108 protein-coding genes (1 of these 108 only partly in view) are annotated in these 107,568 nt (G+C 54.1%); 49 read left to right on the top strand and 59 right to left on the bottom strand.

Going from position 1 to position 107,568, the window contains the following annotated elements; all coding sequences use genetic code 11:
* Window positions 1–1,904 (bottom strand): threonine--tRNA ligase (gene thrS, locus B3B59_RS02595; protein WP_286808023.1); only part of this gene is annotated, 1,904 nt, incomplete at its 3' end.
* 312 nt (window positions 1,905–2,216) lie between these two features.
* Here thrS and yncL (B3B59_RS02590) point away from each other — a divergent pair.
* Together yncL (B3B59_RS02590) and yniD are read left to right on the top strand one after the other, a co-directional pair.
* Window positions 2,217–2,309 (top strand): stress response membrane protein YncL, encoded by a 93-nt coding sequence (gene yncL / locus B3B59_RS02590; RefSeq protein ID WP_156132618.1) that lies wholly within the window; start codon window positions 2,217–2,219, stop codon window positions 2,307–2,309.
* Between the two features lie 98 nt (window positions 2,310–2,407).
* On the top strand, window positions 2,408–2,515 hold the full coding sequence (gene yniD, locus B3B59_RS02585; RefSeq protein ID WP_154298868.1) for a small membrane protein YniD: 108 nt from the start codon (window positions 2,408–2,410) through the stop codon (window positions 2,513–2,515).
* Between the two features lie 180 nt (window positions 2,516–2,695).
* Here the strand turns inward: yniD and B3B59_RS02580 are convergent, their stop codons facing one another.
* Both B3B59_RS02580 and B3B59_RS02575 read right to left on the bottom strand, forming a co-directional pair.
* On the bottom strand, window positions 2,696–2,929 hold the full coding sequence (locus B3B59_RS02580; RefSeq protein WP_040076008.1) for a hypothetical protein: 234 nt from the start codon (window positions 2,927–2,929) through the stop codon (window positions 2,696–2,698).
* A gap of 255 nt (window positions 2,930–3,184) precedes the next feature.
* Complete coding sequence (locus B3B59_RS02575) at window positions 3,185–3,943, bottom strand: DUF481 domain-containing protein (protein WP_212477934.1); 759 nt, start codon at window positions 3,941–3,943, stop codon at window positions 3,185–3,187.
* A gap of 292 nt (window positions 3,944–4,235) precedes the next feature.
* Between B3B59_RS02575 and pfkB the strand changes: the two genes are divergently transcribed.
* The 3 genes from pfkB to B3B59_RS02560 all read left to right on the top strand — a co-directional run bounded on the left by pfkB (window position 4,236) and on the right by B3B59_RS02560 (window position 6,509).
* Window positions 4,236–5,168: a 6-phosphofructokinase II gene (gene pfkB / locus B3B59_RS02570; RefSeq protein WP_046885908.1), complete on the top strand. Its 933-nt coding sequence runs from the start codon at window positions 4,236–4,238 to the stop codon at window positions 5,166–5,168.
* Between the two features lie 87 nt (window positions 5,169–5,255).
* Window positions 5,256–5,543, top strand: a complete 288-nt coding sequence (gene ghoS, locus B3B59_RS02565; protein ID WP_286808022.1) for a type V toxin-antitoxin system endoribonuclease antitoxin GhoS — start codon at window positions 5,256–5,258, stop codon at window positions 5,541–5,543.
* Between the two features lie 105 nt (window positions 5,544–5,648).
* Window positions 5,649–6,509 carry a fructosamine kinase family protein gene (locus B3B59_RS02560; protein WP_040076013.1) on the top strand — a complete coding sequence of 287 codons (861 nt, stop codon included), beginning with the start codon at window positions 5,649–5,651 and terminating at the stop codon, window positions 6,507–6,509.
* Window positions 6,510–6,546: 37 nt separating this feature from the next.
* Here B3B59_RS02560 and B3B59_RS02555 read toward each other — a convergent pair whose 3' ends face one another.
* A complete protein-coding gene (locus B3B59_RS02555; RefSeq protein ID WP_207293583.1) occupies window positions 6,547–7,083 on the bottom strand; it encodes a YniB family protein in 537 nt (178 codons plus the stop codon).
* A 137-nt stretch (window positions 7,084–7,220) separates the two neighbouring features.
* Here B3B59_RS02555 and hxpB point away from each other — a divergent pair, with 137 nt between their 5' ends.
* The 4 genes from hxpB to B3B59_RS02535 all read left to right on the top strand — a co-directional run bounded on the left by hxpB (window position 7,221) and on the right by B3B59_RS02535 (window position 10,999).
* A complete protein-coding gene (gene hxpB / locus B3B59_RS02550; RefSeq protein ID WP_286808021.1) occupies window positions 7,221–7,889 on the top strand; it encodes a hexitol phosphatase HxpB in 669 nt (222 codons plus the stop codon).
* A gap of 142 nt (window positions 7,890–8,031) precedes the next feature.
* Complete coding sequence (kduD, locus tag B3B59_RS02545) at window positions 8,032–8,793, top strand: 2-dehydro-3-deoxy-D-gluconate 5-dehydrogenase KduD (protein WP_046885904.1); 762 nt, start codon at window positions 8,032–8,034, stop codon at window positions 8,791–8,793.
* A gap of 94 nt (window positions 8,794–8,887) precedes the next feature.
* The gene (locus B3B59_RS02540; protein WP_040076017.1) at window positions 8,888–9,478 is read left to right on the top strand and encodes a metal-dependent hydrolase; all 591 of its coding nucleotides are present in this window, start codon (window positions 8,888–8,890) and stop codon (window positions 9,476–9,478) included.
* A gap of 129 nt (window positions 9,479–9,607) precedes the next feature.
* Window positions 9,608–10,999: an L-cystine transporter gene (locus tag B3B59_RS02535; RefSeq protein ID WP_040076018.1), complete on the top strand. Its 1,392-nt coding sequence runs from the start codon at window positions 9,608–9,610 to the stop codon at window positions 10,997–10,999.
* Between the two features lie 46 nt (window positions 11,000–11,045).
* Here the strand turns inward: B3B59_RS02535 and cedA are convergent, their stop codons facing one another.
* A complete protein-coding gene (gene cedA / locus B3B59_RS02530) occupies window positions 11,046–11,300 on the bottom strand; it encodes a cell division activator CedA (protein ID WP_072039512.1) in 255 nt (84 codons plus the stop codon).
* Window positions 11,301–11,499: 199 nt separating this feature from the next.
* Between cedA and katE the strand changes: the two genes are divergently transcribed.
* Window positions 11,500–13,758 carry a catalase HPII gene (gene katE / locus B3B59_RS02525; RefSeq protein WP_286808020.1) on the top strand — a complete coding sequence of 753 codons (2,259 nt, stop codon included), beginning with the start codon at window positions 11,500–11,502 and terminating at the stop codon, window positions 13,756–13,758.
* 36 nt (window positions 13,759–13,794) lie between these two features.
* On the opposite strand, the gene chbG is transcribed toward katE, so the two are convergent.
* The 7 genes from chbG to osmE form a co-directional block, all read right to left on the bottom strand.
* Complete coding sequence (gene chbG, locus B3B59_RS02520) at window positions 13,795–14,553, bottom strand: chitin disaccharide deacetylase (protein WP_286808019.1); 759 nt, start codon at window positions 14,551–14,553, stop codon at window positions 13,795–13,797.
* A gap of 11 nt (window positions 14,554–14,564) precedes the next feature.
* Entirely contained in the window at window positions 14,565–15,920 is a 1,356-nt protein-coding gene (locus tag B3B59_RS02515; RefSeq protein ID WP_286808018.1) for a 6-phospho-beta-glucosidase, read from the bottom strand.
* Window positions 15,921–16,024: 104 nt separating this feature from the next.
* Window positions 16,025–16,867 carry a transcriptional regulator ChbR gene (chbR, locus tag B3B59_RS02510; protein ID WP_072039513.1) on the bottom strand — a complete coding sequence of 281 codons (843 nt, stop codon included), beginning with the start codon at window positions 16,865–16,867 and terminating at the stop codon, window positions 16,025–16,027.
* Between the two features lie 2 nt (window positions 16,868–16,869).
* Window positions 16,870–17,217, bottom strand: coding sequence for a PTS N,N'-diacetylchitobiose transporter subunit IIA (chbA, locus tag B3B59_RS02505; RefSeq protein ID WP_040076023.1), 348 nt, complete (start codon window positions 17,215–17,217; stop codon window positions 16,870–16,872).
* 44 nt (window positions 17,218–17,261) lie between these two features.
* Window positions 17,262–18,620, bottom strand: coding sequence for a PTS N,N'-diacetylchitobiose transporter subunit IIC (chbC, locus tag B3B59_RS02500; RefSeq protein ID WP_040076024.1), 1,359 nt, complete (start codon window positions 18,618–18,620; stop codon window positions 17,262–17,264).
* A gap of 82 nt (window positions 18,621–18,702) precedes the next feature.
* The gene (gene chbB / locus B3B59_RS02495) at window positions 18,703–19,020 is read right to left on the bottom strand and encodes a PTS N,N'-diacetylchitobiose transporter subunit IIB (protein WP_040076026.1); all 318 of its coding nucleotides are present in this window, start codon (window positions 19,018–19,020) and stop codon (window positions 18,703–18,705) included.
* Between the two features lie 269 nt (window positions 19,021–19,289).
* Window positions 19,290–19,634: an osmotically-inducible lipoprotein OsmE gene (osmE, locus tag B3B59_RS02490; protein ID WP_040076027.1), complete on the bottom strand. Its 345-nt coding sequence runs from the start codon at window positions 19,632–19,634 to the stop codon at window positions 19,290–19,292.
* Window positions 19,635–19,865: 231 nt separating this feature from the next.
* On the opposite strand from osmE, the gene nadE reads away from it, so the two are divergent.
* Together nadE and cho are read left to right on the top strand one after the other, a co-directional pair.
* Entirely contained in the window at window positions 19,866–20,693 is an 828-nt protein-coding gene (gene nadE, locus B3B59_RS02485) for an ammonia-dependent NAD(+) synthetase (RefSeq protein WP_046885900.1), read from the top strand.
* Window positions 20,694–20,778: 85 nt separating this feature from the next.
* Window positions 20,779–21,657 carry an excinuclease Cho gene (gene cho, locus B3B59_RS02480; protein ID WP_207293573.1) on the top strand — a complete coding sequence of 293 codons (879 nt, stop codon included), beginning with the start codon at window positions 20,779–20,781 and terminating at the stop codon, window positions 21,655–21,657.
* On the opposite strand, the gene ves is transcribed toward cho, so the two are convergent.
* The 7 genes from ves to astC all read right to left on the bottom strand — a co-directional run bounded on the left by ves (window position 21,635) and on the right by astC (window position 29,337).
* Entirely contained in the window at window positions 21,635–22,192 is a 558-nt protein-coding gene (gene ves, locus B3B59_RS02475; RefSeq protein ID WP_040076031.1) for an environmental stress-induced protein Ves, read from the bottom strand. The two genes, cho and ves, sit on opposite strands and share 23 nt — an antisense overlap.
* 294 nt (window positions 22,193–22,486) lie before the next feature.
* On the bottom strand, window positions 22,487–22,975 hold the full coding sequence (gene spy / locus B3B59_RS02470) for an ATP-independent periplasmic protein-refolding chaperone Spy (protein ID WP_040076032.1): 489 nt from the start codon (window positions 22,973–22,975) through the stop codon (window positions 22,487–22,489).
* Between the two features lie 338 nt (window positions 22,976–23,313).
* Window positions 23,314–24,279, bottom strand: coding sequence for a succinylglutamate desuccinylase (astE, locus tag B3B59_RS02465; protein ID WP_286808017.1), 966 nt, complete (start codon window positions 24,277–24,279; stop codon window positions 23,314–23,316).
* A gap of 10 nt (window positions 24,280–24,289) precedes the next feature.
* Window positions 24,290–25,615, bottom strand: coding sequence for an N-succinylarginine dihydrolase (gene astB, locus B3B59_RS02460; RefSeq protein ID WP_212477923.1), 1,326 nt, complete (start codon window positions 25,613–25,615; stop codon window positions 24,290–24,292).
* A complete protein-coding gene (astD, locus tag B3B59_RS02455) occupies window positions 25,602–27,089 on the bottom strand; it encodes a succinylglutamate-semialdehyde dehydrogenase (RefSeq protein ID WP_286808016.1) in 1,488 nt (495 codons plus the stop codon). Before astD ends, astB begins: the two co-directional genes overlap by 14 nt.
* Window positions 27,086–28,120: an arginine N-succinyltransferase gene (gene astA / locus B3B59_RS02450; protein ID WP_040076037.1), complete on the bottom strand. Its 1,035-nt coding sequence runs from the start codon at window positions 28,118–28,120 to the stop codon at window positions 27,086–27,088. Before astA ends, astD begins: the two co-directional genes overlap by 4 nt.
* Window positions 28,117–29,337: a succinylornithine/acetylornithine transaminase gene (astC, locus tag B3B59_RS02445; RefSeq protein WP_040076038.1), complete on the bottom strand. Its 1,221-nt coding sequence runs from the start codon at window positions 29,335–29,337 to the stop codon at window positions 28,117–28,119. The genes astA and astC overlap by 4 nt, the downstream gene beginning before the upstream one ends.
* Window positions 29,338–29,781: 444 nt before the next feature.
* Here astC and xthA point away from each other — a divergent pair, with 444 nt between their 5' ends.
* Both xthA and B3B59_RS02435 read left to right on the top strand, forming a co-directional pair.
* Window positions 29,782–30,588, top strand: coding sequence for an exodeoxyribonuclease III (xthA, locus tag B3B59_RS02440; RefSeq protein WP_286808015.1), 807 nt, complete (start codon window positions 29,782–29,784; stop codon window positions 30,586–30,588).
* Between the two features lie 10 nt (window positions 30,589–30,598).
* Window positions 30,599–31,018, top strand: a complete 420-nt coding sequence (locus tag B3B59_RS02435; RefSeq protein ID WP_207293567.1) for a pyrimidine (deoxy)nucleoside triphosphate diphosphatase — start codon at window positions 30,599–30,601, stop codon at window positions 31,016–31,018.
* On the opposite strand, the gene B3B59_RS02430 is transcribed toward B3B59_RS02435, so the two are convergent.
* The gene (locus B3B59_RS02430) at window positions 30,978–31,241 is read right to left on the bottom strand and encodes a YnjH family protein (protein ID WP_414671878.1); all 264 of its coding nucleotides are present in this window, start codon (window positions 31,239–31,241) and stop codon (window positions 30,978–30,980) included. The two genes, B3B59_RS02435 and B3B59_RS02430, sit on opposite strands and share 41 nt — an antisense overlap.
* A gap of 248 nt (window positions 31,242–31,489) precedes the next feature.
* Here B3B59_RS02430 and gdhA point away from each other — a divergent pair, with 248 nt between their 5' ends.
* The gene (gdhA, locus tag B3B59_RS02425) at window positions 31,490–32,833 is read left to right on the top strand and encodes an NADP-specific glutamate dehydrogenase (RefSeq protein ID WP_286808014.1); all 1,344 of its coding nucleotides are present in this window, start codon (window positions 31,490–31,492) and stop codon (window positions 32,831–32,833) included.
* Between the two features lie 57 nt (window positions 32,834–32,890).
* On the opposite strand, the gene B3B59_RS02420 is transcribed toward gdhA, so the two are convergent.
* The 3 genes from B3B59_RS02420 to B3B59_RS02410 all read right to left on the bottom strand — a co-directional run bounded on the left by B3B59_RS02420 (window position 32,891) and on the right by B3B59_RS02410 (window position 36,514).
* On the bottom strand, window positions 32,891–34,798 hold the full coding sequence (locus B3B59_RS02420; RefSeq protein ID WP_040076043.1) for a DNA topoisomerase III: 1,908 nt from the start codon (window positions 34,796–34,798) through the stop codon (window positions 32,891–32,893).
* A 4-nt stretch (window positions 34,799–34,802) separates the two neighbouring features.
* Window positions 34,803–35,846, bottom strand: a complete 1,044-nt coding sequence (gene selD / locus B3B59_RS02415; protein WP_046885890.1) for a selenide, water dikinase SelD — start codon at window positions 35,844–35,846, stop codon at window positions 34,803–34,805.
* A gap of 116 nt (window positions 35,847–35,962) precedes the next feature.
* On the bottom strand, window positions 35,963–36,514 hold the full coding sequence (locus B3B59_RS02410; RefSeq protein ID WP_212477918.1) for an NAD(P)H nitroreductase: 552 nt from the start codon (window positions 36,512–36,514) through the stop codon (window positions 35,963–35,965).
* Window positions 36,515–36,676: 162 nt separating this feature from the next.
* Here B3B59_RS02410 and sppA point away from each other — a divergent pair, with 162 nt between their 5' ends.
* From sppA to pncA, 4 genes are all read left to right on the top strand, one after another.
* A complete protein-coding gene (gene sppA / locus B3B59_RS02405) occupies window positions 36,677–38,533 on the top strand; it encodes a signal peptide peptidase SppA (protein WP_263617056.1) in 1,857 nt (618 codons plus the stop codon).
* A 58-nt stretch (window positions 38,534–38,591) separates the two neighbouring features.
* On the top strand, window positions 38,592–39,608 hold the full coding sequence (gene ansA, locus B3B59_RS02400; RefSeq protein WP_040076047.1) for an asparaginase: 1,017 nt from the start codon (window positions 38,592–38,594) through the stop codon (window positions 39,606–39,608).
* A gap of 69 nt (window positions 39,609–39,677) precedes the next feature.
* Window positions 39,678–40,109 carry a DUF2569 family protein gene (locus B3B59_RS02395; protein WP_286808013.1) on the top strand — a complete coding sequence of 144 codons (432 nt, stop codon included), beginning with the start codon at window positions 39,678–39,680 and terminating at the stop codon, window positions 40,107–40,109.
* 94 nt (window positions 40,110–40,203) lie between these two features.
* Window positions 40,204–40,845 carry a bifunctional nicotinamidase/pyrazinamidase gene (gene pncA / locus B3B59_RS02390; protein WP_286808012.1) on the top strand — a complete coding sequence of 214 codons (642 nt, stop codon included), beginning with the start codon at window positions 40,204–40,206 and terminating at the stop codon, window positions 40,843–40,845.
* Between the two features lie 49 nt (window positions 40,846–40,894).
* Here pncA and B3B59_RS02385 read toward each other — a convergent pair whose 3' ends face one another.
* Window positions 40,895–41,170: a YeaC family protein gene (locus B3B59_RS02385; RefSeq protein ID WP_040076049.1), complete on the bottom strand. Its 276-nt coding sequence runs from the start codon at window positions 41,168–41,170 to the stop codon at window positions 40,895–40,897.
* Between the two features lie 42 nt (window positions 41,171–41,212).
* Window positions 41,213–41,626 carry a peptide-methionine (R)-S-oxide reductase MsrB gene (gene msrB / locus B3B59_RS02380; protein ID WP_040076050.1) on the bottom strand — a complete coding sequence of 138 codons (414 nt, stop codon included), beginning with the start codon at window positions 41,624–41,626 and terminating at the stop codon, window positions 41,213–41,215.
* A 341-nt stretch (window positions 41,627–41,967) separates the two neighbouring features.
* On the opposite strand from msrB, the gene gapA reads away from it, so the two are divergent.
* Together gapA and B3B59_RS02370 are read left to right on the top strand one after the other, a co-directional pair.
* Window positions 41,968–42,963, top strand: coding sequence for a glyceraldehyde-3-phosphate dehydrogenase (gene gapA, locus B3B59_RS02375; protein ID WP_006174810.1), 996 nt, complete (start codon window positions 41,968–41,970; stop codon window positions 42,961–42,963).
* Between the two features lie 73 nt (window positions 42,964–43,036).
* Entirely contained in the window at window positions 43,037–43,921 is an 885-nt protein-coding gene (locus B3B59_RS02370) for a D-hexose-6-phosphate mutarotase (protein ID WP_046885886.1), read from the top strand.
* Window positions 43,922–43,963: 42 nt separating this feature from the next.
* Here B3B59_RS02370 and B3B59_RS02365 read toward each other — a convergent pair whose 3' ends face one another.
* Together B3B59_RS02365 and B3B59_RS02360 are read right to left on the bottom strand one after the other, a co-directional pair.
* Window positions 43,964–44,818, bottom strand: a complete 855-nt coding sequence (locus B3B59_RS02365; protein ID WP_286808011.1) for an aldo/keto reductase — start codon at window positions 44,816–44,818, stop codon at window positions 43,964–43,966.
* Between the two features lie 90 nt (window positions 44,819–44,908).
* Window positions 44,909–45,655, bottom strand: a complete 747-nt coding sequence (locus B3B59_RS02360) for a MipA/OmpV family protein (RefSeq protein WP_046885884.1) — start codon at window positions 45,653–45,655, stop codon at window positions 44,909–44,911.
* A gap of 431 nt (window positions 45,656–46,086) precedes the next feature.
* Between B3B59_RS02360 and yeaG the strand changes: the two genes are divergently transcribed.
* Both yeaG and B3B59_RS02350 read left to right on the top strand, forming a co-directional pair.
* Window positions 46,087–48,021 carry a protein kinase YeaG gene (yeaG, locus tag B3B59_RS02355; RefSeq protein ID WP_046885883.1) on the top strand — a complete coding sequence of 645 codons (1,935 nt, stop codon included), beginning with the start codon at window positions 46,087–46,089 and terminating at the stop codon, window positions 48,019–48,021.
* 92 nt (window positions 48,022–48,113) lie between these two features.
* On the top strand, window positions 48,114–49,397 hold the full coding sequence (locus tag B3B59_RS02350; RefSeq protein ID WP_040076058.1) for a YeaH/YhbH family protein: 1,284 nt from the start codon (window positions 48,114–48,116) through the stop codon (window positions 49,395–49,397).
* A gap of 37 nt (window positions 49,398–49,434) precedes the next feature.
* Here B3B59_RS02350 and B3B59_RS02345 read toward each other — a convergent pair whose 3' ends face one another.
* The 3 genes from B3B59_RS02345 to yoaI form a co-directional block, all read right to left on the bottom strand.
* On the bottom strand, window positions 49,435–50,331 hold the full coding sequence (locus B3B59_RS02345) for a diguanylate cyclase (RefSeq protein WP_046885882.1): 897 nt from the start codon (window positions 50,329–50,331) through the stop codon (window positions 49,435–49,437).
* A 246-nt stretch (window positions 50,332–50,577) separates the two neighbouring features.
* Window positions 50,578–52,608, bottom strand: a complete 2,031-nt coding sequence (locus B3B59_RS02340; RefSeq protein ID WP_286808010.1) for a TonB-dependent copper receptor — start codon at window positions 52,606–52,608, stop codon at window positions 50,578–50,580.
* A gap of 201 nt (window positions 52,609–52,809) precedes the next feature.
* Entirely contained in the window at window positions 52,810–52,920 is a 111-nt protein-coding gene (gene yoaI, locus B3B59_RS02335; protein ID WP_286808009.1) for a small membrane protein YoaI, read from the bottom strand.
* 288 nt (window positions 52,921–53,208) lie between these two features.
* Between yoaI and B3B59_RS02330 the strand changes: the two genes are divergently transcribed.
* From B3B59_RS02330 to B3B59_RS02320, 3 genes are all read left to right on the top strand, one after another.
* Complete coding sequence (locus B3B59_RS02330; protein WP_046885880.1) at window positions 53,209–54,543, top strand: glycoside-pentoside-hexuronide (GPH):cation symporter; 1,335 nt, start codon at window positions 53,209–53,211, stop codon at window positions 54,541–54,543.
* A gap of 15 nt (window positions 54,544–54,558) precedes the next feature.
* Window positions 54,559–56,595 carry a TIM-barrel domain-containing protein gene (locus B3B59_RS02325; RefSeq protein WP_286808008.1) on the top strand — a complete coding sequence of 679 codons (2,037 nt, stop codon included), beginning with the start codon at window positions 54,559–54,561 and terminating at the stop codon, window positions 56,593–56,595.
* A 107-nt stretch (window positions 56,596–56,702) separates the two neighbouring features.
* A complete protein-coding gene (locus B3B59_RS02320; RefSeq protein WP_040076064.1) occupies window positions 56,703–57,149 on the top strand; it encodes a DUF441 domain-containing protein in 447 nt (148 codons plus the stop codon).
* Here the strand turns inward: B3B59_RS02320 and B3B59_RS02315 are convergent.
* The gene (locus tag B3B59_RS02315; protein ID WP_286808073.1) at window positions 57,133–57,909 is read right to left on the bottom strand and encodes an AraC family transcriptional regulator; all 777 of its coding nucleotides are present in this window, start codon (window positions 57,907–57,909) and stop codon (window positions 57,133–57,135) included. The genes B3B59_RS02320 and B3B59_RS02315 overlap by 17 nt on opposite strands.
* A gap of 99 nt (window positions 57,910–58,008) precedes the next feature.
* Between B3B59_RS02315 and B3B59_RS02310 the strand changes: the two genes are divergently transcribed.
* Window positions 58,009–59,196, top strand: a complete 1,188-nt coding sequence (locus B3B59_RS02310) for a CynX/NimT family MFS transporter (RefSeq protein WP_286808007.1) — start codon at window positions 58,009–58,011, stop codon at window positions 59,194–59,196.
* A gap of 7 nt (window positions 59,197–59,203) precedes the next feature.
* Here the strand turns inward: B3B59_RS02310 and B3B59_RS02305 are convergent, their stop codons facing one another.
* On the bottom strand, window positions 59,204–59,911 hold the full coding sequence (locus B3B59_RS02305; RefSeq protein WP_046885876.1) for a CTP synthase C-terminal region-related (seleno)protein: 708 nt from the start codon (window positions 59,909–59,911) through the stop codon (window positions 59,204–59,206).
* A 114-nt stretch (window positions 59,912–60,025) separates the two neighbouring features.
* Between B3B59_RS02305 and B3B59_RS02300 the strand changes: the two genes are divergently transcribed.
* Window positions 60,026–60,370, top strand: a complete 345-nt coding sequence (locus tag B3B59_RS02300) for a DUF488 domain-containing protein (protein ID WP_040076069.1) — start codon at window positions 60,026–60,028, stop codon at window positions 60,368–60,370.
* A gap of 1 nt (window position 60,371) precedes the next feature.
* On the opposite strand, the gene B3B59_RS02295 is transcribed toward B3B59_RS02300, so the two are convergent.
* Entirely contained in the window at window positions 60,372–60,677 is a 306-nt protein-coding gene (locus B3B59_RS02295) for a hypothetical protein (protein ID WP_207293557.1), read from the bottom strand.
* A gap of 334 nt (window positions 60,678–61,011) precedes the next feature.
* On the opposite strand from B3B59_RS02295, the gene B3B59_RS02290 reads away from it, so the two are divergent.
* The 3 genes from B3B59_RS02290 to yoaJ are packed head-to-tail and all read left to right on the top strand — an operon-like array spanning window position 61,012 to window position 62,258.
* Entirely contained in the window at window positions 61,012–62,040 is a 1,029-nt protein-coding gene (locus tag B3B59_RS02290; RefSeq protein WP_046885988.1) for a sensor domain-containing diguanylate cyclase, read from the top strand.
* 44 nt (window positions 62,041–62,084) lie between these two features.
* Window positions 62,085–62,183: a YoaK family small membrane protein gene (locus B3B59_RS02285; protein WP_154298865.1), complete on the top strand. Its 99-nt coding sequence runs from the start codon at window positions 62,085–62,087 to the stop codon at window positions 62,181–62,183.
* Window positions 62,184–62,258: a protein YoaJ gene (yoaJ, locus tag B3B59_RS20460; protein ID WP_072039564.1), complete on the top strand. Its 75-nt coding sequence runs from the start codon at window positions 62,184–62,186 to the stop codon at window positions 62,256–62,258.
* 40 nt (window positions 62,259–62,298) lie between these two features.
* Here the strand turns inward: yoaJ and B3B59_RS02280 are convergent, their stop codons facing one another.
* Window positions 62,299–62,547, bottom strand: a complete 249-nt coding sequence (locus B3B59_RS02280) for a GlsB/YeaQ/YmgE family stress response membrane protein (RefSeq protein ID WP_040076073.1) — start codon at window positions 62,545–62,547, stop codon at window positions 62,299–62,301.
* A 354-nt stretch (window positions 62,548–62,901) separates the two neighbouring features.
* On the opposite strand from B3B59_RS02280, the gene yncL (B3B59_RS02275) reads away from it, so the two are divergent.
* Window positions 62,902–62,994: a stress response membrane protein YncL gene (gene yncL / locus B3B59_RS02275; protein WP_072039515.1), complete on the top strand. Its 93-nt coding sequence runs from the start codon at window positions 62,902–62,904 to the stop codon at window positions 62,992–62,994.
* 326 nt (window positions 62,995–63,320) lie between these two features.
* Here the strand turns inward: yncL (B3B59_RS02275) and icd are convergent, their stop codons facing one another.
* Entirely contained in the window at window positions 63,321–64,571 is a 1,251-nt protein-coding gene (icd, locus tag B3B59_RS02270) for an NADP-dependent isocitrate dehydrogenase (protein ID WP_040076074.1), read from the bottom strand.
* Window positions 64,572–64,688: 117 nt separating this feature from the next.
* Between icd and rluE the strand changes: the two genes are divergently transcribed.
* The 8 genes from rluE to B3B59_RS02230 all read left to right on the top strand — a co-directional run bounded on the left by rluE (window position 64,689) and on the right by B3B59_RS02230 (window position 72,497).
* Window positions 64,689–65,360: a 23S rRNA pseudouridine(2457) synthase RluE gene (rluE, locus tag B3B59_RS02265; RefSeq protein ID WP_286808006.1), complete on the top strand. Its 672-nt coding sequence runs from the start codon at window positions 64,689–64,691 to the stop codon at window positions 65,358–65,360.
* Entirely contained in the window at window positions 65,353–65,826 is a 474-nt protein-coding gene (locus tag B3B59_RS02260) for an NUDIX hydrolase (RefSeq protein WP_212477853.1), read from the top strand. Before rluE ends, B3B59_RS02260 begins: the two co-directional genes overlap by 8 nt.
* Window positions 65,827–65,867: 41 nt before the next feature.
* On the top strand, window positions 65,868–66,977 hold the full coding sequence (mnmA, locus tag B3B59_RS02255) for a tRNA 2-thiouridine(34) synthase MnmA (protein WP_286808005.1): 1,110 nt from the start codon (window positions 65,868–65,870) through the stop codon (window positions 66,975–66,977).
* A 27-nt stretch (window positions 66,978–67,004) separates the two neighbouring features.
* On the top strand, window positions 67,005–67,634 hold the full coding sequence (hflD, locus tag B3B59_RS02250) for a high frequency lysogenization protein HflD (protein WP_286808004.1): 630 nt from the start codon (window positions 67,005–67,007) through the stop codon (window positions 67,632–67,634).
* 19 nt (window positions 67,635–67,653) lie between these two features.
* On the top strand, window positions 67,654–69,024 hold the full coding sequence (gene purB, locus B3B59_RS02245) for an adenylosuccinate lyase (protein WP_212477851.1): 1,371 nt from the start codon (window positions 67,654–67,656) through the stop codon (window positions 69,022–69,024).
* 123 nt (window positions 69,025–69,147) lie between these two features.
* Entirely contained in the window at window positions 69,148–69,819 is a 672-nt protein-coding gene (gene phoP / locus B3B59_RS02240; protein ID WP_040078526.1) for a two-component system response regulator PhoP, read from the top strand.
* Window positions 69,820–71,283: a two-component system sensor histidine kinase PhoQ gene (gene phoQ, locus B3B59_RS02235; RefSeq protein WP_046885680.1), complete on the top strand. Its 1,464-nt coding sequence runs from the start codon at window positions 69,820–69,822 to the stop codon at window positions 71,281–71,283.
* A gap of 92 nt (window positions 71,284–71,375) precedes the next feature.
* The gene (locus B3B59_RS02230) at window positions 71,376–72,497 is read left to right on the top strand and encodes a cupin domain-containing protein (protein WP_286808003.1); all 1,122 of its coding nucleotides are present in this window, start codon (window positions 71,376–71,378) and stop codon (window positions 72,495–72,497) included.
* A gap of 47 nt (window positions 72,498–72,544) precedes the next feature.
* On the opposite strand, the gene pepT is transcribed toward B3B59_RS02230, so the two are convergent.
* Window positions 72,545–73,768, bottom strand: coding sequence for a peptidase T (gene pepT, locus B3B59_RS02225; protein WP_286808002.1), 1,224 nt, complete (start codon window positions 73,766–73,768; stop codon window positions 72,545–72,547).
* 251 nt (window positions 73,769–74,019) lie between these two features.
* Here pepT and potA point away from each other — a divergent pair, with 251 nt between their 5' ends.
* From potA to potD, 4 genes are read left to right on the top strand one after another with little or no spacing between them, the layout of a single operon-like run.
* Entirely contained in the window at window positions 74,020–75,156 is a 1,137-nt protein-coding gene (gene potA / locus B3B59_RS02220; RefSeq protein ID WP_046885683.1) for a spermidine/putrescine ABC transporter ATP-binding protein PotA, read from the top strand.
* Window positions 75,140–75,997, top strand: coding sequence for a spermidine/putrescine ABC transporter permease PotB (potB, locus tag B3B59_RS02215; protein ID WP_040076113.1), 858 nt, complete (start codon window positions 75,140–75,142; stop codon window positions 75,995–75,997). Before potA ends, potB begins: the two co-directional genes overlap by 17 nt.
* Window positions 75,994–76,785, top strand: a complete 792-nt coding sequence (potC, locus tag B3B59_RS02210; RefSeq protein WP_286808001.1) for a spermidine/putrescine ABC transporter permease PotC — start codon at window positions 75,994–75,996, stop codon at window positions 76,783–76,785. The genes potB and potC overlap by 4 nt, the downstream gene beginning before the upstream one ends.
* Window positions 76,782–77,828 carry a spermidine/putrescine ABC transporter substrate-binding protein PotD gene (gene potD / locus B3B59_RS02205; protein ID WP_046885684.1) on the top strand — a complete coding sequence of 349 codons (1,047 nt, stop codon included), beginning with the start codon at window positions 76,782–76,784 and terminating at the stop codon, window positions 77,826–77,828. Before potC ends, potD begins: the two co-directional genes overlap by 4 nt.
* 35 nt (window positions 77,829–77,863) lie before the next feature.
* On the opposite strand, the gene cobB is transcribed toward potD, so the two are convergent.
* From cobB to lolC, 5 genes are read right to left on the bottom strand one after another with little or no spacing between them, the layout of a single operon-like run.
* The gene (cobB, locus tag B3B59_RS02200; RefSeq protein ID WP_040076117.1) at window positions 77,864–78,685 is read right to left on the bottom strand and encodes a Sir2 family NAD+-dependent deacetylase; all 822 of its coding nucleotides are present in this window, start codon (window positions 78,683–78,685) and stop codon (window positions 77,864–77,866) included.
* A 15-nt stretch (window positions 78,686–78,700) separates the two neighbouring features.
* Complete coding sequence (gene nagK, locus B3B59_RS02195) at window positions 78,701–79,612, bottom strand: N-acetylglucosamine kinase (protein WP_286807999.1); 912 nt, start codon at window positions 79,610–79,612, stop codon at window positions 78,701–78,703.
* A 53-nt stretch (window positions 79,613–79,665) separates the two neighbouring features.
* Window positions 79,666–80,910, bottom strand: coding sequence for a lipoprotein-releasing ABC transporter permease subunit LolE (gene lolE / locus B3B59_RS02190; RefSeq protein WP_040076119.1), 1,245 nt, complete (start codon window positions 80,908–80,910; stop codon window positions 79,666–79,668).
* Complete coding sequence (gene lolD / locus B3B59_RS02185) at window positions 80,910–81,611, bottom strand: lipoprotein-releasing ABC transporter ATP-binding protein LolD (RefSeq protein ID WP_040076120.1); 702 nt, start codon at window positions 81,609–81,611, stop codon at window positions 80,910–80,912. The genes lolE and lolD overlap by 1 nt, the downstream gene beginning before the upstream one ends.
* Window positions 81,604–82,803, bottom strand: a complete 1,200-nt coding sequence (gene lolC / locus B3B59_RS02180) for a lipoprotein-releasing ABC transporter permease subunit LolC (RefSeq protein WP_286807998.1) — start codon at window positions 82,801–82,803, stop codon at window positions 81,604–81,606. Before lolC ends, lolD begins: the two co-directional genes overlap by 8 nt.
* 268 nt (window positions 82,804–83,071) lie before the next feature.
* On the opposite strand from lolC, the gene B3B59_RS02175 reads away from it, so the two are divergent.
* The 3 genes from B3B59_RS02175 (at window position 83,072) to ldtC (ending at window position 88,803) form a co-directional block, all read left to right on the top strand.
* The gene (locus tag B3B59_RS02175) at window positions 83,072–84,133 is read left to right on the top strand and encodes an acyltransferase family protein (RefSeq protein ID WP_286807997.1); all 1,062 of its coding nucleotides are present in this window, start codon (window positions 83,072–83,074) and stop codon (window positions 84,131–84,133) included.
* Between the two features lie 128 nt (window positions 84,134–84,261).
* A complete protein-coding gene (mfd, locus tag B3B59_RS02170) occupies window positions 84,262–87,708 on the top strand; it encodes a transcription-repair coupling factor (protein WP_286807995.1) in 3,447 nt (1,148 codons plus the stop codon).
* A 141-nt stretch (window positions 87,709–87,849) separates the two neighbouring features.
* Window positions 87,850–88,803 carry a L,D-transpeptidase LdtC gene (ldtC, locus tag B3B59_RS02165; protein WP_249220520.1) on the top strand — a complete coding sequence of 318 codons (954 nt, stop codon included), beginning with the start codon at window positions 87,850–87,852 and terminating at the stop codon, window positions 88,801–88,803.
* A gap of 77 nt (window positions 88,804–88,880) precedes the next feature.
* On the opposite strand, the gene bhsA is transcribed toward ldtC, so the two are convergent.
* Window positions 88,881–89,138 carry a multiple stress resistance protein BhsA gene (gene bhsA, locus B3B59_RS02160; protein WP_040076128.1) on the bottom strand — a complete coding sequence of 86 codons (258 nt, stop codon included), beginning with the start codon at window positions 89,136–89,138 and terminating at the stop codon, window positions 88,881–88,883.
* A gap of 245 nt (window positions 89,139–89,383) precedes the next feature.
* Between bhsA and B3B59_RS02155 the strand changes: the two genes are divergently transcribed.
* Window positions 89,384–90,019, top strand: coding sequence for a TetR/AcrR family transcriptional regulator (locus tag B3B59_RS02155; protein WP_046885690.1), 636 nt, complete (start codon window positions 89,384–89,386; stop codon window positions 90,017–90,019).
* A gap of 540 nt (window positions 90,020–90,559) precedes the next feature.
* On the opposite strand, the gene B3B59_RS02150 is transcribed toward B3B59_RS02155, so the two are convergent.
* From B3B59_RS02150 to hinT, 8 genes are all read right to left on the bottom strand, one after another.
* Window positions 90,560–91,099, bottom strand: a complete 540-nt coding sequence (locus tag B3B59_RS02150; protein WP_072039520.1) for a glycine zipper 2TM domain-containing protein — start codon at window positions 91,097–91,099, stop codon at window positions 90,560–90,562.
* Between the two features lie 197 nt (window positions 91,100–91,296).
* A complete protein-coding gene (locus B3B59_RS02145) occupies window positions 91,297–92,601 on the bottom strand; it encodes an NAD(P)/FAD-dependent oxidoreductase (protein WP_040076133.1) in 1,305 nt (434 codons plus the stop codon).
* A 238-nt stretch (window positions 92,602–92,839) separates the two neighbouring features.
* Window positions 92,840–93,382, bottom strand: a complete 543-nt coding sequence (gene ycfP, locus B3B59_RS02140) for an alpha/beta hydrolase YcfP (RefSeq protein ID WP_040076135.1) — start codon at window positions 93,380–93,382, stop codon at window positions 92,840–92,842.
* A gap of 35 nt (window positions 93,383–93,417) precedes the next feature.
* Window positions 93,418–94,443, bottom strand: coding sequence for a beta-N-acetylhexosaminidase (gene nagZ, locus B3B59_RS02135; RefSeq protein ID WP_040076136.1), 1,026 nt, complete (start codon window positions 94,441–94,443; stop codon window positions 93,418–93,420).
* A gap of 11 nt (window positions 94,444–94,454) precedes the next feature.
* On the bottom strand, window positions 94,455–95,279 hold the full coding sequence (gene thiK, locus B3B59_RS02130; RefSeq protein WP_263616309.1) for a thiamine kinase: 825 nt from the start codon (window positions 95,277–95,279) through the stop codon (window positions 94,455–94,457).
* Window positions 95,260–95,910 (bottom strand): penicillin-binding protein activator LpoB, encoded by a 651-nt coding sequence (lpoB, locus tag B3B59_RS02125; protein ID WP_040076139.1) that lies wholly within the window; start codon window positions 95,908–95,910, stop codon window positions 95,260–95,262. The genes thiK and lpoB overlap by 20 nt, the downstream gene beginning before the upstream one ends.
* Window positions 95,911–95,920: 10 nt before the next feature.
* Window positions 95,921–96,295, bottom strand: coding sequence for a YcfL family protein (locus B3B59_RS02120; RefSeq protein ID WP_040076140.1), 375 nt, complete (start codon window positions 96,293–96,295; stop codon window positions 95,921–95,923).
* A gap of 4 nt (window positions 96,296–96,299) precedes the next feature.
* Entirely contained in the window at window positions 96,300–96,656 is a 357-nt protein-coding gene (gene hinT, locus B3B59_RS02115; RefSeq protein ID WP_040076141.1) for a purine nucleoside phosphoramidase, read from the bottom strand.
* A 351-nt stretch (window positions 96,657–97,007) separates the two neighbouring features.
* On the opposite strand from hinT, the gene fhuE reads away from it, so the two are divergent.
* A complete protein-coding gene (gene fhuE / locus B3B59_RS02110) occupies window positions 97,008–99,194 on the top strand; it encodes a ferric-rhodotorulic acid/ferric-coprogen receptor FhuE (RefSeq protein ID WP_212478638.1) in 2,187 nt (728 codons plus the stop codon).
* 134 nt (window positions 99,195–99,328) lie between these two features.
* Here fhuE and ptsG read toward each other — a convergent pair whose 3' ends face one another.
* The 9 genes from ptsG to fabG form a co-directional block, all read right to left on the bottom strand.
* A complete protein-coding gene (gene ptsG, locus B3B59_RS02105) occupies window positions 99,329–100,762 on the bottom strand; it encodes a PTS glucose transporter subunit IIBC (protein ID WP_040076144.1) in 1,434 nt (477 codons plus the stop codon).
* 297 nt (window positions 100,763–101,059) lie between these two features.
* On the bottom strand, window positions 101,060–101,854 hold the full coding sequence (locus tag B3B59_RS02100) for a metal-dependent hydrolase (protein ID WP_040076145.1): 795 nt from the start codon (window positions 101,852–101,854) through the stop codon (window positions 101,060–101,062).
* A gap of 10 nt (window positions 101,855–101,864) precedes the next feature.
* Window positions 101,865–102,869, bottom strand: a complete 1,005-nt coding sequence (holB, locus tag B3B59_RS02095; RefSeq protein WP_263616311.1) for a DNA polymerase III subunit delta' — start codon at window positions 102,867–102,869, stop codon at window positions 101,865–101,867.
* Window positions 102,866–103,507, bottom strand: a complete 642-nt coding sequence (tmk, locus tag B3B59_RS02090) for a dTMP kinase (RefSeq protein WP_040076147.1) — start codon at window positions 103,505–103,507, stop codon at window positions 102,866–102,868. Before tmk ends, holB begins: the two co-directional genes overlap by 4 nt.
* The gene (gene yceG / locus B3B59_RS02085; RefSeq protein ID WP_046885697.1) at window positions 103,497–104,519 is read right to left on the bottom strand and encodes a cell division protein YceG; all 1,023 of its coding nucleotides are present in this window, start codon (window positions 104,517–104,519) and stop codon (window positions 103,497–103,499) included. The genes tmk and yceG overlap by 11 nt, the downstream gene beginning before the upstream one ends.
* A gap of 2 nt (window positions 104,520–104,521) precedes the next feature.
* The gene (gene pabC, locus B3B59_RS02080; RefSeq protein ID WP_263616312.1) at window positions 104,522–105,331 is read right to left on the bottom strand and encodes an aminodeoxychorismate lyase; all 810 of its coding nucleotides are present in this window, start codon (window positions 105,329–105,331) and stop codon (window positions 104,522–104,524) included.
* 121 nt (window positions 105,332–105,452) lie between these two features.
* Window positions 105,453–106,694: a beta-ketoacyl-ACP synthase II gene (gene fabF / locus B3B59_RS02075; RefSeq protein ID WP_040076150.1), complete on the bottom strand. Its 1,242-nt coding sequence runs from the start codon at window positions 106,692–106,694 to the stop codon at window positions 105,453–105,455.
* 92 nt (window positions 106,695–106,786) lie between these two features.
* On the bottom strand, window positions 106,787–107,023 hold the full coding sequence (gene acpP, locus B3B59_RS02070; protein WP_003857954.1) for an acyl carrier protein: 237 nt from the start codon (window positions 107,021–107,023) through the stop codon (window positions 106,787–106,789).
* Window positions 107,024–107,177: 154 nt separating this feature from the next.
* Window positions 107,178–107,568, bottom strand: the 3' portion of a protein-coding gene (gene fabG / locus B3B59_RS02065; protein WP_263616313.1) for a 3-oxoacyl-ACP reductase FabG. The gene runs 344 nt beyond the window's last position; 391 of the gene's 735 nt are visible here — the last part of the coding sequence; its start codon lies off the right edge, out of view; its stop codon occupies window positions 107,178–107,180.

Here is a 107,568-nt window from a genome sequence, read left to right as displayed (position 1 = left end):
CGGCTGCGAATCTCTTGTTGCAGCTTCTCAATCACTTCACTTACGTCCAGGCTCCCCAGGTCTTTACCACGGCGGGTGCGAACGGCAACTTTGCCTGCTTCCACCTCTTTATCACCACAGACCAACATATAAGGGACACGACGTAAAGTGTGCTCGCGGATTTTAAAGCCAATCTTCTCATTTCTCAAGTCCGCTTTTACGCGAATGCCCGCATTTTGTAGTTTCTGCGTCAATTCTTTAACGTAATCGGCCTGAGAATCGGTAATGTTCATGACCACGACCTGCACTGGCGCCAGCCAGGTTGGGAAGAAGCCAGCAAACTCTTCGGTCAGGATGCCGATGAAGCGCTCCAGAGAACCGAGGATTGCACGGTGAATCATAACCGGTACCTGACGCTCGTTGTCTTCGCCAACATAAGAGGCGCTTAAACGCTGCGGCAGGGAGAAGTCCAGCTGTACTGTTCCGCACTGCCATGCGCGATCGAGGCAGTCATACAGGGTAAATTCAATTTTAGGACCGTAGAAGGCGCCCTCACCCAGCTGGTATTCGAACGGGATACCGTTCTCTTCCAGCGCCACGGCGAGGTCCGCTTCCGCGCGATCCCAGGTCTCATCGCTACCGATACGTTTTTCCGGACGCGTTGAGAGTTTGACGACGATCTTCTCGAAGCCAAAGGTGCTATACATATCGTAGACCATACGAATACAGGCGTTAACTTCATCACGAACCTGATCTTCGGTACAGAAGATATGCGCATCATCCTGGGTAAAGCCACGTACACGCATCAGACCATGCAGCGCACCTGATGGCTCGTTACGGTGACAGCTACCGAACTCAGCCATACGCAGCGGCAGGTCACGGTAGGATTTTAGACCCTGGTTGAAGATTTGCACGTGACCCGGGCAGTTCATCGGCTTGATGCAGTATTCACGGTTCTCGGAAGAGGTAGTGAACATCGCATCTTTGTAGTTTTCCCAGTGGCCGGTTTTTTCCCACAGCACGCGGTCCATCATGAACGGGCCTTTCACTTCCTGGTACTGGTACTCTTTCAGCTTGGAGCGTACGAAGGTTTCCAGTTCGCGGAAGATGGTCCAGCCATCGTTGTGCCAGAACACCATGCCCGGTGCTTCTTCCTGCATATGATACAGGTCAAGCTGCTTACCGATTTTACGGTGGTCACGTTTTGCGGCCTCTTCCAGGCGCTGCAGGTAGGCATTCAGGGCTTTTTTGTCTGCCCAGGCCGTACCATAGATACGCTGCAACATTTTGTTGTTGCTATCGCCACGCCAGTAAGCGCCGGCGATTTTCATCAGCTTAAAGTGATGACAGAAGCGCATATTCGGCACGTGCGGTCCACGGCACATGTCGACGTATTCTTCATGATGGTACAAGCCAGGCTTGTCATCATGAGCGATGTTCTCGTCAAGAATAGAGACTTTATAGCTCTCGCCACGCTTCACGAAGGTTTCACGCGCTTCGTGCCAGCTCACTTTCTTCTTGATGACATCGTAGTTGGTTTCAGCGAGCTCGTGCATACGCTTTTCGAGCGCGTCGATATCTTCCTGGGTCAGGGTGTGGTCAAGATCAACGTCATAATAGAAGCCGTTGTCGATAACCGGGCCAATCGCCATTTTGGTGTTGGGCCACAGCTGTTTGATGGCATGACCTAACAAATGCGCACAGGAGTGACGAATGATCTCCAGACCTTCTTCGTCTTTCGCAGTAATAATGGAGAGCTGCGCATCGTTTTCAATGAGATCGGAAGCATCAACCAGTTCGCCGTTCACGCGGCCGGCAATGGTGGCTTTCGCCAGACCTGGACCGATGTTCAGGGCAACATCCATTGGGCTTACAGCGTGGTCGAAATGGCGTTGGCTACCATCAGGAAGAGTAATAACAGGCATTTTATGTCCTTATTCGCAGTGATGCCCCACACATAAGAGCATATGCAAAGAGAATAATTTTACAGTTAACAGTGGATTACCGAACCATCTGACCAACAATCGTCAAATTGGCTTGACATCCCGCACAAGATCGGAGGGTATGGTTTCCCCTTTCGATCAGCATGCCGATGGTAACACTAACAAAAGAGTGAAAACACCCTCCCCGGAGAATGAGTCACTGGTACTTTTGTCTGAGATTCAAAGCAGGAACAGGCAAGGCGCAATTGCTGAGCTATCCTTGTACTGGTCCGTTAACAGATAATGGGGCGTCGTATGAATGTATCCAGTCGAACCGTGGTTATCCTGAACATTCTCTCCGCAGCGGGTGTGGTACTGATCCTGGCGAATAAATTTCACTGGTTTTGAGACATAACCTCTGCCGCGTTTTTCCCGAGTGAGTGGGTGGAAGCATCGTCAGGCGAAGTTTGATAAACTTCGTCGGGATTCGAACAGGGATGGAAACTATGCCAACGAAACGCTTTTCAAAAAAACACTGGAAAATGGTGCTGATACTTATCGCAATATGCGCTGCGATGTTGTTATTACGTTGGGCTGCGATGATTTGGGGATAATCCCCTCGTTTCGGGCAAGCGATCTTTACTTATATTTGCACTCTGTGCGCAGAACTAAAATTCAATTTTAAATATTTTAACCAGTAATGCGAAAAATAAAAAAAACCGGTACGACAAGATCCGGTTTTTTTTACTCGGCACGACGATGTGAAATCAACGGCCAGCCATTATTTGCATGTGTCAGGACCATTCACCCGCAACCAGAGTATGCACATCAAAGGCTTTGTCCATGGACTGCCCTGTGGACTGTGAACCCGGCGCGATGTTTGAACCTGCTTCAACGTCGGAAGCTTGAGTAATACCAATTTGGCTATTCATGTTACTGGCAGAGTCATAAACGGCATCGGCGGCAAATACGCCGAATGAAAGTGCAGAAAGCACAGTCACTGCAGCCGCAGTTGTAATTTTATTCATAACAGATATCTCACACAGAATTAATACAGAACAACTTGATAGGCTTTATATTGCCTGTGTTCACAGTGTAGATCTGGATCACACTTTTGCCTAGTCAAAATATTTATCAATTCGTGTCAAATAAACTGACAAAGTTCAGTCTAAGGAATGATGGAGGAAATATGGAGATATCAGCTACGCTAATATTTTAAAACGGCGTTTGTTATTTCCTGGCACAGAATTAAAAACGGGCCAATATTAATTGGCCCGCCATTATTACATCTTGTAGCCCAGTGAGAGCGTGGTTCTGCGGTCAGTATGCTCTGGCGCAGACGACGGCGGCTCGGAGTTCCAGGTCACGTTGTAAGCGACTTTCAAACCGAAATGCTCGTTAATGGCAACGTTAAGCGCCGTTTCTGAGTTTGCGGTAGTATCCTCTGCACCAAAGACAGAAACACCCTGGGTAAATTTGGTGGTGTCTGTCATCTGCCAGGCGTAAGTCCCGGACGCATAACCCAGCGGCTGAGTTTCACTATCGCCGTCGGTATATTTGTCGTAACGTACGCCCGGACCAAATTCAAAACGGAAGCTGTGAACCGGGCCACTCAGGAACTGACGACCGTAACCGACGGTCCCCACATCGCGCTCCTTATAGCCGTTGTAGCGGTCGGTCAGCCAGCTTGCCTGGCCAAACAGGTAATCCACATCAGTCAAATTGTAACGGCTACGTCCGCCCACCGCATATTTCTCGGAAGAGCGCTCATCGTTAGAAGAGGTGTTGCTGGCATTCCCCCACAGTGACCATGCGGTCGTATTACCGTACCAGGTCAGTGTGCTGTCAGCCGTCAGAGATGAGCTTTTCGTGTTACCGGATTGCGCCAGATAACCTGCGTTAAGGTTGCCTTCAAAAGGTTTCTGCGCAGTGGAGGGATCATCCATGACAGTAAAAACGGAATCATCGGCAGCTGCATACTGAGATACAAACATGCCCCCCGCTAACATCATCGCAGCGGGTACTGTCTTTAAGAGCTTCATTTATAAAGAGTCCGTACAACAAAAAAAGAGACCATCACGGTCCCGGAAACCTTCTTATGGATCAATAACAAGCCGCCCATCGAAAGGTAACAAATTATAAAAAGGCTCAAATAACATAGCAATGATTTCTTATTTCATTTTTTGAATAAGAACGATCCCAAACCCTTTAAAAAAATATAAATAGAAGCGACATCGCAAAAAAATATTTATATGAGAAATCATACTGTTATTTACTTTCGCAATCGGCTTATCGGTGCCAGGCTTAAGCTGCCCATACAAAATGGAGGTTAAAATGGTCCGAATCTTTACTTTAACGCTCTCCCCTTCACTGGATAGCGCGACCATCACCGCGCAGATCTACCCGGAAGGTAAATTACGCTGTAGCGCGCCCGTGTTCGAACCGGGCGGCGGTGGCATCAATGTCGCTCGCGCCATTACCCACCTGGGAGGCAAAGCGACAGCGATTTTCCCTGCAGGCGGGGCAACCGGCGAGCACCTGGTTACCCTGCTTGCGGATGAACAGGTTCCGGTTCAGACCGTGGATGCGCACGACTGGACACGGCAGAACCTGCATGTTCACGTGGAGTCTAACAGCGAGCAATACCGCTTTGTGATGCCCGGCGCCACATTGAGTGATGATGAGTTTCGCCAACTGGAAGAAAAAGTCCTCGCAATTGAAAGCGGATCCATCCTGGTTATTAGCGGCAGCCTTCCGCCAGGGGTCAAAACCGACAAACTCACGCAGCTCATTCAGGCCGCCCAGCGACAAGGCATTCGCTGCATTGTGGACAGCTCGGGTGATGCGCTTACCGCGGCGCTGGCACTCGGCGGGATTGAACTGGTGAAACCCAACCAAAAAGAGCTGAGCGCGCTGGTAAAACGCGACCTCACCCAGCCGGATGACGTCCGTACCGCCGCAGAAGAGCTGGTAAAAAGCGGCAAAGCACACCGCGTGGTGGTCTCCCTGGGTCCACAGGGAGCACTGGCCGTAGATGCCACTGGTTTCGTCCAGGTGGTGCCGCCCCCGATGAAAAGCCAGAGCACCGTTGGTGCCGGTGACAGTATGGTGGGCGCCATGACGCTCAAGCTGGCGCAGGGGGCATCGCTGCAGGAGATGACGCGCTACGGCGTCGCCGCAGGTAGCGCAGCCACCATAAATCAGGGCACCCGTCTCTGTTCTCTGGCGGACACCGATAAAATATATCAATACCTGGCGAAATCCTGATATTCCCCCTTCGGCCTGCCGGAGGGGTCGCCAAACCAGATGAATCGACTAAGCTAGAAAAATTTCATGATAACAATGAGGTGAAATATGAGCAGTGGTGACATCACCCGCTACGTCGTAACCGTAAAGGTCCACGAAGATTCGCTGACTGAACTGAACGAAATTAATAACCATCTTACCCGCAGCGGTTTTTTATTAACGCTGACGGATGATGAGGGCAATCTGCATGAACTCGGCCCCAATACCTTTGGTCTGGTGAGTCCACTTAGTCCGGATGAGGTAGAAGCGCTGGCGAAGGGGCTGGTGGCAAGTGCTACCGGTAAAGAGGCCGCGGTTGAGATTGCCACCTGGGATGAGTGGCACAAGCAACAATAAGTGCCCTCGCTCGTACCAAACGGCGCAGATGTGCGTTAGTTCGTATTTTTTTACCACCAATTTACGCTAACTTTATGATCTGGCAGACAACATGGGAGAGAGCACATGTGGCAGGCTATCAGTCATCTTTTACGTGAACAACTGGGTGAAGGTGAAATTGAACTGCGTAACGAACTGCCAGGCGGAGAGATCCATGCCGCATGGCATCTACGCTATGCGGGGCGCGACCTTTTCGTTAAATGCGATGAGCGGGAGTTACTGCCCATATTCACCGCCGAGGCCGATCAGCTGGAACTCCTCTCTCGCAGCAAAACGGTGAGCGTGCCGCAGGTCCTGGCCGTTGGAAGCGATCGCGATTACAGTTTTTTGGTGGTGGATTATCTCCCTCCCCGTCCGCTGGATGCCCACAACGCCTTTATTCTGGGGCAACAGATTGCACGGCTGCACCAGTGGAGCGACCAGCCACAATTCGGCCTCGATTTTGATAACGATCTTTCCACCACGCCTCAGCCCAACGCCTGGCAGCGGCGCTGGTCTACTTTTTTTGCCGAGCAACGCATTGGCTGGCAGCTTGAACTGGCGGCTGAAAAAGGGCTGGAGTTCGGGAATATCGATACCATCGTGGAACATATCCGCCAGCGGCTCTCTTCCCATCAACCGCAGCCGTCGCTCCTGCATGGCGATCTCTGGTCAGATAACTGTGCGCTCGGCCCACAGGGGCCTTACATTTTTGACCCGGCCTGCTACTGGGGGGACAGAGAGTGTGACCTGGCGATGTTGCCGCTGCACCCAGAACAGCCGCCACAAATCTACGACGGTTACCAGTCGGTCTCTCCCCTGCCGGCAGACTTCCTTGAGCGCCAACCTATTTACCAGCTTTATACGCTGATGAACCGTGCGATCCTCTTTGGCGGACAGCATCTGGTCAATGCCCAAAAAGCGCTGGAAAGGGTACTGGCGGCCTGACGGAACTGCCGGGCAGCCAACCTGCCCGGCAATGCTCTTACAAAAACCCGAGCAGTGAAAAGAAGAAGTAGCCGCCAATAATCAAAATGACCGGCAGCACATAAAGCGGAAAGATTTGCAGGAAAATGGTGTGGTGTGGCACCACGATACGCGACTCAATCTGCTCCCGGCTCATCCCTTCTGCCCCTTTCGCTTTCTCCAGAATCAGCTGATCTTCAAGCCCCTCGCGCAGAAAACGAGTTTGCCGCCGCATACGGGCACCTGAAGCCTGTAACGCCAGCGCGACAAAAATAAGGACAAAGATAATCCAGAAACCGATATTCAGGCTCTGTTTGAAATCCGGAGTTGGGGAGTTAAACCAGAAAAAGTTAAGAAACGGCGTATTAAAACGCATCATCTCAATCATGACGTGAGCGAAGTCCAGCATGACGGCGTTTATACCGGCCTGCTTTTCGCTGTGGTCATACATAAATTTCAAAACAGAGATGATCGTGGAAATTACCGTTGGAATAAAAATCACCCAGCCCGCGATCTGCTTAAGAATGGCTATGCGTCCAGCTTGTTGATACGTCATTGGTTCCTCGTTATAGAGACGCTTACATAGTGGATAAGTCTACCTGCTGGTCGCCATTTTCGCCCGATCTTTGAGGACAATATGGTAAATTGCTGTGTACACCCACGGTGTTCGGCCCCCTTTATGGAGAAGTTATAATGTCAAACTCGCGTCAAATTATTGCTGCCATTTATGATATGGATGGATTACTGATCGATTCCGAGCCGCTCTGGGATCGTGCTGAACTGGATGTCATGGCCAGCCTTGGCGTGGATATCAGCCGCCGCAATGAACTGCCGGATACCCTCGGTCTGCGTATCGACATGGTGGTGGAGTTGTGGTTTGCCCAGCAACCCTGGTCGGGTCCGAGCCGCGCCGAAGTCACCGACTTAATTATCAACCGCGCCATTGCGCTGGTTGAAGAGAGCCGCCCGCTGCTGGCAGGCGCGCGCGAAGCCGTCGCGCTCTGTAAAGCGCAGGGGTTACGGGTGGGTCTGGCATCCGCCTCGCCGCTTCATATGCTGGAAAAAGTGCTGGAGATGTTCGATCTGCGCAGCAGCTTCGACGCGCTCGCATCGGCCGAAAAACTGCCTTACAGCAAACCGCACCCGCAGGTCTATATGGATTGTGCGGCTAAGCTGGGCGTCGAACCTACGGCGTGCGTCGCGCTGGAAGATTCCGTTAATGGCATGATCGCCAGTAAAGCGGCACGCATGCGCGCTATCGTGGTACCTGCCGAGGAGAATCAGCAGGACGCACGCTATGCGCTGGCCGATGTTAAACTTCACTCTCTAACGCAGCTAACCCCTGCCCACCTGCTCGGTTAATGCGGCACTGGGCAACCCAGGTTGCCCAGAAATGCGATCAATTTAAATATTTTAAAACGCCATTTCATTTTAGTTTGTATTTTCTATACGCCACTTCTATTCTTATCTCAGAATCACAATAACCCTACTTTCTGAGGTCAACATGATAATGGATGCCTTTAATCTTTCAGGTAAAGTGGCAATTGTCACCGGCTGCGACACGGGCTTAGGCCAGGGAATGACGCTCGGCCTGGCACAGGCAGGCTGCGACATCGTCGGCGTAAACCGCAAAATCCCGCAAGAGACCGCCGAAAAAGTCAACGCGCTGGGTCGCCGCTTTATGGCTATTCAGGCCGACCTCAGTAAGCAGGATGCCCTGGACGATATCGTCAACCAGACGGTGACGGAGATGGGCCGGGTAGATATTCTGGTCAATAACGCCGGAACTATCCGCCGGGAAGATGCCCTTAACTTTAGCGAAAAAGATTGGGACGAGGTCATGAACCTGAACCTGAAGTCGGTCTTTTTCCTCTCGCAAGCCGTGGCGCGGCAGTTTATTCGCCAGGGTAAGGGCGGCAAAATCATTAATATCGCGTCGATGCTCTCCTTCCAGGGCGGTATCCGGGTGCCCTCATATACGGCCTCTAAAAGTGGCGTACTGGGTATTACACGACTGCTGGCCAACGAATGGGCAACGCAGGGAATTAACGTTAACGCGATTGCACCCGGTTATATGGCAACCAATAATACGCAGCAACTGCGCGATGATGCGCAGCGCAGCAAAGAGATTCTTGATCGTATTCCCGCCGGTCGCTGGGGTACGCCCGCCGACCTGCAAGGGCCCGTCGTGTTTTTAGCCTCGTCGGCCTCCGACTATATTAATGGTCATACTCTGGCAGTAGACGGCGGCTGGCTGGCGCGTTAAGCGCAATTTGTGACAAAGGGTTACAACGTCACCTCTTCCGTCTACTGTATAAAAACCCTATACTGGATGAATCGACAGTTTAGTGGGTTTTATCATGACGGCGGAAGGTCATCTGCTTTTTTCTCTCGCCTGCGCAGTGTTTGCCAAAAACGCTGAGCTTACGCCTGTGCTGGCGCAGGGCGACTGGTGGCATATTGTGCCCTCCGCGGTACTGACCTGTCTGCTTCCGGATATCGATCACCCAAAATCGCTCCTGGGGCAGCGCCTCAAGTGGATCTCAAAGCCGGTGGCCCGCATGTTTGGTCACCGGGGCTTTACCCACAGCCTGCTGGCGGTTTTCATCGCTCTTACCCTTTTTTATTTAAAAGTACCTGAAGACTGGATTATCCCCGCGGATGCCATTCAGGGGATGGTACTCGGTTATCTCAGCCATATCCTTGCGGATATGCTCACCCCGGCCGGCGTTCCGCTGCTCTGGCCCTGCCGCTGGCGTTTTCGCCTGCCTATTCTGGCGCCGCAAAAAGGCAACCAGCTTGAGCGCGTGCTCTGCATGGCGCTCTTCGCATGGGCGGTGTGGATGCCGCAAACCTTGCCCGATAATGGTGCAGTGCGGTGGTCATCGCAGATGATCAATTCCCTGCAAATGCAGTTCAATCGCTTTATTCATCACCAGATTGAACAATAAACCAACGTTATTGGTCGGTTTGGCATAATCCATTCCATTTGGATATAAGAGACCTGGTTCACATCTGCTACCCTTGCGCCAACAGGATCGGGCTGACGTCCGATCTGATAATAAATCAGGAGAACGGGGATGAACTTTCCATTAATCGCGAACATCGTGGTGTTCGTAGTCTTGCTATTGCTGCTGGCGCAAACGCGTCATCGTCAGTGGAGCCTGGCCAAAAAGGTGCTGGTAGGTCTGGTAATGGGTGTGGTATTTGGCCTGGCGTTGCAGGCTATTTACGGTGCCGCCAACCCGGTACTGAAAGACTCCATCCAGTGGTTTAACATTGTCGGTAACGGCTACGTTCAACTACTGCAAATGATCGTAATGCCGCTGGTCTTTGCCTCTATTCTGAGCGCGGTTGCGCGTCTGCATAACGCCTCTCAGTTGGGTAAAATCAGCTTCCTGACCATCGGTACGCTGCTGTTTACCACGCTGATTGCCGCGCTCGTGGGTGTGCTGGTCACCAACCTCTTCGGCCTGACTGCCGAAGGTCTGGTACAGGGTACGGCCGAAACCGCACGTCTGACGGCGATCGAAACAAACTACGCGGGCAAAGTGGCCGACCTGACCGTGCCGCAAATGCTGCTCTCTTTCGTGCCTAAAAATCCGTTTGCCGATCTGACGGGTGCGAGCCCGACGTCGATCATCAGCGTGGTGATCTTCGCGGCGTTCCTGGGCGTGGCCGCCCTCAAGCTGTTGAAAGAAGATGCGCCGAAAGGTCAGCGTGTTATCACCGCTATCGATACCCTGCAGAGCTGGGTGATGAAGCTGGTCCGTCTGGTGATGCAGTTGACGCCATACGGCGTCCTGGCTTTGATGACCAAAGTGGTTGCCGGTTCAAATATGGCAGACATCATTAAGCTGGGTAGCTTCGTTGTCGCCTCGTATCTGGGCCTGGGTATTATGTTTGTGGTTCACGGGATCCTGCTGGGCGTGAACGGCGTGAGCCCGCTGAAATATTTCCGCAAAGTCTGGCCGGTTCTGACCTTCGCGTTCACCAGCCGCTCCAGCGCAGCCTCTATTCCGCTGAACGTTGAAGCGCAGACCCGTCGTCTGGGCGTACCGGAATCTATCGCCAGCTTCTCTGCCTCCTTTGGTGCCACCATTGGTCAGAATGGCTGTGCGGGTCTTTATCCGGCGATGCTGGCAGTGATGGTGGCTCCAACCGTCGGGATTAACCCGCTGGATCCCGTCTGGATTGCAACGCTGGTAGGTATCGTCACCATCAGCTCCGCAGGCGTAGCCGGCGTGGGTGGCGGTGCGACCTTCGCCGCACTGATTGTTCTGCCTGCACTGGGCCTGCCGGTCACGCTGGTTGCCCTGCTCATCTCTGTAGAGCCCCTGATCGACATGGGCCGTACCGCCCTGAACGTGAGTGGTTCTATGACTGCCGGTACGCTGACCAGCCAGTGGCTGAAACAGACCGATAAAGAGATTCTGGAGAGCGACGACAACGCCGAACTGGCGCACCGTTAATCGCTAACAGCATAAAAAAAACCGCCTTCGGGCGGTTTTTTTATGGCTACTCTTTTAACTCATTTTCCTGACGTACCTGTGTCGCCCAGCGCTGGGCCGACTCTGGCACGGTAAACGGTGGGGAACGACGAAAATGCTCCCCCATCAGCACAAACGCCACATATTTGCCGCGCAATAGCCAGACATCACGAAACCCCTCCATTTTAGTGGCATGGTCAGGCGGGGCGGGTTCCACGCGGGGTACGTAGCTAATGACAGGACGGTTTTGTTGGCGAAGTGGTTTCATAAGCGACTGGTTCACTAAAGCAAATTCAAGAATCAGTAAAATCCTATCATAGCTGATTGCCCCTCCTGCGTCGTGCCTTGCGTGCCTTTTACTCCCACTTGAACAGCGAGATATCACGCTCTAACCGGGATTATTACGCCTCTTGTTCTATAGTTAATAGGTTTTGATGCCAATAAAAAAGGCTTTTCAGCAATGAAAACAGGAGACGAGAGTAATGTCGCAGAATGATAATCCCCATAAACCCCATCAATCTCCAGTTCACAACGAAAACGAAGCAAAACCCGGACTGGACTCGCTGGCGCCGGAGGACGGCTCTCACCGGCCCACGGCTGCCCCAACCGCACCAGGAGAACAACCCACTGCGCCAGGGAGCCTGAAGGCACCGCACTCGGGTAACGAAAAGCTCAACGCGCTGGAGTGCCAGCGTAAAAATGGCGAGAACTTTCCGCTAACGACCAATCAGGGCGTACGTATCGCCGACGATCAAAACTCCCTGCGCGCCGGTAGCCGCGGCCCCACGCTGCTGGAAGATTTTATCCTGCGCGAGAAGATCACCCATTTCGACCACGAGCGCATTCCGGAGCGTATCGTGCATGCGCGCGGCTCGGCAGCGCACGGTTATTTCCAGCCCTATAAAAGCCTGAGCGACCTGACCAAAGCGGATTTTCTCTCTGAACCCGATAAGATCACCCCGGTATTCGTACGATTTTCAACGGTACAGGGCGGTGCAGGCTCCGCCGATACGGTGCGTGATATCCGCGGGTTCGCCACCAAATTTTATACCGACGAGGGTATCTTTGACCTGGTGGGCAACAACACGCCGATCTTCTTTATTCAGGACGCGCATAAGTTTCCCGACTTCGTCCATGCCGTTAAACCCGAGCCACACTGGGCCATTCCCCAGGGACAGAGCGCCCATGACACCTTCTGGGATTATGTTTCCCTGCAGCCGGAAACCCTGCACAACGTGATGTGGGCGATGTCCGATCGCGGTATCCCGCGTAGCTATCGCACCATGGAAGGTTTTGGCATCCACACCTTCCGGCTGATTAACGCCGAAGGTAAAGCCACGTTTGTTCGTTTCCACTGGAAGCCCGTAGCGGGTAAAGCCTCTCTGGTCTGGGATGAGGCGCAAAAACTGACGGGGCGCGATCCGGATTTCCATCGCCGTGAATTGTGGGAAGCCATCGAAGCGGGCGATTATCCGGAGTATGAACTGGGCTTCCAGCTCATCCCGGAAGAAGATGAATTCAAATATGATTTTGACCTGCTGGATCCTACCAAGCTGATTCCTGAAGAGCTGGTGCCGGTGCAACGCGTCGGCAAAATGGTCCTCAACCGCAACCCGGATAACTTCTTCGCCGAAAACGAACAGGCTGCTTTCCATCCTGGCCACATCGTACCGGGGCTGGACTTCACTAACGACCCGCTTTTGCAGGGGCGTCTGTTCTCCTATACCGATACGCAGATCAGCCGCCTGGGTGGACCTAACTTCCACGAGATCCCGATTAATCGCCCGACCTGCCCGTATCACAACTTCCAGCGCGATGGCATGCACCGTCAGGATATCGATACCAACCCGGCCAACTATGAACCGAACTCGATTAACGATAACTGGCCGCGCGAAACCCCTCCAGGCCCAAAACGCGGCGGCTTCGAGTCATATCAGGAGCGCGTTGAGGGTCATAAAGTGCGTGAGCGCAGCCCCTCCTTTGGCGAATATTATGCCCACCCTCGCCTCTTCTGGCAGAGTCAAACGCCGGTAGAGCAGCAGCATATTATTGGTGCCTTCAGTTTCGAGCTGAGCAAGGTGGTTCGGGCCTATATCCGGGAGCGGGTCGTGGATCAGCTGGCCCACATTGATATCACGCTTGCCCAGGGGGTCGCTGAAAATCTGGGGATAACCCTCACTGAAGCACAGCGCAACATTGCGCCGCCGAAGGACGTCAACAACCTGAAAAAAGATCCCAGCCTCAGCCTTTATGCGGTGCCGGGCGGCGATATTAAAGGTCGTGTGGTTGGCGTACTGCTGAATGATAAAACCCGTTCGTCGGATCTACTGGCGGTGTTACAGGCCCTCAAGTCCCGGGGGGTTCACGCAAAGCTGCTCTACGCCCGCATGGGTGAAGTGACGGCTGACGACGGCTCTACCCTGCCGATAGCCGCGACCTTTGCCGGTGCGCCTTCCTTGACGGTAGATGCCGTGGTGGTGCCATGTGGTGATATTCAAAGCCTGTTGAATAATGGCGATGCGCAATATTACCTGCTGGAGGCCTATAAGCATCTTAAACCTATCGCGCTGGCGGGCGATGCGCGACAGTTTAAAGCGCTGCTTAAGGTTGCGGATCAGGGTGAAGAGGGCATTGTGGAAGGTGACAGCGCAGATAGCGCCTTCACCGATCAGCTTTTGAATCTGCTGGCCGCGCACCGTGTCTGGTCACGTAGCAACAAGATAGCCGCTATTCCGGCATAAAAAGAGCCGGGTGGTGATGCCACCCGGCTTTGTTTTTTACAAGTCGTTAAAGGTTCCCAGTCGATATCCCCGCTCGGCAATCGCATTTTTCAGTGACGCCGAGGTCAATACCTCCAGCTCATCCAGTCGCGGCCAGCAATAGGCGCTTTTACGCAGAGTATTGTCGATCAGGGCCGGATGCGCCATCATCTCCAGACTTCGCTCCCCCTGCTGCGCCGAATCATCAAGCGTTTGCAAGAACAGCGCCTCGTCGATGGCATCGCCATAGAACGCGCTGCTGAAGCCGTCGGTAGTCGGCGGCAACGCAAGCAACGTCGCTTTAAAGGCGGCCTCCTGACGATCCACCCGCATCGCCACCCCTTTACGGCGGGCAAATTCAGCCACCAGCGGGAAAATCGCCGGGATCATGTGCACATGGTGGTGGCTGTCGATATGCGTCGGCAAACGACCGAAGAGATCGACAAAGCGGTTGAACTGACACTCCAGCTCTTTGGCAATCTCCTCAAGCGGCAGGCCGCCCTGCTCAGCCATTTCCCAGATCCATTTTCCAAGCACCCCTTCGCGCGCCAGGCCAGGCATTGCGGTCAGGGGCCTGCCTAACGTCAGGACGAAGTGCATCCCGACGCCCAAAGCAGGCAGGTCACGACTCAGGGCAACGGCGTGCTCAATTGCCTCAGCATTCATCATGGCGGTGGTAGAGGTCACCACGCCATGCCGGCAGGCTTCCACGATGCCGTAGTTCTGCCCTTTCGACAGACCAAAATCATCGGCGTTGACGATCAGCAGATTTTCCATTGCATGCCCTCTTAATGCTGTTCGCTCTTGAGCTTATCGATGGTTGTCGCAAAATTTGGCAGCCATTTTTCATGGGCCAGAATCATATCACGTGCCAGTTTTTCAGCATCGCGATCCGAGTGCACCAGCGGGCTGAGGTTCATCGCCAGTAGCACATCGTTAAACTCGCCACTCAGCGCCGCCTGGCTTGCCGCCACTTCAAAGCCCTTGATGGTGTGAATAAGCCCCATCACTTTATCGTCGAAGCGGGTGATACGTGGGTGCGGTTTTGCGCCGTCACGCCCCAGGATGCAGGTCATTTCTACCGCCCAGTCGGCCGGAATATTTTCAACGTGACCATGATGCGGAATGTTCACGTAATGTTCGGCCTGCTTATCGTTATAGATAGCTTTGATCACTTCGCAGGCCGCGTCGGAGTAATAGGCGCCGCCGCGCTGCTCCAGCTCTTTCGGCTTAATGTTCAGTTGCGGATCTTTATACAGCTCGAACAGCTGTTTTTCGACCTTCTGCACCACCTGCGCACGTGCCCCGCCTTTGTAGTACTCGCCCATTTCGATGGCCAGCATCTCTTTCTGCTTGAAGTAGTAGAGCAGATACGAGCAAGGCAGCAGATTCAGGGAGCGAATCAGCCCTTCGCTGAACGGCAGGTCGAAGATATTTTTCACCGAGGCAGCCTTAAGATTGCCGCTGGCTACGCCATCCAGCAGCTCGGCAAAGCGCGACTGCCCGTTTACCAGCACATCGCGGATAAAGACCATATGGTTCAGACCAAAGAGGTCGATAGAGAGCGCATCGCTCTCCTCAAGCGCCAGCACGTCGCGTATAAACATCTTCATACCGATGGGAATATTACAGACACCAATAAAGCGTTTGAAATCGGTATGACGATAGACCGCCTCGGTGACCATGCCGGCCGGATTGGTAAAGTTAATCACCCACGCGTTCGGGCAGATCGCCTGCACATCTTTGATGATGTCGAAGACCACCGGAATAGTGCGCAGCCCCTTGAACAGACCGCCCGCACCGTTGGTCTCTTGTCCCAGGTAGCCGTAACTCAGCGGCAGACGCTCGTCCAGCTCACGCGCTTTGAGCTGGCCTACGCGCAACTGGGTGGTGACGAAGTCAGCGTCTTTTAGTGCCTCACGGCGATCCAGCGTTTTATGCACCGTCATAGGTACGCCAGCTTTTTTCACCATCCGCTGGCAGAGGTCGAAAATAATATCCAGCTTCTCCTGCCCCTCTTCCACATCGACTAGCCATAATTCACTGACCGGCAGTTCGTGGTAACGCTTAATAAAGCCTTCAAGTAATTCCGGGGTATAACTGCTGCCGCCGCCGATCGTAACTACTTTTAATTTCTTCTGCATATTATTCTCCCTGGGAGAGCCGCCCGTTAAGTATAGCGCTCCCTTCCCACCAGTTATGGGCAAGTTTTTGAAATCGATATTCCCGGCGGCAGATCCGCCGGCGTCTAATTGATTACCGTCAGGTTTTTGCGATAGCTATTAGGTGTAAATGAGGTGAATTTTTTAAACGTCTTTATAAACAGACTGGGACTACTATAACCCGACTCATAAGCAATATCCGTCACTGAGTAGTTGGTTATTTCCAGCTGCTTCTTGGCGAAATTAATGCGAATTTCATTAATAATCTGCACCGGCGTCTTACGATAATAGCGCTGAGTCGCACGGGTGAGATATTCTTGTGATTTACCGGAGAGTTGCACCATATTTTCCAGCGCGTTTTCGCCAAACTTGAGTTTATCGTGCATCACCTCTACGGTGGTGCGCAGCCACTGGGGAATATCATCCGCCACCTGCTGCTCTTCGCGATGGTGGCGCAGGCGGTTGATGACGTAAAAGGTGACGGTTTCGATAAACTCATCAAATTCACTGTCGCGAAAATTTAGCGATGCAATCACCGTTTCGATCCAGGTCAGGAACTCTGCTTTGATGTGATAAATCTGCGAGGCAACAAAGCAGAACGGCAGAAGCGGCAGGTAATGCGTTTCGAAAAAGCGCTTGCTGATCCCCACGTTGAGAATACGCGTGGCGCCAAAATCGTAGAAGCTCTGGTGATGTGAGCCCATCGGGATAAAAACAAAATCACCGCGCTCCAGTAATACCCGCTTGCCGTTGATCTCCTGATAGTAACGGCCAGTCAGCACAATGGTGAATTCATAGTAGTCATGCTGATGCAAACCACTGATGCTCTCAACCTTGTTGTAGATGAACACGTGAAAATTTTTGCCATTGAACAGTTGCTGCTCACGTGCGGTTTTGATCTCCATCGCGCTGACCTCCTGCCTGTCCATACTTACTGAATTTTTTCGTGAAGATCGATGAGTTCGGTGACCAGCTCGCGGGCAAGCATAGAGGTCATCAGATGATCCTGGGCATGTACCAGCACCAGGCTCACTTTCATTTTACCTTCACCCTGATCGCCTTCAATCAGTTTAGTTTGTACCAGATGCGCTTCATTCAACGCCAGGCGGGACTGGTCCATCATCGCACGCGCAGCGGCAAAATCGCCCTGCTTAGCCTGCTTCAATGCGGCATACGCCAGGCTGCGCGCTTGCCCTGAGTTGATAATGAGGCCCATCACCACCTCTTCCAGATCGTTTTCAACGGCCTCTTCTGCCACGACGTTATCCAAATCAAACATGCTCTTCTCCTTTACAGGCGCGAGTTACCCCGCGCCAGTCGACATCAGAATTTCAGTGCGAGGGCGATCTCTTCTTCGCTCTCTTCTTCATCAATGGTGGTCTGCGCTTTGTTGGCAATGGCCACGAACGGCATATAAAGCAGGGTTGCCACCCCAAGGTTAAACATCGCCAACAGGAAGGCCGCTACGCTGCCGTTGGTGTTGAAGAACGCACCCAGACCAGCGGGCATCGTCCACGGCGCGATATTGGTCACCGGTGGGATAATACCTAAGTAGTAGGCGGTCAGGGTGATGGCCGCCAGCAGCGGCTGAACCAGGATAAAGGGAATAAACATCACCGGGTTCATAATGATCGGCAGACCAAACAGAATCGGCTCGTTAATCTGGAAGATCCCGGATGGCAGCGCCAGTTTCGCCACCTGACGATGGTCAGCGCGGCGTGAAGTGATAAAGACCGCGATGATCAGGCCAAGCGTAGCACCGGTGCCCCCCAGGAAGATGTAGGAGTCGAGCATCGGTTTCGCCCATACATGGAAGGTTTTCCCGGCTGCCAGTGCCGCATCCACGGAGCCATACTGCTGATACAGCGCCACGTTCTCCAGCGCCCACGGGGTCATGATACCGCTGTCGAGTGCCGCCAGCGCCAGCGAGCCATGCACGCCAAAGAACCACAGCAACGAGGTGAAAATAACGTAAGCCCAGCCGACTACACCGCCCATCGATGCCAGCGGCGTGGAGATAGTATCCATGATGATCTGGTGGAAGTTCGTCCCCCAGTGCGACAACGCCCAGGCAAGGGTGCCCATTATAGAAAGAATGATGAAGCCCGGGATCAGCGCAGAGAAGGAGCGTGACACCGACGCCGGCACGCTATCGGGTAATCTAATGACCCAGTTACGACGAATAATAAAGGTAAAGAGTTCCGCAACCACCAGCCCGATGACAATACCGGAGATAATATTGGCGCCACCCAGCCAGTTCGCGCCTACCGCATAGGCTTCACCAACGCTATAGGGCGTGACGGTCATAAAGGCAGCAACAGATAACAGCCCCGCCGCCAGCGAGTCCACTTTACGCTCTTCAGCCAGCGCCATCCCAATAAAAAAAGGGGCCATCAGCGACATAATACCCAGCGTACCGTTATATACATTGCCGCCGATGGCTTTGAAACCATTTAACGTTTCAATGGTTGAGGGGTCTAACCGAACACCTAATGAGTAGAAAAATGAGCCATCGCCAAAACTTAGAAAAACGTTATTAATTAAAACGAACATGGCACCGGCCAGCGTTAACGGCATTAATTTAATAAAACCGTTTTTGATGGCGTTGACATGGGGTTGCTTTCCTATTTTAACTGCAAAAGGAAGGAGTACCTTTTCAAGTGCACCAATGACTCTACTCATAGAAAAATACCCTTAAATGCCGCAATAAAATTGCGGCGTAAGTGAGTGTGAAATTGCTCTTTGACGGGAAAAAAATAAAATTTTAATTTGCAGCTTTTTTAATCGCTGCAACGGCAGCTTTAAGTACACCTAAACCATCAACTTTGCCGTACAGCGCAGAGTCGATCACTTCTACCGGCTTATTGGGTAATAAACGCTGGATTTCTGGCAGCATATAAGCAATTTGCGGGCCGAGCAGAACGACATCGGCGTTAACGCCCTTCTCGCCTGCCAGGGTCTCCGGAAATGCTTCGATGATGACCGGTACTTCGTACTTCTCCGCCTGCGCACGCATTTTTGACACTAACAGTGACGTTGACATGCCCGCAGAACAAAACAGATAGATGTGTTTCTTTTCCATCCCAACTTCCCTCTTATATGGCTACCCGATGGGTGACAACGCCAGCCTCCACTTTCCTCGGTGTATCGTTGACGTTTCGGTATGACATGAGTATACGGCAACCGCTATGCCGGTAATAATCCTAAGAGGTTTATAATTGTCTCTCATTGACCTGGCGTAATGATTACCTTCACATTTCAGGCAAATAATTCGCGTGGAGAATTAAGCGTCGGCGGGATGTAAAAAAACCGGCGCAGTGGCCGGTTTGTATCAGAGCTAAGGAGAGTGCCTTACTGGGCTTTAGGAGCCTGCGGGTCAGTATCGTATTCCGCACAGGTCTGGTAGCCCGAATTGATCACGTGACCGGTATCGTCCAGGGCAACAAAGTAAGTTTCTGCTTTACCATTACGTTGACCCAGGATGTAAGTCTGGCAAGTACCGCGTGCATGAATCATTGAAACTTCTGAAGAAGGTTTGCCGGCTACCTGCGCAACCTGCGCACGGCTCATCCCTTTCTTAACGTCTTTAACAACAGGCTGTGTGAACTGGTCCGTTGTACGGTCATACGCCGTACAGCCTGCCAGCATAGTCAGTACCGCCGCTGCACCCAACATTCCTGCGATGTTCTTGTTCATATTCCGTCCTCTTGTTTATCAGCGTGTTAGATAAGCCTGGAATATAAAATTACTTTTTTCAACCCCGGACAGCCCAGCGCGGCTTTTTAGGAAAATTCTAATAAAACAGCGATTAGCAGCAAAATCGCGTGCTTTTGCCACAGTGATAACAGGGATCCTTGTCGTTTTACGCCTGACGGGGTAATTTTAACGAATCATTCATTAAGCGAATTCACAAAACGGAGGGGCTAAATGGCTCTGCAACAAGAGATTATTCAAGCGCTCGGGGTCAAACCGACGATCAACGCGGATGATGAAATCCGTCGTAGCGTCGATTTTCTGAAAACCTATCTGAAAACCTACCCCTTCATTAAGACCCTGGTGCTGGGCATCAGCGGCGGTCAGGACTCCACGCTGGCGGGTAAACTGAGTCAGCAGGCCATCACGGAATTGCGTGATGAAACCGGCGATGCCACGCTGCAGTTTATCGCCGTACGCCTGCCGTATGGCGTGCAATTCGATGAGCAGGATTGCCAGGATGCACTCAACTTTATCCAGCCGGATCGGGTATTGACCGTCAATATTAAAGAATCGGTTCTGGCCAGTGAAAAAGCGCTGCGCGATGCAGGTATTGAGTTAAGCGATTTTGTTCGCGGTAACGAAAAGGCCCGCGAGCGAATGAAAGCGCAGTACAGCATTGCCGGTATGACCAAAGGGATCGTCGTTGGGACCGACCACGCCGCCGAAGCGCTGACCGGTTTCTTCACCAAATACGGTGATGGCGGCACGGACATCAACCCGCTGTTCCGCCTTAACAAGCGCCAGGGTAAACAGCTGCTGGCCGCACTGGGCTGCCCGGAGCATCTGTACAAAAAAGCCCCAACCGCCGATCTGGAAGACGATCGCCCTTCCCTGCCGGACGAAGCCGCGCTGGGCGTAACCTATGAGAATATTGATGATTATCTGGAAGGCAAGGTTCTCGACGAAGGAACTGCGCGCATTATCGAAGGCTGGTATGTGAAGACGGAGCATAAACGTCGCCCACCTATCACGCCATTTGACGACTTCTGGAAACGATAAATTCCTGCAGGCGGCGTAAGCCGCCTCTTTTTTAACCAGCGACAGGCTGCTACACTGTATACCTGAACAGTATCAGGAGTAAGTTGTGAGCAGGCGTCAATCCGCACCGCGTCTCGAATTTGAAGCGGCTGCCATCTATGAATACCCCGAACATTTGCGCCCATGGCTGGAAGCGTTACCCAAGCAGCCCGGCGTTTACTTTTTCCATGGCGAGAGCGATGCCATGCCGCTGTACATAGGTAAAAGCGTCAATATTCGCAGCCGGGTCCTGTCGCATCTGCGTACCCCGGAAGAGGCCGCGATGTTACGTCAGTCCCGGCGCATTAGCTGGACGCAGACCGCCGGTGAGCTCGGTGCGCTGCTGCTGGAAGCGCGCCTGATTAAAGAGCAGCAGCCGCTCTTTAACAAACGGCTGCGCCGTAACCGGCAGCTCTGCTCGCTGCATATCAGCGAGGGGAAACCGCAGGTGGTATATGCCCGTGAAGTCGATTTCTCGCATACGCCCAATCTCTACGGCCTCTTTGCTAACCGCCGTGCGGCGTTACAAACTCTGCAAAGCCTCGCCGATACGGAGAAGCTCTGTTACGGCCTGTTGGGGCTGGAGTCCTTAACCCGCGGGCGCGCCTGCTTTCGCTCAGCGCTAAAACGCTGCGCGGGTGCCTGCTGCGGCAAAGAGAGCGTGGAGGATCATCAGCAACGGCTGCTGACGGGGCTGGAAAACATTGGCGTCACCTGCTGGCCGTGGGACAGTGCCATTGCGCTTAAAGAGTCGCGAGAGGGGATGACCCATTATCATATCATCCACAACTGGCTCTGGCTGGGCGCAGTGAATTCGCTGGACGAGGCGCCGGAGTTGCTCCGCACGCCTGCGGGGTTCGATCAGGATGGGTATAAGATCCTCTGTAAACCGCTGCTCTCCGGCAGTTATGAGATCACCCCCCTTAATGACCGGGTAGCCAAATAATTTCGCTAAACAGCAGCTTGCCTTCGTCCTTCAGTAAACGCAGGGTATGTCGGCCTTCCTGCCACCATGCCCCCTGATCGGCGGTCAGAAGCTTGTCGCCCATCTGCCATGCGCCGCTGATGACAAAGACTACGCCACCGCGCGAGGCAAAGGTCGTAAAGGTGCGATCGGCCACCCGCACTTTGGCCCGACAGCGGTCACGTCGGGTCATAATATTGAAATCCATCGACATCTGCCCTTCAGTGAGCTTCGCTTTTACCGGCGTATCACCTGCAAAGCTGAAGGGTTGATGGCGACGTAGCCTGTGGTTAAACGCATGGCCCCCATCGAGAGCGACCTCCCCCCCTTCCAGTAGCGTAATGACCCGGTCAACGCCCGGAAAGAGAGAGAACTCACCATTACCGGCAATGGACGCGATACTGGCCCGCCAGGTAAAGTCACGGGTTGCCGGAGGCAAACAACAAATTTCTCGCGTCTCTCCGGCGCCATTACGCCAAAGATTGACCGGCATTTTACGGATATCGAAAAACTCCATCACCACTCCTGAATGGCGCAACACGCACCAGAGCGGCCGTTTACCACGGTCGCTGAATTGATTGTTATCGTTAGTTGGTTTACTACAGACGTAGTATCGGCAAGCGTGCTTACAGATTTTAGGCTGGTCAGGAAAAATTTCTGGCCATAAGTGTAAGTACATTCAAGCCGTTACAGGAGAATACCGCGCTTCTGGCGGCTTACAAGAGGGCGGTAAAGAAAAAAACCGCCGGACCTGTCCACAGCGAATTCGCTTTTGTGAACAGGACTCCGGCGGTCTTAAGTAGGGGGCCGATTATTCGGCAGGTGCTGGCATTTTACCTTCTGGTGCGCGACGTTCTGTCAGACGCTTCTCAAAATTGGCATTGAACTGTTTTTTCTGTTCAGGCGTCAGAATGTTGTAGATCTTATTCTGGGTTTCCATGTGCGCCAGCATACGGGCTTTGTGCTGCTCGGCCATTTTATCGATCTGCGCTTCTGCTTTCGCTTTATCGAAGGAGTCGCTGGCGATGATGTCGTGCATTGCGCGACGCTCTTCCAGAGGTGGACGCTTCATCTGGTCGCGCTGGCTTTTCATAATGTCGCGCACCTGCTGTTTCTGCGCGTCGGTCAGATTCAGGTCTTTAAACATCATATCGTGATGCATACCCGGCTTGCCTTTATGGTGCATCATTTTGCCTTCAGTCGGCGCCGCGGTCGTTGTGGCGGTATCCGCTGCGAACGCCATGCTGGTAGCGCCCAGAGCCAGGGTAGAAGCAACAAACAGTGCAGTTAATTTACGCATAATCTTGTCCTTTCTTTCAGTTATTCTTCGGCGCTATGCCGTGTTGACGAGATAAACTTTACGGGGTTTATCGTCAATAAATCAGAGCAACAGTAAAACTGTGAAAGTGTAAAAAACAATATTTGTTCAATTGTGAAGGAAATAAGGATAAACCGTGGAGAGATGAAACAAAAATAATCATATGAATGATTTTAAAGGAATTATGGAGAAGTATAGCGGCATGGCGTTTAATAATAAAGCAATTATCCAGGAATAATCCGTATAAAAAATCTGGCGCATTAAAGATCAATCAAAATAAACGCAACGATGAATGACCGCCCCTTTCGGGGCAGCCGTTATCAGCTTATTTTTTCCAGCATTAATCCTGCGCGCAGCCCAAAGGCAACCGAGGGGTTTGGAAAGAGCACATACTCGGTCGACTTTTGCACCTCGTAGCGCTCCTCACCATCTTCCGCCAGCAGCACGCCCCGACGAAACGGGGTAAAGTTCAGCGTATGTGCCGCCATATGCAGGCGAAAGGCGTCGCTGCGGCGGGTGATTTGTTGCACCACCCGATAACGCTCCACCTCGCCTGCCTGCCGGGTCGGCGTTTTTCCGCTTAATAGTGCCTGCAGGGCCTGCTGAGTGACAGCAAACAGGCGAAGATCGTTATGCCCAAACGGCAGGGCTTTCCCGAGTTCCAAAGTACAGGCCAGCGCACCAAAGCGTTCACAGCTGAAATGGGTAAAGGTTCCGCCCGGAGTCTGATGGAACACCAGCGCCTCCAGCCCTGCATCCCCCAGCCACCCCAGAAATGCCTCATCCCAGGGGGCGTCCCGCTGGGGCAACACCCCAAAGCGCACGTGGTAAGAGGCGCGGATCGCGGTATGCAGATCCAGATGCCAGCGATCATCCCCTGCATCGGCAAAGAATTTAGCTACACACTGTTCCAGCACCTGGGCCCGGGCGGCATCTTCCCCAGGCGGAAACTGCGCCCAGCGTCCACCGAACATGCGGTTAATATCCCACTCCAGATAGCGCTTATTCGCCACCAGCGCCTGCGGATGGCCGAAGATCACCAGCAGACGACAGCTCAGCATCATTTCGCCGCGGAACAGGGCGCTAAGTAAGGCATCGACGATTTCAACCGGTGCCGTCTCATTGCCATGGATCCCTGACGAAAGCACCAGCGAACGCGTGCTCTGTGTCTCAGGGGTCAATTCCACCACGCCTGGCGCCAGCCAGCGCCAGTGAAACGAAGGGCCGGTGCCCGCATGCTGGGCCGGTAACTCCGCCGCCAGCGTCAGGGCCAACAGGTTTTCCATCTCGCCTCCTTTATTGCTGGAACGGATAGACCGAACCGAGCTGTAAAATTCGGGTTAAGGCATCCAGCGCCTCGCGCCCTTCACGCAATAATTGCGGATCAACCAGATCGGCCTGGGTTAAGCGATCGCGATAGTAGCGATCCACCCAGTCATTAAGCGTGTTGAACAGGGTTTCATTCATCATCACCGCCGGGTTGACCGCCTGCTGTTGCTCTGGCGTGAGGACGACCCGCAACCGCAGGCATGCCGGGCCGCCGCCGTTCGCCATGCTTTCGCGAAGGTCAAATACGCGCAATTCGCTGATGGGGTTGTCCCCTTCCAGCAAGGTATTCAGGTAATGCCAAACGCCAGCATGAAGTTGCGATTCCTGCGGTAGCACCAGCATCATGCTGCCGTCGTCTTTACTCAAAAGCTGGCTGTTAAAGAGATAGGTGGCTACGGCATCCGCGACCGAGACCGCCTTTGTGGGCACCTCCAGCGGGGTAAAGCCCGGCACGCGGCTGCGAAGGATCCCGAACAGCGCCTGCTGATCCACAAACGCCTGTTCGTGGCAAAACAGTACCTGACGGTTGGAGACGGCAATCACGTCGTTATGGAATACCCCGTGGTCAATCACCTCAGGATTTTGCTGGGCGAAAATCAGCTGACCCGGATTGACCTGATTCAGCCGGGCCACCGCCTGGCTCGCCGCCAGGGTCTGACGAGCGGGATAGCGTGACGGAGTGGCATACCCGGATTCATCGCGGCCATAGACGAAGAGCTGAATACCCGGTTCGCCATACTCCCCTCCCAGTCGGTTATGGTTGGCTGCCCCTTCGTCTCCAAACATCGCCACCTGCGGCAGGGCGTCATGAACGCTAAAGTGCGTTCTGTCGCGGAAAATCGACCGTAGCAACTGTTCAGTGGTTCGCGCTTCGGTGGCGCGGTGGAATTTGTTATTGAGGTTAGCCACGGTGAGATGCACTTTGCCGTCGAGCGTATCGGCAGAGGGCGCCACGGTGGCAGCATTAGCCACCCACATCGCCGACGCTGAACTGGCGGCGGAGAGCAGATCCGGATACAAAGTGCCTGCTTTCTCTACGACCTGCTCGTCAGTCCCGCTGAAGCCAAGCTGGCGCAAAACGGCCACGTTTGGCCGCTCATGAGGAGGGATCACCCCCTGCGGAAACCCGGCGTCAGCCAGGGCTTTCATTTTGAGCAACCCCTGTTTCGCCGCCAGACGAGGATTTGAGATCTGGAAACGGTGTTTGGTTGATGCTTCATTCCCAAAAGAGAGCCCGGCATAGTGGTGGGTCAGCCCGACCAGGCCGTCAAAATTGACTTCACGCGCTTTCATGGCGCTTCCCCTGTGTAAAATCGAGGCCCGGATTGAGCTGCTCTGGCAGCGCGATGGTTTCCGTTTCCAGGCTCGCCATCGGCCACGAGCAGTAATCTGCGGCGTACCAGGCGCTGGCGCGATGGTTGCCAGAGGCACCCACGCCGCCAAACGGCGCGGTACTGGCGGCACCGGTAAGGGGTTTGTTCCAGTTGACGATCCCGGCCCGGGCTTCCAGCAACAGCTGGTCAAACTTTTCACGATCCGGGGAGATCAACCCGCTCGACAGGCCATAGCGGGTGGCATTAGCCATGGCGATGGCTTCATCGAAGGTGTCATAACGCCAGACGCACAGCAGGGGGCCAAAGACCTCTTCATCCGCCACGCTCTGCACGCCGCTCATCTCGACGATAGCTGGCGTCAAGAAAGAGGTACCCGCTTTTACCCGTCGCGGATCCAGTAACGAGGTCCCGCCCTTCGCAACATGCTCGCGCCAGGCGTTATACACCTGTATAGCGGCCTGCTCAGAGATTAGGCCGCCAATAAACGGCTGATCCAGAGCATCCCACTCGCCGGGTATCAGCGTTGACGATACCTCTACCAGGCGCGCCAGAAACGCATCACCCTGCGCACCGCGTTTTACCAGCAGGCGACGCGCGCAGGTACAGCGCTGGCCCGCCGTAATAAAGGCGGACTGAATGGTAAGGTGGACGGCGGCATCAATATCGGCGGGCTCATCAACGATCAGGGGGTTATTGCCGCCCATCTCCAGCGCGAGAATTTTTTCCGGCTGTCCTGCCAACTGACGGTGCAGCTGATACCCGGTGCCGGCGCTGCCCGTAAACAGCAAGCCATCCACGTCGCGAAGGCCACTCAGCGCCTGGCCCGTTTCCCGCCCCCCCTGCACAAGGTTCAACACGCCCGGCGGCAAACCGGCTTGCTCCCACAGTTTAACCATCGCTTCGCCCGTCCAGGGGGTCAGTTCACTGGGTTTGAAGATCAGGGTGTTACCCGCCAACAGCGCCGGAACGATGTGTCCGTTCGGCAGGTGGCCGGGGAAGTTATAGGGGCCGAACACTGCCAGCACCCCATGAGGACGATGGCGCAGGGTTGCCGCGCCGTCTGCCATCTCGGTGCGTTGCTCGCCAGTACGGGTATGGTAGGCCTTCACCGAGATGGCCACTTTATTGATCATCGCCGTGATTTCAGTGGCCGCTTCCCAGCGCGGTTTCCCGGTTTCGCGGGCAATGATGCTCGTCAGTTCAGTTTTATTGGCTTCCAGTAGTCCGGCGAATTTTTCCGCAATGCTCTGGCGCGCGCTAAAGGGCAACCTGGCCCATGCCGGGAAGGCCGCCCGGGCGGCACGGCAGGCCTGCTCAACCTGCTCCGGGCTGGCGTCGTTGCCCAGCCAGAGGGTCTCTTGTCCAACCGGATTAGTTTTCGTGCGTTTTTCTCCCGCGCCGGTGATCCAGTCGCCGTTAATCCATAAAGTCATGCTGTTTTCTCCTCAGGACACAGACGCACCATGCGGATACGGTCGCCTGCGTGGCATTTCAGGGCATCCAGTTGCGCGGCGGTGAGCACCAGACGTTCGCAGTCGGGATCCACGCGAATCAGCGTGGCGCGAAAATGGTCATACTGTTCGTTGGCGACCAGACAGGCTGGCCACTCGCCCGGCGCAGGCTGGCCTTCTGCCACCTCCACCAGCCGACTTTTACGAATCGCGCGCACCCGATCGATATCGCACTCCAGCGTTGGCCCGCCGTCGAAAATGTCCACATAGTTACAGTAGCGGAATCCCTCTTTTTCCAGCACCGCACGAGCCGGCGCGGTTTGCGGATGCACTTCGCCAATCACCGCCTGCGCCTCTTCGCTAAGGAAGTGGGTATAGATCGGGTGTTTGGGCATCAACTCAGCGATAAAGGCTTTTTGCCCGGTGCCGCACAGGTAGTCAGCGCGGCTGAATTCCATGGAAAAGAAGCGCTCGCCGAGGCTTTTCCAGAACGGAGAGAAACCCGTTTCGTCGATCACACCGCGCATCTCAGCCACTACTTTGTCATTGAAGCGATCGCGGAAGGCCGCCATGAACATAAAACGCGATTTAGAGAGCAGGTAGCCATTGCCCTCCTTGCGCCAGGCGGGATCCAGAAACAAGGTACAAAGTTCACTGCTGCCGGTGTGATCGTTACTGAGAAATAGCGTCGGCAGCGCGTTATAGACGTTCAGCTCTTTCGAGGCATGAACCAGGGTGCCTACGCGGTAGTTGTACCAGGGATCGTTGAGCCCCACCGCCACTTCAATGGCGCAGATCCCTGCCACGGTGCCGGTTTCGCACTCTTCCAGCACAAAGACATAGCCCTGTTCACCTTTCGGCACCGTCCCTTGCCAGGTTTGAATGGCACGCTCGATACGCGCCAACAGCGTCTGTTCATCGGCAGGCAACGAGGTCAACCCACCGCCTGTCTTACCGGCAAGCTGCATGAGCGCAGGGAGATCCTCACGCTCAACGGGACGGATAACCATCATGATGACACCCCGGACTTCACGCGTTCACAGGCCTGCGCAAACCGGTCTAACCCGGTTTGCACCTCTTCGGTGCTCACAATCAGCGCGGGGGCAAAACGCACCACGTTGGCCCCGGCAATTAACACCATGACCCCTGCTTTCGCCGCTTCCTGTGAAATCAATTTCGCTTTTCCGGCGTACTCCTCCGTTAGCACACAGCCAATCAGCAGGCCAAGGCCACGAATCTCCTTAAAGAGGCCGGTCTGATTGTTGATGGCCGTGAGACGCTCAACAAACCAGTCATGACGCTGTTTCACGCCATTCAACACCTCTGGCGTATTGATAATATCCAGCACCTGCCCGGCCACCGCAGTAGCCAGTGGGTTACCGCCATAGGTTGTGCCATGCGTCCCCACGCCCATGACGCTGGCGAATTTATTGGTGGTCAGCATCGCCCCAATCGGGAAGCCGCCGCCGAGCGCCTTGGCGGTAGAGAGTACATCTGGCGTTACACCGTAGTGCATATAGGCATACAACTCACCGGTACGGCCGACGCCGGTCTGTACTTCATCGAAAATCAGCACCGCGTTGTGACGATCGCAGAGTTCGCGTAACCCCTGCAGGAACGCTTTGTCTGCCGGTAACACGCCCCCCTCCCCCTGCATCGGCTCAACGATCACCGCGCAGGTCATGTCGTCGATCAGATCCCGGGCTGAGTTCAGATCGTTATAGACGCCGTGGCGAATGTCCGGCGGCAACGGGGCAAAATCCTGAGAATAAGAGGGCTGCCCGCCGGCACTGACGGTAAATAGCGTGCGGCCATGGAACGCGTTTTTGAACGCGACGATCCCGCTTTTCTGGCTGCCAAAGTGGTCGTGGGCATATTTGCGCGCCAGCTTCAGCGCCGCCTCGTTGGCTTCGGCCCCCGAGTTACAGAAGAACACTTTCTCCGCGAAGGTGGCGTCGATCAACTTCTTCGCCAGACGCAACGCCGGCTCGTTGGTGTAGCCATTTCCCGTATGCCAAAACCTGGCCGCCTGCTCGTTCAGGGTCTGACGCAATGCCGGGTGCGCATGGCCCAGTGCGTTAACCGCAATCCCGCCGGCAAAGTCGATATACTCTTTACCCTGCTGATCCCACAGACGTGAACCCTCTCCCCGCACCGGAATAAAAGCCGCCGGCGCATAAACCGGCATCATCCATTCATCGAAATTTTCACGCGTAATTGACAGAGACATAGCGACCTCATCCGGTAAATAAAAGGTTATTTAGATGTTAAATATTTGAGTGTTTGCGCTGTAAATGTAGATTGCACTGTTCGTGCCAGCTAGCGATAAAAGTGCATAAAAGGGAGGTGTAAACGTAAAATCAACAAGTTACGACGAGTCTTTATTCATTATTTTTGCATAAATAGTGAATATTTTTGCAACAAGCGCGGGTTTGCCGGATGAAAAATAGTAATATTATTCATTTACCAAATATAATTCTGGAATTGTGATCCCTCGCGAAATTACTTAACTCTTTACGCGCTTTTATCGGGCAAGCTGCGCCTAAAAAGTGCAAAAGTTGCACCATTATTTACATCTATCGCCGTTATCGGTTTTTCCCTGCTGGCGGTGGCAGTCAGTCGCGCTAAATTCTGCTACCATCCTTGCACTATTCACCTTGCACTGGCAGCGACTATGAAATTTGTCTCATTTAATATCAACGGCCTGCGCGCCCGTCCCCATCAACTGGCAGCCATCGTCGAACAACATCAGCCCGACGTCATTGGTCTGCAGGAGACAAAAGTTCACGACGATATGTTCCCCCTCGAAGAGGTGGCAAAACTGGGCTATAACGTCTTTTATCACGGGCAAAAAGGTCACTACGGCGTGGCGCTGCTGACCAAAGAGACGCCAGTTTCTGTTCGTCGTGGCTTCCCGGACGATGACGGTGAGGCGCAACGCCGCATCATCATGGCAGAACTGCCTTCGCCGATGGGAAACATCACGGTTATCAATGGCTATTTCCCACAGGGCGAAAGCCGCGACCATCCGACCAAGTTCCCGGCTAAAGAGAAGTTCTATCAGGATCTCCAGCGTTATCTTGAAACTGAGCTGCAGAAAGAGAACCCGGTGCTAATCATGGGTGACATCAATATTAGCCCGACGGACCTTGATATCGGCATTGGCGAAGAGAACCGCAAACGCTGGCTGCGCGCCGGTAAATGCTCCTTCCTGCCGGAAGAGCGCGAGTGGATGGGTCGCCTGCTGGACTGGGGTTTGGTAGACACTTTCCGCCACGCCCACCCGGAAACCCAGGATCGCTTCTCGTGGTTCGACTACCGTTCCAAAGGTTTTGATGACAACCGCGGTCTGCGCATCGATGTGCTGCTGGCAAGCCATCCGCTGGCGGAACGTTGTATCGACACCGGGATTGATTACGCCATCCGCGGCATGGAAAAACCGTCTGACCATGCGCCGGTCTGGGCGAAGTTTGATCTGTAAGCTCACCGCGATGAAGGTCAAAACAATCGACGTCGTCTGCGCCATCCTCGAACGGGATGGCCAGATTTTGCTGGCCCAGCGGCCAGAGCATGCCGATCAGGCGGGAATGTGGGAACTGGCCGGGGGCAAAGTGGAACCGGGTGAAACGCAGCAAGAGGCTCTGATTCGCGAGCTGCGTGAGGAACTCGCCATTGAGGTTCAGCCAGGCGACTATGTTGCCAGCCACCAGCGGGAAGTCTCCCGCCGGCTGATCCACCTGCACGCCTGGCACGTGCCGCACTTTAGCGGCACCCCGGTGGCGCACTATCACACCCAGCTGGTGTGGTGTACCCCACGGCAGGCGTTGACTTACAACCTTGCGCCCGCGGATGTCCCGCTGCTGGAAGCCTTTATTCTTTCACACGACGCCACACCAGTGGATTCGTACTGATTGTCCGTTCGTCGCGCTGACACTGTAACAATACCCCGTCAGCGCGAACCACCGCCCCCTCCGAATAGTTCTGATCCTGATAGATACAACACATGTTGCACGGCTGCGCCCGCTGCCCACCAGAGCTGAACACTTCCGGCGGTACGTTCACGTCGATATCGGGGCGCAGACGTTGCTCGGCATAACTGCTGAGAGAGAAAAGCCCGAGCATGGCGGCAATCATTAATCGATTCATAGACGTTTCATCCTGTTTTGTCCTCTTAACACTATAACGGACAGTCACCCGCAAGCTTTAACCCTTTCCATCATCGTTTTTTATTATGACCCGGGGCGGATGATGAATTTCCCTGGATGGGGAAATTTTCACTTGCGTCACAAACTGGTACGAGTGATATAGTCGAAAACCACAACACATCACAGATAAAACCGTCAAAAAGATAATAATTCTATTTATAAGAGGAACTTATACTTATGGACCAGGTATGCTCTCTGGAATCGTTTCTGAATACTGTTCAACAGCGCGACCCGCATCAGAGTGAGTTTTCGCAGGCCGTTCGCGAAGTGATGACCACCCTGTGGCCGTTCCTTGAACAGAACCCACGCTATCGTCAGATGTCCCTGCTGGAGCGTCTGGTTGAGCCTGAGCGCGTAATTCAGTTCCGCGTGGTCTGGGTGGATGACAGCAATCAGGTACAGGTTAACCGTGCGTGGCGTGTACAGTTCAACTCGGCAATTGGTCCGTTTAAGGGCGGCATGCGATTCCATCCCTCCGTTAACCTCTCCATTCTTAAGTTCCTCGGTTTTGAACAAACCTTTAAAAACGCCCTCACCACCCTGCCGATGGGCGGCGGGAAAGGCGGCAGTGATTTCGATCCGAAAGGCAAAAGTGAAGGTGAGGTCATGCGATTCTGCCAGGCGCTGATGACTGAACTTTATCGTCACCTGGGGCCGGACACCGACGTACCGGCCGGGGATATCGGCGTAGGCGGACGCGAAGTGGGCTTTATGGCCGGGATGATGAAAAAACTCTCCAATAACAGCGCCTGCGTGTTTACCGGTAAAGGTCTCTCCTTCGGCGGCAGCCTGATCCGTCCGGAAGCCACCGGCTATGGTCTGGTCTATTTCACCCAGGCGATGTTACAGCGCCATGGTCTGAGCTTTGAAGGGATGCGCGTGGCGGTCTCTGGCTCGGGGAACGTGGCTCAGTATGCCATTGAGAAAGCGATGGAGTTTGGCGCACGGGTCATCACCGCCTCTGACTCCAGCGGCACCGTAGTTGATGAAGCCGGTTTTACTGCCGAGAAGCTGGCACGTCTTTGCGAAATTAAAGCCAGCCGCGATGGCCGCGTGGCCGACTATGCCCGCGAATTTGGGCTGACCTATCTTGAGGGCAAACAGCCATGGGCCGTGCCGGTGGATATCGCCCTGCCGTGTGCCACCCAGAATGAACTGGATATCGATGCCGCGCGTCAGTTGGTGGCAAACGGCGTGAAAGCGGTAGCGGAAGGGGCCAACATGCCCACCACCATCGAAGCGACCGATCTGTTCCTGGAGGCGGGTGTGCTCTTCGCGCCGGGTAAAGCGGCTAACGCCGGCGGCGTGGCGACGTCAGGTCTTGAGATGGCGCAGAACGCCGCGCGGATGGGCTGGAAAGCCGAAAAAGTGGATGCGCGCCTGCACCACATCATGCTGGATATTCACCACGCCTGCGTCGAGTACGGCGGTGAAGAGAAACAGACCAACTACGTACGCGGGGCAAATATCGCCGGGTTCGTAAAGGTCGCCGATGCGATGATGGGCCAGGGAGTGATTTAAATTCTCTAAAATGGCAGACGTTAAAAGCCCGGTGCAGTTTACCTCACCGGGCTTTTTTTATGCTGCGCTGCGCTTTTTTTTAAAGGGTTTCTTGTTACCGCTACCTGGCGCTGACATCCCCCTGAACTGCCTGACCGGGGTACTCTTCGCCTGGTTAATCAAATCAAACAGGGTGCCCACCAGCGGCTGCATAAAGTCCTGATAACGGCACTGCTTCTCACTGATTTGTGTCAGTACCGATTCCCAGTGGGCTGTCATATCCGGCCGTGCGGCCAGTTCAGGCAGCGAGTGGATCAGCGCCCGTCCCGGATCGGTGGAGTGAATGTAGCGCCCTTTCTTGATCAAAAAACCTCGTTTGAATAGCAGCTCGATGATCCCGGCGCGGGTAGCTTCGGTGCCTAATCCATCCGTCGCGCGCAGGATCTTCTTCAGATCTTTGTCCTGCACAAAGCGGGCAATACCGGTCATGGCCGAGAGCAACGTCGCATCGGTAAAGTGACGCGGCGGCTGCGTCTGGCGCTCAACGACTTCGCCTTTCTCACAGAGCAGTTCGTCCTCTTTTGCCACCACCGGCAGCGGCGTACCGTCGTTCTCTTCATCGCGCTCTTTATTGCCCAGCAGCGTCCGCCATCCGGCTTCGGCCAGAAAACGCGCTTTAGCCACGAATTTGCCTTTGGCGATCTCCAGCTCAATGACGCACTTGCGGAATACCGCATCAGGGCAGAACTGCATCAGATACTGGCGGGCAATCAGGTTGTACACTTTCGCTTCGTTGTCCGTCAGCGTGACCTTGCTACTGCGCGCCGTCGGAATAATGGCGTGGTGGGCATCGACTTTTTTGTCATCCCAGCAGCGGTTGCGGGTATCTGCATTAACGACAGGCTGGCCTGATAACTCCGGCGCATGCGCGCCGATGGCGTTCATCACCGCGTGCCGCCCGGCAAAATGCTCCTCGGGCAGGTATCGGCTGTCAGAACGCGGATAAGTTATCAATTTATGGGTTTCGTACAACTTCTGGCAGATATCAAGCACGTTTTGCGCGCTCAGGCCAAAGCGTTTCGCCGCTTCAATCTGCAGCGCTGAGAGCGAAAACGGCAACGGGGCCGGTTCTGATTCTCGTTTATCGTTATAGCTGGTCACGACCGCCGGTTGCCCGCCGATACGGTTCACGACGTGATCTGCCAGCGGACGATGTAGCAAACGCCCCTCTTCATCCTGATAGGGTTCGCAGGCTTCGCTGGGTTGCCAGGTCGCGGTAAAGCGCTCCTCTTTCGGGGTGACGATATGCGCTTTCACTTCAAAGAAATCTTTGGCAACGAAGTTTTCGATCTCTTCGTCACGACGCACCACCAGCCCCAGGACTGGCGTCTGGACGCGGCCCACGGAGAGCACGCCCTGATAGCCTGCATTGCGCCCAAGAATGGTGTAGGCGCGGGTCATATTAATGCCGTACAGCCAGTCGGCGCGCGCCCGGGCCAGCGCCGAGACGCAGAGCGGTACAAACTCGCTATTGGCACGCAGTCGCGAGATGGCGCGCTCGACCGCCTGCGGGTTGAGATCGTTAATCAGACAGCGCTGCACCTGCTGACGCTTTTCTGGTGCCAGTTGCAGGTAGTCCAGCACCTCATCCACCAGCAACTGCCCTTCCCTGTCCGGGTCACCGGCGTGAATGATTTCCGCCGCATCGTGCAAGAAGCGCTTAATCACATTGAGCTGTTTAGTTACCGACGGGCGCGGCTGAAGCTGCCATTTTTCCGGCACGATGGGCAGGTCGTTAAGATTCCAGCGGGCATAACGGCTGTCGTAGGCATCGGGCTGCGCCTGCTCCAGCAGGTGGCCGATACACCAGGTCACCACCTGCCCATTACCACACTCAATAAAACCATCGCCTTTGCGGTGCGGTTTAGGCAACACATCGGCGATGGCGCGACCGAGACTCGGTTTTTCGGCAATAAATAACCGCATCGAATTACTGGATCTCGATCATTGGCCGTCCACCACGAGCCGTGACCAGCTCGCCGATGGCGCTCAGGTTGATGCCGTATTCCGCGGCGGTGGCTTTCACTTCGGCTTCGGCCTCTGGCGTTACCGCCAGCAGCAGACCGCCAGAGGTTTGCGGATCGCACAGCAGATCACGCCACTCGGCGGGCATCTCGCCCATCAGATGACCGTAGCTGGCAAAGTTGCGCTGGGTGCCACCCGGCACCGCCCCCTGGGCAATATATGCTTCGACACCCGGCAGTTTCGGCACATCCTGATACCAGAGTTGCGCCTGCACGCCCGCTCCCTGACACACCTCGCTCAGGTGGCCAAGCAGGCCAAAGCCGGTGACATCCGTCATCGCCTTCACACCATCAATGTTGGCAAAAGCCGCCCCGGCGAGGTTCATCTGACACATCACTTCCGCCGCCAGGCCTTTATGTTCAGGCTTGAGCAGAGATTTCTTCTCCGCGGTGGTGAGCACGCCAATCCCCAGCGGCTTGGTCAGATAGAGTTTGCAGCCGGGCTCGGCGGTACTGTTGCGTTTAACGCGTTCGGTGGGCACCACGCCGGTCACCGCCAGGCCAAAGATAGGCTCTGGTGCGTCGATAGAGTGGCCGCCTGCCAGCGCAATGCCCGCCTGCTGGCAAGCAAAACGTCCGCCCTCAATCACCTCGCGGGCAATTTCCGGTGCCAGGGTGTTAATGGGCCAGCCAAGAATGGCAATCGCCATAATGGGTTTACCCCCCATCGCGAAGATATCGCTGATGGCGTTGGTGGCGGCGATGCGGCCAAAGTCGTACGGGTTGTCGACAATCGGCATAAAGAAATCGGTGGTGCTAATGATGCTGGTCCCGTTGCCTAAATCGTAAACGGCGGCGTCGTCACGGGTTTCGTTGCCAACAAGCAGGTTCGGGTCGACAAACTTCGCCTGCTCGCTGTGAAGAATGGTCTCCAGCACTTTGGGGGAAATTTTACAACCGCAACCGGCTCCGTGGCTGTATTGCGTTAAACGAATGGTTTGCTCGCTCATGGACATCTCCTGTCATTGCAATTGCGTTATGTTAACGCTCATTCCATTACGGGGTAAGTATGGGTGTCTGAATTCTGGTGCACTTGCACAGAATCCAGACAGTTTAGCCCAGGTCGTCAGAAGCGGGTGACGAACGGCGAGGTATCGGGCACTGAGACGGTGGTGGACGCTTTTAACTGCGGCGTACCGAGATAGAGGAAACCGACGATTTTATCTTCTGTTCTGCAATCAAGCGCATCCCGTACCACCGGGCTGTCGGTTAATGCCCCGCTGCGCCAGATACCATTGAAGCCCTGCGCGAGGGCAGCCATCTGCATTGCCATGACCGCGCATCCGGCGGACATCTCCTGCTCCCAGACGGGAACTTTGTGATTCGGCTGACATTTAGCGACCACGGCGATGATCATCGGCGCGCGGAATGGCGCATTTCGCGCTTTCTCGATTGCTTTTTCATCCTGCTCAGCGGCAATAGCCCCCTTTTCCAGCAGCGCGCTGAAACGCGTGCGGCCTTCACCTTCTATGATAAAGAAGTGCCACGGCTGTAACGTACCGTGATCGGGCGCGCGCAAGGCTGCGCGAAGGATATTTTCCAGCTGCTCACCAGCGGGAGCGGGCTCAGTAAGGCGCGAGGCGCTGCGGCGGTTAACCAGCAGTTCTAGTGCATCCATGGGGTAACTCCTGTCTACGGATTTACTCAAAATTAACACGACAGCAGATTTTGTTACAGCGTGGCAGGCGATTCCTGCTGACAAGAGGCAGTTGGGTCATTACGATAGCCCGACAACCCGTCCATGGCGACGGGCCGGGTAATTTTTGGACAGGGAGAAGAGATGCGAACCCTTTGGCGTTTTTTTGCCGGATTTTTTAAATGGACGTGGCGGCTGCTGAATTTCGTCCGTCAGCTGGTCATGAACCTCTTTTTCATCTTGCTGGTGATGGTTTGCGTTGGCGTCTGGATGCATATAAGCAGCACCACTCAAAGTCAGCATGCTACGCGCGGTGCGCTGCTGCTGGATATTGCTGGGGTGGTGGTCGATAAACCTTCTACCAACAACCGACTCGGCGTGCTGGGTCGCCAGCTGTTTGGTGCCAGCAGCGATCGTCTGCAGGAGAACTCGCTGTTTGACATCGTCGACGCGATTCGTCAGGCGAAAGCAGATCGTAACATCACCGGGATCGTTCTCGACCTGAGAAACTTCGCGGGGGCCGACCAGCCTTCCATGCAGTACATTGGTAAAGCGCTACGCGAGTTCCGCGACAGCGGCAAACCGGTGATCGCTGTGGGCGATAACTACAGTCAGGGGCAATATTATCTGGCCAGTTTCGCCAATAAAATTTGGCTCTCGCCGCAAGGTACCGTGGACCTGCATGGCTTTGCGACCAATGGCCTTTATTACAAATCGCTGCTGGATAAGCTGAAAGTCACCACCCATGTCTTCCGTGTAGGCACCTATAAATCGGCCGTTGAGCCGTTTATTCGCGATGATATGTCCCCTGCCGCCCGCGAGGCTGACAGCCGCTGGATTGGCGAACTGTGGCAGAACTATCTCGGCACCGTGGCCGCTAACCGCCAGATCACGCCTGAACAGCTTTTCCCGGGCGCACAGGCGGTGCTTGATGGCCTGCGTAAGGTCGATGGCGACACGGCGAAATATGCCCTGAATAACAAACTGGTTGATGTGCTCGGCTCCAGCGCCGACATCGAAAAAGCCCTGACCAAACAGTTTGGCTGGAGCAAAGAGGACAAAAACTTCAGCGCCATCAGCTTCTATGATTACCAGCCGAACAAACCGGCCGATGCTGGCGACAGTATTGCGGTGGTGTTTGCTAACGGCGCCATCATGGACGGGGAAGAGACGCCGGGTAACGTGGGCGGTGATACTACCGCTTCGCAGATCCGCGATGCACGCCTCGATCCAAAAGTGAAAGCGATTGTTCTGCGGGTTAATAGCCCGGGCGGCAGCGTCAGCGCTTCTGAGGTGATCCGCGCCGAGCTGGCTGCGGCGCGCGCGGCAGGTAAACCGGTGGTCGTATCGATGGGTGGTATGGCGGCCTCTGGCGGTTACTGGATCTCCACGCCAGCGAACTACATCGTGGCGAACCCGAGCACCCTGACCGGCTCTATCGGTATCTTCGGGGTCATCAACACCATGGAGAACAGCCTGGATTATCTGGGTGTGCATACCGACGGCGTAGCCACCTCACCGCTGGCAGATGTCGCGGTAACCAAAGCGCTGCCGCCAGAAGTGTCGCAGATGATGCAGCTCAGCATTGAGAATGGTTACAAGCGCTTTATTACGCTGGTTGCCGACTCGCGCAAGAAGACGCCGGAGCAGATCGATCAGATTGCCCAGGGTCACGTCTGGACCGGTCAGGATGCCAAAAAGAACGGTCTGGTTGATAGCCTCGGCGATTTCGACGATGCCGTCGCGAAAGCGGCTGAACTGGCGAAGCTGAAGCAGTGGCATGTGGACTACTATCAGGACGAACCTACGTTCTTCGACGTGGTCGTGAACAGCATGTCAGGCTCGGTGCGCGCCATGTTGCCGCAGGCGCTACAGGCGATGCTGCCGGCACCGCTGGCCTCGGCGGCCAGCGTGGTAAAAGGTGAAAGCGATAAGCTCGCGGCCTTTAACGATCCACAAAATCGTTACGCGTTCTGTCTAACCTGCGCCAACGTGCGTTAATCCTCATCCCCTCTTCCGTGAAGAGGGGATTTTTCTTTGAAGCCAAGAACACAACATCATGCACAAGAAATCGATCTACGTGGCTTATACCGGCGGTACCATCGGTATGCAGCGCTCTGAAAATGGTTACATCCCGGTCTCGGGTCATCTGCAACGCCAGCTGGCGCTGATGCCGGAGTTTCATCGCCCGGAGATGCCGGACTTCACCATTCACGAGTATGACCCGCTAATGGACTCCTCCGATATGACGCCAGAGGACTGGCAGCATATCGCCGACGATATTAAAGCTCATTACGATCTGTATGACGGCTTCGTGATCCTGCATGGCACCGACACCATGGCGTTTACCGCCTCGGCGCTCTCTTTTATGCTGGAGAACCTGGGTAAGCCTGTGATTGTGACCGGCTCGCAAATCCCGCTGGCCGAGCTGCGCTCTGACGGGCAGATCAATCTGCTGAACTCCCTGTACGTAGCGGCGAACTACCCGATTAACGAGGTCGCGCTGTTCTTTAATAACCGCCTCTTCCGGGGTAACCGCACCACCAAAGCCCATGCGGATGGTTTCGATGCGTTTGCCTCACCTAACCTGCAACCGCTGCTGGAGGCGGGTATTCATATTCGCCGCCTCGGTACCCCGCCTGCGCCAAATACCCTGGGCGAACTTGTGGTCCACCCGATTACGCCGCAGCCGATTGGCGTAGTGACGATCTACCCGGGGATCTCGGCGGATGTGGTGCGAAACTTTCTGCGTCAGCCGGTGAAAGCGTTAATACTGCGTTCATACGGGGTGGGCAATGCTCCGCAGAATGGTGAATTTCTGCAAGAGCTGCAGGCCGCAAGCGAACGCGGCATTGTGGTGGTGAATTTGACGCAGTGCATGTCCGGTAAGGTCAACATGGGCGGATACGCCACAGGTAACGCCCTGGCGCATGCCGGGGTGATCAGCGGCTTTGATATGACGGTGGAAGCCACCCTTACCAAATTGCACTACCTTCTGAGCCAGGATCTGGATATCCACGCCATACGTCTCGCCATGATGCAGAACCTGCGCGGCGAATTGACGCCAGACGAATAGAGTCGGTTGGGAAGCACGAGAGGGTGACGGCGTTGCCCTACTCGCCCGCTATCTCATGAGAGGGAGCTTATGAGCAACAGTACCAAAATTGACGGTTTTATCTTGTTTCCTGCAGCCGGTTTGATACTTTCCTGCATCGCCGGGGCGTTCAACGCCTGGGTGGTCGTGTTACTCCTGTGGCTCTTTTTCACGGGTGAAGACCATGACGTCGGGCTGGCTGTTGCAGCGTTAACCCTGCCGAGCATTGTCTATCTGACTTTGCTGGGCAACGCCTGCTGGCAGTTCTTCAGAAAAAGTAAGCGAACCCGAAAAGCCATGATTGCCTATTACGTGGGTAATTTTGTTATCAACGCCGGTTCGGTCATCTACAGCGGGATCGCCTTCGATATGTCACTGCAATTCGCCGACCTGCTCTGGCTTCTGGTCTCCTCTTTCAGCCTGATTGTTTTAGTGCCCTGGTTTATCTACTCGAAACGCGTCCCTGTCGTCTTTTGTCGTTAATGCCCGGGCGTCCAGGAATGCTCCGGATAGCATTCTGTGGCCCCGCTTTACCATTAAAATTAGATGATAAATACGCTGCTTTTAAGGAATGAATATGACGCAACGAGCTTTATTACTGGTTGATCTGCAGAATGATTTTTGCGCAGGCGGCGCGCTGGCGGTAGCAGAAGGCGACAGCACTGTTGATATCGCTAATACGCTTATTGAGTGGTGTAAAACCCGCGGCGATGCCGTGGTGGCAAGCCAGGACTGGCATCCGGAAAATCACGGTAGCTTTGCCAGCCAGCATGACGTCGAACCTTATAGCCAGGGCGAACTCGACGGGCTGGCACAGACGTTCTGGCCGGATCACTGCGTTCAGCAGACCGAAGGCGCTGAGCTCCACCCTTTGCTTAACCAAAAAGCGATTGATGCGGTGTTCCACAAAGGCGAAAACCCGGCCATCGACAGTTATAGCGCGTTCTTTGATAACGGCCATCGTCAGAAAACGGCGCTGGATGCGTGGCTACGCCACCATGAAATCGTTGAGCTTATTGTGCTGGGTCTGGCGACAGATTATTGCGTGAAATTTACCGTACTGGACGCACTCCAGCTGGGGTACACCGTCAACGTGATTACCGATGGCTGCCGCGGCGTCAATCTTCAGCCTCAGGATAGCGCGCAGGCGTTTATGGATATGGCCGCTGCTGGTGCCACCCTGTATACGCTGGAAGACTGGCAAGAAACACAGGCGTAATCCTTTTGCCGGGCGGCGGAACTTTCACCGCCCGGCACGCACAAACCCATCAGGATTTGAACATGGCAATCGATTTTGGCGCGATGCCAAAATCTTCCTTCAACTGTTGTTTACTCTTCATCACCATCTGCCCCTGGGTATCAATGGTCATGTGTTGCGCGTCGGTGTTATGCCGTGCCTGCCAGAGCATAACCAGCTGCAGGCTGTTCTCTTTCTGGGCCGGGGTCAGCGCCACCCCATCAGGCCATTTTCCCAGCTCAACGGCGGTGACCAGGCGTTGATAAACGTCCTCTGTCATCCCACTAATCATCTCGTCAATATTCATGATTTACCCGGCTCCGGTGGAATAATTTGCTGAATCGATTTTTCAACCTTTAGTCTGGTCGCCATTCTGGTCATCGGTGAAGCTTAACGAGGCAGAATTGACGCAGAAACGCTCCCCTGTTGGCTGAGGGCCGTCCGGGAAAACATGACCGAGGTGGGCATCGCAATTTCCACAGCGGATTTCGATGCGCTGCATACCATGAGAGTTGTCGGTCAGATAGCGGATTGCCTCATCGCTGACGGGCTCATAGAAGCTTGGCCAACCGCAGCCAGAATCATATTTACTTTCAGAGTTAAACAGGGCGGCATCACACACCAGGCAGTGGTAAATCCCATCACGTTTGTTATGCAGTAAACGCCCGGTGAACGGCGGCTCGGTGCCGTGGTTCTGGGTCACGTAGAACTGCATTTCTGTTAGATTTTTCTTCAGTTCGTCCGGGTTGGATTGATTCGACATAAGCTCATATCTCACGATTGAAAACAGACAACGTTTAGGTCGATTCTAACAAAACATTAACACTGAAGTGTGAACTTTTGTTCTAAACTTAGTCGTTGCGAAAAGGCGGTCGGCCAAATGTGATCTAATCCACATTTTTCTTCGGCCAGCCCTTTAAAATTCACGGCGCAGTCCCCATATGGTTGCAAGCTCCGAGGGAATGTTAGGCGAGTCAATCGCCCAAAGGTCGCGCGAAGGATTGATTTGTCGCAATGATTGACACGATTCCGCTTGACGCTGCGTATGGTTTTTGTAATTTTACAGGCAACCTTTTATTCACTAACAAATAGCTGGTGGAATATATGACTATCAAAGTAGGTATCAACGGTTTTGGCCGTATCGGTCGCATTGTTTTCCGTGCTGCTCAGGAACGTTCTGACATCGAAATCGTTGGTATCAACGATCTGTTGGACGCTGAATACATGGCGTACATGCTGAAGTACGACTCAACCCACGGTCGCTTCAACGGTACTGTTGAAGTTAAAGACGGCCACCTGGTTGTTAACGGCAAAACCATCCGTGTTACTGCTGAAAAAGATCCAGCTAACCTGAAGTGGAACGAAATCGGTGTTGACGTGGTTGCTGAAGCAACCGGTATCTTCCTGACCGACGAAACTGCACGTAAGCACATCACCGCTGGCGCGAAAAAAGTTGTTCTGACTGGTCCTTCCAAAGACAACACCCCAATGTTCGTACGTGGTGCTAACTTCGAAACTTACGCTGGCCAGGATATCGTTTCCAACGCATCCTGCACCACCAACTGCCTGGCACCGCTGGCGAAAGTCATCAACGACAACTTCGGTATCGTTGAAGGTCTGATGACCACCGTTCACGCGACCACCGCAACTCAGAAAACCGTTGACGGCCCGTCTCACAAAGACTGGCGTGGCGGCCGTGGCGCGGCTCAGAACATCATCCCATCCTCTACCGGTGCTGCTAAAGCGGTAGGTAAAGTACTGCCAGAGCTGAATGGCAAACTGACTGGTATGGCGTTCCGCGTTCCGACTCCTAACGTATCCGTTGTTGACCTGACCGTTCGTCTGGAAAAAGCTGCTTCTTATGAAGAAATTAAGAAAGCAATCAAAGCTGCTTCCGAAGGCGCAATGAAAGGCGTTCTGGGTTACACCGAAGATGACGTTGTTTCTACCGATTTCAACGGCGAAGTATGCACTTCCGTGTTCGATGCTAAAGCAGGTATCGCACTGAACGACAACTTCGTTAAGCTGGTATCCTGGTACGACAACGAAACCGGTTACTCCAACAAAGTACTGGACCTGATCGCTCACATCTCCAAATAAGTTGAGATGAGACACTGATCCAAAAGGCGACTTCGGTCGCCTTTTTTATTGCTTCAAGACAGAGGATTGCTTAATGATTAATAAAATTTTTGCACTTCCGGTAGTCGAAGAACTTACCCCTGTGCTTTCCCGCCGTCAGATTGACGGAGCCGACATCATTGTCGTTGATCACCCGCGCGTAAAAGCCTCCGTAGCGCTGAATGGCGCTCACCTGCTCTCCTGGAAACCAGAAGGTCAAACCGAAGCGCTGTGGCTCAGCGACAACACCTCTTTCAAAAAAGGGGCGGCGATCCGCGGCGGCGTGCCGATTTGCTGGCCGTGGTTTGGCCCGGCGGCACAGTCAGGTTTGCCTGCTCACGGGTTTGCCCGTAATCAGCAGTGGACCTTGAAAGCGCACAATGACGATGAAAATGGTGTGGTACTGACGTTTGAACTACAGGCAAATGAGGAGACCCGTGCGCTCTGGCCGCACGATTTCACACTCTATGCACGCTTCAAGCTGGGTAAAACCTGTGAAATCGAACTGGAAGCCCACGGCGAATTTGAAACCACCAGCGCCCTGCATACCTATTTTAACGTGGGTGACATCAGCGCGGTCAAGGTGAGTGGACTCGGCGATACCTTTATCGACAAAGTGGATAACGCCAAAGAGGGCAAACTGAGCGACGGCGTGCAGACCTTCCCGGATCGTACCGACCGCGTTTATCTGCACCCGGAAGCGTGCAGCGTCATTCATGACGCCGCGCTGAACCGCAGCGTCGAAGTGGTGCACCATCACCATAGCAACGTTGTGGGCTGGAACCCGGGCCCGGCGCTCTCTGTGAGCATGGCCGACGTACCGGACGAGGGTTATAAGACCTTCGTCTGTGTAGAAACCGCCTGCGTAACATCACCACAGAAGACCAGCGAAGAGAAGCCTTCTCGCCTGGGACAAACTATTAGCATCATTCAGCGCTAATGATGCCCGCCCCACTCTCCACGGGAGCGGGGCGTTTTACCATCACACCATATCCAGCGGCGTTTTATGGCCAGGCGCCGGAAATGCGTCCGCAAGGATAGCTATCTCTTCGTCAGAGAGCGTAATCTCTAACGCCTGCGCGTTATCCCTGACGTGCTCAGGCGAGCCCGCTTTTGGAATCGCTATCACCCCCTGATGACTGATGACCCATGCCAACAGGATCTGCGCCGGCGTGGCGCGATGACGTTGTGCTATCTCATTGACCACCGGATGCGTCATTAATCCAGAACGTAATCGCCCGGCCTGAGCCAGGGGGCAGTAAGCCATTACCGGCATCTGCTGTTGCTGACACCAGGGAAGAAGATCGTATTCGATGCCTCGCGAAGCCAGATGATAGAGGACCTGATTTGTCGCGCAGGCCTGCCCTCCGGGCACTTGCCAGAGCGCCTGCATATCTTCAACATCCAGATTAGATACACCCCAGCGGCGAATTTTGCCCTGACGCTGCAAGGTCTCCATCAACCCGACGGTCTCCTCCAGGCCGTATTCGCCTCGCCAGTGCAGCAGATAGAGATCGAGGTAGTCGGTACCCAGGCGGCGTAAGCTGGCTTCACAGGCCGCCATCCCTTTCTGGCCTGCCGCGTTCCACGGATAGACTTTGGAGACCAGATAGACTTTATCCCGTACTCCTTTAATCGCTTCGCCAACCACCTCTTCTGCTTTGCCGTCTGCGTACATTTCTGCGGTATCGATCAGGGTGAGGCCCAGTTCGATGCCCGTGCGCAGCGCAGTGACCTCCTGAGAACGAAGGCTGTTTTTCTCACCCATATACCAGGTGCCCTGGCCGATGGCCGGCAGAGTCTCTTTTTCGCCAAACATAACGGTTTTTTTGCTCATCTGTTTCTCCTGTTTCACCGCACCAACATAATACAAACGGGGCGCAAGCGCCCCGTTGTAATGCAGTGATTGCACTGTGAAGATGCACAATCAGAAACTGTAGGTCACCCCAACAGAGAACGCGCCTGCCCAGGATTTGTCGACCATCGGGCTGTCCTTGATCTCATCGCTCAGACGGGTGTAACGGCCGGTGCCGTAGATATTCCAGTCCTGAGTGAATTCGTAGCTGGCAGTGAGCGCCAGGTACGGGTTCCAGCCATCGTCAGCATTGTAGCGATTTAACCCACTACGATTTGCCTCACGGCGGGACACCCCATAGTAGTAGTCATTATAGTTTTCACTGGTGTACTCCACGCCAATGCCCGGCGTCAGCGTCAGGCCGCCGTTGGTATAGCGATACAACCAGGCCAGATCCCAAATGTAGCCGTTGCTGTTATCGAGCGTGTCAGCTGCCAGGGAGGTACGCAGGAAACCATACTGGGTGTTATGCACGTAGGAGAGACCCGCCATCATGGTGCTCTTACGTTTATCGAGCTGCTTCAGTCGCCAGTCGTCGCTGTCGCCCGGCTTGAAGTGCATCGGATCGTAGTAAGCCATGATCGAGAGCTTATCGCTTTCGTCATTCCACAGATAATAGCCACCGCCAAGACCGCGGAACCAGAAGTTGTCACCTTCATAGGTGATCACCGGTACCGGATAGACATCACGGTCATAGTCTTTGTACGGGCTATTGAGCACGCCGACGCCTGCGCCGACAGACCACTGATTCTCCGCGCTAGCGGTACCCACTGAAGCGGCAGCGAGAATTCCCAGTGCCAGAAGTTTGAGTTTGGTCACAATCCATTCTTTCCTGTAGTCAAATAATCCGCGAAAGGAGTTTAACCGCCCTTCGCGCGCTTTCCCAATTTTTTACATACGAATATTTCTGATAAACAGATTAATTTCTGCGATGCACATGATGAAATATTGTCACTCCGATGACAGAACCGCGAAATAAGTGTGTTTGACTTAAAAATTATCGCTGATTTTTCGGATGAGTTATTGATATGTCATTGAAATTAGATTTGGGCGACATGCAAGTTTTGCAAATGCCATCTACGCTTAATTTTAAGAAGATGAATTCCTGACCACCCCGCAGTTTTAGCCCCCGACCTGGCACACGGGTTGCTGCTTTTGCAGTGAGGTGCAAAGGATCCCGCTTCCGGGAGCCTCCACTATTCATACGAACGGCTCTTATCCTGTGCTAAAAAACGAAAGGACGGCATGCCATGAATATATTCGATCACTATCGCCAGCGCTATGAAGCTGCCAAGGACGAAGAGTTCACACTGCAGGAGTTTCTTGCCATCTGTAAGCAAGATCGCAGTGCCTATGCTAACGCGGCAGAACGGCTATTGATGGCTATCGGTGAGCCACAGATGGTGGACACTGCCCAGGAACCACGGCTTTCCCGTCTTTTTTCCAATCGGGTCGTCGCCCGATATCCTGCGTTCGAAGAGTTTTATGGCATGGAGGATGCCATTGAGCAGATCGTCTCTTATCTGAAGCACGCGGCACAAGGGCTGGAAGAGAAGAAACAGATTCTGTATCTGCTGGGGCCGGTGGGTGGCGGTAAATCGTCACTGGCTGAACGTCTTAAATCATTAATGCAGCGGGTGCCAATCTATGTGCTGAGCGCTAACGGTGAGCGCAGCCCGGTGAATGATCACCCGCTCTGTCTGTTTAATCCGCAGGAAGATGCGCAGATCCTGGATAAAGAGTACGGCATTCCCCGTCGTTATCTGGGCACCATCATGTCACCCTGGGCGGCAAAACGTCTGCACGAATTTGGCGGCGATATTACCAAATTCCGCGTGGTAAAAGTCTGGCCGTCCATTCTGGAACAGATTGCTATCGCCAAGACGGAACCGGGTGATGAGAACAACCAGGATATCTCTGCCCTAGTCGGTAAAGTTGATATTCGTAAACTGGAAAATCATGCGCAAAACGATCCAGATGCGTACGGCTACTCGGGCGCGCTCTGCCGGGCAAACCAGGGGGTGATGGAATTTGTCGAGATGTTTAAGGCCCCCATCAAAGTGCTGCACCCGCTGCTGACCGCGACGCAGGAAGGCAACTACAACGGGACTGAAGGCATCTCCGCCCTGCCGTTCAACGGCATTATCCTAGCGCACTCGAACGAATCGGAGTGGGTCACGTTCAGAAATAACAAAAACAATGAGGCCTTCCTTGACCGTGTTTACATCGTCAAGGTGCCTTATTGCCTGCGCATCTCAGAAGAGATCAAAATTTACGAAAAACTGCTCAATCACAGTGAGCTGGTGCATGCGCCCTGCGCCCCTGGCACCCTGGAAACGCTGTCACGCTTCTCAATCTTGTCGCGTTTGAAAGAGCCTGAAAACTCAAGCATCTACTCAAAAATGCGCGTGTACGATGGTGAGAGCCTGAAAGACACTGACCCGAAAGCGAAATCCTACCAGGAGTATCGCGACTATGCGGGCGTTGATGAAGGGATGAACGGGTTGTCTACGCGCTTCGCGTTTAAGATCCTCTCTCGCGTATTCAACTTCGACCATGCGGAAGTGGCGGCAAACCCGGTACACCTGTTCTATGTTCTGGAGCAGCAGATTGAGCGTGAGCAGTTCCCGCAGGAGCAGGCCGAACGTTACCTTGAGTTCCTGAAAGGTTATCTGATCCCGAAATATGCTGAGTTCATTGGCAAGGAGATCCAGACCGCCTACCTGGAGTCGTACTCCGAGTACGGCCAGAACATTTTTGACCGCTATGTTACCTATGCCGATTTCTGGATCCAGGATCAGGAGTACCGCGATCCGGACACCGGTCAGCTCTTCGATCGTGAATCGCTGAACGCCGAGCTGGAAAAAATCGAGAAGCCTGCCGGGATCAGTAACCCGAAAGACTTCCGTAATGAGATCGTTAACTTTGTGCTGCGTGCCCGGGCAAATAACAACGGTCGCAACCCCAACTGGACCAGTTATGAAAAACTTCGCACGGTCATTGAGAAGAAAATGTTCTCTAATACCGAGGAGTTGCTGCCGGTGATTTCGTTTAACGCCAAAACTTCCACCGACGAGCAGAAAAAGCACGACGACTTTGTCGACCGTATGATGGAGAAAGGCTATACCCGCAAGCAGGTTCGCCTGCTGTGTGAATGGTATCTCCGCGTCCGTAAATCATCATAACAATGCTGCCCGGCGGTGAAAGCCTGCCGGGCAAACAGCAACTGCGCATACCCGTAAGGGTACAAAGTTGGCAAATGCAGTACGGGGGACATATGACCTGGTTTATTGACCGGCGTCTTAACGGCAAAAACAAGAGCACGGTGAATCGCCAACGCTTCTTGCGCCGTTATAAAGCGCAAATCAAACAGTCGATCTCCGAGGCCATTAATAAGCGTTCGGTGACCGATGTCGATAGCGGCGAGTCCGTCTCTATTCCGACGGACGATATTAGCGAGCCAATGTTTCACCAGGGACGCGGCGGTTTACGCCATCGCGTACATCCCGGTAACGATCACTTTATCCAGAATGACCGCATCGAGCGTCCGCAGGGCGGCGGTGGCGGTTCTGGCAGCGGCCAGGGCCAGGCGAGTCAGGATGGTGAAGGACAGGACGAATTCGTTTTTCAGATCTCCAAAGATGAGTATCTCGATCTGCTGTTTGAAGATTTGGCCCTGCCAAATCTGAAGAAAAATCAGCACCGTCAGTTAACCGAGTATAAAACCCATCGCGCGGGTTATACCGCGAATGGCGTGCCGGCAAACATCAGCGTAGTGCGCTCGCTGCAGAACTCGCTGGCGCGGCGGACCGCCATGACAGCGGGCAAACGTCGGGCGCTACGCGAACTGGAAGCCAGCCTGCAAACGGTGGAAAACAGCGAGCCTGTGCAACTGCTGGAAGAGGAGCGTCTGCGCAAAGAGATTGCCGAGTTACGCGCTAAGATCGAACGCGTGCCCTTTATCGACACCTTCGACTTGCGTTACAGGAACTATGAAAAACGCCCAGAGCCCTCAAGCCAGGCGGTGATGTTCTGTCTGATGGACGTCTCCGGCTCGATGGATCAGACCACTAAGGATATGGCCAAACGCTTTTATATCCTGCTCTATCTGTTCCTGAGCAGAACCTATAAAAACGTGGAGGTGGTCTATATTCGTCACCACACCCAGGCGAAAGAGGTGGATGAACACGAGTTCTTCTACTCGCAAGAGACAGGTGGCACCATTGTCTCTAGTGCCCTGAAGTTAATGGACGAGGTGGTGAAAGAGCGCTACGACCCGGCACAATGGAATATCTATGCGGCTCAGGCCTCCGATGGGGATAACTGGGCAGACGATTCACCGCTGTGTCATGAGATCCTGGCGAAAAAACTGCTGCCCGTGGTGCGCTACTATAGCTATATTGAGATCACCCGTCGGGCACACCAGACCCTGTGGCGTGAATATGAACATCTGCAGGCGACGTTTGAAAACTTCGCGATGCAGCATATCCGCGACCAGGATGATATTTATCCCGTCTTCCGTGAGCTCTTCCACAAGCAATCGGCCACCAGCAACAGCTAAACAAAACAGCCAGTTATTACTAACTGGCTGTTCTTTTTTAATCGCTATATCTCTGCGTTTCACGCTGGGTGTTTATCAACATCGTACAATTTCGGCCGCTGGCTTTGCCTTTATATAAAGCTAAATCTGCTCTCTCGACCGCTTCCCGAAGGGGTTCGCCATACTTTATTCTGGTTAATCCCGAGGTGAACGTCACATTGATATGATATTCCCCTGCGACAATCACCATTTCAGAAATCAGTCGACGGAGTCGTTCCGCCGTTGCGATAGCTTCGTTATCATCCCTGACGTGCAGCAGAATAATAAACTCCTCACCCCCGTAGCGATATACCGACTCTGATGCGCGAACGTGGTTATCAAGATGCGTTGCCAATGATTGCAATACAATATCGCCATTCAAATGGCCGTAATCATCATTCACTTTTTTGAAATGATCGACATCGAGCAGCAACAGATAAAGACCATCATCACTTAACTCTTTATTCATGCTCGCGAAAGATTCATCAAGCACGCGGCGTAAAGGTAACCCTGTGAGTGCGTCATAACTTGTACGCAGCTGCAAAAGATGCACTTTAAAAAGAGTGAGAGATTCCGTGAAGGCTAACAGCGCGTTTTCAAAGTCCTCATAGGCACTGGAAGCGTCTTTGTTTTCAATGATTTCCTTAATCATGGTACGACAGGCGTAATGAATCACAATATGCTGTTTATTGATGTCCAGGAGAAAGTTTTTATCCTCTCGCTCCTCAAGCAATTTGTCATTCAGCCAGTGTCCAAATTCACAATGATGATGCGCGTCGGTGCAGGTGATTTCAGGTAAATCGCCCTCACGACTCGCTACATAACGGAGAACTTTTACCAGCCATTTAAAATGCGCATCAGTTGCGCTATTGAGTCCACGCACGGTCGCGTCGATATCTCTGAACTTCCTGTTCATATTAACCTTCACATAACAAAAGAATAACCTGTAAAGAGTATACCATGTTAAATATCTATTTTTGTCAGTATATCTAAATTAACGACATTAAAAACAGAAACTCCCTATTAAATAAGAAAATTTAGTTATTCGTTAAACTGCATATAACAAGCAACGATATTATTATCAGTTAAAACAGGCCAACCTGTTTAATTCTATTTAATAGCCCTCACGTCCCATTAAATAATAACGACGGAGGGCAGAGGCTTAAAATTCAACGTTCATTTTGGCCCAGAAGGTACGCCCTGGCTCATTGACAGGGGTATCAGAAGAGTAACCGAAGCTACTGTTTCCCGCCAGGTTAAGGTGTTCGCTGTAACTTTTATCCAGCAGATTATCAACGCCACTGCTGAGTTTCAGGAATTTATTGACCTTGTACGCAGCGTTGGCGGAAACAATGGCAAACCCGGCGCTCTGATCAAAGTCTTTGCCTACCACGTTCCCCTCGTTCAACGCCACCCGGTGCTGTGGGCTGACCATACGCAACAGCCCTGTAGAGCTCCAGTCGCCTTTCTCCCACGTCAGGCCAAGGCGAGCTTCCAGCGGCGGCATTTGTGGCAGCGGCTGATGTTCGTCCGTATTTTCCCCCCAGGCGTAGTTCAGGGTGGCATCTGTTTTCCACCGTTCGCTTAGCTGATAAGAGGCACCCATCTCGCCCCCCATAATGGTGGCATCGATGTTATCTGCCTGACTGACGTGGCTATCATCGGGATCGTACAGGAAGAGGATGTAGTCGTTAATCCGTCCGATATAGGCGGAGATCCAGCCGGTCGTTTTTTTCCCTTTGTATTGTGCCCCAACATCAAGCTGGGTGGTTTTTTCCGGTTTCAGATTATCAAAGACATCCGTGGTGCCATCCGGTCCATAGGTGGGTGAAAAGAGTTCCCAGTAATCCGGGAAACGCTCGGTGTATCCCAGTCCGGCGTAGACCATCGCGGGCTGCGATCCGAGATTATGCTCAACCCGTAAGAAGCCGGCCGGAAGCGTGTCTTGCCGACTGCTGCTACCAACGCCAGTAAAGTTATCCACTTCCACCTTATCCAGACGCGCACCGCCAATCACTTTGCTGAGGTCGGTCGCACTCCACGTCAGTTCGCTAAAGGCACCATAGTCATGAAAGCGAGCATCTTCCTGCCAGCCTTCGTCCTCATCATCTTCGTTGCTGCGATGGGTATTCAGTTGCGTATCGAGACCGCTTTTCAGCTCATAATCAGACCACAGCCAGGTTCCCATCACCCTGCCCCCAACCGTCCGGCGATCGACCTGTTTTTCCATTGGCATCGACATATCCATCGATCCCATCGGCATGGTGCCTGAAGCGGGCGCTCCCGGCGAACGCATGGAGTAGTTATCCATAATGTGGTTGGCATAGTTGTAATACGCGCTCATATCCAGCGAATCGAAGACCTCGCCGATATTCTCTTTTTTGAAGCGCAGCCCCAGGCTTTCACGTTTGAATTGCGAGCCGTCCATGCCACGCCCGGCATAGCTGGCATCGCCATCGCCCTGCCCGGCGGTCAACTCCAGCAACGTGTCCGCATCCGGCGTCCAGCCGATGGCCAAATCGGTGTTCCATTTATCCCACTTCGAGGCGACGCGATCGCCATTGCCATCTTTGTAATCCCCCGCTTTCGAATTATTCCCCGTCAGGCGCACGTAGCCCTTATCGTTGCCAAAGCTGACGTCGGCATTTTCATCAAAGCGATCGTTAGAGGCGGCCAGCAAACTGGCGTCCCCCTTTATGTCCGCTTTGTCGAAACGCGGCGGTTCACGTTCGAATCGTACCGTTCCGGCAGAGTTACCCGGCCCCCAGAGTACGGTTTCGGGTCCTTTGATCACCGTCAGCAGATCATAACTTTCTGGCGAAATATAAGAGCTTGGCGCATCCATACGCGAAGGACAGGCACCTAACATCTCGCTGTCATTGGTCAACAGGCGCAGGCGTGAGCCAAACATGCCGCGGAATACCGGGTCGCCGTTGCTCCCTCCGTTACGGATCTGGCTAAACCCGGGAATGGTTTTGAGGTAATCAGAACCGTCGCTGGCCGGCACCGGCTGGCGTGGCGTTTTTGGCGAGGTCACCACTTCCAGTGGGGAGAGCACGGGCGCGGTTACGGTGATGATATCGCCGTCGTTTACCTGCGGGGCCGTAGTTCGTTCAGCCGCCTGAGAAGTAAATGACAATGCGCCCAGTAGCGCAAGCGCCAGCGGATGAAGCACAAAGCGTTCTTTATTCATTCCTGAACCCAAACTTAAAAGAGTGTTGCTGTCCTGCCGTGAAGACAAATCCCTTGTTCAGAGAGTGGGAGAGATGGGCAGGCACAGGGATCTGAATGAAAAAGTTTGCCGCGGGGAACGGGGCGCAACAATAAAAAACGAGGAGAATAACGGCGTGAAAAAGGGTTGAAAAAGGGGATCTAACGACCCGGAGTCACGGATTTACGCGTGCTTTTCGAGCCAAAGTACCGAGGCGACCAGAATAAAAATAATGGTGAAAAAGGTGCCGGAAATATAGATCACATCGCCAAAAGCAGGATCGTTCATCATCATTCTCCCGTCGTGTTTTACTCGTTTTTACGCCGGAGAAATGACACTTCAATGACATTTTTAGTAAGAAATAAATATCTTCATACTGAAACGATTCAGACAGCTCTAGCCTCTTAAATCATTTAATTCAAATAAACGCTAACCCTTACAGGGTGATTTGTTACCGGTATCACGAAAATAAGTTTCCGTAACTACGATGCCAGATCTCGTAATTGTTAAACATTCGTTACTGATAAAACATAAGCTGCAGAACATCACAACAAATACACCGCCTACCGGCAGGGGAATAGAATGACCGAAAAAATTACCCGTAAAGAAAAAATCAGCTACGGGCTGGGCGATATGGCCAGCCATATAGGGCTGGATAACGTCATTATTTTTCTGACCTTCTATTATACCGATGTGGTCGGGCTGCCTGCTGCCTTTGTTGGCACCATGTTTTTACTGGCGCGTACCGCCGATGCCATCATTGACCCGGCCATGGGATATATTGCTGACCGCACCCGTACCCGCTGGGGTAAGTTCCGACCATGGATGTTGTGGCTGGCCCTGCCATTTGGTGCCAGCTGCCTGCTGACCTATGCGGTACCGGAATCGCTCGATCTTCATGGTAAAATGATTTTCGCCACCGTCAGCTATACCCTGATGATGCTGATGTACACCGCCATTAATATTCCATACTGCTCTATGGGGGCGGTCATTACGCCAGATAACGAAGCGCGTATTTCTCTGCAATCTTATCGCTTCTTCCTTGCCACCCTGGGCGGCGCATTATCCACTTTCTTTATGATGCCATTGGCCGAGTTTATTGGCGGAGATGACAAATTAGTCGGTTATCGCTGGGCCATGGGAATAATGGCGACGGTGGCGGTCATCATGTTCTGGATCTGCTTCGCCAATACCCGGGAGAGGATTAATGCCCCCGCGACTCATAATAATTACCTCTCAGAATTACGCGATTTGTTACGCAACGATCAGTGGCGCGTTGTGGCCGTTCTGGTATTGACTAACATCGGCTTCGGCGTAATTCGCCTCGGCGCCATGATGTATTTCGTCACCTATTATCTCGGCAGCGCCAGCTATTTTATGTGGATGCTGGGGGCGCATATTCTGGGTAAAGCCGCCGGTAGCGCACTGGCAAAACGCCTGACGCGTGACTACAGCAAAGTGCAAATGTTCGGCTATTGTGCGGTGCTGGCCGGGGTACTGAGCATCGCCCTGTTCTTCGCGCCAAAATCCGTGCTGGTGCTGGTGCCAATGACATTCATCATCTCAACCCTCTACCAGGCCACCACCACGCTAATGTGGGTCATGATGGCCGACGTCGCCGACTACGGCGAATGGAAACAGGGCAAACGCATGGATGGGGTTATCTTCTCGACCTTCCTGGCGGTGCTCAAACTCGGTATGGCCATCAGCGGCGCCATTGTTGGCTGGACGCTGGGCTTTAGCGGCTATGTGGCGAATGCGCCGGAACAGACCTCTACCGCCATGTACTGCATCATCGCCCTCTTTACCGTGGTGCCGGGCATCCTTTCGCTGGCCGCCTTCGCGACTCTGCGCTGGTACAAACTCGACGACAGCACCATGAAATCCATCCAACTCGCCAAACAGACTTTTTCTTAAAAGGACGCAGCATTCATGAGTGAACTTATTCGACACACCAACAGTATTGAGTGGCGTTTTGAGCGTCAGATCTTACGTATAGAGCCCTGGGGAGAGCACAGCCTGCGCGTGAGAGCGACCTGTTCACTGGCGTTCAATGATGAAAATCACGCCTTACTGCCGGCGACACCGTCTACGGCTGACATTAACGTCCAGCCCGAGATCCTGACCCTGCGTAATGGCAATATTACCGCAGTGCTCAACCTGAAGGGGCAACTGGCGTTTTATAACCAGCGCGGAGAGTTGCTGCTGGAGGAGATGTGGCGTCAGCGCTCCACGGTAGGCATTGGGGCAAGTGAAAAGAGTCAGGATAAGTACGTCAGTGCGCTGAAGCTTGATGGCCGTGAATTCAAACCGCTTGCGGGCGGGAAATATCAGCTCGCCGTCCGTTTTGAGTCGCGCCCTGATGAGCGGATTTACGGTATGGGTCAGTACCAACAGCCGTGGCTGGATTTGAAAGGCTGCACCCTTGAGCTGGCACAGCGCAACTCCCAGGCCAGCGTTCCCTTTATGCAGTCGAGCCTCGGTTATGGCGTGCTCTGGAACAACCCGGCCATCGGCGAGGTCAGTTTCGCCAAAAACCAGACCGAATGGCGCGCCCGCGTGACCGGCGAGATGGATTACTGGATCACCGCCGCGGACTCCATCCAGGCCATTACCCGCCAGTATGTCAAGGCCACGGGGACACCTCCGCCGGCCCCGGCATTTATCAGCGGATTATGGCAGTGCAAACTGCGCTATCGCACCCAGCAGGAGGTGCTGGACGTAGCCCGTGAGTACCGTCGCCGCAACCTACCGCTGTCGGTGATGGTGATCGATTTCTTCCACTGGCCGAATCAGGGGACCTGGTGTTTTGATCCGGTCGACTGGCCCGATCCGAAAGCGATGGTTGAAGAGCTTAACGGCCTGGGCATTGAGCTGATGGTCTCGGTCTGGCCCACGGTTGAAGCACGTAGCCCGCTCTATCCCCACATGAAAGCCAAAGGTTGGCTGGTGTCCAGCGAACGCGGGGTGCAGGTAAATCTCGACTTTATGGGTAACACGACCTTCTTTGACGCGACGCATCCCCAGGCGCGCGCCTTCGTCTGGGATACGGTAAAACAGAATTATTATGATCTGGGTATCAAATTGTTCTGGCTGGATGAGGCCGAGCCTGAGTATCGTGCCTACGACTTTGATAACTATCGTTACCACGCAGGCCCGGTGCTGGAAGTGGGTAACCGCTATCCACGCGACTTCGCGCAAGGGTTCTACGAGGGGCTGAAGGCCAACGGCGAAAAGGATATTGTTAACCTGGTGCGCTGTTCATGGGCAGGCAGCCAGCGCTATGGCGTGCTGGCCTGGTCAGGCGATGTGCACTCATCATTCCACGCCTTCCGCAATCAGCTCGCCGCAGGGCTCAATATGGGGCTGGCAGGCATCCCGTGGTGGACGACCGATATCGGCGGCTTCCAGGGCGGCAACGTTAACGATCCGGCGTTCCATGAACTGCTGATCCGCTGGTTCCAGTGGGCGGTCTTCTGCCCGGTTCTGCGGATGCACGGATATCGTGAGCCACAAATCCAGCCGCCAGAGCGCTATCGCGACGGCATTCCTCAGTGCAACAGCGGCTCCCCGAACGAACTGTGGAGTTATGGCGAAGCGAACTTCAGCATCATGCAGCACTGGCTGACGGTACGCGAGAAATTGCGACCTTATATTGATGAGCTGTATGACAATGCCCATCAGCACGGCGATCCGCTAATGCGCCCGCTCTTCTGGCACTATCCGCAGCAGCCCCAGAGCTGGGAAATTGAAGATCAATATCTGTTTGGGGAGGACCTGCTGGTCGCGCCGGTGATGCACGCCGGACAACGCCAGCGCGAGGTTTGGTTGCCTGCCGGCCAGCAGTGGATCGCGCTGAACGGTGAGCGCTACCAGGGCGGTGAACGTATCCGCGTTGAGGCCGCACTGGAGACCATTCCTGTCTTTGTGCGCGAAGGAAGCCCGCTGGTATCGCTGTTAGTGGCGTAACCTTCAGGCAGCCGCCCAAAAATAGTGGAATTTTTTAGAAAAGCCTGTTTACTCACCCGCTTGCGGGTAAAGTAAGCAGGCTTACTATTTTTGGCAAGGATCTCTTCATGTTTGACCCTACCCTGCTTATCCTGCTCGGGCTGGCTGCACTGGGCTTTGTCAGCCATAACACCACGGTTGCCATCTCCATTCTGGTGTTAATTATTGTGCGCGTTACGCCACTCAGCGGCTTTTTCCCCTGGATTGAAAAACAGGGCCTGACCATCGGCATTATTATTCTCACCATTGGGGTGATGGCGCCCATCGCCAGCGGTACGCTACCTGCCTCTACGCTTATCCACGCCTTTATGAACTGGAAATCATTGATTGCCATTGCCGTGGGCGTCTTTGTCTCCTGGCTGGGCGGACGGGGCGTAACCTTAATGAGCTCTCAGCCGACGCTGGTTGCCGGCCTGCTGGTGGGTACCGTACTGGGAGTCGCGCTGTTTCGCGGCGTTCCCGTTGGCCCGCTTATCGCCGCCGGTCTGGTCTCGCTGTTTATCGGTAAGACGTAGCCAGGCTGGCAATATAGCGCGCGGGGGTCTGCCCAAGCCCCTTCTTGAACATGGTAATAAAGGCGGTGGTGGAATCGTAGCCCAGCATTTGCGCGACCTGCTGCACCGTCTGCCCGGATATTAATGCCTGCAGCGCGACAATCAGTTGTAGCTGATGGCGCCAGCGGCGAAAACTCAGCCCGGTTTCGTTAACCACCAGCCGGGCGAGGTTACGTTCACTCATCGCAAAATGACGTGCCCATTGGTGCAGGGTTTGCCAGGCGGCGGGCTGGGCGATCATCATTTCACTCATCTGACGGATTTTAGGATGTGGTGATACCGGCAACTGTAACTGTTCCTGCTGCTGGCTCGGCAGTTCATCGCCCAGCACCTCCACCAGCCGCTGGCAGGCGATGTTTTGACGCTCTGCCATTGCGAGGATCACCTCTCGTACCAGCGGCGAGATTTTTAATGTGCAGCAGCGATCGGGTAGCGCGATAGCACCGGGTTCAATAAATAAGAAGCAGAGCCGCGCGCCGGGGGTGGCTTTATTACTGTGGGGCAGCTGCCCCGGGATCCACACCGCATACTGGGGCGGCACCATCAGCATGGCGTTTTCCACCTCCGTTGTGATGGCGCCGCGTAGCGCCAGGATCAACTGTCCCTTGCGGTGCTGATGCAGCGGAATGTGCTGCTCCTCTTCCACCACGCGAATATGGAAAGCCACTGCCGCAGCGTGCTGGCTATCCGGGTCATAACCATTTAAACCGAGACCAGACATCATCTTGTCCGAATTTAGCGATAATCTGTCATTTTAGCTTGATTCCATCAGCAACGAAAACGGGTATCGTGTGGCCTTCATTTTAGACCAGGGAAAACAATGACCACTGCACTCTCTGCCACCGGGAAACAGCGCGCCCTGCTGATTGCCGGGATTTTGTTGATCGCCACCACGCTGCGGGTGACCTTTACCGGCGCCGCACCGCTACTGGATGCGATTCGTCTCGACTACGCCCTGAGTACCGCTCAGACTGGATTACTGACCACCCTGCCGTTGCTGGCTTTTGCGCTGGTATCGCCGTTAGCGGCAGGCCTTGCCCGGCGCATTGGGATGGAGCGCAGTCTGTTTGTGGCGTTGCTGCTAATTATCGGCGGTATTGCGCTGCGTTCCCTGCCCACAGCATCGCTGCTGTTTATCGGAACCGCCGTGATCGGCTGCGGTATTGCACTGGGCAATGTGTTACTGCCAGGACTGATTAAACGTGACTTTCCAGGCCAGGTGGCGAAGTTAACCGGGGCCTACTCCCTGACCATGGGCGCGGCGGCGGCGCTGGGCTCAGCGCTGGTGGTGCCGGTGGCATTGGGCGGTGCGGGCTGGCACGGCGCCTTATTGATGCTGATGGTCTTCCCGCTGCTGGCGTTGCTGCTGTGGCTCCCACAATGGCGACAGCAACCGGCCAGCCAGCTCAATGGTGCCCGGGCGCTGCATAACCGGGGGATCTGGCGCTCGCCGCTGGCCTGGCAAGTAACGCTGTTCCTCGGCATTAACTCGCTGATCTATTACGTCATTATCGGCTGGTTACCCGCTATTTTACAAAGTCACGGCTACAGCGAAACCGAGGCCGGCTCCATGCACGGCCTGCTGCAGCTGGCCACTGCCGCCCCGGGGCTGGCCGTTCCGCTGATCCTTCACCGTCTGAAAGATCAGCGCGCGCTGGCCGGAGTGGTAGCGTTAATGTGTGCGGTCAGTGCCGCCGGCTTTTGGTTTATGCCCTCGCAGGCGGTGGTCTGGACGCTGATATTCGGCTTCGGTTCAGGGGCGACGATGATTCTCGGCCTGACCTTTATTGGCCTGCGTGCCAGTTCCGCGCATCAGGCTGCGGCGCTTTCGGGGATGGCGCAGTCGGTGGGCTATTTGCTGGCCGCCTGCGGCCCACCGCTGATGGGGAAAATTCATGATACCAGCGGCGACTGGCATATCCCGCTGCTTGCCTGTGCGCTGGCCTCAATCGTGATGGCCGGTTGCGGCATACTGGCCGGGCGCGACCGGGAGATCGCGCCGCGTTAACAGGCCTTTAGCCCTGCGCCGCACGCAGCAGTGCCTGCACCAGCGGCGCAGGACGCCCATCCAGCGCCGCACGCTCATGCTGGAACAGCGTGGCGACAAAAAACGGATGCGTCACTAACTCAACGGCGCGAATATCACCCTGTTCATCCCAGCCGGTCACCCGCAGGTCGCCCTTTTCCAGCTCTGCCGCAAAGGCTTCAGACACACCGTAGTTGCAGTGATACCCCTCGACAATCTCTTCCCGACCATACGCTTTCGCAATCAGGGTATTGGCGCGCAACTCGATGGTGTTCGTGACCTCCACCAGAGAACAGGTGAGCGGTGCGATCACCATGCGCCCGTCGCTGTCCGTTTCAGCATGGGCAGCGTCATGCCAGCCCAGCACGTTACGCGCATATTCAATCAGCGCATGCTGGAAGCCGCCACAGGTACCGAGGAACGGGAGGCTGTTTTCGCGGGCATAGCGGGCGGCAATGAACGCCGCTTGCACGTTTTTATAAGGACTTGCCGGAACCAGCCAGAGTGCGTCATAACCGACCAGATCTTCGGGACTACTAAGCTCGGTGGTCGCTATCCAGTCGTAATCAGCGGTAATATCCAGTACGGCGGCGGCATCATCAATGGCGAGCGGTATCGCCTGGTGCGCCAGAACGTCAGGGTTATAATCCCCGACCAGTGCAATGCGGAGGGTATCTTTTTGCGGAGTGTGTTCCATCAGGTATTCCTTATGCCAGAAAAATTCCGGATAACATAAGGAATCTCAGACTACCGATCTTTTGCAATTATCACAACACCTTAAATTAGGTGGCAAAATAAGGAGATAAGGATCATGATTCAGTGCAAACGTCTCTATGACGACGCCAGTAAAGAGGATGGTTACCGCATTCTGGTTGACCGTCTCTGGCCACGAGGAGTGAAGAAAACGGACCTGGCCTGCGATGAATGGTGCAAGGTCCTGGCGCCTTCAGGCGAGTTGCGCAAAGCCTTCCATAGCGAAACCATCGACTTTGCCAGCTTCAGTAAGGCGTATCAGCAAGAGCTGGAAGAAAACGTCGAGGAAGGAAAACGCATCGCCAGGCTGGCAGATAAACAAAGGGTCACGCTGCTCTATGGTGCGAAAGATCGCGAGCAGAACCACGCCCAGGTGTTGGCCGCATGGCTCCGCCGTCTGTAATTTAGTCGTGCAGTGCTGTGAGCAAGGTTTCTGGTAGTTGTTGCGGATTGAGCGGCAGCAGATGTTCCGGGCGCACAAAGGCAAAACCGTGCTGATTATCACAGGCAAAGACATCGCCGGTCACCAGCCAGAGCGCGCGTTCGGCGGTATCTGGCATTTCGGTTATTACGCCATTCACCGGGTTCAAAAAACGCTGTCCAGGCTGGCAAAGACCAAACAGCTCAACGGATTTACCAATATTGCGACGGCCGGCAGTCGTACGGGCGCCAATGACTAACGCCAGGTTGCCCGGCTTTAACTGAAACATGCTTCACTCATTGCAGGTTGAATTCTGAGGACTAAGATTATTCTTAATCCCGCCTATTATCGCAATCACTTTCTCCATGATTTCTTCATTAATACTGCATCTTTGGGGGTTATAGTGGCCCCGTTCTCACCTTGACCAGAGAACATCATTCCGTAATCAAGATCTATTTTGCCCCGGTTAACTACCGGGGCTTTTTTTATTCTCTCGCCGAAACTTAACGGACGATTCCTGGATATATCAAATTATTCACATTCATGTTTTACTATGCGCCGAAGCCCATTTTTTCAGCAAAACATACAGATACAGAGGTCTCTGTATGGGAGTCGAGCATCGCATGTCGGATCTTATTCTTGCCCGTGTTTCTGAAACGCTTGCCACCGAACAATCTCTTGAGAGTCTGGTGCGCCAGCTTCTTGAAATGCTCGAGATTGTTACCGAGATGGAGTCTACCTATCTCACTAAAATCGATATCAGCGCCCGTTTGCAGCATATTCTTTATGCCCGTAATAGCCAGCAGATGCAGATCCCGGAAGGGTTGAGCGTTCCCTGGGGCGATACCCTGTGTAAGCGCGCGATCGACTCCAGTACCTTTTTTAGCGATCGCGTTGGCGAACAGTTTCCCGATTGCGATGCAGCCAGAGCGCTGGGGATCACCACCTATATGAGCATCCCCATTCATCTTGCGGATGGTTCTCTCTACGGCACCCTGTGCGCGACCAGCACGCATAAAAAGAGATTGAGCGAGCGCGCCGAACATGTGCTGAAGTTGTTTGCCGGACTGATTGCCCAGTCCATTGAAAAAGAGTCGCTGGTCACTCAACTGCGGGAAGCCAACGCGGCGTTGATTGCCTACTCCTATACCGATGCGCTGACGGGCCTGCCGAATCGGCGTGCAATTTTTGAAGACCTCTCTACCCTTTTCTCCCTGGCGCGACACGTAAAGCGGAACGCCATTATCGCTTATATCGATCTGGACGATTTCAAACTGATTAATGACCGCTTTGGTCATGAAGCGGGTGACAAGTTCCTGGTTGAAGTGGGGAAGCGGCTAAACGACGGCCGTCGTGATGATGATATCGTCGGCAGATTGGGCGGAGACGAGTTTATGGTTGCTTGCCTGTCCCGGAATGAGGGAACGCAGGAAGAGCAATCGCTCTCGCTATTGAAGACGCAAATCAATGCGCGTATAGCCGGAGAGTATTGGCTAGGCAATGTGCATATTGTCTATCCAGGGGCCAGTCTTGGGGTAATCGAAGTGGATCCACTTTCGACCGATGCCGACAGCGCCCTGCGCTCGGCCGATGCGGCTATGTACGTGGATAAAAAATCCCGACGTAAAACCGCTTTCCTCAATGTGGATTAACCCCGTACACTCAACGGGCTTTGATTATCAGGATGGATAAAAACATGCGGATCGGTATTTTGTTTCCGGTCGTTATCTTTATAACGGCGGTAGTATTTTTAACGTGGTTTTTTGTCGGCGGTTACGCGGCACCGGGGGGATAAATGAGAAAAACGACCATCATTATGCTGATTGTCGCCGTTGTTGCCGTAGCCGGAAGCCAGCTGGGCTGGTGGTGATGACAATAAAAAGACCGCCAAAAGGCGGTCTTTTTATTTGTTAGCTCTTGATTTTACGGTAAACAAACAGCACGACCAGCGCACCGATCACCGCTACTACGAAGCTACCGAAGTTAAACCCATCCACTTTGCCGAACCCGAAAAGTGTACTGATCCAACCGCCGACCACGGCACCGATAATCCCCAGGATGATGGTGACAATGAAGCCGCCGCCGTCTTTGCCCGGCATGATCCACTTCGCCAGAATACCCGCGATAAGCCCAAAGATAATCCAGGATAAAATTCCCATATCGTTCCTCTCTGTATGGTTTTTGTCGTTAAATCAAGTACACACAAAGGATAGCACAGGATTCAGATTTGCAAATTGTGATAAGCATCACGTGCACGATTTAACGCCATCTGAAAAAGAGGCAATCCGGACAAAAGAAGGGGTTGCATGTTCCAATGAGAAAGATTATCTTTCTCAATACTGAATAGTTGAGCGAAACACTCAGGTATTCAGTACGACATTGCTCACATTGCTTCCAGTATTTCTTGCCCACCTCGTGTGGGCTTTTTTTTATCTATATCCGCATTGATCGTTTTAGCATTTGCTATTACGATTATTCGCACTGGTTCAATATCCCATACATAAATTGATAATATGAACGTATCTAGTCGATTCATCATTTTTATAAATGTTGTTTCAGCAGGCGCGCTGTTATGTCTGCTGTCCGCCAAATTCAACTGGTTTTAACTAAGCAGGCCCGGTGTTTACCGGGCTGTTTACATTCTTCTTCACCCCTGTACCGCAGAGAGCATAAGGTTTAAAGAGGCCGTTTTGACGCGCCATTTATTAATGCAAAATCTCCTTTCCGATTATTCCGAATAATAATTTGGATAATCATAAGCGCAGCAGCAAATACTATTACAGCCCTCAATACCGCTCGCTTTGATATAAAAATCAGCCGTTATCAGACTTTGCGTGGCAATGCCGGGCCGCCCGATATAAGGGAAAAGTTTATCAAGCATAAAAAAACGGGAGCCCTTCGGCTCCCGTTCTTGTATAACCCAGTGACTGGATTACATGTTTTCGATGATCGCGTCACCAAACTCTGAACATTTCAGCAGTTTAGCGCCTTCCATCAGACGTTCGAAGTCATAGGTCACGGTCTTGTTGTTGATCGCGCCTTCCATACCTTTAACGATAAGGTCAGCGGCTTCGAACCACTCCATATGACGGAGCATCATCTCTGCCGACAGGATGATTGAACCTGGGTTCACCTTATCCTGGCCTGCATACTTCGGTGCAGTACCGTGGGTCGCTTCGAACAGGGCGCACTCGTCACCAATGTTCGCGCCCGGGGCGATACCGATGCCGCCAACCTGCGCCGCCAGGGCGTCGGAGATGTAGTCACCGTTCAGGTTCATACAGGCGATAACGTCGTATTCCGCTGGACGCAGCAGGATTTGCTGCAGGAACGCATCGGCGATCACATCTTTAATGATGATCTCTTTGCCGGTGTTCGGGTTCTTAATCTTCTGCCATGGGCCGCCGTCAATCAGTTCACCGCCGAACTCGTCGGTCGCCAACTGGTAACCCCAGTCTTTGAACGCGCCTTCGGTGAACTTCATGATGTTACCTTTGTGAACCAGGGTCACAGAGTCACGGTCGTTAGTGATCGCATATTCGATCGCCGCACGTACCAGACGCTTAGTCCCCTCTTCGGAGCACGGCTTGATGCCGATACCGCAATGTTCCGGGAAGCGAATTTTCTTCACGCCCATCTCGTCGCGCAGGAATTTAATCACTTTTTCGGCGTCAGCGGAGTCCGCTTTCCACTCGATACCCGCATAGATATCTTCAGAGTTTTCACGGAAGATAACCATATCGGTCAGCTCCGGGTGTTTAACCGGGCTTGGGGTGCCCTGGTAATAACGTACCGGACGCAGGCAAACATACAGATCCAGCTCCTGACGCAGCGCAACGTTCAGAGAACGGATGCCGCCGCCGACTGGGGTAGTCAGTGGGCCTTTGATGGCAACACGGTAGTCGCGGATTAGATCGAGGGTTTCAGCTGGCAGCCAGACGTCCTGGCCGTAAACGTGGGTAGATTTTTCACCGGTGTAAATTTCCATCCAGGAAATTTTACGCTCGCCTTTGTAGGCTTTCTCAACAGCGGCATCCACCACTTTCAGCATTGCCGGGGTGACGTCTACACCGATACCATCGCCTTCGATGAACGGGATAATCGGGTTATGAGGGACGTTCAGCTTACCGTCTTGCAGGGTGATCTTTTTACCTTCCGCCGGAACAACTACTTTGCTTTCCATTAACCTCTCCTTCGAGCGCTTCTGGTTGTTACTGATCTTATGTTAATAATTTGTAATGAGCCTCCCGATAGTACCTGAATGTCTGGCGCCATGAAAGGTCTTCGTTATTAGGCTATAATGCGGCAATTGATAAAGCCTGAAAATACCATGAAGAAAACTTCTTTTAGAAATCACCGGGTTGAGCGATTCAGCTCACGACAAGCCACCAGAAAACCGAAAACAAACCAGCCCAAACGGGTGATTTTGTTCAATAAACCCTACGATGTTTTGCCGCAGTTTACCGATGAAGCTGGCCGCAGCACGTTGAAAGACTTTATCCCGATTGCAGGCGTCTACGCCGCAGGCCGTCTGGATCGCGACAGTGAAGGTCTGCTGGTGTTAACGAATGACGGCGCATTGCAGGCGCGGCTGACGCAGCCCGGTAAGCGCACCGGAAAGATCTATTACGTACAGGTGGAAGGTGAACCTACCGAAGAGGCGCTTGCCGCTCTGCGTACCGGGGTGACCCTTAACGATGGCCCTACCCTGCCCGCCGGTATTGAGCGGGTGAGTGAACCGGAGTGGCTGTGGCCGCGCACGCCGCCCGTACGCGAGCGCAAATCGATCCCCACATCCTGGCTCAAAATTACCCTTTATGAGGGGCGGAATCGCCAAGTTCGTCGCATGACCGCCCATGTCGGCTTCCCGACGTTACGCTTAATCCGCTACGCCATGGGCGATTACTCACTGGATAATCTGGCCAATGGTGAATGGCGCGACGGGACAGAAAAAGGAGAAGAGAATGTTTAAACCGCACGTTACCGTGGCCACAGTGGTTCACGCCCAGGGCAAATTTCTGGTGGTGGAAGAGACTATCAACGGCAAAGCGCTGTGGAACCAACCCGCCGGTCATCTTGAAGCCGATGAGACCCTGGTACAGGCCGCCCGCCGGGAATTGTGGGAAGAGACCGGTATTCACGCTGAACCGCAGCAGTTTATTCGTCTTCATCACTGGATTGCGCCGGATAAGACCCCGTTCCTGCGTTTTCTGTTTGTTATCGAGCTTAACGAAATGTGCGCCACCGAGCCGCACGATGATGATATCGACCGCTGCCTGTGGGTGACGGCCGACGAGATTCTGAGCGCCACCAACCTGCGTTCACCGCTGGTTGCCGAGAGCATCCGCTGCTATCTCTCTGGTCATCGTCTGCCGTTAGAGACCATCGGCGAATTTAACTGGCCGTTTACAGAGGGTGCCATTGCCGGGGGCGCGTGATAGAATACGCCGCCTTGAAGTTCAATGTCGTGAGTATTCCAATGTCAGAAAGCCCAAAAAAAGTGATCGTCGGCATGTCCGGCGGTGTCGACTCCTCCGTTTCCGCCTGGCTGTTGCTGCAACAGGGCTATAAGGTGGAAGGCCTGTTCATGAAGAACTGGGAGGAAGACGACGGCGAGGAATACTGTACCGCGGCGGCCGATCTGGCCGATGCGCAGGCCGTGTGCGATAAGCTTGGCATTGAACTGCATACCGTCAATTTTGCTGCAGAGTACTGGGACAATGTCTTCGAACATTTCCTGGAAGAGTATAAAGCCGGCCGTACCCCTAACCCGGACATTCTCTGCAACAAAGAGATCAAATTTAAAGCCTTCCTTGAGTTCGCCGCTGAAGACCTGGGCGCCGATTACATTGCCACCGGCCACTATGTGCGTCGTGCCGATGTCAACGGCAAAAGCCAGCTGCTGCGAGGCCTCGACGGCAATAAAGATCAGAGCTATTTCCTCTATACCCTCGGTCATGAGCAGATTGCCCAGAGCCTGTTCCCGGTGGGCGAGCTGGAAAAACCCGAAGTGCGTAAGATTGCCGAAGAGCTGGATCTGATCACCGCCAAGAAAAAAGACTCAACCGGTATCTGTTTTATCGGCGAACGTAAATTCCGCGAATTCCTTGGCCGCTACTTGCCAGCCCAGCCGGGCAAAATCGTCTCCGTTGATGGTGAAGAAATTGGTCAGCATCAGGGGTTGATGTACCACACCCTCGGCCAGCGCAAAGGGCTGGGGATTGGTGGTACCAAAGAAGGCAGCGAAGATCCGTGGTACGTGGTCGATAAAGATGTTGAGAACAATATTCTGATTGTGGCGCAGGGGCACGATCATCCGCGTCTGATGTCGGTGGGGCTGATTGCCCAACAGCTGCACTGGGTCGATCGCGAGCCGGTAAAAGGCACGCTGCGTTGCACGGTGAAAACCCGCTATCGCCAGACCGATATTCCTTGCACCCTCACCGCGATTGACGACGAACGCATTGAGGTGCGCTTCGACGAGCCCGTCTCCGCCGTTACCCCAGGGCAGTCCGCGGTCTTCTACAGCGGCGAAATCTGTCTGGGCGGTGGTATCATCGAACAGCGTCTGCCGCTGATAACCGACTAATGCGTTAGCACACAGAAAGGAGTAAGTGTGGCGAAGAACTATTATGACATCACCCTGGCGCTGGCGGGAATTTGCCAGTCTGCCCGTCTGGTGCAACAGTTGGCGCATCAGGGTCATTGCGACGCTGATGCCCTGCACGTGTCGCTGAACAGCAGCGTTGATCTGAACCCCAGTTCAACGCTTGGTGTCTTCGGCGGCAGTGAAGCGAATCTTCGCCTCGGCCTTGAAACCCTGTTAGGGGTCCTGAACGCTAACAATCGTCAGGGGCTGAATGCCGAAGTGACCCGCTATACCTTAAGCATGATGGTGCTGGAGCGTAAGCTCAACGCCGCCAAAGGCGCGATGGACACCCTCGGCAACCGCATTGCCGGGCTGCAGCGTCAGCTCGATCATTTCGATCTGCAATCCGAAACCTTACTGAGTGCCATGGCGGGTATCTACGTGGATGTGATTAGCCCACTGGGGCCACGCATTCAGGTAACGGGGTCCCCGGCAGTGCTACAAAGTCCACAGGTGCAGGCCAAAGTTCGCGCCTCGCTGCTGGCGGGCATCCGCGCCGCCGTGCTGTGGCACCAGGTCGGCGGTGGCCGCCTGCAGTTAATGTTTTCTCGTCATCGCCTGAGCACTCAGGCAAAACAGATTCTTGCTCATTGTTAACCTCCCGGAGTTACGAATTATGGAATTATCCTCACTGACCGCCGTTTCCCCTGTCGATGGACGCTACGGCGATAAAGTCAGCGCGCTGCGCGACATTTTCAGCGAATATGGTCTGCTGAAGTTCCGCGTACAGGTTGAAGTTCGCTGGCTGCAAAAGCTGGCCGCACAGGCAGCCATCAAGGAAGTTCCTGCTTTTGACGCCCAGGCAAACGATTACCTCGATCAAATCGTTGCTCAATTCAATGAAGAAGATGCCGCACGCATCAAAACCATTGAACGCACGACCAACCATGATGTGAAGGCGGTTGAATATTTCCTGAAAGAGAAAGTGGCCAGCATCCCGGCGCTCAACGCTGTCTCCGAATTCATTCACTTCGCCTGTACGTCTGAAGATATCAATAACCTTTCTCATGCCCTGATGCTCTCAACTGCGCGTCAGGACGTGGTGCTGCCGTACTGGCGTAAAATTATCGACGCGGTGAAAGCGCTGTCGGTCGAGTATCGCGATATCCCGCTGCTTTCCCGTACCCACGGTCAGCCAGCTACCCCATCCACCATGGGTAAAGAGATGGCGAACGTGGCCTACCGTATGGAGCGCCAGTTCCGTCAGCTGGAACAGGTTGAAATTCTCGGTAAAATCAACGGCGCTGTCGGTAACTACAATGCCCACATCGCTGCCTACCCGGAGGTGGACTGGCACCAGTTCAGCGAAGAGTTCGTGACCTCACTGGGCATTCAGTGGAACCCGTACACCACCCAGATCGAGCCGCACGACTATATTGCTGAGCTGTTTGACTGCATCGCGCGTTTCAACACCATCCTGATCGACTTTGATCGTGACGTCTGGGGTTACATTGCGCTGAACCACTTCAAGCAGAAAACCATCGCCGGCGAAATCGGCTCCTCCACCATGCCGCACAAAGTGAACCCGATTGACTTCGAAAACTCCGAAGGCAACCTCGGTCTGGCGAATGCCGTGCTGCAACACATGGCGAGCAAACTGCCGGTTTCCCGCTGGCAGCGCGACCTGACGGACTCCACCGTCCTGCGTAACCTGGGCGTGGGTATTGGCTATGCGCTGATTGCTTATCAGTCCACCCTGAAGGGCGTGAGCAAGCTGGAAGTGAACCGCGACCGTCTGCTGGACGAACTGGATCACAACTGGGAAGTCCTGGCCGAGCCGATTCAGACCGTGATGCGTCGCTATGGCATCGAAAAACCGTATGAGAAGCTGAAAGAGCTGACCCGCGGTAAGCGCGTTGACGCAGAAGGCATGAAACAGTTTATCGATAGCCTGGACGTGCCGGAAGAAGAGAAGACCCGTCTGAAAGCAATGACCCCGGCGAATTACATCGGCCGCGCCATTACCATGGTTGATGAACTGAAGTAATCGCATTCCCCCTCTTTCCGTCCGGAAAGAGGGTTCCCTCCCCCGGTTTATTAAATGTTTATCCCCCTCCCAACATAATCAGCGTTAAACTATTCAGAGCATTTATTTTAGGGAGAAGCGATGATGCGCGTATTGGTTGTCGAGGATAATGCATTATTACGTCATCACCTGAAGGTTCAACTTCAGGAAATGGGTCATCAGGTGGATGATGCCGAAGATGCCAAAGAGGCTGACTACTATCTGAATGAACACTTGCCGGATATTGCCATCGTCGATCTTGGCCTGCCGGATGAAGACGGTCTGTCGCTCATTCGTCGCTGGCGCAGCCACGATGTCTCACTGCCCGTGCTGGTGTTAACCGCCCGCGAAGGGTGGCAGGATAAGGTCGAGGTGCTTAGCGCCGGGGCCGACGACTATGTGACCAAGCCCTTCCATATTGAAGAAGTCGCTGCCCGCATGCAGGCCCTGATGCGCCGTAACAGCGGCCACGCCTCTCAGGTGATCTCGCTACCGCCTTTCCAGGTCGATCTCTCTCGCCGTGAGCTCTCCATCAATGACGAGGTGATCAAACTGACCGCTTTCGAATACACCATTATGGAAACCCTGATCCGCAACAGCGGCAAAGTGGTTAGCAAAGATTCCCTGATGTTGCAGCTTTATCCTGATGCTGAGTTACGCGAAAGCCACACCATTGATGTGCTGATGGGGCGTCTGCGGAAAAAGATCCAGGCACAGTATCCGGAAGATGTCATTACGACGGTCCGCGGTCAGGGCTACCTTTTCGAATTACGCTAAATGAAAAAAATTCTCCGTCACTTCCTGCCGCTTTCGCTGCGGGTTCGCTTCCTGCTGGCGACGGCTGCCGTGGTGCTGGTACTCTCGTTGGCCTACGGTCTGGTGGCGTTGGTGGGTTACAGCGTTAGCTTTGATAAGACCACCTTTCGCCTACTGCGCGGCGAAAGTAACCTGTTTTATACCCTTGCCCGCTGGGAAAATAATAAAATCAGCATCGACATGCCGGAACATCTGGACAGACAGAGTCCGACCATCGCCCTGATATACGGTGAAAAGGGCCAGCTTCTCTGGGCCCAGCGAGATGTACCCTGGCTGGTGAACCGTATCCAGCCGGAGTGGCTGAGAACCAACGGATTTCACGAGCTGGAGGCAGATCTTAACGCCTCCAGCAGCCTGGTGGGTAATGACCGCTCCATGCAGCAACAACTGAGCGAGATCCGCGAAGATGATGACGACACTGAGATGACCCACTCGGTCGCCATTAATCTCTACCCCGCGACCCTCGAAATGCCCCAGCTCACCATCGTGGTGATCGACACCATTCCCGTTGAGCTAAAACGCTCTTATATGGTGTGGAACTGGTTCGTCTATGTGCTGGTGGCGAACCTGCTGCTGGTGATCCCCCTGCTGTGGGTCGCCGCCTGGTGGAGCCTGCGCCCTATCGAGTCGCTGGCGAAAGAGGTGCGTGAGCTGGAAGAGCATCACCGGGAGAAACTTAACCCGGTCACCACCCGTGAACTGACCAGCCTGGTGCGTAACCTGAACCGCCTGCTGAAGAGTGAGCGTGAACGCTATGACAAATACCGCACAACACTGACCGACCTGACCCACAGTCTGAAGACGCCGCTGGCGGTGTTACAAAGTACCTTACGCTCCCTGCGCAGCGCGAAGCTGAGCGTGGACGACGCCGAGCCGGTGATGCTGGAACAGATCAGCCGTATCTCCCAGCAAATTGGCTACTACCTGCACCGGGCAAGTATGCGTTCTGGCAGTGCGTTGCTCAGCCGCGAACTTCACCCGGTGGCGCCGCTGCTGGACAACCTCACCTCGGCGTTGAACAAGGTCTATCAACGTAAAGGGGTCAGCATCAGCCTCGATATTTCGCCGGAGATAAGCTTCATCGGCGAGAAAAACGACTTTATGGAGGTAATGGGTAATCTGCTTGATAACGCCTGCAAATATTGCCTCGAGTTTGTCGAAATCTCGGCCCGACAGGACGACGATCAACTTCATATTATTGTAGAGGACGATGGCCCCGGTATTCCCCAGGGTAAACGCGATCAGGTCTTCGACCGCGGACAGCGGGCTGATACCCTGCGTCCAGGCCAGGGCGTGGGGCTTTCGGTCGCGCGGGATATTGTTGAGCAGTATGACGGCCGTATCGAAACGGGCGACAGCCTGCTCGGCGGTGCCCGCATGGTGGCAATCTTTGGCCGCCAACAGCCAGGCGACCATGAGAGTTAAGCCCTCCGGGTGAAAAAAGCGAGATTCTCACGCGCAGGTGTCTGAGCTTCCGTTATAATCCGTCTCAGTAAGAGCCTGCGGAATAAAATATTATGGATTATCACTTAACACTTAACTGGCCTGAGTTTATTGAACGTTACTGGCAAAAGCGCCCGGTCGTTCTGAAACGCGGCATTGCAAATTTCGTCGATCCTATCTCCCCTGACGAGCTCGCTGGCTTAGCGATGGAGAATGAGGTCGATAGCCGCCTGGTCAGTCATGAGGATGGGAAATGGCAGGTTAGCCATGGTCCGTTCGAGAGCTACGATCACCTCGGCGAGACCAACTGGTCGCTGTTAGTTCAGGCCGTCAACCACTGGCATGAACCTACCGCAGCGCTGATGCGCCCGTTCCGCGCGCTGCCTGACTGGCGGATGGACGATCTGATGATCTCCTTCTCCGTGCCTGGCGGCGGCGTAGGCCCGCATCTCGATCAGTATGACGTCTTTATCATTCAGGGCACCGGCCGTCGCCGCTGGCGCGTGGGTGACAAAGTGCCCATGAAGCAGCACTGCCCGCATCCGGATTTGCTGCAGGTTGCTCCCTTTGAAGGCATTATTGATGAAGAGCTGGAGCCGGGCGACATTCTCTATATTCCGCCAGGATTCCCGCACGAAGGCTACTCGCTGGAGAATTCGATGAACTATTCCGTCGGATTCCGCGCGCCAAGCGGCCGGGAGATGATCAGCAGCTTTGCGGACTACGTCCTGCAGCGCGAGCTGGGAAGCCATCGCTTTGTCGATCCGGACGTCCCTGCGCGTGAACATCCCGCTGATATCCTGCCGCAGGAGCTCGATAAACTGCGTGGGATGATGTTGGATCTGATTAATCAACCAGAACATTTTAACCAGTGGTTTGGTGAGTTTGTCAGCCAATCTCGTCACGAGCTGGACGTTTCTCCGCCGGAGCCACCTTACCAGCCAGACGAAATCTACGATGCGCTGCAGCAGGGCGACAAACTGGTACGCCTGGGTGGTCTGCGCGTACTGCGTATCGATGGCGATGTTTATGTTAACGGCGAGAAGCTGGATTCACCTCACCGCCCTGCCGTGGAAGCTATCGCCAGCCATATGGTGCTGGATGCCGCACAGTTTGGCGATGCGCTGGATGACCCCTCCTTCCTGGCGATGCTCGCCGCGCTGGTTAACAGCGGCTACTGGTTCTTTGAGGACTAAGTCGCGCCTGTACCGGGTGGCCATAGCGCCACCCGGACTCTTCCTGATTACCCTTTCGCCGTCAGTTCGGCAATGCGCACAATAACCCGCACCGCTTTCTCCATCCCTTCCAGGGTGACGAACTCATGCTTGCCGTGATAGTTATAGCCCCCCGTGAAGAGGTTCGGGCAAGGTAACCCCATAAAGGAGAGCTGTGCCCCGTCGGTTCCGCCACGAATGGGCTTAAGTTGCGGTTCAATATCGCAATCACGCATCGCCTGCTGGGCAATATCAAGAATGTGCGGATGTGCGACCACCTTATCCCGCATATTGTAATAACTGTCTTCAATCACCAGTTCGATATAGCAATCCGGGTGCAGCCCCTTGCCAACCTTTTTGGCGATATCCATGATTTTACGTTTACGCGCTTCAAACCCCTCGCGGTCGAAATCGCGAATGATGTAGTGCATATCCGCGCGGTCAACGGTGCCTTTAATGCTGGTAAGGTGATAAAAACCTTCATAGCCTTCCGTCTGCTCCGGGCTCTCCCCGGCAGGCACTTCGGCGTGGATACGCGCCGCCAGCGATAGTGCGTTAACCATCACCCCTTTTGCGGTGCCTGGGTGCACATTATTACCCACGATACGGATATTGACCGTCGCGGCGTTGAAGTTTTCGAACTCCAGCTCCCCTACGCCACCGCCATCCACGGTGTAGGCCCATTTTGCGTTAAACGCCTCCACATCAAAATGCTTCGCCCCTTTCCCCACCTCTTCATCGGGGGTGAAGGCGACACGAATATCACCGTGAGGAATGTTTTTACCCTTCAGCACCGCCAGCGCGGTCATGATCTCGGCGACGCCAGCTTTATCGTCTGCTCCCAACAGCGTTTTACCGTCTGTCGTGATCAGGGTCTGGCCGAGCAACTGGTGGAGCACAGGGAACATGACCGGGGATAAAATCTCATCGCCGACGCCCAGGGCGATATCGCCGCCGCGATAGTTCTCCACAATCTGAGGGTTAACGTTTTTGCCGCTATAATCAGGGGAGGTATCAACATGGGATATGAAACCAATGGCCGGGATCTCACCCGGCACGTTCGCCGGTAGCGTGCCCATGACCGTGCCTTTGTCACTTAATGTCACGTTGACCAGGCCTAACTCTTCAAGCTGCGACTTTAGCAGCTGCAGTAATTTCCATTGGCCCTCTGTGCTCGGTACCTGGCGAACACCCGGCTTAGATTGGGTATCCAGCGAAACGTACTGTAAAAAACGCTCTAGTAATTTATCCATGCAGTCACCCTCACTTTTTGTGACAACATTATCAATAAGCCCTAAAACGCAAATATTGCGTCAGGTCACTTTTATCCCGCAAACGAGAATATTTTTCGTTTATCTCATCCCGTTGCTAATAAAGGTAGCTTATCGGGGGGCATCAAGGATTGGCGAATTCAATGGTTTGCCGTAGAATGGCCGCCCTCATTACGAGTCACCAAGGTGGTTACACACAAACCCCGCTGCGTTAGATAGATCGCAGCGTCGATATGGGACAGAGTCATAAATTGAATACACAACCAGGTTCACTGTCACCGCTGGTGCTTTTATCGGGCATTAATAAGAGTTTTGATGGTAAAACCGTTATCGCCGACCTTAATTTGACCATTAACAACGGCGAGTTCCTTACGCTTCTCGGCCCCTCTGGCTGCGGTAAGACAACAGTATTGCGCCTGATCGCCGGGCTGGAAAACGTCGACACCGGCCATATTCATCTTGAAAACCAGGATATCACCGACGTCCCTGCCGAGCATCGCCACGTCAATACCGTCTTCCAGAGCTACGCCCTCTTCCCGCATATGACGGTCTTTGAAAATGTCGCTTTTGGCCTGCGCATGCAGAAAACCCCGGCGCAGGAGATTGCGCCGCGTGTGACGGAGGCGCTGCGCATGGTGCAGCTGGAAGAGTTTGCCCAGCGCAAGCCGCATCAGCTCTCCGGAGGACAACAGCAGCGCGTCGCCATTGCCCGCGCGGTAGTGAACAAACCCCGCCTGTTGTTACTCGACGAATCGCTCTCTGCGCTGGATTACAAACTGCGCAAACAGATGCAGAACGAATTGAAAGCGCTACAGCGTAAGCTGGGCATCACCTTTGTTTTCGTGACGCACGATCAGGAAGAGGCGCTGACAATGTCCGACCGTATCGTCGTGATGCGCGAAGGCAAAATCGAGCAAGACGGCACGCCGCGTGAGATCTATGAAGAGCCGAAAAACCTCTTTGTCGCCAGCTTTATTGGTGAGATCAATAACTTTAGCGCCACGGTTATCGAACGCCTGGATGCGCAGCGCGTCCGCGCCAGCGTCGAAGGCCATGAGTGCAACATCACCGTTAACTTTGCGGTAGAAAAAGGGCAAAAGCTGAACGTGATGCTGCGCCCGGAAGATCTGCGCGTTGACGAGGTCCATGACAGCAGCGACGTCGAAGGTCTGATTGGTTATATCCGCGAGCGCAACTATAAGGGCATGACCCTGGAGTCGGTGGTTGAACTCGAAAATGGCAAAATGGTGTTGGTCAGTGAGTTCTTCAATGAAGACGATCCGGACTTCGACCACTCCCTTGACCAGAAAATGGCCATTAACTGGGTAGAGAGCTGGGAGGTCGTACTGGCTGATGAAGAACACAAGTAAGTTCCAGAATGTGGTGATTGCCACTATCGTCGGTTGGCTTGTGTTGTTTGTCTTCTTACCCAACCTGATGATCATCGCCACCAGCTTTTTGACCCGTGACGATGCCCACTTCGTTAAGCTGGTCTTTACGCTGGATAACTACGCGCGCCTGCTGGATCCGCTCTATTTCCAGGTGCTGATGCACTCGCTGAACATGGCCGTGATAGCCACCCTCGCCTGTCTGGTACTGGGCTATCCCTTCGCCTGGTTTCTGGCGCGTCTGCCACAGAAAATTCGCCCGCTGCTGCTGTTTCTGCTGATTGTGCCATTCTGGACCAACTCTCTGATTCGCATCTATGGCCTGAAGATTTTCCTTAGTACCAAAGGGTATTTGAACGAATTTTTACTGTGGTTGGGGATCATCGAGACCCCGCTTCGCATTATGTACACCCCGGGCGCCGTCATTATCGGCCTGGTTTATATACTGCTGCCCTTTATGGTGATGCCGCTCTACTCCAGCATCGAGAAGCTCGATAAGCCGCTGCTGGAAGCGGCAAGAGACCTCGGCGCCAGTAAGATGCAGACCTTTATCCGGATAATCCTGCCGCTGACGATGCCGGGTATCATCGCCGGTTGCCTGCTGGTGATACTGCCGGCCATGGGGCTGTTCTACGTCTCGGATCTGATGGGTGGCGCGAAAAACCTGCTGATTGGCAACGTCATCAAAAGCCAGTTCCTCAATATTCGCGACTGGCCGTTTGGCTCCGCCACCAGCATCACGCTGACGGTGGTTATGGGGCTGATGCTAATGGTCTACTGGCGCGCATCCCGACTGCTTAACAAAAAAGGTGAGCTGGAATGATGGGTCGACTGCTTCGCGGCGGTTTTATGACCGCCATCTATGCTTATTTGTATATTCCCATCATCATCCTGATTGTGAATTCATTTAACAGTTCACGTTTCGGGATCAACTGGCAGGGTTTTACCACCAAGTGGTATAGCCTGCTGGTCAACAACGACAGTTTGCTCCAGGCTGCGCAGCATTCGTTGACGATGGCGATCGTCTCGGCCACGTTTGCGACCTTGATTGGCTCGTTGACCGCCGTGGCCCTCTACCGTTACCGCTTTCGCGGCAAGCCGTTTGTGAGCGGCATGCTGTTTGTGGTGATGATGTCTCCGGACATTGTCATGGCCATATCGCTGCTGGTGCTGTTTATGCTGCTGGGCGTGCAACTCGGCTTCTGGTCGCTGCTCTTTTCGCATATCACCTTCTGCCTGCCTTTCGTGGTGGTGACGGTTTACTCCCGTCTGAAGGGATTTGACGTGCGCATGCTGGAAGCGGCGAAAGATCTGGGTGCCAGTGAGATGGTGATTCTGCGCAAGATCCTCCTGCCGCTGGCGATGCCCGCGGTGGCAGCCGGATGGTTATTGAGCTTTACCCTGTCGATGGACGATGTCGTGGTTTCTTCGTTCGTCACCGGGCCGAACTATGAGATCTTGCCGCTGAAAATTTATTCGATGGTTAAAGTGGGCGTCTCGCCGGAGGTGAACGCGCTGGCCACCATTCTGTTGATGCTATCGCTGGTTCTGGTCATTACCAGCCAGCTTATTGCTCGTGATAAAACAAAAGTTCAGGGGACGTTAAAATGATGAAATGGTCACGCCACCTGCTCGCGGCTGGCGCGCTTGCTTTCGGTATGAGCGCTGCGCACGCGGACGACAGTAAAACACTCTACTTCTATAACTGGACCGAGTATGTGCCGCCAGGCCTGCTAGAGCAGTTCACCAAAGAGACCGGTATCAAGGTGATCTATTCGACCTACGAGTCGAACGAAACCATGTATGCCAAGCTCAAAACCTATAAAGACGGCGCCTACGATCTGGTCGTACCCTCGACCTATTTCGTGGATAAAATGCGTAAAGAGGGGATGATCCAGAAGATCGATAAGACGCAGCTGACCAACTTCGCTAACCTTGATCCTGAGATGCTGAACAAACCCTTCGATCCTAACAACGACTACTCCATTCCCTATATCTGGGGTGCCACCGCGATTGGCGTGAACCGTGACGAGATGGATCCGAAAACGGTGACCAGCTGGGCCGATCTGTGGAAACCCGAGTATAAGGGTAGCCTGCTGTTGACCGACGATGCGCGCGAAGTGTTCCAGATGGCGCTACGCAAACTCGGTTATTCCGGCAACACCACCGACCCGAAAGAGATCGAAGCCGCTTACAACGAGCTAAGAAAGCTGATGCCTAACGTGGCGGCCTTTAACTCCGATAACCCGGCGAACCCGTACATGGAAGGGGAAGTGAACCTCGGCATGGTATGGAACGGTTCGGCGTATGTGGCGCGTCAGGCCGGTACCCCGCTGGAGGTCATCTGGCCAAAAGAGGGAGGCATCTTCTGGATGGACAGCCTGGCGATCCCGGCAAACGCCAGGAACGTAGATGGCGCCATGAAGCTGATTAACTTCCTGCTGCGCCCGGATGTGGCCAAAGAGGTGGCAGAAACCATTGGCTACCCGACCCCGAATCTCGCGGCGCGTAAACTGCTCAGCCCGGACGTGGCGAACGATAAGACGCTCTATCCTGATGCCGAAACTATCAGTAAAGGTGAGTGGCAAAACGATGTGGGCGACGCCAGCCGCATCTACGAAGAGTATTATCAGAAGTTGAAAGCAGGTCGCTAATAAATACGGTGAGGGCCTGGGCCCTCACCTCTCTTTTACAATCCCTTCAGTAACTTTTCTACGAACGCCGGCACCACTTCACTGGCCAGACCGTACTGTTTCTCTTCAAATTCGCTCCCCACCTGGCTCGGTTCAAGATTAAGTTCTACCGTATGCGCCCCCTGCAGTTTCGCCTCATGGACGAACCCGGCTGCGGGATAGACGTGCCCGGAGGTACCAATGGCGATAAACACATCGGCCATCGCCAGCGCGCTGTAGATCTCATCCATACCCAGCGGCATTTCGCCGAACCAGACGACGTGCGGGCGCAGCGCCGACGGAAATTGACAGCAGTGGCATTTGTCATCAGGGGTGACGTCACCGGTCCACTCCAGCACCTGGCCGCTCCAGGCGCAGCGTACCTTGAGCAGTTCACCGTGCATATGGATAACATTCTTGTTACCCGCGCGCTCATGGAGATTATCGATGTTCTGCGTCACCAGCAGGAAACGGTCGCCCAGCGCCTCTTCCAGCCTCGCCAGCGCCAGATGCGCCGCGTTAGGGGCAATTTCAGCAGATTGCAGCTGACGGCGACGCGCATTGTAAAACGACTGGACCAGCTGCGGGTTACGGGCAAAGCCTTCCGGCGTTGCGACGTCCTCCACACGGTGCTCTTCCCACAGCCCATCAGCGGCCCGGAAGGTGCGAATGCCTGACTCTGCGGAGATCCCTGCTCCGGTCAGCACCACTACTCTCGGTTTTTCCATTAATTCTGGCATTACCTGATCTCTGAAGAATATTCGCTGGCGTAAGCGTTCACGCAAACGACGTTTATTTCTGCGAAAACGGGTGAGGCGATGTGACCGACGCGACAACATAAAAACCTCTTCTGGCTAGCGGCTGAGGTGCAGGAACGCCGCACCGCGCATTCCTCCGGCATCCCCATGTCGCGCTTTTTCAATGCGCGGCACGCGGGCAACCGGCAGCAAATGCCGCGGTAAACGTTCTGATAACCGCTCCGTGATCGCGGTAAAGTTTGATAACCCGCCGCCAATGACCAACAGGTCAGGATCGACGACGGTAAGTATGTTACCCAGACAGACCGCCAGCAGGTCAAGATAGCGCTCAACATGCGCTTTCGCCTGTTCATCTCCCTGATTCCACAGGGCGATGATTTCGGGTGCCTGCATTTTTTGATGATAGAAGTGTTCATACAGCCACGCAAATCCACGGCCTGACAAGTAATTCTCAATGCAGCCATGCTGGCCGCAACCACAGCGGATAAGCGGGAAATCGCGACCAACGACCTCCAGCGCATCGACAGGAAGCCGGATATGACCAAACTCGCCGGTTATGTAACTGCGGCCGGTGATCGGTTTGCCATCAATAATAAGCCCACCGCCGACGCCGGTGCCGAGAATCAGCCCCATAACCAGTGGATAACGGCGAAACTCATCGTCCCAGGCTTCAGAGAGGGCAAAACAGTTTGCGTCGTTATCCAGACGCACATCGCGCGCCAACAGGCGGCTGAGATCCGCGCGAAGGGGTTTACCGCTGGCCGCAGGCACGTTAGCGGCGTACAGCGTGCCGTCATCGGTTTCCGGCATGCCGGGAATACCTATCCCCACGCTGCCTGTCACACCAAAGCGCGCATCGGCCTGCCCCACCAGCGCGACGAGGGTGGTTAAGAATTCATCGTAGCTTTCATGCGGCGTGGGGACGCGGGTTTCCCACTGCAGTTTGAGATTCTCATCAAACACGCCGAGCGCAATTTTGGTGCCGCCAATATCAAATCCGTAATACATAGTGCATTCCTCTTTCGATATAGCGGCCTTGCGATCGCTACATCAAGACGTAATTACTGGCCACTTAGCACCCTCGCCGGATCGATTCGGCTTGCGCGACGCGCCGGATACCAGCTTGCCAGCAGACTTAACAAAAGTGCTGTAATCAGCACATAAACGACGTCCAGCCAGTGCAATTCAGACGGCAGGAAGTCAATAAAATAGATATCGCCAGAGAGGAACTGATGGCCGATTAGCCGCTCAATTCCATTGATAATCGGGGTGAGTTGCAGAGAAACCACTACGCCAATCACCACACCACAGAGGCTTCCCAGCAGCCCGGCGAGCAAACCATACCAGACGAAAATGGCACGAATAAGACCGTCTTTGGCGCCGAGAGTACGCAGCACCGCAATGTCGCCACTCTTGTCCTTCACCGCCATTACCAGCGTCGAGACAATATTAAAGCAGGCCACGCCAATCACCAGCACCATCGCCAGATACATAATGGCGCGGATCATCTGAATATCGCGATACATATAGCCATAGGTGCCAATCCAGCTCTTGATATAGACATAGCTATTGGTCACTTCGCCTGCATCGCGCACCAGCTTGTTAGCGTTAAAGACGTCGTTCACCTTGATGGCAATACCGGTGACGCTGCTACCCATATCCAGATACTGACGGGCATCTTCCAGCGGGACCATGGCAAAGCTGTGATCAAGCTGGCCGCTGAGCTGCAGGATGCCGGTAACGTGCAAGCGCACGCGCTTCGGCTGCTGCAATTTATGATCGGCGCTGGCGTTCGGGATCATGATCGAGACCCAGTCGCCCTGCTTCACTTTCAGCGCGTCGGCCACCCCTTTGCCTATAATGATCTGTTGTTCGCCCGCTTTAAAGCCCGTCCATGCGCCGTCTTTCACAAATTGCGGCAATGCGCTCAATTTCTCTTCCTGACGAGGGTTAACCCCCTTTACCTGAATCGCACGCAGGTTAACGCCGCTCTCAACCAGGCCGGTAAAGTTAATATAGGGCGCAGCGGCAGCCACACCGGGCACCTTCTCTACTTTGTTTAGCGCCTCGTTCCAGTTATTCCAGGGTTGATTAACTGGCTCGATCTCGCCATGCGGCACCACCGCCAGAATACGGTTGTTCAGCTCGCGCTCGAAACCGTTCATGGCGCTCAGGCCGACGATTAATACCGCCACGCCCAGCGCGATACCCACGGTGGAGATCACCGAGATCAGCGATACCATGCCGCTACGGCGGCGGCCACGGCTAAAGCGCAGGCCGATAAGTAACGATAATGGTGAAGCCATTAATCTGCCCCCATCAGGGTCAGTTCCGCATTCAAACGGCCGTCGCGCATCTCAAGCTGGCGCGACATCCGTTTCGCCAGCTGCAGGTCGTGGGTCACGACCAGGAAGGCTGTACCCTGAGAGGCGTTCAGTTCACCTAACAGCTGGAAGATGCTGTCGGCGTTACGGGCATCCAGGTTACCGGTCGGCTCATCCGCCAGCACCAGACGCGGATTATTGACCAACGCACGGGCAATGGCCACGCGCTGGCGTTCACCGCCAGAGAGTTCCGATGGACGGTGATTACCACGATGGCCCAGACCAACTGCATTCAGCATCGCGCTGGCGCGCTCATTGATCTCTGCCGGTCTCTTTTTACCGATCAGCAGCGGCATGGCCACGTTTTCCAGCGCGGTAAAATCGGGCAGCAGATGGTGGAACTGATAAATAAAGCCCAGCTCGCGGTTACGCAGATCGGCCTTCGCCGTTGAAGACATGGTACTGAGCGGCGTACCGGAGAAGATCACATCCCCGGAAGTGGGGGTATCCAGTCCGCCCAGCAGATGCAATAAGGTACTTTTGCCAGAGCCAGAGGTCCCGACAATGGCCATCATCTCCCCCTCTCCTACGCTGAAGCTGACATTGTGCAGGACATCAGTCTGCACGTTGCCTTCCTGATAGCGTTTGCACAGGTTGTCGCATTGCAACAGGATCTTATTCATAACGTAAAGCCTCAGCGGGTTGAGTGGCGGCAGCGCGCCAGGAAGGGTAAAGCGTAGAGAGCAGCGCAATGGCCATCGCGGCCAGCGCGATACCCACGACCTGCAGCGGCTCGATGGCGACCGGCAACGCCGCGCCATCAAGCAGTGCGCCGATAATAGGCATTAAATTGTTCAACTGGCTGGCGAGTAGCGCCCCCAGTACGGCGCCCAACAGCGCACCGACAATCCCGGCGCTGGCCCCCTGCACCATAAAGACCGCCATAATCTGGCGCGGCGTCAGCCCCTGGGTCTGGAGAATCGCCACCTCGCCCTGCTTCTCCATTACCATCAGCCCCAGCGAGGTAATGATATTAAACGCCGCCACGGCGACGATCAGGCTCAGCAGCAGGCCCATCATATTCTTTTCCATGCGCACGGCCTGGAACAGCTCGCCTTTGCGGTCGCGCCAGTCCTGCCATTTGGTCCCTTCTGGCAGGGTTTGCTGGCTGAGCACGTCAACCTTCAATGGCTCATTCAGCCACAGACGCCAGCCGGTGATATTGCCCGCCGGGTAGCGCATCAGGCGTGAGGCATCCTGAATATTCACCAGCATCTGATAGCCATCGACTTCACTGCTGGCGGCAAAGGTGCCAATCACGTTAAAGAGACGCTGGCTCGGCAGGCGCCCCATCGGCGTAAACTGGCTGGCAGAAGGCACCATGATCCGGAGTTGATCGCCACGGTTTACGCCCAGTTGCCCGGCCAGCTGTTCGCCAAGGATCACGTTATATTGGCCGGGCTGCAGGTCGGTCTGCTTCACATTAACCAGATAAGGGGTGAGCGGATCTTTTTGCGCCGGATCGATACCGAGCATCACACTCACCGCCACGCTGCGGGCGCTTTGGAGCACCACATCACCAGTGGTAAGCGGCGCGACGCGGTTTACGCCCTGCAACTTCACCGCGCTTTCCGGTAGCTGTTGAGGGTTAACCGACCCGTTGGCAGAAGAGAGAACAGCCTGCGGCATCAGCCCCAGAATATTGTTTTGCAGCTCGCGCTCGAAGCCGTTCATCACCGACAGCACCGTCACCAGCGCCATCACGCCAAGCGTAATACCAATGGTAGAGAGCCAGGAGACAAAGCGACCGAAGCGGTCCGCGGCGCGCCCACGCATATAACGTAAGCCTATGAATAGTGCGACAGGTTGGTACATGAAATCCGTCTGTTTGCTGATAGCAGACCCACGAGTATATAAGCGAATCCGTGAAGCGTAAATGACTGAAACCCTAAGCTTTGCTTCTCATTTTTCCGAAAAAACAACGGAAATCAGTCAGCTAAGGTCACAATTGTGGGCAACTTAGCCGCAAACTCCCTCCACCTTTTCTTAAAAACGCCCGGATACAGACTCTTACCCATTACATCACCAGCGCCCCTTAGCAGACTTAACGGTTCGTTTTTGGCAATACAGGTATCGGTTTCCGATGAAACAAAAAGCATTATGGATTAATCAGATAAAAGGACTTTGCATCTGTTTAGTGGTCATTTATCACTCGGTGATCACTTTTTATCCGCATCTGGATGCACTACAACTTCCCCTTTCAGCGCTGCTGGCGAAATGCTGGGTCTACTTTAATCTTTATCTCGCCCCTTTTCGTATGCCGGTATTTTTCTTTATCTCCGGTTTTTTGATTCGCCGGTACATCGACGAAGTGACCTGGCGTGACAGTATCGATAAACGGATCTGGAGCATCGTCTGGGTACTGATTCTGTGGGGCGTTCTGCAGTGGCAAGCCCTGAGCCATATCAACGCCTGGCTGGCACCCGAGCGCGAACTGCCCCACGGCTCCAATGCCGCTTACGCCGCTACCTTACCGGACTTTATCAAAGGCATGCTCACCGCCAGCACCAGTCTCTGGTATCTGTACGCGCTGGTGGTCTATTTCACTCTGTGCAAATTCTTTAGCCGCTGGAAATTGCCCATGATCGCCCTGCTGGCGCTGGCAAGCCTGGCGATTAACTTCCTGCCATTACCCTGGTGGGGCATGAACAGCGTAGTCCGTAATGCCATCTACTACAGCCTGGGGGCCTGGTACGGCGCACAGCTGATGACATGGATGAAAGGGCTGGCGCTGCGTCGTAACGTGCTACCGGTGGCGCTTTTCGCCGCAATTTCGGTCGTGCTGTGGTTTGCCAACGCGCCGCTGCTGCTCTCACTGCTGTCGATTCTGCTGATCATGAAGCTTTTTTACGGCTTTGAGCAGCGCTATAGCGTGCAACCGAACAATCTGCTGAACGTGATTGGCTCCAACACCATAGCCATCTATACCACGCACCGCATTCTGATCGAGGCTTTCAGCCTGTTCTTTATCGGCCAGATGAATGCGGCGACATGGCCTCAGTGGGCAGAACTCACGCTGGTGCTGCTTTACCCGTTTGCCAGCCTGCTGATCTGCACCCTGGTTGGACTGGGTACACGTAAACTGTCGGGCATTCTGTTTGGCGATCTTTTCTTCTCCCCCCCAGCGCTACAGGCTTCACGCTAGCCTCCAGGTGCTCCCGCCGGGGGGCGCCTTCTCCTCCCGTGCGGTTCCGGTTTGCTAAAGCAAAACGATCAAGGATAATAAAGACATTGTGTATCAGTGATATGCCCATAAGAGATCCTGACTAAGCTATGTCTGAACAATATCGTTATTCCCTGCCCAACAAAGCGGGCGACCAACGCCAGTTGGGTGAACTCACGGGCGCGGCCTGCGCCACGCTGGTGGCGGAGATCGCTGAACGTCATCCGGGGCCGGTGGTGCTGGTTGCGCCAGATATGCAGAACGCCCTGCGCCTGCATGATGAAATTCGTCAATTTACCGACAGCCTGGTGTTCAGCCTTGCCGACTGGGAGACCCTCCCCTACGACAGCTTCTCTCCGCACCAGGAGATTATCTCTTCGCGCCTGTCGACGCTGTACCAACTGCCTTCTATGCAGCGCGGAGTGTTGATTGTGCCGGTCAATACGCTGATGCAGCGCGTCTGCCCCCACAGCTACCTGCATGGCCATGCGCTGGTGATGAAAAAAGGGCAGCGTTTATCGCGTGATGCCCTGCGAGCGCAACTCGACAGTGCGGGTTATCGTCATGTGGACCAGGTCATGGAGCACGGTGAATATGCTACGCGCGGCGCGCTGCTCGACCTCTATCCTATGGGCAGCGATCGTCCTTATCGTCTGGATTTCTTCGACGATGAGATTGATAGCCTGCGCGTATTCGATGCCGATACACAGCGAACGCTGGAAGAGGTAGAAGCCATTAATCTGCTGCCGGCCCATGAGTTCCCGACGGATAAAACCGCCATCGAGCTGTTCCGGAGTCAGTGGCGGGATAAGTTCGATGTGAAACGTGACGCTGAACATATCTATCAGCAGGTGAGCAAAGGCACCCTGCCCGCGGGCATTGAATACTGGCAGCCATTGTTCTTCAGCGAGCCGCTGCCGCCGCTGTTTAGCTATTTCCCGGCCAACACCCTGGTGGTGAACACCGGCGATCTGGAAAGTAGCGCAAACCGTTTTGAGAGCGAAACCCGTGCGCGTTATGAGAACCGCGGCGTAGACCCGATGCGTCCGTTGCTGCCACCCGAACAGCTGTGGCTACGCAGCGATGAACTGTTCAGCGAGCTGAAACGCTGGCCGCGCATGCAGCTTAAAACTGAAAATCTCGCAGAAAAAGCGGCAAACACCAATCTCGGTTTCCAGAAACTGCCAGACCTGGCGGTTCAGGCCCAGCAGAAGTCACCGCTGGACAATTTGCGCAAATTCCTTGAAAGCTTTACCGGCCCGGTGATCTTCTCCGTAGAAAGCGAAGGCCGCCGTGAAGCGCTGGGCGAGTTGCTGGGGCGAATTAAGCTCGCACCTAAACGCATTCTGCGCCTCGACGAGGCGACAGGGAATGGCCGCTATCTGATGATCGGTGCCGCCGAGCATGGCTTTGTCGATATCCTCAACAACCGGGCCCTGATCTGCGAAAGCGATCTGCTGGGCGAGCGCGTGGCGCGTCGTCGCCAGGATAGTCGTCGCACCATAAACCCGGACACGCTGATCCGTAACCTGGCAGAACTGCATCCGGGCCAGCCCATCGTCCATCTGGAGCATGGCGTGGGTCGCTACGCCGGGATGACTACCCTTGAAGCAGGCGGCATCAAAGGGGAGTACCTGATGCTCACTTACGCCAACGACGCCAAACTGTATGTGCCCGTCTCTTCGCTGCATCTGATCAGCCGCTACGCCGGCGGTGCGGAAGATAACGCCCCGCTGCATAAACTGGGAGGCGATGCCTGGTCGCGTGCGCGTCAGAAAGCGGCAGAGAAAGTGCGTGACGTGGCGGCGGAACTGCTGGATATCTATGCTCAGCGTGCGGCCAAAACGGGCTACGCCTTTAAGCATGATAAAGAACAGTACCAGCTCTTCTGTGAAAGTTTCCCCTTTGAGACCACACCGGATCAGAGCCAGGCGATCAACGCTGTGCTGAGCGACATGTGCCAGCCGCTGGCTATGGACCGACTGGTGTGCGGCGACGTCGGCTTCGGTAAAACCGAAGTGGCAATGCGCGCCGCCTTCCTCGCCGTGGAGAACAACAAGCAGGTGGCGGTGCTGGTACCGACCACCCTGCTGGCACAGCAGCACTACGATAACTTCCGCGACCGTTTCGCCAACTGGCCCGTGCGCATCGAAATGCTGTCCCGTTTCCGGAGCGCTAAAGAGCAGACGCAGATCCTGCAGGAGGCAAGCGAAGGCAAAATCGATATCCTGATCGGTACCCATAAACTGCTGCAAAGCGATGTGAAATGGAAAGATCTGGGGCTGCTCATTGTCGATGAAGAGCACCGTTTCGGCGTGCGTCATAAAGAGCGCATCAAAGCGATGCGTGCGGATGTGGATATCCTGACCCTCACCGCAACGCCGATCCCCCGTACGCTCAATATGGCCATGAGCGGCATGCGCGATCTGTCGATTATCGCCACCCCACCGGCGCGTCGTCTGGCGGTGAAAACCTTTGTACGCGAGTACGATAGCCTGGTAGTACGCGAAGCGATCCTGCGCGAAGTGCTACGTGGTGGACAAGTTTACTATCTGTATAACGACGTGGAGAACATCCAGAAGGCCGCAGATCGACTGGCCGAACTGGTGCCTGAGGCCCGCGTCGCCATTGGCCATGGCCAGATGCGCGAACGCGAGCTGGAACGGGTCATGAATGATTTCCACCACCAGCGCTTTAACGTGCTGGTCTGCACCACCATCATTGAAACCGGCATCGACATCCCGACTGCGAATACCATCATTATTGAACGTGCGGACCACTTTGGTCTGGCGCAGTTGCACCAGCTGCGTGGCCGCGTGGGCCGTTCGCATCACCAGGCTTACGCCTGGCTGTTAACCCCGCACCCGAAAGCGATGACCACCGACGCGCAAAAACGCCTCGAAGCCATCGCCTCGCTGGAAGATCTGGGGGCAGGTTTTGCGCTGGCGACCCACGATCTGGAAATTCGCGGCGCGGGCGAACTATTAGGGGAAGACCAGAGCGGCTCGATGGAAACCATTGGCTTCTCGCTCTATATGGAATTGCTGGAAAACGCCGTCGATGCCCTGAAAGCGGGACGGGAGCCGTCGCTCGAAGATCTGACCAGCCAGCAAACGGAGGTCGAGTTACGCATGCCTTCTCTGCTGCCGGATGATTTCATCCCTGACGTCAATACTCGCCTCTCCTTCTATAAGCGCATCGCCAGCGCCAAAAAGGAGGCCGAGCTGGAGGAGATAAAAGTCGAGCTGATCGATCGCTTTGGCCTGCTCCCCGATGCGGCACGTAATCTGCTGGATATCGCTCGCCTTCGTCAGCAGGCGCAGAAACTGGGTATTCGCAAGCTGGAAGGTAACGAAAAAGGGGGCATGATCGAGTTTGCTGAGAAGAATCACGTCGACCCGATGTGGCTGATTGGCCTGCTGCAGAAAGAGCCCCAGCACTTCCGCCTGGATGGCCCGACCCGCCTCAAGTTCACCCAGGAGCTGACGGAGCGCAAGACCCGCATGGAGTGGGTACGAAACTTTATGCGCCAGCTGGAAGAGAACGCCGTCGCCTGATCCCCCTCCCCGGCTTGCCTGACAGGCCGGGGATTTACAAACTCTTTGCATTCTCCTGCCACTTTTCGACACATCTATTCACCATAATTATCAATTAACGTTCAGATAACATGACCCCAATTATTGCTATGGATTTTGGTGATGATGACTCAACGATTTTCTCGCTGGATAACGTTTTTTGCGCTGGTCGCCACCGTCGCCCTGGCCCTCCCTGCGCGGGCTAACACCTGGCCTCTCCCTGCTGCAGGAAGTCGTCTGGTGGGTGAGAACCGCTTTCACGTAGTGGAAGATGACGGCGGCTCGCTGGAGGCGATCGCAAAACGCTATAACGTCGGTTTTCTGGCCCTGTTACAAGCCAACCCGGGCGTCGACCCTTATGTTCCGCGCCCGGGCAGCGTACTGACCATCCCGCTGCAAACATTACTGCCGGATGCACCACGCACAGGCATTGTGATCAACCTGGCCGAACTTCGCCTCTATTACTACCCGCCTGGAAAAAATGAGGTGACCGTCTATCCCATCGGTATCGGGCAGCTGGATAGCAATACGTTAACACCCACCATGGTGACGACCGTCTCGGACAAGCGCGCCAATCCGACCTGGACCCCGACGGCGAATATTCGTGCCCGCTATAAAGCCCAGGGCATTGATTTGCCTGCGGTAGTGCCTGCCGGGCCGGATAATCCGATGGGCCATCATGCTATTCGTCTGGCAGCCTACGGCGGCGTCTATTTACTGCATGGCACTAACGCGGATTTCGGTATCGGTATGCGCGTCAGCTCTGGCTGTATTCGTCTGCGTGATAACGACATCGAAACCCTGTTCCGGGTAATAACCCCGGGCACGAAGGTCAATATCATCAATACGCCGATTAAAGCCTCCGTAGAGCCCGATGGCAGACACCTCGTGGAGATCCATCAGCCCCTGTCGAAAAACATCGAGGACGATCCGCAAACCTTGCCCATCACGCTTAATGCCAGCATGCAGGCTTTTAAAAGCCAGGCTGACGGCATCGTGATGGAAAGAGCGATGGAGGCGCGTTCCGGAATGCCCACCGATGTCACCCGACACGTGGCTGCCAGCCAGTCTATGTAAATAAAAAAGGCCCTGCAGATGCAGGGCCTTTTTTTAGCAGTGGTAAAGCAGTGGCAGTATGAGGGTTTAGCCAGGGCTTATTTATAGATAACAGCAGTACCGTGCAGGTTGTTAGGACCGGCCACGGAGGTGATGCGATAGGATGTAGCACCCATCTCATCGGCTTTTTGGGCCAGTTCACTTTCCAGAGAACTCAGGTTAGTCCCTGCATTGGCAGAAATAGTGCCCACTTTATGCTGATCGGCAGGTGTGGTCTGCACCTGAACCGCGGCGAAGCTGGCGAAAGAGAGGGAACTGAGCAGGGTTGCAGCGATCAAAGTTTTTACGTTTTTCATGATTATAGCCTTTTGACAGATGAATTTGGGGTCGCAAGTTAATTACTTAACGATCGATAGGAAAATCATAAGTGTGATCCCCATCACGCGTCAACATTATTTTTATAATGATCATTAAATTAATTTCAAATCCTTTATTTTTCATAAAGATAGGATTAAATTATTTTTCTGAAATGAGTGCTGGTCGCGCCATGAGATTATTTTTATAATGGTTATTCAACAATCCAACTAAGGTACGACGGCCTATGACAACCACAGTGACGAGTTGCGCTAAAAAAAGCCGTGGCCGACCTAAGGTGTTCGACAGGGACGCGGCGCTTGATAAGGCCATGACACTCTTCTGGCAACATGGGTATGAGGCGACATCCCTCGCGGATCTGGTGGAAGCGACGGGTGCGAAAGCGCCAACATTGTATGCAGAGTTCACCAATAAAGAGGGGCTGTTTCGCGCGGTGCTGGATCGCTATATCACCCGGTTTGCGGCGAAACATGAAGCCCAGCTGTTTTGTGAAGAGAAGAGCGTTGAGCAGGCACTGAGTGACTATTTCACCGCAGTAGCAACCTGCTTCACCAGTAAAGAGACCCCGGCGGGCTGTTTTATGATTAATACCTCCGCCACCCTTGCCGCCTCTTCTAAAGAGATTGCGAATACGGTGAAATCGCGCCACGCCATGCAGGAAGAGACACTGGGTCTTTTTCTGCGCCAACGGCAACAGCGCGGTGAGATCCCGGCCCAATGTGAAACAGACCGGCTGGCGCAGTATCTCAGCTGTGTCCTGCAGGGAATGTCTATCAGCGCACGTGAAGGGGCAACCCTCGAAAAACTCCAGAGCATCACCCGGACCACGCTGCACTTGTGGCCTGAGCTCATTAAGATGTAAACCTGCCACAGAAAGAGGGTTTGGCCTGTTAAACGATAGGCCAAATCTTTCTCATAAATTAAGGCGTTTGCTATCCTTAACTTGTGATTATTGTTCTGCTAATGATTAGCAGCCGTTCAACACAAGTTGCGCAAACGTCATGACGACAACAACAACAATGACGTTTACTCTCCTGAACCCTGTGCGGGCGGCAAAATCGTACTTCTCCTCAAGGACAAAACACTTTCTGACTACACATACAGAAGGATTGATAGAGATGATTTTGCTATTACCATTATTGAAGGTGCTAATAGTAATAACATTGTTATTTGGTCTCTGGATTTTATGTGGTGGTTCTGTGTTATTTGCTTTTATCTCCATCCTGCTTACAGGATGGTTTTTACACCGCCAGCATAATCTCTTCGATATCTGATAACTGTGGACATGAAAAAGACCTTAAACCTGCCGGGATCGAGACGGGCGTTTAAGGTCTTTTTATTGCAGGCATAAAAAAGCTCCCCAGCCTGAGCGAATGGGGAGCAAATGCAGAGTACAGCTTTTTTATGCTTTGTTATTCAGGACCAGCTGACCCTTATCGTTCAGCGGGATCTGGCTGCCAGGATCTTTATCCATACGGATTTTCCCCTGCTGTTCGCCAATTTTGTAGGTCACGTCGTAGCCAAGCATTTTTTCGGACTTGTCATACACGGTCTTGCAACGCTGCTGGGTCGTGGTGTAAGTATCACGATCCTGCATGGCGCCCTGAACCTGGTTGCCGGCATAGCCGCCACCCAGCGCGCCGACAACGGTGGCAACATCTTTACCGCGGCCACCACCAAACTGATGGCCCAGAACCCCACCCGCTACGGCACCCAGTACGGAACCGGCGATACGGTTCTCATCCTGCACAGGCCGACGATGCGTTACGGTGACATTACGGCACTCCTGACGCGGCGTTTTTACGGTTTCTTTAATCGGTGTGGCAGAGACAACCTGAGCATATTGTGGCCCACTCTGAAACACATTAAGACTGGCAACCGCCGCCACACCCAGCGCAGCAGCTACGCCAATCCCTATACCCGCTAACATCGACTTATTCACGGGGCTTCCTCCTTTGTGTTGCTATTGGTAACAATTCTGCAACCAGACAGAGGGGTCTGCAAATGGGATAAAGGATTAAAAATGTGGTACGACAGGGGAAACCGAAGTGATTCAGAGAACTCCTGGACTTTCAGGGGCACTGAAACAGAAGGATCTGCTGAATAAGCCCCTCCGACGAGTGCGGAGGGGCGAGAAGATTAATGCAATTTCAGACGTGGACGTATCACGCGGTTGATTCTGCCTACCAGCATCATCAGGCCTGTTTTGAAGTAACCGTGCAGTGCAATCTGGTGCATACGGTACAGAGAGATGTAGACGAAACGTGCAATACGCCCTTCTACCATCATTGAACCCCGCATCAGGTTGCCCATCAGGCTACCGACGGTAGAAAAGTTAGAGAGCGATACCAGAGAACCGTGGTCTTTGTAGACATAGTTCTTCATCTCTTTCCCTTTGCGCTGCGCCAGGATGTTGTGCAGGACCAGGCTTGCCATCTGGTGTGCGGCCTGAGCGCGTGGTGGCACGAAACCGCCTTCCGGGCGGGCGCAGGAAGCACAGTCGCCAATGGCGAAGATATCGGGATCGCGCGTGGTTTGCAGCGTAGGTTCGGTTACCAACTGATTGATACGGTTGGTTTCCAGGCCGCCGATCTCTTTCATGAAATCAGGGGCTTTAATACCCGCCGCCCAGACCATCAGATCGGCCTGAATATACTCACCTTCTTTGGTATGCAAACCGCCCGCATCGGCACTGGTCACCATGGTCTGCGTCAGTACGCGCACGCCGAGCTTGGTGAGTTCGTTATGCGCGGCACTGGAAATACGCGGCGGGAGCGCAGGCAGAATACGTTCGCCTGCTTCAACCAGGGTCACGTTCAGCGCATCGTTCGTTAACCCTTTGTAGCCATAGCTATGCAGCTGTTTCACCGCGTTGTGCAGTTCAGCAGAGAGCTCCACGCCGGTGGCCCCGCCGCCCACGATGGCGATGTTCACTTTACCGCTCGCCCCCAGGTTATTGGAGTACTTCAGGAACAGGTTTAGCATCTCCTGATGGAAACGACGCGCCTGGTGCGGGTTATCGAGGAAGATGCAGTGCTCTTTCACGCCCGGTGTGTTGAAATCATTAGAGGTACTGCCCAACGCCATTACCAGCGTGTCGTACGCCAGTTTACGCTCTGGCACCAGCAGCTCGCCCTTCTCATCACGCAGCTCTGCCAGAGTGATGGTTTTACTTTCACGATTGATATCCACCACGGAACCCAGCTGGAACTGAAAATCATGGTTGCGGGCATGTGCCAGATAGCTCAGGGCGTCCACCCCTTCATCCAGAGAACCGGTTGCGACTTCGTGCAGCAGCGGTTTCCACAGGTGACTATGGTTACGATCCACAAGCGTAATTTTGGCTTTTTTACCGCGCCCAAGCTTTTTACCAAGCTGCGTCGCCAGCTCTAGCCCGCCTGCGCCGCCGCCCACAATCACTATCTTTTTCAATGGCGTAGTCAACGTGACCCCCTCAAATTATTAACCAATTGTTAAGTAAAAGTTATGGAAATAACCTTTACTTAACAAAGGGTTACCGCACTGAAACCATTCAACACTTTCGAGAATAGCATGTTCGGTGCATTGGTCATACCAAAATTGATATTAATCAAGTTTTGCCGTTTAAATGTTAATCAATTATGGCAAAAGAAAACCCGGCTAACCGAGAGGCGCCGGGTTTTTCTACTGCTTAGCACAGGGATTAGCCGAGGGTTTTAAAGGCCTTTATGCGTTGCAGATGATGGGAGATGTTTTTGAACTTATGGGTCTGTTCTTCGTCCCAAACAATCTCATAATAGGGATGCAGCAGTTCGGCCGAGCGGTGGCTGTTCAGCGCTTCATCGTGGCGTGAGAGCACGACCAGACAGCGGTCGCGGTTCTTCTCGCGAAAGTTACTTACGCATTTGGTGGCAATATCGACATACTCTTCCGGGCGGTCGATTTTGCCTTCCATGTTCTCGTTCGGCAGCAGGTTAGGATTGAAGATCACCTGACGAATATCACAGAGAAAACCGATCCGCTCTGCCCAATAACCGCCCAACCCCACACCGCAGATCAACGGCCGATCGTCGACATTCAATTGCAACATCTTATCCACCTCTTTCAGCAGATGCTGCATGTCGTGCTTAGGATGGCGCGTGCTGTAGCTAATCAGACGTACATCCGGGTCGATGAACTGCAGTTGCAGAACTTTTTCATGGTTACCGGGACTGTTCGAATCAAAACCGTGCAAATAGATGATCATCGTATCCTCGCCACACTTCTCATAACAGGAAGGGATTATTGGCCCGCTTTGTGCGCCTGCCAGCGTTCATTCAGCGCCTCTAGCTGCGCGTTGACCGTCTTCCAGCGTGCTGAATCCATCAGTTCCTGACGGCTAAATGAACCTTTATGATACAATTGTGTAACACGGTCAGCTTTGATCGGCGACAGGTTATCAAGCACACTTACCGCGCCTTTACGATTATTGCAGACCAGGATCATATCGCAACCCGCGTCCAGCGACGCCTGACCGCGTTCAGCATAACTGCCCATAATTGCCGCCCCTTCCATCGACAGATCGTCTGAGAAGATCACGCCATTAAAACCCAGCTCTCCACGCAACACGGTTTTGAGCCAGTGCGGAGAACCGCTGGCCGGGCGCGGATCGACGTCACTGTAGATAACATGCGCAGGCATGATGGCATCCAGCTTGTTATCGGTAATCAACGAGCGGAACACGGCCATGTCCTTACTGCGGATCTCTGCTTCGGGACGTGGGTCGCGCGGCGTCTCTTTATGCGAATCCGCCGTTACCGCCCCGTGGCCCGGGAAGTGTTTACCGGTGGTTTTCATACCGGCATCGTGCATACCGTCAATAAAGCGGGTCGCCACCGCCAGCGCTTTTTGCGGGTCGGCGTGGTATGAGCGCTCACCGATGGCGGCGCTGATGTGCCCCACATCCAGAACCGGCGCGAAGCTGATATCGATATCCATGGCGATCATTTCACTCGCCATTAACCAGCCAGCCTCTTGCGCAAGATTGCCCCCCTCTTCCATACCTAGCAGCGCGGCAAAGGACTGTGCCGCCGGCAGGCGGGTAAAACCCTCGCGGAAACGCTGGACGCGCCCGCCTTCCTGATCCACCGCGACGACCAGGCGATGGCGGGAAGCGGCGCGAATTTGGCGCACCAATTCACGCAGCTGCGCCGGATCGTGATAATTTCGGGTAAAAAGGATCAGTCCCCCCACCAGCGGATGCGCCAGAATTTCACGCTCTTCCGCATCCAGTTCGTACCCTTCCACATCCAACATCACTGGACCCACAATACCCTCTCTTATCCTTTTGTATGTAACTGCTGCCAGATGTCATCGGCGAGCGTAATAAATTGTTTGTCTTGCGATTGTTGCCAGCGCAGCTCATACCAGCCAGCCATCAACATCAGCACCCAGGGACGCCAGCGTCTGACCTGACGGTGTAATTGCCGCGCTGGCAACCTGGCGAGATGAGCATATTCTGTCAGTAGCACCTGACGTTGCGTTTCATTTTCCGTCCACACGCTCGCCAGCTCCAGGGCGATATCCCCGTCGCCGCAATATTCCCAGTCAAGTAACCGCGGGCCGTTGGTCGTGTGCACAATATTACCTGCATGCACGTCCATATGCAGTGGCGCCAGTCGCAAGGGTGACGGCTCGCCCAGTTTGCGCAGACGCTTTAACTGTTGTAGCCATAACGGCGAACGACGCGAAGGCGAAGCTTGTAGCCAGTAGCGCTCAAGCAGCGGCATCAAAACGATCCGCCAGCCAAACGGCGGCTGTCGGTGAAGATGATACAGCATAGCCGCCAGCGCCCGGGAGGCCGGGAGGGCCTGTTTCACTTCGCCCGGAAGATACTCCACGGCCATCCAGCCAGGAGCAATAAAACGCGGCTGCGGCGCCAGCGTCTCAGGAAGGTGGCGTAACGCATGATAGTGACGGCGAAAATGAGCCGGTGAACCCAGCGCGGTATGATACTGACGCAGTACCAACCGGTGATTATCGTGCTCAATAATGGCGCTCGCGCCGCTCAATCCCGGGTGGGCCTGCGGCGCGAGGAGTCGATATTGCGGAAAATAGCGCGACAGCAACGTGTCGCGCGACAGGTTAGCGTTGCTGAACTGCACCTTTGCCCGACCAGATGATCTCGCCTGTCTGAACCAGCATCAGCTGCATTTGCAATGCAGGCGCGTTGACGTTGCCGGTAGCGCTGGAGTAGAGCACATACTGTGCGCCGACGTTACGGGCAATGCCAATGGCTTTACTGCGCGAACCCAGGCTGTCCTGCGGAGAGAGCCCAAGCTGCTGCTTGGCGACCGCCAGCTGCTGCGCGGAAACCAGGGTAAATTTACCGTTATTGGCCAGCGCATTGCGCAGGGTTTCCGTGGCTTCGCTTGCGTTCAGCGAACCGTTAGTACGGTTATTCACGCTATCCACCAGCAGCACGCTGCCGGAGGTCACGCCCTGGGCCTGCAGCATTTTGTCCATCATCGGCTGCATGGCGCCGTTCCAGTCATAGTGACGTTCGCGCGGCGTGGGCTGTGCAGTTTCGTCCGGATGCTCAATCGGGCCCGGCTGTGAAGGGACCGAAGGAACCGACGGCACAGTTGGCACCGGCTGCGTTGGCTGGGTAGGTTGCTGCGTACCCGGTTTCGCCTCGTCAACGGGCGCAGGCGGTTGCTCCGTACGGGTAATACAGCCGGAAAGAAAAAGTGCGAAAGCCGTGACCAGCGCGTAACGAGTCAGGTTCTTAATCAAGGTTCACCCCTTACAAATAGAGATACAGTCTGACCTTGTGCGCGCCCAGATAGTTGGCGCTGCCATACAGCGTAACCGACTTTTTAGCCGGAATGGTTACGCTACGCGGCGCCTCAAGCGGGTGCATTTCAAGGCCTCTGGCGTCATACCAGAAAAAACGGTAATGGACGGTAACAGGTACGTTTCTTTCATTAAATAGCGTTGAGGACGCAGACGGCTGGATTTCACTGATGGCCAGCGACGGTGCCTCTGCGGTGATCCCCGCCGCCAGCACGGAGGACTCCATAATCAACGTCTGGTCGTCGTTGACCGGGATAGCCGGACGCGAACTGCACCCCACCAGCACCAGTCCTACCATCAGCGCAGCAATACGCCCCTTTAGCATGTCATCAACCTTTATGCGCCAGCATCGGCCCCAGCGGACGACCGCCCAGTAGATGCATATGAATATGATAGACTTCCTGGCCGCCATGGCGGTTGCAGTTCATGATTAAACGGTAGCCGTCTTCAGCAATGCCTTCCTGCGCGGCAATTTTTGCGGCTACTGTCAGCATACGGCCTAATGCCAGTTCATGCTCAGTTTTCACGTCATTAGCCGTCGGAATCAGAATATTAGGAATAATCAGGATGTGTGTAGGTGCCTGAGGCGAAATGTCGCGGAAAGCGGTCACCAGATCGTCCTGATAGAGGATGTCGGCCGGGATCTCGCGGCGAATAATTTTACTGAAAATAGTTTCTTCAGCCATGACGTTTTCCTTATTACTTTTTTAATCAGACGTCGTGCCCGGCAATCTCATCCTGCGGGCGCACTCTTCAGTGACACAGAATAAGAGTATGAGCGAGTTTCTCTAATCCTTTCAACCTTATCCCGTGAATTCTTTCCTTATTCCCCTCTTGCTGGTCGCAGAGTGACCAGCTACCCACCCCGACAGACTAAAACATAATTTTAATTCACCGGATTACATCTGTTTACACGATGAATCCTAATGCGTATATTTCGCATTTGCATTTTCATGCGCATTTTGAACATACAAATGATCCCAGACCGAATGCAGGACTGGGGCGCTTTTTACAACTCACTCAGAAAGGGTTTGATAATGTCTTTCATTCATCATACCAGGGACGGGCAACGTCAGCCTGCAGCAACCCCCTCGTTGCTGGCAGCCTGTATTGCGATGGCATTGATGCCGACCGTAAGTTTCGCTGCAACGTCGGAAGAGACGGTTATTGTTGACGGTTCTACGTCAAACGACCAGCCTGACGAAGCGCAGGACTACAGCGTAAAAACCACCACCGTTGGCACGAAAATGCAGATGGTGCAGCGTGATATCCCTCAGTCCGTTACGATTGTTAGCGAACAACGTATGCAGGATCAGCAGCTGCAAACGCTGGGTGACGTCATGGATAGCACGATGGGTATCAGCAAAAGTACCGCAGATTCCGATCGTAGCAGTTACTACTCTCGTGGATTCCAAATCGATAATTACATGATCGACGGCATCCCGACCTATTTTGAGTCACGCTGGAATCTCGGCGACTCACTCTCCGATATGGCGCTCTTTGAGCGTGTAGAAGTTGTTCGCGGTGCCAATGGTTTAATGACGGGTACTGGTAACCCCTCTGCGGCGATTAACATGGTGCGTAAGCACGCCACCAGCCGCGAATTCAAAGGTAATCTCTCTGCGGAATACGGTAGCTGGAATAAGCAACGTTATGTGATGGATTTGCAGAGCCCGCTTACCGAAGATGGAAATCTCCGGGGCCGCGTGGTTGCGGGTTACCAGGATAACGACTCCTGGCTCGACCATTACAACCAGAAGAAAACATTCTTCTCCGGCATCATTGACGCCGATTTAGGTTCAGATACCACATTATCGGCAGGATACGAATATCAACGCATTGACGTGAACAACCAGACCTGGGGCGGATTACCACGCTGGAACACCGACGGTAGTGTCAATCACTACGACCGCGCCAAAAGCACCGCGCCGGACTGGGCCTACAATGATAAAGAGTTCAATAAAGTTTACTTTACGCTGAAGCAGCGTTTTTCGGATAACTGGCAAGCAACCCTGAATGCCACTCACACCGAAGCGAAGTTCGACAGTAAAGCGATGTATCTTGATGCGTATGTCGATAAAAACACCGGCATGCTGGTCGGTCCTTACGCTAGCTACGGACCTGACTACACCTATATTGGTGGGACTGGCTGGAACAGTGGCAAACGTAAAGTGGATGCGCTGGATCTCTTTGCTGATGGCGGTTACGAGTTATTTGGTCGTCAGCATACCCTGATGTTTGGCGGCAGCTACAGCAGGCAGACCAACCGTTACACCAACTCATGGGCAAATGTCTTCCCCGACGAGTTTGGCAGCTTCTACGACTACAACGGCCACTTCCCTGAAACCAACTGGGGTTCTCAGTCGCTTGCGCAGGACGACACCACTGACATGAAGTCGCTCTACGCAGCGACCCGCATCTCGTTGGCTGACCCGCTGCACCTGATTCTCGGAGCGCGTTATACCAACTGGAAGGTCGATACTATGACCTACGGGATGGAGCAGAACCATACGACGCCTTATGCGGGTCTGGTTTTTGACATCAACGAAAATTGGTCGACTTACGCAAGCTACACCTCAATCTTCCAGCCACAGAATGTGCGTGATAGCTCGGGTAGGTATCTCGCACCTATTACGGGTAATAACTACGAGCTTGGACTGAAGTCGGACTGGATGAACAGCCGCCTGACCACTACGCTGGCTATCTTCCGTATCGAACAGGATAACCTTGGACAGAGCACTGGGGTGCCTATTCAGGGTTCAACCGACACCGCATATAAAGCCGCTGACGGTACCGTAAGTAAAGGTGTTGAGTTTGAGATCAATGGCGCATTGACAGATAACTGGCAGTTAACCTTTGGTGCAACTCGCTATGTTGCAGAAGACAGTGAGGGTAACGCCGTAAATCCGAATCTGCCTCGAACCAGTGTAAAAATGTTTACCAGCTACCGCCTGCCGGTATTGCCTGAGTTAACTGTCGGCGGGGGCGTGAACTGGCAAAATAGTGTCTACAAAGATGTTGTTACGCCTTACGGCACCTGGCGTGCAAAACAAGGCAGCTATGCGTTGGTTGATCTTTTCACACGTTACCAGGTTACTCCGAACTTCTCTGTGCAGGGCAACCTGAACAACCTGTTCGACAAAACTTACGACACCAACGTGGAAGGTGCCCTCGTGTATGGCGAACCGCGTAACGTAAGCGTGACCGCGAGTTATCAGTTCTGATAATAACATGACAAAAAAGGGAGCCAACTGGCTCCCTTTTTTATGGACTGCACATTGTCTGGCAGTTAATACACGCTAATGCCGCCAATAAAAAAGGCAGCCATGCGGCTGCCTTAGTCTCCCCAGGTCACAACTTAGCTGTTGCGGATGTACTCATCCATTTCGGTTTTCAGGTTATCGGACTTCGTCCCGAAGATAGCCTGTACACCAGAACCTGCAACAACTACGCCCGCTGCGCCCAGTTTTTTCAGACCCGGCTGGTCTACTTTCGCAACATCAGCAACGCTCACACGCAGACGAGTGATACATGCGTCCAGGTTAGTGATGTTCTCTTTACCGCCGAACGCTGCAACCAGGGCCGGAGCCATTTCGCTGGTCACGCCTGCTTTGCTGTCTTCTGTTGCATCTTCACGACCCGGAGTTTTCAGGTCCAGTGCTTTGATCAGCACGCGGAAGATGGTGTAGTAAGCAATCGCATAGCCCGCACCCACGATTGGGAACAGCCACAGTTTGCTGCTGTTACCCGACAGTACGATAAAGTCGATCAGGCCGTGCGAGAAGGAGGTACCATCGCGCATACCCAGCAGGATACAGATAGGGAATGCCAGGCCAGCCAGTACTGCGTGAATGATGTACAGGATCGGCGCAACGAACATGAAGGAGAACTCGATCGGCTCGGTAATACCGGTCAGGAACGAGGTCAGCGCTGCGGAGATCATGATACCGCCCACTTTTGCACGGTTCTCTGGTTTAGCAGAGTGCCAGATAGCAATTGCCGCAGCCGGCAGGCCGTACATTTTGAACAGGAAGCCGCCAGAGAGTTTACCTGCAGTCGGGTCACCCGCCATGTAGCGTGGGATATCGCCGTGGAAGACCTGACCTGCCGCGTTGGTGAATTCACCAATCTGCATCTGGAATGGAACGTTCCAGATATGGTGCAGACCGAACGGTACCAGGCAGCGCTCAATGAAGCCGTAGATACCGAACGCCACTACCGGGTTCTGATACGCAGCCCACTGGGAGAAGGTCTGGATAGCGGAACCAATCGGTGGCCAGATGAAGGAGAGAATCACGCCAGTGAAGATCGCCGCCAGACCAGAGATGATTGGAACAAAACGCTTACCAGCGAAGAAGCCCAGATACTCAGGCAGCTTGATGCGATAGAAGCGATTGAACATATATGCCGCAATCGCACCCGAGATGATACCACCCAGAACACCGGTATCAGCCAGGTGTTTTGCCGCGATTTCTTCAGCAGGTAAATGCAGCACCAGAGGCGCAACGACCGCCATGGTCTTAACCATGATGCCGTAGGCAACGACCGCGGCCAGTGCGGATACACCATCGTTATTCGTGAAGCCGAGGGCAACACCGATTGCGAAGATCAGCGGCATGTTTGCAAAAACAGAACCACCTGCTTCAGCCATAACATGAGATACGACGGCTGGCAGCCAGCTGAAGTTAGCCGAACCGACGCCCAGCAGGATACCTGCGATAGGCAGTACGGATACTGGCAGCATCAGCGATTTACCGACCTTCTGCAGGTTAGCAAATGCATTCTTAAACATAATTGAGAGTGCTCCTGAGTATTTGTGCTTTTTTTACGCTTTCACGCATTGGCACGGGGGGAGAACCGCGCCGTGGACAGGACATCTAAGTGCCCTTTATTTATTACACAGAGTAAAATAAATCTCCGCGTCGTTGTTTGACGGTTATCACGTTTCAGCTTTTGGCATCCTAAAAACTTGCAGTTTTTTACAAAATAGATGTCAAAGTGTTTCCAAAATCGTCTCTACCGCCCCTTTCAGGGCGGTGAACTTTACTCGCTTTAACTATTAATTACGAGCCTTAAAAAAAGAGGTTAATCAGGCAGATTGCAGGCGGGAGGGGTCGATATGAAACAGGCTGGCAAAGTTTTCAGTAGTAATGCGTGCCAGTTCTTGAACCTCGACGCCTTTCAACACGGCCATATAGTCGGCCACGTCCCGTGCCATTGCGGGCTGATTCTCTTTACCGCGATGCGGTACCGGTGCCAGATAGGGAGAATCGGTCTCCACCAGCAAGCGATCGAGCGGTACATAACGCGCCGCATCGCGCAGCTGTTCAGCATTACGGAACGTCACAATCCCGGAAAACGAGATATAAAACCCCATATCCAGCAGCTTACCTGCTGTTTCTCTATCTTCTGTGAAACAGTGTAGTACGCCTCCGCAATCCGTCACCTTTTCTTCGCTAAGGATCGCCAGGGTGTCGGCACGTGCATCGCGGGTGTGAACAATCACTGGCTTGTTCAGCTCTCGCCCAATACGGATATGGTTGCGGAAGGACTCCTGCTGACGCGGTTTTGTTTCCGGCGTGTAAAAATAGTCCAGCCCGGTTTCGCCCATAGCGACCACGCCCTCTTCTGCCGCGAGCCGGCGCAGATCGTCCACGTCGTAGGCTTCATCCTGGTTGAGCGGATGAACACCGCAGGAGAAGACGACGTTATCACGTACCCCCACCAGCTCGCGCATGCTGCGGTATCCTGGTAACGTGGTCGCGACCGCCAGGCAGAATTTCACGTCGCGTGCGGCGGCTTTCGCCAGCACATCATCGACGTCTTTATGGAGTGTTTGGTAATCAAGGCCATCGAGATGGCAGTGTGAGTCGACTAAAAACATAATGTCTCTCTCAGAGGTGGGTATCGGGCAAGACGGCACCCGGTTGCAGGTAATGCTCAATATTCAGTAACAGGTCTGTCAGCACAAGCTCGCGATTAAGCCCGGTGACGCTAATAAGCTGTTCACGACACAGGCAGACATTGTGTAGTACGGCGCGCAGCCAGGCGCCATTGTGACGCTGAGCCAGGAGTGTAATCAGTTGCCAGGCGTCGACATTGCTCACCTGTGTCGCCCCCTGCTGCATTTTTAACGCATCCAGCAGCAGAGTAGAGAACCACTGCAGTCGGCTTGTCACCTGGTCATGATTGAGGATAGCCAGCAGGCTCAGCCAATCCCGACTTTCGCTGGCGTTACCCACGGCCTGACAGAGCTGCTCACGGGGTGTCCAGAGGCCCGGCTGGAGTAATTCTAAAGCCGCGGCTGGCGCGCCGCCGCAAAGACGCAGCGCCGTTAATGCCGCGTCCTGTGACACCGTCACTTCTCGCTGGAGCCAGTTCATCGCCCAGGATTCCTGAGGTGCGCCGAGGTGATGTAAACGGCAGCGGCTACGCAGCGTCGCCAGTAGCTTTCCGGGTTCCCGACATGAGAGCAGGAACCACGTGTTCTCCGGCGGCTCCTCCAGGGTTTTCAGCAAAGCATTGGCAGCCGCCTCGGTTAGCTGTGCGGCATCTTTCAACCACACCACCTTGGCGCCACCCAGCCGTGCGCGCTCGTAGAGCTTTTCGCTCACCGCGCGTACTGCATCAATGCCCAGGGTGCTTTTCCCCTTTTCCGGCTCGAGCGTGTAGTAATCCGGGTGGGTTTCGGCCTGCATCAACTGGCAGCTGCGACAGTGTCCGCAGCTTTTGGTACCCTGCGGCTGCTGACACATCATTAAGCGGCTTATCGCGTAGATAAGTGCATCATCACCCATACCGGGTAACGACTGAATAAGTAGCGCATGATGCCCCCGCCCCGACTGATAACCCTTCACCAGTTGTTCAAAATGCGGGCGCAACCATGGGTACCATTTCATGCCTGTACTTCCTTCAGCCAGTCACGCACGGTCTGGCGAATCGCCTGCTTCACTTCATCCAGCGATTGAGTCGCATCGACAGTGCGAATTGAGGGGTCCTGGGCGGCCAGTTCAAGGTAACGCGCGCGGGTACGATTAAAGAAATCCAGAGACTCTTGTTCGATCCGATCCAGCTCTCCACGCGCACGTGCGCGTCGGAGGCCCACTTCCGGCGTCACATCCAGATAGAGCGTGAGGTCCGGGCGGAAACTCCCCAGCACCGCATCACGCAGTGTCGCCAGCATCTGTTGATCGATTCCACGCCCTCCGCCCTGATAGGCCTGCGTAGAGAGATCATGACGATCGCCAATCACCCATTGCCCCTGAGCCAGTGCCGGCTTGATAACCGTTTCTACCAACTGTACGCGCGCCGCATAGAACATCATCACTTCAGCTTTGTCGGTAATCACTTCATCGCCGACGGATTTGATGTCCAGCACCAGGCTTCTCAGCTTTTCAGCCAACTGCGTGCCGCCCGGCTCACGGGTGAAGACCATCTCTTCTACGCCGCACTCCTTCAGGGTTTCAACGACCGTATCCCGTGCGGTGGTCTTTCCGGCACCTTCCAGCCCTTCAATGACGATGTAATTACTGCGCATTTTTTTCCTTAAGTGCCTTCAGATAGTCCTGAACCGAACGGTTATGAGCGGCAAGATTAGTATTGAATGTGTGCCCGCCCTTGCCATCAGCAACAAAATAGAGATAAGGCGTCTTAGCCGGGTGAGCGGCAGCATCCAGTGATGCCTGGCCCGGCGTGGCGATCGGTCCTGGCGGTAAGCCGCTAATGACGTAGGTATTATAATCGGTCGGGGTTTCCAGGTCTTTACGGCTTAGTTTCCCATTATAATTTTTACCCATCCCGTAGATCACCGTGGGATCGGTCTGCAAACGCATGCCAATACGCAGACGGTTGATAAACACCGAAGCGACCTGATCCCGCTCGCTGGCCACCGCCGTCTCCTTCTCAATGATCGAGGCCATCGTGACAAACTGATTCTGATCTTTATAAGGCAGACCTTCTGCCCTGCCTTCCCAGGCTTTCTCTATCGCGCTCACCATTTTTTTGTGCGCGCGCTGCAGCATGGCAATATCGGTGGTTCCTGCGGTATACATCCAGGTATCGGGCCAGAACCAGCCCTCAATCCGCGCTGGATTGTCGAATTTAAGAGCCTGGGCAACGGTAGCGTAATCGTCGTCCTTCAGAGTGTGCTTGATATATGGCGCATCACGAAGCTGCGCAAGATAGTCGCTCAACCGCATGCCTTCAACGAATCGCAGCGGGAACTGCGCCTCTTTTCCGCTTTCAAGCAGTTCCAGCATTTCGCGCACGCTCATCCCTGGCATCAGGCGGTACGTCCCGGCCTTAAAGTGAGAGAGGTCTGGCTCGATACGCAGCAGCCACTGGAAGACGCGTGGACGGTTAATCACCTTTTCACCGTAAAGCTGTTCGCCAAGCGCCAGACGCCCGGTTCCCGCTTTCAGGCTAAAAATGGTCTCTTCTTTGATCAGGATCTTGCTGTCCGCCAGCTGGCGCACTTTCCACATTCCCACGCCGGCCGCAATACCCAGCACGACGATGATGAGGAGAATAAAACGAAACATTTTCTTCATGATTATCTGGTTTGCTCACACAGTGGGGCTAAAAATTGGTACAACTCTCGCGATGACCAGTGGTGTTCGCCATACTGACGCACGGGCACCAGAGGCATCAGAGCATTACAAACAATGACCTCCTCGGCCGCGCCCAGCGCCTCTTCCTGTGCACAGACTTCGACAACACGATAGTCGGAGTGTGCCAGTTGTTGCAGACAAAACTGGCGCATCAGGCCATTTACACCCGCCTGGTCAAGCCGCGGGGTAAACACCTCGCGCCCGCAGCGCCAGAACAAATTAGCGGCACAGCATTCCGTAATGAGCCCTTCGCTGTCAAGAACCAGCGCCTCATCACAGTCCGTCTGTTCAAGATGCGTGCGAATCAAGACCTGCTCAAGGCGATTAAGATGCTTAATGCCTGCCAGCATCGGATTACGCCCTAAACGTACCGGACTTAATGCCAGGCGAATACCCTCATTGCGCCAGCGATCATAGTGGGCAGGAAAGGCGGAAACCGACAGGATACGGGTCGGTTGCAGGCAGTTTGCCGCACTGTAACCCCGCCCCCCGCCGCCGCGGGTAATGATCACCTTCAGCACGCCCCGGGATATTCCCTGGGCATGGGTAGTCATTTCAGCTTCCAGCGCTGACCACTGCTCAAAAGGGATAAAGAGTTTTTCACAGGCACTGCGCAAACGCTGCAGGTGCGCTGTCAGTAAACAGACCTTTCCATCGGCGATCCGCGCCGTGGTGAAGCAACCATCGCCAAACTGCACTGCCCTGTCGTTCACGGGCAGACTGTCCTGAGGCAATCCATTGATTAAATACATGATGGCTCCTTTATAGGGGAGATTAAGTCTGGCAGGACGGCGGGTCTTGAACAAGCAGATAAGGTTGAATAAAAAAGGTCCGACAAGCGGACCTTTAAACAGGACTAGCGGAGAGTCAGTCTCAGACCTTTTTGAAGATCAGAGAACCATTGGTTCCGCCGAAGCCGAAGGAGTTACACAGGGTATACTCCATTCCGCTGACCTGACGCGCTTCGTGTGGAACGAAGTCCAGATCGCAACCTTCATCCGGATTATCCAGGTTGATGGTTGGAGGGACAGCCTGATCGCGCAGCGCTAGAATGGAGTAGATAGATTCTACTGCACCCGCCGCACCCAACAGGTGGCCGGTCATGGACTTGGTCGAACTCACCATTACGCGGCTGGCTGCTTCACCGAAGATAGACTTAACAGCCTGCGCTTCAGCTTTGTCACCCGCAGGGGTAGAGGTACCGTGCGCATTCACGTAGCCAATCTGTGCAGGGGTAATACCTGCATCACGAATCGCGTTTTCCATTGCCAGCGCAGCACCTGCGCCGTTCTCTGGTGGTGATGTCATGTGGTAAGCATCGCTACTCATCCCAAAGCCAACGACTTCAGCATAAATTTTCGCGCCGCGTTTTTTCGCGTGTTCGTACTCTTCCAGTACGATCATGCCTGCCCCGTCGCCCAGCACAAAACCATCACGGTCTTTATCCCATGGACGGCTCGCTGCCTGAGGGTTGTCGTTGCGCGTAGAGAGCGCACGTGCTGCGCCGAAACCGCCTACGCCAAGAGGTGTACTGGCTTTTTCAGCCCCACCCGCAACCATGGCATCCGCATCGCCATACGCGATGATACGCGCGGCCTGGCCGATGTTATGCACGCCAGAGGTACAGGCGGTTGCGATAGAGATGCTTGGGCCACGCAGGCCATACATAATGGTCAGGTGACCTGCCACCATGTTAACAATCGTGGACGGAACGAAGAACGGGCTGATTTTACGTGGGCCACCATTCACTAAAGAGGTATGGTTTTCCTCAATCAGACCAAGACCGCCGATTCCGGAGCCGATTGCAGCACCGATACGGGTTGCGTTCTCTTCCGTAATAACAAGGCCAGAATCCTGCATGGCCTGAACGCCAGCGACAATTCCATATTGAATGAAGGCATCCATCTTGCGCTGTTCTTTGCGCGAGATGATCTCTTCACAGTTAAAATCCTTTACTAAGCCAGCAAATTTCGTTGCGTAGGCGCTAGTATCGAAATGGTCGATTAGGCTGATGCCGCTCTGACCGGCAAGGAGAGCTTTCCAGGTGGACTCTACGGTATTGCCGACAGGAGACAACATGCCAAGTCCGGTCACAACTACACGACGCTTAGACACGTTTGTCCTCCAGGGAGGGATAAATAAAAGAGATTCGTGGGACGATAAAAGATAAAACTCAGGCGGTCGAATGACCGCCTGGAGATGTTCACTTACGCCTGGTGACCGTTGATGTAATCAATGGCAGCCTGAACGGTGGTGATTTTCTCAGCTTCTTCGTCCGGAATCTCAGTATCAAACTCTTCTTCCAGAGCCATTACCAGCTCAACGGTGTCAAGAGAATCTGCGCCCAGGTCTTCAACGAAGGAAGCGGAGTTCACAACTTCTTCCTGCTTAACGCCCAGCTGTTCGCCGATAATTTTCTTAACGCGTTCTTCGATAGTGCTCATACTCTTAAATTTCCTATCAAAACTCGCTTTCGCGATGGTTTTCGTAGTGTATAAAATGTTGAAAAATTTGCAACTAAATCCCGGCAGTTCTTACCACGATTTTACGTTATTTTGAGGCCAATCCCTACAATAACGCAAATATTTTCGATCGTGATTAAACCATATACATCCCGCCGTTGACGTGGAGGGTCTCACCAGTGATGTAACCCGCTTCGTCAGAGGCTAAAAATGCAACCGCGCTGGCAATTTCTTTAGGATCGCCAAGACGACCCGCAGGAACAACTGCCAGCGTACCCGCACGCTGATCATCGGTCAGCGCACGCGTCATGTCCGTTTCAATAAAGCCCGGAGCAACAACGTTTACAGTAATACCGCGGGACGCAACTTCGCGCGCCAGCGACTTACTGAAACCGATCAGACCTGCTTTCGCCGCAGCGTAGTTAGCCTGACCAGCATTTCCCATGGTACCAACCACAGAACCGATAGTGATAATACGGCCATGACGCTTTTTCATCATAGCTCGCATTACCGCTTTTGACAGACGG

Origin of the sequence: Leclercia sp. UBA2479 (assembly GCF_002341985.1) — a bacterium.
Lineage (GTDB): Bacteria > Pseudomonadota > Gammaproteobacteria > Enterobacterales > Enterobacteriaceae > Enterobacter > Enterobacter pneumoniae.
This window is presented reverse-complemented; position numbering and strand designations above follow the sequence as displayed.

Coding starts and splice junctions, on each gene's coding strand:
- yncL (WP_156132618.1), top strand. CDS start 2,217: ATGAATGTATCCAGTCGAACCGTGGTTATCCTGAACATTCTCTCCGCA.
- yniD (WP_154298868.1), top strand. CDS start 2,408: ATGCCAACGAAACGCTTTTCAAAAAAACACTGGAAAATGGTGCTGATA.
- B3B59_RS02580 (WP_040076008.1), bottom strand. CDS start 2,929: ATGAATAAAATTACAACTGCGGCTGCAGTGACTGTGCTTTCTGCACTT.
- B3B59_RS02575 (WP_212477934.1), bottom strand. CDS start 3,943: ATGAAGCTCTTAAAGACAGTACCCGCTGCGATGATGTTAGCGGGGGGC.
- pfkB (WP_046885908.1), top strand. CDS start 4,236: ATGGTCCGAATCTTTACTTTAACGCTCTCCCCTTCACTGGATAGCGCG.
- ghoS (WP_286808022.1), top strand. CDS start 5,256: ATGAGCAGTGGTGACATCACCCGCTACGTCGTAACCGTAAAGGTCCAC.
- B3B59_RS02560 (WP_040076013.1), top strand. CDS start 5,649: ATGTGGCAGGCTATCAGTCATCTTTTACGTGAACAACTGGGTGAAGGT.
- B3B59_RS02555 (WP_207293583.1), bottom strand. CDS start 7,083: ATGACGTATCAACAAGCTGGACGCATAGCCATTCTTAAGCAGATCGCG.
- hxpB (WP_286808021.1), top strand. CDS start 7,221: ATGTCAAACTCGCGTCAAATTATTGCTGCCATTTATGATATGGATGGA.
- kduD (WP_046885904.1), top strand. CDS start 8,032: ATGATAATGGATGCCTTTAATCTTTCAGGTAAAGTGGCAATTGTCACC.
- B3B59_RS02540 (WP_040076017.1), top strand. CDS start 8,888: ATGACGGCGGAAGGTCATCTGCTTTTTTCTCTCGCCTGCGCAGTGTTT.
- B3B59_RS02535 (WP_040076018.1), top strand. CDS start 9,608: ATGAACTTTCCATTAATCGCGAACATCGTGGTGTTCGTAGTCTTGCTA.
- katE (WP_286808020.1), top strand. CDS start 11,500: ATGTCGCAGAATGATAATCCCCATAAACCCCATCAATCTCCAGTTCAC.
- chbG (WP_286808019.1), bottom strand. CDS start 14,553: ATGGAAAATCTGCTGATCGTCAACGCCGATGATTTTGGTCTGTCGAAA.
- B3B59_RS02515 (WP_286808018.1), bottom strand. CDS start 15,920: ATGCAGAAGAAATTAAAAGTAGTTACGATCGGCGGCGGCAGCAGTTAT.
- chbR (WP_072039513.1), bottom strand. CDS start 16,867: ATGGACAGGCAGGAGGTCAGCGCGATGGAGATCAAAACCGCACGTGAG.
- chbA (WP_040076023.1), bottom strand. CDS start 17,217: ATGTTTGATTTGGATAACGTCGTGGCAGAAGAGGCCGTTGAAAACGAT.
- chbC (WP_040076024.1), bottom strand. CDS start 18,620: ATGAGTAGAGTCATTGGTGCACTTGAAAAGGTACTCCTTCCTTTTGCA.
- chbB (WP_040076026.1), bottom strand. CDS start 19,020: ATGGAAAAGAAACACATCTATCTGTTTTGTTCTGCGGGCATGTCAACG.
- osmE (WP_040076027.1), bottom strand. CDS start 19,634: ATGAACAAGAACATCGCAGGAATGTTGGGTGCAGCGGCGGTACTGACT.
- nadE (WP_046885900.1), top strand. CDS start 19,866: ATGGCTCTGCAACAAGAGATTATTCAAGCGCTCGGGGTCAAACCGACG.
- ves (WP_040076031.1), bottom strand. CDS start 22,192: ATGGAGTTTTTCGATATCCGTAAAATGCCGGTCAATCTTTGGCGTAAT.
- spy (WP_040076032.1), bottom strand. CDS start 22,975: ATGCGTAAATTAACTGCACTGTTTGTTGCTTCTACCCTGGCTCTGGGC.
- astE (WP_286808017.1), bottom strand. CDS start 24,279: ATGGAAAACCTGTTGGCCCTGACGCTGGCGGCGGAGTTACCGGCCCAG.
- astB (WP_212477923.1), bottom strand. CDS start 25,615: ATGAAAGCGCGTGAAGTCAATTTTGACGGCCTGGTCGGGCTGACCCAC.
- astD (WP_286808016.1), bottom strand. CDS start 27,089: ATGACTTTATGGATTAACGGCGACTGGATCACCGGCGCGGGAGAAAAA.
- astA (WP_040076037.1), bottom strand. CDS start 28,120: ATGATGGTTATCCGTCCCGTTGAGCGTGAGGATCTCCCTGCGCTCATG.
- astC (WP_040076038.1), bottom strand. CDS start 29,337: ATGTCTCTGTCAATTACGCGTGAAAATTTCGATGAATGGATGATGCCG.
- xthA (WP_286808015.1), top strand. CDS start 29,782: ATGAAATTTGTCTCATTTAATATCAACGGCCTGCGCGCCCGTCCCCAT.
- B3B59_RS02435 (WP_207293567.1), top strand. CDS start 30,599: ATGAAGGTCAAAACAATCGACGTCGTCTGCGCCATCCTCGAACGGGAT.
- B3B59_RS02430 (WP_414671878.1), bottom strand. CDS start 31,241: ATGATTGCCGCCATGCTCGGGCTTTTCTCTCTCAGCAGTTATGCCGAG.
- gdhA (WP_286808014.1), top strand. CDS start 31,490: ATGGACCAGGTATGCTCTCTGGAATCGTTTCTGAATACTGTTCAACAG.
- B3B59_RS02420 (WP_040076043.1), bottom strand. CDS start 34,798: ATGCGGTTATTTATTGCCGAAAAACCGAGTCTCGGTCGCGCCATCGCC.
- selD (WP_046885890.1), bottom strand. CDS start 35,846: ATGAGCGAGCAAACCATTCGTTTAACGCAATACAGCCACGGAGCCGGT.
- B3B59_RS02410 (WP_212477918.1), bottom strand. CDS start 36,514: ATGGATGCACTAGAACTGCTGGTTAACCGCCGCAGCGCCTCGCGCCTT.
- sppA (WP_263617056.1), top strand. CDS start 36,677: ATGCGAACCCTTTGGCGTTTTTTTGCCGGATTTTTTAAATGGACGTGG.
- ansA (WP_040076047.1), top strand. CDS start 38,592: ATGCACAAGAAATCGATCTACGTGGCTTATACCGGCGGTACCATCGGT.
- B3B59_RS02395 (WP_286808013.1), top strand. CDS start 39,678: ATGAGCAACAGTACCAAAATTGACGGTTTTATCTTGTTTCCTGCAGCC.
- pncA (WP_286808012.1), top strand. CDS start 40,204: ATGACGCAACGAGCTTTATTACTGGTTGATCTGCAGAATGATTTTTGC.
- B3B59_RS02385 (WP_040076049.1), bottom strand. CDS start 41,170: ATGAATATTGACGAGATGATTAGTGGGATGACAGAGGACGTTTATCAA.
- msrB (WP_040076050.1), bottom strand. CDS start 41,626: ATGTCGAATCAATCCAACCCGGACGAACTGAAGAAAAATCTAACAGAA.
- gapA (WP_006174810.1), top strand. CDS start 41,968: ATGACTATCAAAGTAGGTATCAACGGTTTTGGCCGTATCGGTCGCATT.
- B3B59_RS02370 (WP_046885886.1), top strand. CDS start 43,037: ATGATTAATAAAATTTTTGCACTTCCGGTAGTCGAAGAACTTACCCCT.
- B3B59_RS02365 (WP_286808011.1), bottom strand. CDS start 44,818: ATGAGCAAAAAAACCGTTATGTTTGGCGAAAAAGAGACTCTGCCGGCC.
- yeaG (WP_046885883.1), top strand. CDS start 46,087: ATGAATATATTCGATCACTATCGCCAGCGCTATGAAGCTGCCAAGGAC.
- B3B59_RS02350 (WP_040076058.1), top strand. CDS start 48,114: ATGACCTGGTTTATTGACCGGCGTCTTAACGGCAAAAACAAGAGCACG.
- B3B59_RS02345 (WP_046885882.1), bottom strand. CDS start 50,331: ATGAACAGGAAGTTCAGAGATATCGACGCGACCGTGCGTGGACTCAAT.
- B3B59_RS02340 (WP_286808010.1), bottom strand. CDS start 52,608: ATGAATAAAGAACGCTTTGTGCTTCATCCGCTGGCGCTTGCGCTACTG.
- yoaI (WP_286808009.1), bottom strand. CDS start 52,920: ATGATGATGAACGATCCTGCTTTTGGCGATGTGATCTATATTTCCGGC.
- B3B59_RS02330 (WP_046885880.1), top strand. CDS start 53,209: ATGACCGAAAAAATTACCCGTAAAGAAAAAATCAGCTACGGGCTGGGC.
- B3B59_RS02325 (WP_286808008.1), top strand. CDS start 54,559: ATGAGTGAACTTATTCGACACACCAACAGTATTGAGTGGCGTTTTGAG.
- B3B59_RS02320 (WP_040076064.1), top strand. CDS start 56,703: ATGTTTGACCCTACCCTGCTTATCCTGCTCGGGCTGGCTGCACTGGGC.
- B3B59_RS02315 (WP_286808073.1), bottom strand. CDS start 57,909: ATGTCTGGTCTCGGTTTAAATGGTTATGACCCGGATAGCCAGCACGCT.
- B3B59_RS02310 (WP_286808007.1), top strand. CDS start 58,009: ATGACCACTGCACTCTCTGCCACCGGGAAACAGCGCGCCCTGCTGATT.
- B3B59_RS02305 (WP_046885876.1), bottom strand. CDS start 59,911: ATGGAACACACTCCGCAAAAAGATACCCTCCGCATTGCACTGGTCGGG.
- B3B59_RS02300 (WP_040076069.1), top strand. CDS start 60,026: ATGATTCAGTGCAAACGTCTCTATGACGACGCCAGTAAAGAGGATGGT.
- B3B59_RS02295 (WP_207293557.1), bottom strand. CDS start 60,677: ATGTTTCAGTTAAAGCCGGGCAACCTGGCGTTAGTCATTGGCGCCCGT.
- B3B59_RS02290 (WP_046885988.1), top strand. CDS start 61,012: ATGTCGGATCTTATTCTTGCCCGTGTTTCTGAAACGCTTGCCACCGAA.
- B3B59_RS02285 (WP_154298865.1), top strand. CDS start 62,085: ATGCGGATCGGTATTTTGTTTCCGGTCGTTATCTTTATAACGGCGGTA.
- B3B59_RS02280 (WP_040076073.1), bottom strand. CDS start 62,547: ATGGGAATTTTATCCTGGATTATCTTTGGGCTTATCGCGGGTATTCTG.
- yncL (WP_072039515.1), top strand. CDS start 62,902: ATGAACGTATCTAGTCGATTCATCATTTTTATAAATGTTGTTTCAGCA.
- icd (WP_040076074.1), bottom strand. CDS start 64,571: ATGGAAAGCAAAGTAGTTGTTCCGGCGGAAGGTAAAAAGATCACCCTG.
- rluE (WP_286808006.1), top strand. CDS start 64,689: ATGCGGCAATTGATAAAGCCTGAAAATACCATGAAGAAAACTTCTTTT.
- B3B59_RS02260 (WP_212477853.1), top strand. CDS start 65,353: ATGTTTAAACCGCACGTTACCGTGGCCACAGTGGTTCACGCCCAGGGC.
- mnmA (WP_286808005.1), top strand. CDS start 65,868: ATGTCAGAAAGCCCAAAAAAAGTGATCGTCGGCATGTCCGGCGGTGTC.
- purB (WP_212477851.1), top strand. CDS start 67,654: ATGGAATTATCCTCACTGACCGCCGTTTCCCCTGTCGATGGACGCTAC.
- phoP (WP_040078526.1), top strand. CDS start 69,148: ATGCGCGTATTGGTTGTCGAGGATAATGCATTATTACGTCATCACCTG.
- phoQ (WP_046885680.1), top strand. CDS start 69,820: ATGAAAAAAATTCTCCGTCACTTCCTGCCGCTTTCGCTGCGGGTTCGC.
- B3B59_RS02230 (WP_286808003.1), top strand. CDS start 71,376: ATGGATTATCACTTAACACTTAACTGGCCTGAGTTTATTGAACGTTAC.
- pepT (WP_286808002.1), bottom strand. CDS start 73,768: ATGGATAAATTACTAGAGCGTTTTTTACAGTACGTTTCGCTGGATACC.
- potA (WP_046885683.1), top strand. CDS start 74,020: ATGGGACAGAGTCATAAATTGAATACACAACCAGGTTCACTGTCACCG.
- potB (WP_040076113.1), top strand. CDS start 75,140: ATGAAGAACACAAGTAAGTTCCAGAATGTGGTGATTGCCACTATCGTC.
- potC (WP_286808001.1), top strand. CDS start 75,994: ATGATGGGTCGACTGCTTCGCGGCGGTTTTATGACCGCCATCTATGCT.
- potD (WP_046885684.1), top strand. CDS start 76,782: ATGATGAAATGGTCACGCCACCTGCTCGCGGCTGGCGCGCTTGCTTTC.
- cobB (WP_040076117.1), bottom strand. CDS start 78,685: ATGTTGTCGCGTCGGTCACATCGCCTCACCCGTTTTCGCAGAAATAAA.
- nagK (WP_286807999.1), bottom strand. CDS start 79,612: ATGTATTACGGATTTGATATTGGCGGCACCAAAATTGCGCTCGGCGTG.
- lolE (WP_040076119.1), bottom strand. CDS start 80,910: ATGGCTTCACCATTATCGTTACTTATCGGCCTGCGCTTTAGCCGTGGC.
- lolD (WP_040076120.1), bottom strand. CDS start 81,611: ATGAATAAGATCCTGTTGCAATGCGACAACCTGTGCAAACGCTATCAG.
- lolC (WP_286807998.1), bottom strand. CDS start 82,803: ATGTACCAACCTGTCGCACTATTCATAGGCTTACGTTATATGCGTGGG.
- B3B59_RS02175 (WP_286807997.1), top strand. CDS start 83,072: ATGAAACAAAAAGCATTATGGATTAATCAGATAAAAGGACTTTGCATC.
- mfd (WP_286807995.1), top strand. CDS start 84,262: ATGTCTGAACAATATCGTTATTCCCTGCCCAACAAAGCGGGCGACCAA.
- ldtC (WP_249220520.1), top strand. CDS start 87,850: ATGATGACTCAACGATTTTCTCGCTGGATAACGTTTTTTGCGCTGGTC.
- bhsA (WP_040076128.1), bottom strand. CDS start 89,138: ATGAAAAACGTAAAAACTTTGATCGCTGCAACCCTGCTCAGTTCCCTC.
- B3B59_RS02155 (WP_046885690.1), top strand. CDS start 89,384: ATGACAACCACAGTGACGAGTTGCGCTAAAAAAAGCCGTGGCCGACCT.
- ycfP (WP_040076135.1), bottom strand. CDS start 93,382: ATGATCATCTATTTGCACGGTTTTGATTCGAACAGTCCCGGTAACCAT.
- B3B59_RS02120 (WP_040076140.1), bottom strand. CDS start 96,295: ATGCTAAAGGGGCGTATTGCTGCGCTGATGGTAGGACTGGTGCTGGTG.
- hinT (WP_040076141.1), bottom strand. CDS start 96,656: ATGGCTGAAGAAACTATTTTCAGTAAAATTATTCGCCGCGAGATCCCG.
- fhuE (WP_212478638.1), top strand. CDS start 97,008: ATGTCTTTCATTCATCATACCAGGGACGGGCAACGTCAGCCTGCAGCA.
- ptsG (WP_040076144.1), bottom strand. CDS start 100,762: ATGTTTAAGAATGCATTTGCTAACCTGCAGAAGGTCGGTAAATCGCTG.
- B3B59_RS02100 (WP_040076145.1), bottom strand. CDS start 101,854: ATGTTTTTAGTCGACTCACACTGCCATCTCGATGGCCTTGATTACCAA.
- holB (WP_263616311.1), bottom strand. CDS start 102,869: ATGAAATGGTACCCATGGTTGCGCCCGCATTTTGAACAACTGGTGAAG.
- tmk (WP_040076147.1), bottom strand. CDS start 103,507: ATGCGCAGTAATTACATCGTCATTGAAGGGCTGGAAGGTGCCGGAAAG.
- yceG (WP_046885697.1), bottom strand. CDS start 104,519: ATGAAGAAAATGTTTCGTTTTATTCTCCTCATCATCGTCGTGCTGGGT.
- pabC (WP_263616312.1), bottom strand. CDS start 105,331: ATGTATTTAATCAATGGATTGCCTCAGGACAGTCTGCCCGTGAACGAC.
- acpP (WP_003857954.1), bottom strand. CDS start 107,023: ATGAGCACTATCGAAGAACGCGTTAAGAAAATTATCGGCGAACAGCTG.